This is a genomic window from Agromyces luteolus, from assembly GCF_009729855.1.
GTDB classification, from domain to species: domain Bacteria; phylum Actinomycetota; class Actinomycetes; order Actinomycetales; family Microbacteriaceae; genus Agromyces; species Agromyces luteolus.
The window spans coordinates 167444-275749 of the sequence record NZ_WODA01000023.1 but is presented as its reverse complement, the minus strand read 5'-3'; the positions used below and the strand labels follow the sequence as shown (position 1 = coordinate 275749).

General features: G+C 71.7%; 116 protein-coding genes (2 of these 116 only partly in view). 55 read left to right on the top strand and 61 right to left on the bottom strand.

Features of this window, described 5'->3' with window-relative positions:
• The 3 genes from GLX25_RS13215 to GLX25_RS13205 all read right to left on the bottom strand — a co-directional run.
• Positions 1 to 593, bottom strand: the 5' portion of a protein-coding gene (locus tag GLX25_RS13215) for a CNNM domain-containing protein (RefSeq protein WP_155842903.1). Its footprint begins 433 nt before the window's first position; 593 of the gene's 1026 nt are visible here — the first part of the coding sequence; it begins with the start codon at positions 591 to 593; its stop codon lies off the left edge, out of view.
• Positions 590 to 1954, bottom strand: a complete 1365-nt coding sequence (locus tag GLX25_RS13210) for a hemolysin family protein (RefSeq protein ID WP_166548796.1) — start codon at positions 1952 to 1954, stop codon at positions 590 to 592. The genes GLX25_RS13215 and GLX25_RS13210 overlap by 4 nt, the downstream gene beginning before the upstream one ends.
• Positions 1955 to 2098: 144 nt before the next feature.
• The gene (locus GLX25_RS13205; protein ID WP_271192464.1) at positions 2099 to 4060 is read right to left on the bottom strand and encodes an acyl-CoA dehydrogenase family protein; all 1962 of its coding nucleotides are present in this window, start codon (positions 4058 to 4060) and stop codon (positions 2099 to 2101) included.
• 172 nt (positions 4061 to 4232) lie between these two features.
• Here GLX25_RS13205 and GLX25_RS13200 point away from each other — a divergent pair, with 172 nt between their 5' ends.
• Together GLX25_RS13200 and GLX25_RS13195 are read left to right on the top strand one after the other, a co-directional pair.
• On the top strand, positions 4233 to 4874 hold the full coding sequence (locus GLX25_RS13200) for a carboxymuconolactone decarboxylase family protein (protein ID WP_155842901.1): 642 nt from the start codon (positions 4233 to 4235) through the stop codon (positions 4872 to 4874).
• 10 nt (positions 4875 to 4884) lie between these two features.
• Complete coding sequence (locus GLX25_RS13195; RefSeq protein ID WP_155842900.1) at positions 4885 to 5784, top strand: RNA polymerase sigma-70 factor; 900 nt, start codon at positions 4885 to 4887, stop codon at positions 5782 to 5784.
• A 7-nt stretch (positions 5785 to 5791) separates the two neighbouring features.
• Here GLX25_RS13195 and GLX25_RS13190 read toward each other — a convergent pair whose 3' ends face one another.
• On the bottom strand, positions 5792 to 6496 hold the full coding sequence (locus GLX25_RS13190) for a TetR/AcrR family transcriptional regulator (protein WP_155842899.1): 705 nt from the start codon (positions 6494 to 6496) through the stop codon (positions 5792 to 5794).
• A gap of 101 nt (positions 6497 to 6597) precedes the next feature.
• Between GLX25_RS13190 and GLX25_RS13185 the strand changes: the two genes are divergently transcribed.
• Positions 6598 to 7605 carry an NAD(P)-dependent alcohol dehydrogenase gene (locus GLX25_RS13185; RefSeq protein ID WP_205719897.1) on the top strand — a complete coding sequence of 336 codons (1008 nt, stop codon included), beginning with the start codon at positions 6598 to 6600 and terminating at the stop codon, positions 7603 to 7605.
• A 54-nt stretch (positions 7606 to 7659) separates the two neighbouring features.
• Here GLX25_RS13185 and GLX25_RS13180 read toward each other — a convergent pair whose 3' ends face one another.
• A complete protein-coding gene (locus GLX25_RS13180; RefSeq protein ID WP_155842898.1) occupies positions 7660 to 9267 on the bottom strand; it encodes a M28 family peptidase in 1608 nt (535 codons plus the stop codon).
• A 105-nt stretch (positions 9268 to 9372) separates the two neighbouring features.
• Positions 9373 to 9825: an Lrp/AsnC family transcriptional regulator gene (locus GLX25_RS13175; protein ID WP_155842897.1), complete on the bottom strand. Its 453-nt coding sequence runs from the start codon at positions 9823 to 9825 to the stop codon at positions 9373 to 9375.
• An 81-nt stretch (positions 9826 to 9906) separates the two neighbouring features.
• Here GLX25_RS13175 and GLX25_RS13170 point away from each other — a divergent pair, with 81 nt between their 5' ends.
• Positions 9907 to 10545 carry a LysE family translocator gene (locus GLX25_RS13170; protein ID WP_155842896.1) on the top strand — a complete coding sequence of 213 codons (639 nt, stop codon included), beginning with the start codon at positions 9907 to 9909 and terminating at the stop codon, positions 10543 to 10545.
• A gap of 35 nt (positions 10546 to 10580) precedes the next feature.
• Here the strand turns inward: GLX25_RS13170 and GLX25_RS13165 are convergent, their stop codons facing one another.
• A complete protein-coding gene (locus GLX25_RS13165) occupies positions 10581 to 11459 on the bottom strand; it encodes an SDR family oxidoreductase (RefSeq protein WP_155842895.1) in 879 nt (292 codons plus the stop codon).
• Between the two features lie 22 nt (positions 11460 to 11481).
• Here GLX25_RS13165 and GLX25_RS13160 point away from each other — a divergent pair, with 22 nt between their 5' ends.
• Positions 11482 to 11934 carry a hypothetical protein gene (locus GLX25_RS13160; RefSeq protein WP_271192465.1) on the top strand — a complete coding sequence of 151 codons (453 nt, stop codon included), beginning with the start codon at positions 11482 to 11484 and terminating at the stop codon, positions 11932 to 11934.
• 9 nt (positions 11935 to 11943) lie between these two features.
• Positions 11944 to 12585, top strand: coding sequence for a GyrI-like domain-containing protein (locus GLX25_RS13155; protein ID WP_155842893.1), 642 nt, complete (start codon positions 11944 to 11946; stop codon positions 12583 to 12585).
• Between the two features lie 26 nt (positions 12586 to 12611).
• Here the strand turns inward: GLX25_RS13155 and GLX25_RS13150 are convergent, their stop codons facing one another.
• Positions 12612 to 13640, bottom strand: a complete 1029-nt coding sequence (locus GLX25_RS13150; protein ID WP_155842892.1) for an NADPH:quinone reductase — start codon at positions 13638 to 13640, stop codon at positions 12612 to 12614.
• 61 nt (positions 13641 to 13701) lie between these two features.
• Entirely contained in the window at positions 13702 to 15249 is a 1548-nt protein-coding gene (locus GLX25_RS13145; protein ID WP_205719896.1) for a peroxidase family protein, read from the bottom strand.
• A 314-nt stretch (positions 15250 to 15563) separates the two neighbouring features.
• On the opposite strand from GLX25_RS13145, the gene GLX25_RS13140 reads away from it, so the two are divergent.
• On the top strand, positions 15564 to 16814 hold the full coding sequence (locus tag GLX25_RS13140) for a glycosyltransferase (protein WP_155842891.1): 1251 nt from the start codon (positions 15564 to 15566) through the stop codon (positions 16812 to 16814).
• On the opposite strand, the gene GLX25_RS13135 is transcribed toward GLX25_RS13140, so the two are convergent.
• On the bottom strand, positions 16750 to 18051 hold the full coding sequence (locus GLX25_RS13135) for a TetR/AcrR family transcriptional regulator (RefSeq protein WP_155842890.1): 1302 nt from the start codon (positions 18049 to 18051) through the stop codon (positions 16750 to 16752). The two genes, GLX25_RS13140 and GLX25_RS13135, sit on opposite strands and share 65 nt — an antisense overlap.
• Positions 18052 to 18167: 116 nt before the next feature.
• Here GLX25_RS13135 and GLX25_RS13130 point away from each other — a divergent pair, with 116 nt between their 5' ends.
• From GLX25_RS13130 to GLX25_RS13115, 4 genes are read left to right on the top strand one after another with little or no spacing between them, the layout of a single operon-like run.
• Positions 18168 to 19490, top strand: a complete 1323-nt coding sequence (locus GLX25_RS13130; RefSeq protein WP_155842889.1) for an MFS transporter — start codon at positions 18168 to 18170, stop codon at positions 19488 to 19490.
• Position 19491: 1 nt separating this feature from the next.
• Positions 19492 to 21360 (top strand): glycoside hydrolase family 3 protein, encoded by a 1869-nt coding sequence (locus tag GLX25_RS13125; protein WP_155842888.1) that lies wholly within the window; start codon positions 19492 to 19494, stop codon positions 21358 to 21360.
• A gap of 58 nt (positions 21361 to 21418) precedes the next feature.
• Positions 21419 to 22153 carry an acetolactate decarboxylase gene (gene budA / locus GLX25_RS13120; RefSeq protein ID WP_166548795.1) on the top strand — a complete coding sequence of 245 codons (735 nt, stop codon included), beginning with the start codon at positions 21419 to 21421 and terminating at the stop codon, positions 22151 to 22153.
• Between the two features lie 35 nt (positions 22154 to 22188).
• Complete coding sequence (locus GLX25_RS13115) at positions 22189 to 22539, top strand: metallopeptidase family protein (RefSeq protein WP_155842887.1); 351 nt, start codon at positions 22189 to 22191, stop codon at positions 22537 to 22539.
• Positions 22540 to 22563: 24 nt separating this feature from the next.
• Here the strand turns inward: GLX25_RS13115 and GLX25_RS13110 are convergent, their stop codons facing one another.
• A complete protein-coding gene (locus GLX25_RS13110) occupies positions 22564 to 22917 on the bottom strand; it encodes a Fe-S protein (RefSeq protein ID WP_155842886.1) in 354 nt (117 codons plus the stop codon).
• 199 nt (positions 22918 to 23116) lie between these two features.
• On the opposite strand from GLX25_RS13110, the gene GLX25_RS13105 reads away from it, so the two are divergent.
• Positions 23117 to 23602, top strand: a complete 486-nt coding sequence (locus GLX25_RS13105) for a PNPOx family protein (protein ID WP_155842885.1) — start codon at positions 23117 to 23119, stop codon at positions 23600 to 23602.
• A complete protein-coding gene (locus tag GLX25_RS13100) occupies positions 23599 to 24294 on the top strand; it encodes an SGNH/GDSL hydrolase family protein (protein WP_155842884.1) in 696 nt (231 codons plus the stop codon). The genes GLX25_RS13105 and GLX25_RS13100 overlap by 4 nt, the downstream gene beginning before the upstream one ends.
• 13 nt (positions 24295 to 24307) lie before the next feature.
• On the opposite strand, the gene GLX25_RS13095 is transcribed toward GLX25_RS13100, so the two are convergent.
• On the bottom strand, positions 24308 to 24748 hold the full coding sequence (locus GLX25_RS13095) for a VOC family protein (protein ID WP_155842883.1): 441 nt from the start codon (positions 24746 to 24748) through the stop codon (positions 24308 to 24310).
• Between the two features lie 54 nt (positions 24749 to 24802).
• Positions 24803 to 25678 carry an RNA polymerase sigma factor SigJ gene (gene sigJ, locus GLX25_RS13090; RefSeq protein WP_155842882.1) on the bottom strand — a complete coding sequence of 292 codons (876 nt, stop codon included), beginning with the start codon at positions 25676 to 25678 and terminating at the stop codon, positions 24803 to 24805.
• Between the two features lie 105 nt (positions 25679 to 25783).
• Here sigJ (GLX25_RS13090) and GLX25_RS13085 point away from each other — a divergent pair, with 105 nt between their 5' ends.
• The 4 genes from GLX25_RS13085 to GLX25_RS13070 all read left to right on the top strand — a co-directional run bounded on the left by GLX25_RS13085 (position 25784) and on the right by GLX25_RS13070 (position 28006).
• Positions 25784 to 26206 carry a nitroreductase family deazaflavin-dependent oxidoreductase gene (locus GLX25_RS13085; protein ID WP_155842881.1) on the top strand — a complete coding sequence of 141 codons (423 nt, stop codon included), beginning with the start codon at positions 25784 to 25786 and terminating at the stop codon, positions 26204 to 26206.
• 111 nt (positions 26207 to 26317) lie between these two features.
• Positions 26318 to 26896: a helix-turn-helix domain-containing protein gene (locus tag GLX25_RS13080; RefSeq protein WP_155842880.1), complete on the top strand. Its 579-nt coding sequence runs from the start codon at positions 26318 to 26320 to the stop codon at positions 26894 to 26896.
• On the top strand, positions 26893 to 27480 hold the full coding sequence (locus GLX25_RS18595) for a DUF6036 family nucleotidyltransferase (RefSeq protein WP_205719895.1): 588 nt from the start codon (positions 26893 to 26895) through the stop codon (positions 27478 to 27480). The genes GLX25_RS13080 and GLX25_RS18595 overlap by 4 nt, the downstream gene beginning before the upstream one ends.
• Before the next feature lie 157 nt (positions 27481 to 27637).
• Positions 27638 to 28006, top strand: a complete 369-nt coding sequence (locus GLX25_RS13070; RefSeq protein WP_155842879.1) for a nuclear transport factor 2 family protein — start codon at positions 27638 to 27640, stop codon at positions 28004 to 28006.
• A gap of 72 nt (positions 28007 to 28078) precedes the next feature.
• Here GLX25_RS13070 and GLX25_RS13065 read toward each other — a convergent pair whose 3' ends face one another.
• A complete protein-coding gene (locus GLX25_RS13065; RefSeq protein ID WP_155842878.1) occupies positions 28079 to 28912 on the bottom strand; it encodes an alpha/beta fold hydrolase in 834 nt (277 codons plus the stop codon).
• A 121-nt stretch (positions 28913 to 29033) separates the two neighbouring features.
• Here GLX25_RS13065 and GLX25_RS18590 point away from each other — a divergent pair, with 121 nt between their 5' ends.
• Both GLX25_RS18590 and GLX25_RS13055 read left to right on the top strand, forming a co-directional pair.
• A complete protein-coding gene (locus GLX25_RS18590) occupies positions 29034 to 29585 on the top strand; it encodes a CGNR zinc finger domain-containing protein (RefSeq protein ID WP_205719894.1) in 552 nt (183 codons plus the stop codon).
• An 83-nt stretch (positions 29586 to 29668) separates the two neighbouring features.
• Positions 29669 to 29941 (top strand): DUF1905 domain-containing protein, encoded by a 273-nt coding sequence (locus tag GLX25_RS13055; protein ID WP_155842876.1) that lies wholly within the window; start codon positions 29669 to 29671, stop codon positions 29939 to 29941.
• 42 nt (positions 29942 to 29983) lie between these two features.
• Here the strand turns inward: GLX25_RS13055 and GLX25_RS13050 are convergent, their stop codons facing one another.
• A complete protein-coding gene (locus tag GLX25_RS13050) occupies positions 29984 to 30349 on the bottom strand; it encodes a cupin domain-containing protein (protein ID WP_155842875.1) in 366 nt (121 codons plus the stop codon).
• 156 nt (positions 30350 to 30505) lie between these two features.
• Complete coding sequence (locus GLX25_RS13045; protein WP_155842874.1) at positions 30506 to 31081, bottom strand: dihydrofolate reductase family protein; 576 nt, start codon at positions 31079 to 31081, stop codon at positions 30506 to 30508.
• Between the two features lie 113 nt (positions 31082 to 31194).
• Here GLX25_RS13045 and GLX25_RS13040 point away from each other — a divergent pair, with 113 nt between their 5' ends.
• A complete protein-coding gene (locus tag GLX25_RS13040) occupies positions 31195 to 31791 on the top strand; it encodes a TetR/AcrR family transcriptional regulator (RefSeq protein WP_155842873.1) in 597 nt (198 codons plus the stop codon).
• Here GLX25_RS13040 and GLX25_RS13035 read toward each other — a convergent pair whose 3' ends face one another.
• Positions 31792 to 33531 carry an ABC1 kinase family protein gene (locus GLX25_RS13035; protein WP_155842872.1) on the bottom strand — a complete coding sequence of 580 codons (1740 nt, stop codon included), beginning with the start codon at positions 33529 to 33531 and terminating at the stop codon, positions 31792 to 31794. It lies immediately after the preceding gene.
• 37 nt (positions 33532 to 33568) lie between these two features.
• Positions 33569 to 34192 (bottom strand): PadR family transcriptional regulator, encoded by a 624-nt coding sequence (locus GLX25_RS13030; protein ID WP_155842871.1) that lies wholly within the window; start codon positions 34190 to 34192, stop codon positions 33569 to 33571.
• 145 nt (positions 34193 to 34337) lie between these two features.
• Between GLX25_RS13030 and GLX25_RS13025 the strand changes: the two genes are divergently transcribed.
• Positions 34338 to 35345, top strand: a complete 1008-nt coding sequence (locus tag GLX25_RS13025) for an alpha/beta hydrolase (protein WP_240898341.1) — start codon at positions 34338 to 34340, stop codon at positions 35343 to 35345.
• A gap of 55 nt (positions 35346 to 35400) precedes the next feature.
• Here GLX25_RS13025 and GLX25_RS13020 read toward each other — a convergent pair whose 3' ends face one another.
• A complete protein-coding gene (locus tag GLX25_RS13020) occupies positions 35401 to 36360 on the bottom strand; it encodes an EamA family transporter (RefSeq protein WP_155842869.1) in 960 nt (319 codons plus the stop codon).
• Positions 36361 to 36432: 72 nt separating this feature from the next.
• Here GLX25_RS13020 and GLX25_RS13015 point away from each other — a divergent pair, with 72 nt between their 5' ends.
• Positions 36433 to 37374, top strand: coding sequence for a LysR family transcriptional regulator (locus GLX25_RS13015; protein WP_155842868.1), 942 nt, complete (start codon positions 36433 to 36435; stop codon positions 37372 to 37374).
• Here the strand turns inward: GLX25_RS13015 and GLX25_RS13010 are convergent.
• From GLX25_RS13010 to GLX25_RS13000, 3 genes are read right to left on the bottom strand one after another with little or no spacing between them, the layout of a single operon-like run.
• Positions 37371 to 38096: a hypothetical protein gene (locus GLX25_RS13010; protein WP_155842867.1), complete on the bottom strand. Its 726-nt coding sequence runs from the start codon at positions 38094 to 38096 to the stop codon at positions 37371 to 37373. The two genes, GLX25_RS13015 and GLX25_RS13010, sit on opposite strands and share 4 nt — an antisense overlap.
• A complete protein-coding gene (locus tag GLX25_RS13005) occupies positions 38093 to 38827 on the bottom strand; it encodes a hypothetical protein (RefSeq protein WP_155842866.1) in 735 nt (244 codons plus the stop codon). Before GLX25_RS13005 ends, GLX25_RS13010 begins: the two co-directional genes overlap by 4 nt.
• Positions 38824 to 39174: a PadR family transcriptional regulator gene (locus tag GLX25_RS13000; RefSeq protein ID WP_155842865.1), complete on the bottom strand. Its 351-nt coding sequence runs from the start codon at positions 39172 to 39174 to the stop codon at positions 38824 to 38826. The genes GLX25_RS13005 and GLX25_RS13000 overlap by 4 nt, the downstream gene beginning before the upstream one ends.
• A 153-nt stretch (positions 39175 to 39327) precedes the next feature.
• On the opposite strand from GLX25_RS13000, the gene GLX25_RS12995 reads away from it, so the two are divergent.
• Both GLX25_RS12995 and GLX25_RS12990 read left to right on the top strand, forming a co-directional pair.
• A complete protein-coding gene (locus tag GLX25_RS12995) occupies positions 39328 to 40125 on the top strand; it encodes an SDR family NAD(P)-dependent oxidoreductase (RefSeq protein ID WP_155842864.1) in 798 nt (265 codons plus the stop codon).
• A 131-nt stretch (positions 40126 to 40256) separates the two neighbouring features.
• Positions 40257 to 40610, top strand: a complete 354-nt coding sequence (locus GLX25_RS12990; protein WP_155842863.1) for a SpoIIAA family protein — start codon at positions 40257 to 40259, stop codon at positions 40608 to 40610.
• 48 nt (positions 40611 to 40658) lie between these two features.
• On the opposite strand, the gene GLX25_RS12985 is transcribed toward GLX25_RS12990, so the two are convergent.
• The 3 genes from GLX25_RS12985 to GLX25_RS12975 all read right to left on the bottom strand — a co-directional run bounded on the left by GLX25_RS12985 (position 40659) and on the right by GLX25_RS12975 (position 43872).
• Complete coding sequence (locus tag GLX25_RS12985; RefSeq protein ID WP_155842862.1) at positions 40659 to 41555, bottom strand: GNAT family N-acetyltransferase; 897 nt, start codon at positions 41553 to 41555, stop codon at positions 40659 to 40661.
• Positions 41556 to 41770: 215 nt separating this feature from the next.
• Complete coding sequence (locus tag GLX25_RS12980; RefSeq protein ID WP_240898340.1) at positions 41771 to 43192, bottom strand: HNH endonuclease signature motif containing protein; 1422 nt, start codon at positions 43190 to 43192, stop codon at positions 41771 to 41773.
• A gap of 308 nt (positions 43193 to 43500) precedes the next feature.
• Complete coding sequence (locus tag GLX25_RS12975; RefSeq protein ID WP_155842861.1) at positions 43501 to 43872, bottom strand: hypothetical protein; 372 nt, start codon at positions 43870 to 43872, stop codon at positions 43501 to 43503.
• 197 nt (positions 43873 to 44069) lie between these two features.
• Here GLX25_RS12975 and GLX25_RS12970 point away from each other — a divergent pair, with 197 nt between their 5' ends.
• From GLX25_RS12970 to GLX25_RS12950, 5 genes are all read left to right on the top strand, one after another.
• On the top strand, positions 44070 to 44273 hold the full coding sequence (locus GLX25_RS12970) for a TraY domain-containing protein (RefSeq protein ID WP_155842860.1): 204 nt from the start codon (positions 44070 to 44072) through the stop codon (positions 44271 to 44273).
• On the top strand, positions 44270 to 44668 hold the full coding sequence (locus GLX25_RS18905; RefSeq protein ID WP_205719893.1) for a type II toxin-antitoxin system death-on-curing family toxin: 399 nt from the start codon (positions 44270 to 44272) through the stop codon (positions 44666 to 44668). The genes GLX25_RS12970 and GLX25_RS18905 overlap by 4 nt, the downstream gene beginning before the upstream one ends.
• Positions 44669 to 44788: 120 nt before the next feature.
• Positions 44789 to 46081, top strand: coding sequence for a hypothetical protein (locus GLX25_RS12960; RefSeq protein ID WP_155842859.1), 1293 nt, complete (start codon positions 44789 to 44791; stop codon positions 46079 to 46081).
• A gap of 94 nt (positions 46082 to 46175) precedes the next feature.
• The gene (locus GLX25_RS12955; RefSeq protein WP_155842858.1) at positions 46176 to 47162 is read left to right on the top strand and encodes a LacI family DNA-binding transcriptional regulator; all 987 of its coding nucleotides are present in this window, start codon (positions 46176 to 46178) and stop codon (positions 47160 to 47162) included.
• A gap of 11 nt (positions 47163 to 47173) precedes the next feature.
• Positions 47174 to 47440 carry a hypothetical protein gene (locus GLX25_RS12950; protein ID WP_155842857.1) on the top strand — a complete coding sequence of 89 codons (267 nt, stop codon included), beginning with the start codon at positions 47174 to 47176 and terminating at the stop codon, positions 47438 to 47440.
• Positions 47441 to 47545: 105 nt separating this feature from the next.
• Here GLX25_RS12950 and GLX25_RS19405 read toward each other — a convergent pair whose 3' ends face one another.
• Positions 47546 to 48262 (bottom strand): PDDEXK family nuclease, encoded by a 717-nt coding sequence (locus GLX25_RS19405; protein WP_155842856.1) that lies wholly within the window; start codon positions 48260 to 48262, stop codon positions 47546 to 47548.
• On the opposite strand from GLX25_RS19405, the gene GLX25_RS12940 reads away from it, so the two are divergent.
• From GLX25_RS12940 to GLX25_RS12925, 4 genes are all read left to right on the top strand, one after another.
• The gene (locus GLX25_RS12940) at positions 48170 to 49537 is read left to right on the top strand and encodes an ATP-binding protein (protein ID WP_166548793.1); all 1368 of its coding nucleotides are present in this window, start codon (positions 48170 to 48172) and stop codon (positions 49535 to 49537) included. The genes GLX25_RS19405 and GLX25_RS12940 overlap by 93 nt on opposite strands.
• Positions 49537 to 50475 (top strand): O-methyltransferase, encoded by a 939-nt coding sequence (locus tag GLX25_RS12935; RefSeq protein ID WP_155842854.1) that lies wholly within the window; start codon positions 49537 to 49539, stop codon positions 50473 to 50475. Before GLX25_RS12940 ends, GLX25_RS12935 begins: the two co-directional genes overlap by 1 nt.
• A 124-nt stretch (positions 50476 to 50599) precedes the next feature.
• The gene (locus GLX25_RS12930) at positions 50600 to 51931 is read left to right on the top strand and encodes a DNA cytosine methyltransferase (RefSeq protein WP_166548792.1); all 1332 of its coding nucleotides are present in this window, start codon (positions 50600 to 50602) and stop codon (positions 51929 to 51931) included.
• 195 nt (positions 51932 to 52126) lie between these two features.
• Complete coding sequence (locus GLX25_RS12925; RefSeq protein ID WP_166548791.1) at positions 52127 to 54778, top strand: ATP-dependent Clp protease ATP-binding subunit; 2652 nt, start codon at positions 52127 to 52129, stop codon at positions 54776 to 54778.
• Between the two features lie 102 nt (positions 54779 to 54880).
• On the opposite strand, the gene GLX25_RS12920 is transcribed toward GLX25_RS12925, so the two are convergent.
• The 4 genes from GLX25_RS12920 to GLX25_RS12905 form a co-directional block, all read right to left on the bottom strand.
• Positions 54881 to 56296, bottom strand: a complete 1416-nt coding sequence (locus GLX25_RS12920) for an aldehyde dehydrogenase family protein (protein ID WP_155842852.1) — start codon at positions 56294 to 56296, stop codon at positions 54881 to 54883.
• 29 nt (positions 56297 to 56325) lie between these two features.
• Positions 56326 to 57141 (bottom strand): MoaF C-terminal domain-containing protein, encoded by an 816-nt coding sequence (locus GLX25_RS12915; RefSeq protein WP_155842851.1) that lies wholly within the window; start codon positions 57139 to 57141, stop codon positions 56326 to 56328.
• A gap of 36 nt (positions 57142 to 57177) precedes the next feature.
• On the bottom strand, positions 57178 to 58626 hold the full coding sequence (locus GLX25_RS12910) for an APC family permease (protein ID WP_155842850.1): 1449 nt from the start codon (positions 58624 to 58626) through the stop codon (positions 57178 to 57180).
• A 61-nt stretch (positions 58627 to 58687) separates the two neighbouring features.
• Complete coding sequence (locus GLX25_RS12905; protein ID WP_155842849.1) at positions 58688 to 60049, bottom strand: flavin monoamine oxidase family protein; 1362 nt, start codon at positions 60047 to 60049, stop codon at positions 58688 to 58690.
• A gap of 150 nt (positions 60050 to 60199) precedes the next feature.
• Here GLX25_RS12905 and GLX25_RS12900 point away from each other — a divergent pair, with 150 nt between their 5' ends.
• Positions 60200 to 60775, top strand: coding sequence for a TetR/AcrR family transcriptional regulator (locus tag GLX25_RS12900; RefSeq protein WP_155842848.1), 576 nt, complete (start codon positions 60200 to 60202; stop codon positions 60773 to 60775).
• Positions 60776 to 60922: 147 nt separating this feature from the next.
• On the top strand, positions 60923 to 61849 hold the full coding sequence (locus tag GLX25_RS12895; RefSeq protein ID WP_155842847.1) for a hypothetical protein: 927 nt from the start codon (positions 60923 to 60925) through the stop codon (positions 61847 to 61849).
• Between the two features lie 426 nt (positions 61850 to 62275).
• Here the strand turns inward: GLX25_RS12895 and GLX25_RS12890 are convergent, their stop codons facing one another.
• A complete protein-coding gene (locus GLX25_RS12890) occupies positions 62276 to 63382 on the bottom strand; it encodes an alpha/beta fold hydrolase (protein ID WP_155842846.1) in 1107 nt (368 codons plus the stop codon).
• The gene (locus GLX25_RS12885; RefSeq protein WP_240898339.1) at positions 63379 to 63780 is read right to left on the bottom strand and encodes a DUF1801 domain-containing protein; all 402 of its coding nucleotides are present in this window, start codon (positions 63778 to 63780) and stop codon (positions 63379 to 63381) included. The genes GLX25_RS12890 and GLX25_RS12885 overlap by 4 nt, the downstream gene beginning before the upstream one ends.
• Positions 63781 to 64070: 290 nt before the next feature.
• On the opposite strand from GLX25_RS12885, the gene GLX25_RS12880 reads away from it, so the two are divergent.
• On the top strand, positions 64071 to 64556 hold the full coding sequence (locus GLX25_RS12880) for an anthrone oxygenase family protein (protein WP_155842844.1): 486 nt from the start codon (positions 64071 to 64073) through the stop codon (positions 64554 to 64556).
• A 45-nt stretch (positions 64557 to 64601) separates the two neighbouring features.
• Here GLX25_RS12880 and GLX25_RS12875 read toward each other — a convergent pair whose 3' ends face one another.
• From GLX25_RS12875 to GLX25_RS12845, 7 genes are all read right to left on the bottom strand, one after another.
• On the bottom strand, positions 64602 to 65564 hold the full coding sequence (locus GLX25_RS12875; protein WP_155842843.1) for an NAD-dependent epimerase/dehydratase family protein: 963 nt from the start codon (positions 65562 to 65564) through the stop codon (positions 64602 to 64604).
• Positions 65561 to 66220, bottom strand: a complete 660-nt coding sequence (locus GLX25_RS12870; RefSeq protein WP_155842842.1) for a MerR family transcriptional regulator — start codon at positions 66218 to 66220, stop codon at positions 65561 to 65563. Before GLX25_RS12870 ends, GLX25_RS12875 begins: the two co-directional genes overlap by 4 nt.
• Before the next feature lie 50 nt (positions 66221 to 66270).
• On the bottom strand, positions 66271 to 66936 hold the full coding sequence (locus GLX25_RS12865; RefSeq protein WP_155842984.1) for a response regulator: 666 nt from the start codon (positions 66934 to 66936) through the stop codon (positions 66271 to 66273).
• A gap of 2 nt (positions 66937 to 66938) precedes the next feature.
• The gene (locus tag GLX25_RS12860; RefSeq protein ID WP_205719891.1) at positions 66939 to 68156 is read right to left on the bottom strand and encodes a sensor histidine kinase; all 1218 of its coding nucleotides are present in this window, start codon (positions 68154 to 68156) and stop codon (positions 66939 to 66941) included.
• A 5-nt stretch (positions 68157 to 68161) separates the two neighbouring features.
• A complete protein-coding gene (locus tag GLX25_RS12855; RefSeq protein ID WP_155842840.1) occupies positions 68162 to 68920 on the bottom strand; it encodes a DUF2306 domain-containing protein in 759 nt (252 codons plus the stop codon).
• Positions 68921 to 69131: 211 nt separating this feature from the next.
• Positions 69132 to 69830, bottom strand: a complete 699-nt coding sequence (locus tag GLX25_RS12850) for a class I SAM-dependent methyltransferase (RefSeq protein ID WP_155842839.1) — start codon at positions 69828 to 69830, stop codon at positions 69132 to 69134.
• 73 nt (positions 69831 to 69903) lie between these two features.
• Positions 69904 to 70548 carry a TetR/AcrR family transcriptional regulator gene (locus tag GLX25_RS12845; RefSeq protein ID WP_155842838.1) on the bottom strand — a complete coding sequence of 215 codons (645 nt, stop codon included), beginning with the start codon at positions 70546 to 70548 and terminating at the stop codon, positions 69904 to 69906.
• On the opposite strand from GLX25_RS12845, the gene GLX25_RS12840 reads away from it, so the two are divergent.
• Together GLX25_RS12840 and GLX25_RS12835 are read left to right on the top strand one after the other, a co-directional pair.
• The gene (locus GLX25_RS12840) at positions 70547 to 71179 is read left to right on the top strand and encodes a dienelactone hydrolase family protein (RefSeq protein ID WP_240898338.1); all 633 of its coding nucleotides are present in this window, start codon (positions 70547 to 70549) and stop codon (positions 71177 to 71179) included. The genes GLX25_RS12845 and GLX25_RS12840 overlap by 2 nt on opposite strands.
• 407 nt (positions 71180 to 71586) lie before the next feature.
• On the top strand, positions 71587 to 73953 hold the full coding sequence (locus tag GLX25_RS12835) for an arylsulfatase (RefSeq protein ID WP_155842837.1): 2367 nt from the start codon (positions 71587 to 71589) through the stop codon (positions 73951 to 73953).
• A 23-nt stretch (positions 73954 to 73976) separates the two neighbouring features.
• On the opposite strand, the gene GLX25_RS12830 is transcribed toward GLX25_RS12835, so the two are convergent.
• Together GLX25_RS12830 and GLX25_RS12825 are read right to left on the bottom strand one after the other, a co-directional pair.
• The gene (locus tag GLX25_RS12830) at positions 73977 to 74234 is read right to left on the bottom strand and encodes a DUF4190 domain-containing protein (protein ID WP_155842836.1); all 258 of its coding nucleotides are present in this window, start codon (positions 74232 to 74234) and stop codon (positions 73977 to 73979) included.
• 149 nt (positions 74235 to 74383) lie between these two features.
• On the bottom strand, positions 74384 to 75826 hold the full coding sequence (locus GLX25_RS12825; RefSeq protein WP_155842835.1) for an amidohydrolase family protein: 1443 nt from the start codon (positions 75824 to 75826) through the stop codon (positions 74384 to 74386).
• A 168-nt stretch (positions 75827 to 75994) separates the two neighbouring features.
• Here GLX25_RS12825 and GLX25_RS12820 point away from each other — a divergent pair, with 168 nt between their 5' ends.
• Positions 75995 to 76708, top strand: a complete 714-nt coding sequence (locus GLX25_RS12820) for an SDR family oxidoreductase (protein ID WP_166548790.1) — start codon at positions 75995 to 75997, stop codon at positions 76706 to 76708.
• 65 nt (positions 76709 to 76773) lie between these two features.
• On the opposite strand, the gene GLX25_RS19400 is transcribed toward GLX25_RS12820, so the two are convergent.
• Both GLX25_RS19400 and GLX25_RS12810 read right to left on the bottom strand, forming a co-directional pair.
• Positions 76774 to 77643, bottom strand: a complete 870-nt coding sequence (locus tag GLX25_RS19400; protein ID WP_166548789.1) for an NAD(P)-dependent oxidoreductase — start codon at positions 77641 to 77643, stop codon at positions 76774 to 76776.
• Positions 77640 to 79022: a M24 family metallopeptidase gene (locus GLX25_RS12810; RefSeq protein ID WP_155842834.1), complete on the bottom strand. Its 1383-nt coding sequence runs from the start codon at positions 79020 to 79022 to the stop codon at positions 77640 to 77642. Before GLX25_RS12810 ends, GLX25_RS19400 begins: the two co-directional genes overlap by 4 nt.
• 150 nt (positions 79023 to 79172) lie before the next feature.
• Here GLX25_RS12810 and GLX25_RS12805 point away from each other — a divergent pair, with 150 nt between their 5' ends.
• Positions 79173 to 79868 (top strand): helix-turn-helix domain-containing protein, encoded by a 696-nt coding sequence (locus GLX25_RS12805; protein WP_155842833.1) that lies wholly within the window; start codon positions 79173 to 79175, stop codon positions 79866 to 79868.
• Positions 79869 to 79876: 8 nt separating this feature from the next.
• On the opposite strand, the gene GLX25_RS12800 is transcribed toward GLX25_RS12805, so the two are convergent.
• Together GLX25_RS12800 and GLX25_RS12795 are read right to left on the bottom strand one after the other, a co-directional pair.
• Positions 79877 to 80932, bottom strand: a complete 1056-nt coding sequence (locus GLX25_RS12800; protein WP_240898360.1) for a zinc-dependent alcohol dehydrogenase — start codon at positions 80930 to 80932, stop codon at positions 79877 to 79879.
• Between the two features lie 5 nt (positions 80933 to 80937).
• On the bottom strand, positions 80938 to 81249 hold the full coding sequence (locus GLX25_RS12795; RefSeq protein ID WP_166548788.1) for a Dabb family protein: 312 nt from the start codon (positions 81247 to 81249) through the stop codon (positions 80938 to 80940).
• Positions 81250 to 81390: 141 nt separating this feature from the next.
• Here GLX25_RS12795 and GLX25_RS12790 point away from each other — a divergent pair, with 141 nt between their 5' ends.
• Positions 81391 to 82419, top strand: coding sequence for a ketopantoate reductase family protein (locus tag GLX25_RS12790; RefSeq protein WP_155842830.1), 1029 nt, complete (start codon positions 81391 to 81393; stop codon positions 82417 to 82419).
• 20 nt (positions 82420 to 82439) lie between these two features.
• On the opposite strand, the gene GLX25_RS12785 is transcribed toward GLX25_RS12790, so the two are convergent.
• A complete protein-coding gene (locus GLX25_RS12785; protein ID WP_155842829.1) occupies positions 82440 to 83123 on the bottom strand; it encodes a GntR family transcriptional regulator in 684 nt (227 codons plus the stop codon).
• Positions 83124 to 83133: 10 nt separating this feature from the next.
• Complete coding sequence (locus GLX25_RS12780; RefSeq protein ID WP_155842828.1) at positions 83134 to 83661, bottom strand: VOC family protein; 528 nt, start codon at positions 83659 to 83661, stop codon at positions 83134 to 83136.
• Positions 83662 to 83817: 156 nt separating this feature from the next.
• Here GLX25_RS12780 and GLX25_RS12775 point away from each other — a divergent pair, with 156 nt between their 5' ends.
• Both GLX25_RS12775 and GLX25_RS12770 read left to right on the top strand, forming a co-directional pair.
• Positions 83818 to 86004, top strand: a complete 2187-nt coding sequence (locus GLX25_RS12775) for an alpha-ketoacid dehydrogenase subunit alpha/beta (RefSeq protein ID WP_155842827.1) — start codon at positions 83818 to 83820, stop codon at positions 86002 to 86004.
• Positions 86004 to 87206 (top strand): dihydrolipoamide acetyltransferase family protein, encoded by a 1203-nt coding sequence (locus GLX25_RS12770; RefSeq protein WP_155842826.1) that lies wholly within the window; start codon positions 86004 to 86006, stop codon positions 87204 to 87206. The genes GLX25_RS12775 and GLX25_RS12770 overlap by 1 nt, the downstream gene beginning before the upstream one ends.
• A gap of 4 nt (positions 87207 to 87210) precedes the next feature.
• On the opposite strand, the gene GLX25_RS12765 is transcribed toward GLX25_RS12770, so the two are convergent.
• The gene (locus tag GLX25_RS12765) at positions 87211 to 88359 is read right to left on the bottom strand and encodes an ROK family protein (RefSeq protein ID WP_166548787.1); all 1149 of its coding nucleotides are present in this window, start codon (positions 88357 to 88359) and stop codon (positions 87211 to 87213) included.
• Between the two features lie 215 nt (positions 88360 to 88574).
• Between GLX25_RS12765 and GLX25_RS12760 the strand changes: the two genes are divergently transcribed.
• The 7 genes from GLX25_RS12760 to GLX25_RS12730 all read left to right on the top strand — a co-directional run bounded on the left by GLX25_RS12760 (position 88575) and on the right by GLX25_RS12730 (position 95780).
• Positions 88575 to 89708 carry a substrate-binding domain-containing protein gene (locus GLX25_RS12760; protein WP_155842824.1) on the top strand — a complete coding sequence of 378 codons (1134 nt, stop codon included), beginning with the start codon at positions 88575 to 88577 and terminating at the stop codon, positions 89706 to 89708.
• A 78-nt stretch (positions 89709 to 89786) separates the two neighbouring features.
• The gene (locus GLX25_RS12755; RefSeq protein ID WP_155842823.1) at positions 89787 to 90794 is read left to right on the top strand and encodes a phosphotriesterase family protein; all 1008 of its coding nucleotides are present in this window, start codon (positions 89787 to 89789) and stop codon (positions 90792 to 90794) included.
• Positions 90791 to 91768 carry an ROK family protein gene (locus GLX25_RS12750; RefSeq protein WP_155842822.1) on the top strand — a complete coding sequence of 326 codons (978 nt, stop codon included), beginning with the start codon at positions 90791 to 90793 and terminating at the stop codon, positions 91766 to 91768. Before GLX25_RS12755 ends, GLX25_RS12750 begins: the two co-directional genes overlap by 4 nt.
• Positions 91765 to 92745 (top strand): ABC transporter permease, encoded by a 981-nt coding sequence (locus tag GLX25_RS12745; protein ID WP_155842821.1) that lies wholly within the window; start codon positions 91765 to 91767, stop codon positions 92743 to 92745. The genes GLX25_RS12750 and GLX25_RS12745 overlap by 4 nt, the downstream gene beginning before the upstream one ends.
• Positions 92746 to 92749: 4 nt before the next feature.
• A complete protein-coding gene (locus GLX25_RS12740) occupies positions 92750 to 93976 on the top strand; it encodes an alanine racemase (RefSeq protein ID WP_166548786.1) in 1227 nt (408 codons plus the stop codon).
• Positions 93973 to 94704, top strand: a complete 732-nt coding sequence (locus tag GLX25_RS12735) for an ATP-binding cassette domain-containing protein (protein WP_155842820.1) — start codon at positions 93973 to 93975, stop codon at positions 94702 to 94704. Before GLX25_RS12740 ends, GLX25_RS12735 begins: the two co-directional genes overlap by 4 nt.
• The gene (locus GLX25_RS12730) at positions 94701 to 95780 is read left to right on the top strand and encodes an SIS domain-containing protein (RefSeq protein ID WP_155842819.1); all 1080 of its coding nucleotides are present in this window, start codon (positions 94701 to 94703) and stop codon (positions 95778 to 95780) included. Before GLX25_RS12735 ends, GLX25_RS12730 begins: the two co-directional genes overlap by 4 nt.
• A 26-nt stretch (positions 95781 to 95806) precedes the next feature.
• Here the strand turns inward: GLX25_RS12730 and GLX25_RS12725 are convergent, their stop codons facing one another.
• The 3 genes from GLX25_RS12725 to GLX25_RS12715 form a co-directional block, all read right to left on the bottom strand.
• Complete coding sequence (locus GLX25_RS12725) at positions 95807 to 96202, bottom strand: YybH family protein (protein ID WP_155842818.1); 396 nt, start codon at positions 96200 to 96202, stop codon at positions 95807 to 95809.
• Between the two features lie 69 nt (positions 96203 to 96271).
• Entirely contained in the window at positions 96272 to 97573 is a 1302-nt protein-coding gene (locus GLX25_RS12720; RefSeq protein ID WP_155842817.1) for a glycosyltransferase, read from the bottom strand.
• Positions 97570 to 98199: a TetR/AcrR family transcriptional regulator gene (locus GLX25_RS12715; RefSeq protein WP_205719890.1), complete on the bottom strand. Its 630-nt coding sequence runs from the start codon at positions 98197 to 98199 to the stop codon at positions 97570 to 97572. Before GLX25_RS12715 ends, GLX25_RS12720 begins: the two co-directional genes overlap by 4 nt.
• 92 nt (positions 98200 to 98291) lie before the next feature.
• Here GLX25_RS12715 and GLX25_RS12710 point away from each other — a divergent pair, with 92 nt between their 5' ends.
• The gene (locus GLX25_RS12710) at positions 98292 to 99179 is read left to right on the top strand and encodes a DNA-formamidopyrimidine glycosylase family protein (RefSeq protein WP_155842815.1); all 888 of its coding nucleotides are present in this window, start codon (positions 98292 to 98294) and stop codon (positions 99177 to 99179) included.
• A gap of 6 nt (positions 99180 to 99185) precedes the next feature.
• The gene (locus GLX25_RS12705) at positions 99186 to 99635 is read left to right on the top strand and encodes a hypothetical protein (RefSeq protein ID WP_271192468.1); all 450 of its coding nucleotides are present in this window, start codon (positions 99186 to 99188) and stop codon (positions 99633 to 99635) included.
• 72 nt (positions 99636 to 99707) lie between these two features.
• Here GLX25_RS12705 and GLX25_RS12700 read toward each other — a convergent pair whose 3' ends face one another.
• Complete coding sequence (locus GLX25_RS12700; RefSeq protein ID WP_155842814.1) at positions 99708 to 100295, bottom strand: TetR/AcrR family transcriptional regulator; 588 nt, start codon at positions 100293 to 100295, stop codon at positions 99708 to 99710.
• Between the two features lie 159 nt (positions 100296 to 100454).
• On the opposite strand from GLX25_RS12700, the gene GLX25_RS12695 reads away from it, so the two are divergent.
• Together GLX25_RS12695 and GLX25_RS12690 are read left to right on the top strand one after the other, a co-directional pair.
• Positions 100455 to 101507, top strand: a complete 1053-nt coding sequence (locus GLX25_RS12695) for a 2,3-butanediol dehydrogenase (RefSeq protein WP_155842813.1) — start codon at positions 100455 to 100457, stop codon at positions 101505 to 101507.
• A 71-nt stretch (positions 101508 to 101578) separates the two neighbouring features.
• Positions 101579 to 102055, top strand: coding sequence for a GNAT family N-acetyltransferase (locus tag GLX25_RS12690; RefSeq protein WP_271192469.1), 477 nt, complete (start codon positions 101579 to 101581; stop codon positions 102053 to 102055).
• A gap of 12 nt (positions 102056 to 102067) precedes the next feature.
• Here the strand turns inward: GLX25_RS12690 and GLX25_RS12685 are convergent, their stop codons facing one another.
• On the bottom strand, positions 102068 to 102856 hold the full coding sequence (locus tag GLX25_RS12685) for a DUF2306 domain-containing protein (RefSeq protein WP_155842812.1): 789 nt from the start codon (positions 102854 to 102856) through the stop codon (positions 102068 to 102070).
• A 158-nt stretch (positions 102857 to 103014) separates the two neighbouring features.
• Between GLX25_RS12685 and GLX25_RS12680 the strand changes: the two genes are divergently transcribed.
• Positions 103015 to 103182 carry a hypothetical protein gene (locus GLX25_RS12680; RefSeq protein ID WP_155842811.1) on the top strand — a complete coding sequence of 56 codons (168 nt, stop codon included), beginning with the start codon at positions 103015 to 103017 and terminating at the stop codon, positions 103180 to 103182.
• Positions 103183 to 103239: 57 nt separating this feature from the next.
• Here the strand turns inward: GLX25_RS12680 and sigJ (GLX25_RS12675) are convergent, their stop codons facing one another.
• The 8 genes from sigJ (GLX25_RS12675) to GLX25_RS12640 all read right to left on the bottom strand — a co-directional run.
• Positions 103240 to 104175, bottom strand: a complete 936-nt coding sequence (gene sigJ, locus GLX25_RS12675) for an RNA polymerase sigma factor SigJ (protein ID WP_155842810.1) — start codon at positions 104173 to 104175, stop codon at positions 103240 to 103242.
• A gap of 79 nt (positions 104176 to 104254) precedes the next feature.
• On the bottom strand, positions 104255 to 105208 hold the full coding sequence (locus tag GLX25_RS12670; RefSeq protein WP_166548785.1) for an NAD(P)/FAD-dependent oxidoreductase: 954 nt from the start codon (positions 105206 to 105208) through the stop codon (positions 104255 to 104257).
• Between the two features lie 3 nt (positions 105209 to 105211).
• Complete coding sequence (locus GLX25_RS12665; RefSeq protein WP_166548784.1) at positions 105212 to 106048, bottom strand: VOC family protein; 837 nt, start codon at positions 106046 to 106048, stop codon at positions 105212 to 105214.
• 97 nt (positions 106049 to 106145) lie between these two features.
• A complete protein-coding gene (locus GLX25_RS12660; protein WP_166548783.1) occupies positions 106146 to 107039 on the bottom strand; it encodes a 3-methyladenine DNA glycosylase in 894 nt (297 codons plus the stop codon).
• A 64-nt stretch (positions 107040 to 107103) separates the two neighbouring features.
• Complete coding sequence (locus GLX25_RS12655) at positions 107104 to 107421, bottom strand: hypothetical protein (protein ID WP_155842808.1); 318 nt, start codon at positions 107419 to 107421, stop codon at positions 107104 to 107106.
• A 68-nt stretch (positions 107422 to 107489) separates the two neighbouring features.
• Positions 107490 to 107630, bottom strand: a complete 141-nt coding sequence (locus GLX25_RS12650; RefSeq protein ID WP_155842807.1) for a hypothetical protein — start codon at positions 107628 to 107630, stop codon at positions 107490 to 107492.
• The gene (locus GLX25_RS12645) at positions 107627 to 108064 is read right to left on the bottom strand and encodes a GNAT family N-acetyltransferase (RefSeq protein ID WP_155842806.1); all 438 of its coding nucleotides are present in this window, start codon (positions 108062 to 108064) and stop codon (positions 107627 to 107629) included. The genes GLX25_RS12650 and GLX25_RS12645 overlap by 4 nt, the downstream gene beginning before the upstream one ends.
• 36 nt (positions 108065 to 108100) lie before the next feature.
• A protein-coding gene (locus tag GLX25_RS12640) for a 1-aminocyclopropane-1-carboxylate deaminase (RefSeq protein WP_155842805.1) crosses the window boundary here: on the bottom strand, positions 108101 to 108306 show its final stretch. The gene runs 817 nt beyond the window's last position; 206 of the gene's 1023 nt are visible here — the last part of the coding sequence; its start codon lies beyond the right edge, outside the window — the gene reads right to left on this strand; the stop codon is at positions 108101 to 108103.

The window sequence follows — 108306 nt, the reverse complement described above, 5'->3', positions numbered from 1 at the left end:
AGCACGCCGACCTGCGAAGAGTATTCGACGAGGTTGCGGATGGTGTCGGCGTCGCGCCCGCCGACGGCGGCGCGATCGACGGGCTCGACCCCGGTCCTCGCCACGAGCGCGTTGGCGATCCGGTTCACCCACAGCAGGAACGGCCGGAAGACGCGGATGAAGCCGCGGGAGGGCAGGCCGATGAGCTTCGCGGCCCGCTCCGGATGTGCGATCGCCCAGGACTTCGGCGCCATCTCGCCGACGACCAGGTGCAGGAACGTGACGATGAGCAATGCCAGCGCGAACGCGGCGCCGCCGGCCAGCCATTCGGGCAGCCCCCAACCGAGGAACACCGGACCGAGCCACTCGTCCACCGCCGGTTTCGTGACGGCGCCGAGCGCGAAGGTCGAGGCGGTGATGCCGAGCTGCGCCCCCGCCAGCATGATGGTCAGCTCGTTCATGCCGCGCAGCGCCGCGCGCGCGGATGCGCTGCCGGCGGCGTCCTGCTCGAGCCGGTGGCGTCGCGCCCCGATGAGCGCGAACTCGATGATCACGAAGAAGGCGCTGAGCACGATGAGCCCGACGGTCACCGGGATCACGATCCACGGGTTCATCGCTCGACCTCCGGTTCGATGAGGGCGACCCTCACGACGGACGGCACGTGACGGTCGATCTCGGCGGCCTCGATGCGCAGGCGGGCCGCCTCCGGCTCGTCCTGCTCGGCGAGGTCCGCGCCGGTCACGGGAAGCTCGACCTCCACCACCTCGCCCGGCCCCGGCAGGCCGCGGAGCTCCGCGATCATGAGGCCCGCGATCGTCTCGTAGTCGCCGCGCGGCAGCCCGCGGCCGATGATGCGCGCGACCTCGTCGAGGTGCACGTCGCCGTCCATGACCCAGACGCCGTCCGCATCGCGTTCGGCGCCGGCCGTCGTGTCGACGTCGTGCTCGTCGGCGATCTCGCCGACGAGTTCCTCCGCGAGGTCCTCGATCGTGACGACGCCGCTGAAGCCGCCGTACTCGTCGATGACGCACGCGAGCTCGTTCCGGGTTCCCGTCAGCGCGTCGAGCGCGTCGGGCAGCGGCATCAGCGTCGACACGACGAGCGGGTCGCGCATGATCTCGCGCACCGCGCGACGGTCGTCCGGGTCGGCGCGCATCACGTCGGCGAGGTGCACCACGCCGATGGGCTCCTCGCGGTCGCCGATCACCGGGTAGCGCGTGTGCCCGCTCGCCATGATCGTCCGCAGGTCGGCGATCGGCGTGTCGGGTGCGACGACGTCGACGCGCACCCGCGGGACCATGGCGTGCTCCACGTCGCGACGGGGGAAGTCGAGGATGCGATCGAGCAGGATCGACAGCTCGTCGGGGAGGTCGCCGCTCGCCCGGGAGTCGTCGATGATGTGCTCGAGGTCCTCCGCGGTGGCGCTCGAGTCGACGTCGTGCACGGGCTCGACGCGGATGAGGCGGAGCACGGCGTTGGATGCCGCGTCGAACAGGCTGATGAGCCATCCGAACACGCCGAGGTAGACCTGCGTCGATCGGGCGAGCCCGCGCGCCAGCGGTTCCGGGTTCGCGATGGCGAGGTTCTTCGGGAACAGCTCGCCGAAGATCATCTGCGCGACCGTCGCGAGCGCGAGCGCGAGCACGGTGCCGATCGAGATGCCGACGGCCGGCGGCACGCCGACGCCGCCGAGGAGCGCTCCGAGCGACTCGCCGATGAACGGCTCGGCGACGTACCCGGCGAGCAGGCCGGTGACCGTGATCCCGAGCTGGGCGCCCGAGAGCATGAACGACGTGCGCCGGGTGACCGCGAGCGCGCGTTCCGCGGCCGCGTCGCCCTGTTCGGCGCGAGCGCGCAGCCGTGCGCGGTCGACGGACATGTACGCGAACTCCTGCGCGACGAAGTAGCCGTTCGCGGCGATGATCGCGGCGGTCAGCACGAGGCCGATCAGGAGGAGCAGCAGGGCCGTGGTCACGACCGTGCCTCAGCAGGACGCGCCGGGACGCGTCGGGGACCATCGACGGGGTTGGGCACGGGGTGCTCGACTCCTCCAGGACTCGGTGGACTCATCCGAGCGTAGCGGCGTCCGCTCGGAAAGCGCTGTGGTCGGCACCCGCGGTCAGGCCTCCTGGGTTGGCGCGATCACCCGCCGGTGGACGTCCTCCGTCGCGTCCGCCGGGATCGCCTCGGTGATCCAGGGGCCGGTGCCCTCGCTCGGGTCGAGGATCCCGTCCTCCAGCCACGCGTAGTCGCCGTCGAGCACGCGCGACGCGAGTCGCTCGTCGGTGGCGTCCGTGTTGTCCCAGAGCTCGTGGAGCAGCCGCTCGGTGCGGTGGCGGGACTGCTCGGCGAACGTGTGGGCGAGCTGGAACGCCGACCTGCGCTGGTCGGGGGTGTCGGCGCCGATCATCTCGGCGCGCACGCACGAGGCGGCGACGGCGAACAGCTCGGCGCCGATGTCGACGACGCGGGCGAGGAACCCCTGCCGGCGTTCGAGTCCGCCCTGCCAGCGCGCCATGCCGTAGAAGGTGGCGCGGGCGAGCTTGCGGCTCGTGCGTTCGACGTAGCGCAGGTGCGTCGCCAGCGGGCCGAACTCGTCGTAGGCCGTCGGCAGGTCGCCCTTGCCGGCGACGAGCTGCGGCAGCCAGCGCGCGTAGAAGCCGCCCGCCGAGACGGCGGCCTTCAGCCGATCGGCGACCTCGAGCTTCGGATCGATCAGGTCGCCGGCCGCGGTCAGGTGCGCGTCGACGGCCTCGCGCGCGATGAGCAGGTGCATGATCTCGGTCGAGCCCTCGAAGATGCGGTTGATCCGGAGGTCGCGCAGCAGCTGCTCGGCGCCGACGGCGCGCTCGCCGCGGGCTCGGAGCGATTCGGCCGTCTCGAAGCCGCGCCCGCCTCGGATCTGCACGAGCTCGTCGGCGATGCGCCATCCCATCTCGGAGGCCCAGAGCTTCGCGAGTGCCGCCTCGATGCGGATGTCCTTGCGGTCCTCGTCGGCCAGCATGCCCGAGAGGTCGACGACCGCCTCGAGTGCGAACGTCGTCGCCGCGATGAACGCGATCTTGTGCGCGACCGCGGCGTGCTCGCCGACCGGCCGCCCCCACTGCACGCGCGCCGCCGACCACTCGCGCGCGATCTTCAGGCTCCACTTGCCGGCGCCGGCGCAGATCGCCGGGATGGCGAGCCGCCCGGCGTTCAGGGTCGTGAGCGCGATCTTCAGCCCCTGCCCCTCCTGCCCGACGAGGTTCTCGGCGGGAACTCGGACGCCTGTCAGCGACGTGAGCCCGTTCTCGAGCCCGCGGAGGCCCATGAACGCGTTCCGCCTGTGCACCGTGATGCCCGGGGCATCCGCTTCGACGATGAAGGCGCTGATGCCGCCGCGATGGCCATCGGACTTCGGGACGCGCGCCATCACGACGAGCAGTTCGGCCACGACGCCGTTGGTCGTCCAGAGCTTCGTGCCGTCGAGCACGTACTCGGCGCCGTCCTCGCTCGGCACCGCGGTCGCCTGCAGGCGCGCCGGGTCGGAGCCGACCTCGGGCTCGGTGAGCAGGAACGCGCTGACCGCGCCGGCCGCGCACCGAGGCAGCCAACGCCGCTTCTGCTCCTCGGTGCCGGCGAGCATGAGCGGCTCGGGCACGCCGACGGACTGGTGCGCCGACAGCAGCGCGCCGATGCTCGCGTTCACCGACCCGATCATGGTCAGCGCGTGGTTGTAGTAGATCTGGCCGAGGCCGAGCCCGCCGTAGTCGACGGGGATCTTCATGCCGAAGGCGCCGAGGTCGGCGAGGCCCTGGAAGACGGCGTCGGGGATGCGGGCCTCGCGCTCGATCTCGGCGACGTCGACCGTGCGGAGGAACGCCTCGAGGTCGGCGAGGAACGCCTCGCCGCGCTCGACCCGCTCGGCGTCGGGCCTCGGGTGCGGATGGATGAGCGACAGGTCGAACTGCCCCAGGTACAGGCCCTTGGCGAAGCTCGGCTTGCGCCACTCCTGCTCCCGCGCGGCCTCGGCGACCGCTCGGGATTCCTGCTCGTCGACCTGGGTGACGGGGGATGCGGCGGACTCTCGGGTGCTGCTCACGCGAACCTCCTCGTTCTGTCCCCAACGTACGCCCGGGCTGAGGGCCGGGCCAGCCCTTGCGCGGGTCGGTCGCGGTGTCACCCCGTTCGGCGGCGCACAGCGGATGTCACAGCCCTCGCCTGCGCGGTGTCTGCATGTCATCGACCCGTTCCGAGACGTTGGAGAGACCACCATGACCGCCACCAGCGCAACCACGACGACCCGCATCCCCGCCGCCGAGCTGACCGGCCCGATCGGCGCGCTCGCGAAGCTCGGCGCCCGCCGCATGATCGGCCGCGTGCCCGACTCCGTCGGCGTCATGTGGCACAACCGCCGGGTGCTGTTCGACCTCATGGGCATCGGGCGGAAGGCCGAGCGGTGGAGCGCGCTCGACGCGAACCTCGGCTCGTACGCCGCGATGGCCGCCGCCGCCGCGATCGGGTGCAGCTTCTGCCTCGACTTCCACTACTTCCTCGCGCACGACCACGGCCTCGACGAGGAGAAGGCGCGCGAGGTGCCGCAGTGGCGCGAGTCATCCGTCTTCACGCCGCTCGAGCGGCGCGTGATGGAGTACGCCGAGGCGATGTGCGCGACGCCGGTCGCGGTGACCGACGAGCTGTCGGCGGCCCTCCTCGCCGAGCTCGGGCCGGCCGCGATGGTCGAGCTGAGCGCGAAGGTCGGCCTCATGAACGCGACCGCGCGCGGGAACATCGCGCTCGGCATCCGTTCTGAGCACTTCGCGGACGCCTGCGGCCTCCCGCCGCTCGCGACCCGCTCGCGCGACGCGACCCGCACGCCTGACGCGACCCGCTCGGCGGTCGGCGGGGCGGCGTAGGGTGGCGCGCATGAGCCAGCACGCCGGAGCCGGCGCCGACGTCGACCCGTTCGTCGAGCACCGGAACCTGCTCTTCACCGTCGCCTACGAGCTGCTCGGCTCGGCCGCCGACGCGGAGGACGTGCTGCAGGAGTCGTGGCTGCGATGGTCCGACGTCGACCGGGCCGAGGTGCGCGATGCGCGCGCCTACCTCGTGCGCGTCGTGACCCGGCAATCGCTCAACCACCTGCGCACGCTGTCGCGCCGGCGCGAGGAGTACGTGGGGGAGTGGCTGCCCGAGCCGCTGCTCACGAGCCGCGACATCGCCGACGACGTCGAGCTCGCCGAGTCGCTCTCGATCGCGACGCTCACGGTGCTCGAGACGCTGGGCCCAGCGGAGCGGGCGGTGTTCGTCCTGCGCGAGGTGTTCGACCTGCCGTACGACGAGATCGCGGATGCCGTGGGCAAGACCCCGGCGGCGGTGCGGCAGATCGCGCACCGGGCGAAGGAGCACGTCGCGGCGAGGCGCCCGCGGATGCAGGTCGAGCCGACCGAGCAGGAGCGGGTCGTCGAGCGGCTCATGGTCGCCTTCAACACGGGTGACGTGCAGGGGCTCATGGATGTCCTGGCGCCCGACGTCGTCTCGATCGGCGACGGCGGCGGCAAGGTCAAGGGTGCGGCCCGTCACCCGATCCGCGGCGCGCGCAAGCTCGTGTCGTACCTCATGGGCGCGACCGCGAAGTGGGGGTTCCACCCGGTCGCCTCGGTGATCTGGATCAACGGCGCGCCCGCACTGCGGGTCGAGGTCGACGGGGTGCTCGCCGGCGTGATCAGCGTGACCATCGACGACGGCCTCGTGACGCACCTCTACTCGGTCGCGAACCCCGACAAGCTCGCTCGGCTCGACGCGGAGGCGCGGCTGGCGCGGTGAGCACCGCCTACGCGGCGGCCTCGGCGAGCCGGCGCCGCTCGATGCCCTCGAGCAGCAGGTCGAGCCCGAACTCGAACTCGGTCTGGTCGTCGCACCAGCCGAGCGTCGACTCGGGGTCGACGTGCGCCACGTCGGCGAGCATGGCGGCGAGGTTCGGCGCGAAGGACTGCATCTCGTCGAGCTGCCCGGGCGGCGGGGCCTGCCCGTCGTCGGAGAGCTCCTGCACGTACCCGTAGATGCGGTTGCCGATCGCGTGCAGCGAGTGGTGGATGAGGTCGTGCGACATCCCGGCCTCGCGCATGATGCCGACGATGCCGTCGACGTGCCGCACCATCGCGGGCGAGAACGACTTGCGCTGGTCGATGACGACGGGGGCCCACGGATGCCGCAGCAGCACGCGGCGCGCGCCGAGGATGCGTTCCCGGACGGCGGGGGCCCAGCCCGCGGCATCCGCCTGCGACCGGCCCGTGCCCCGGCCGTGCGCCTCGGTCCCGACCTCGGTGAACGTGAGCTCGACGACGCCGTCGAGGATCGCGTCCTTGTTGGGCAGGTGGTAGTAGATCGACATCGCCTCGACGCCGAGCGCATCGGCGAGGGCGCGCATGGTGAGGGCCTCGAGGCCGTCTCGGTCGGCGAGGTCGGAGGCGGCCTGCAGCACGCGCTCGCGGGTGAGCGGGGTGCGCGTGCGCGCTTCTGCTGCCTTCGGCCCCATCTGTTCACCTTACAACGTGAGGTTTCTTTCGCCGGGGTATGGACACGGCGAGGTCGAAGGCGTATCTTACGACGTAAGACTTACAAGGTAAGGGAGCGATCATGACCACCACCGACACCCGCACGATGCGAGCGGCCGTCGTCGATCGGTTCGGCGGCCCCGAGACCGTCGCCGTCGCGGACCGACCGCGACCGGAGCCCTCGGCCGGCGAGCTGCTCGTCCGCGTGCACGCCTCGACGGTGAGCATCGCCGACCACCGCCTCCGCGCGCGCGAGGTGCCGCGGGGCCTCGGCCTGTTCGTCGGCCCCGCGATCGGCTTCCGACGCCCGAAGCACGCGGTGCTCGGCATGGAGGCGGCCGGCGTCGTCGAGGCGGTCGGGGCGGGCGTCACGCGCTTCGCCCCGGGCGACGAGGTGATGCTCATGCGCGGCGCGCGCTTCGGGTGCCACGCCGAGTACGTGACCGTGCCCGAGGGTGGCGAGGTCGTACGCAAGCCGGCGAACCTCTCGTTCGACGAGGCCGCCGCCGTGCTCTTCGGCGGGCACACCGCATTGCGCTATCTCGACGTCGTCGACCTCGGCCCCGGGAGCGAGGTGCTCGTGAACGGTGCGTCGGGCGCCGTCGGCACGGCGGTCGTGCAGCTCGCCGCGCGCCGCGGTGCGCGCGTCACCGCCGTCACCAGCGGCGGGAACGCCGAGCTCGTCCGCTCGCTCGGTGCCGCGCACGTCATCGACTACACCCGCGAGGACTTCGCGGCCGCCGCGCCGGGCGATGCGCCCCGCTACGACGTGGTCGTCGAGTGCGTCGGCAACGCGCCGTTCGGCCGCGTCGCGCACCTCATCCGCCCGGGCGGCGCGCTGCTGCTCGTGATCGCCGACCTGGCCGGCATGATCGGCGCCGCGCTGCGGCCCCGTCGCCGCGGCATCCGCGTGAACCAGGCGGGCGGGCCGATGGGCGCCGACGGGATGGCCCGCCTCGCCGCACTCGCCGAGGCGGGCGACCTCCGCGCCGTCATCGACCGGACCTACGACCTCGACGACATCGTCGACGCGCACCGGTACGTCGACACGGGGCGCAAGCGCGGGAGCGTCGTGCTGCGGGTCGCGTGAGGGCAGCGACGTCGCGGCGGATGCCCGTGGGGCACCCGCCGCGACGTCGGTGGATCAGCTCGGGAACCGGTCGGCGAACGCGTCGCCGCTCTTGCCGGCTCCGTGCGACTTGCCGGGAACCCGGACGCCATTGACCGTCGACGTGTCGAACGCGAACGTCGCGACGGCGGCCGCGACCGCGTCGGCGTTCACGTCGAGCGCGAACACGTTGACGTTGCCGACGAGCTCGTAGTCCGCACGCAGCGCGTCGTAGAGCGCCACGTCCTGGCCGTCGCCACGCAGGTTGTCGCACGGCTCGTGGTAGCACGGGTCGTACGAGGCGCCGGCGACGCCGCCGTAGAGCGCCGCCTCATCCACGGTCTTCACGCCCTCGGCGCCCGTGAACAGGCCGCCCGCCGGGATGCCGACCGCGATGAACGGGCCGTAGTCGCTGCGCCCCGAGAACTCGCTGTCCTGGTAGGGGAGCCCGCGGCTGTCGTAGAACGACTCGAACACGTCCTCGATCTCCGCGGAACCCTCCGGGATGAACCCGTCGGGCGCGGTGCCGCCCGAGTTGTCGCCGTCGTACACGCCGAACATGAAGTTCGGCGAGCCGATCATGTCGAAGTTGAGGTAGAGCGCGATGTCCGCGATCTCCTCCTCGGTGAGCTGGTCGACGTAGTACTCGGACCCGAGCAGGCCCTCCTCCTCGGCGCCCCACCAGGCGAAGCGCACCGCGCTGTTCGGCTTCGTCTTCTGCATCTGGATGGCGGTCTCGAGCAGCGCGGCGCTGCCGGAACCGTTGTCGTTGATGCCCGCGCCGTCCTGCACGCTGTCGAGATGCGCACCGGCCATGACGACGTTGCCGTCGTCGCCGATCGCCGTCTGGGCGATGACGTTGTAGGCGCTCCGCACCTCGGCTTCGAAGTCGACCGTGACGGTCACGATCGTGCCCGGCGTCGTCGAGTACAGGTCCTCGCCGACCGCGGAGGTCGTGAAGACCACCGGGATCGTGAGGCCCGTGGCGTCGCCGATCATGTTGAGCAGTCCGGTGCGGCCCGGCTGTCCCTCGTTCATGATGACCGCGCCGGATGCCCCTGCAGCCTGCGCGTTGAGCGCCTTGACGGCGAAGCCGCACGTGCCGCGCTGCATGAACGCGATCGCGCCGACCGGGAAGCCGATGAAGTCCGCGGGGTCGCAGCCGCTCGAGTTGCTGTTCGGCGGGAGCGCACCGGCGGGGATGTTCACGTCGACGGGCACGAGCGCGCCGGTCGCGGTGCCCTTCGGCGTGCCGGAGTCGAAGGCGTTCCGCAGGAAGTCATCGCCCTGCACGTAGTTCGTCGGCAGCGGTGTGATGCGGGCGAGCTCGCTGTTCTCCTCCGTGTACTGGAAGTCGAACTCCTGCACCTCCGGGGTGTAGCCGGCGGCCTGGAGCTCGCCGACGACGTAGTCGACGGATGCCGCGTAGCCGTCGCGCCCTGCCGCGCGGTCGCCGCCGTTCGCATCGGCGATGTCCTGCAGTGCGTCGAGGTGCTCGAGCACCGCCTCGGCCGTCACGGCCTTCGTGAGCTTCTTGACCGAGTTGGTGTTCGGTGCCGCGTACGCGGGTGCGGCCGCGATCGTCGCCGCTGCGAGTGCCGCGATGGTGGCGACGCCCCAGATCCGCCTGTTCCTGTGCTGCATGCCGACCTTCCCGCCGGTCACGCCGTCGTGCCGGCTCTCCGTAGCGGATGCTTCCACACCGGGCGCACGCGGTCCATCCCCAATCAGGGCGCCCGCTGGCGAGCCTCACAGCGCCAGCGGCCGGTCGTCGACGATCGTCTTCATCACGAGCGTCGATTCGACGCGGCGAACGCCGGGCAGCGCCGACAGGCGCTCGTCCCACAGGCGCTGGTACGCGGGCAGGTCGGGCACGGCGACGCGCAGCAGGTAGTCGGGGTCGCCGAAGAGGCGCAGCGCCTGGATCACCTCGGGGATCTCGGCGACGGCCGCATCGAACGCCGGCACGGTCGCTCGGTTCGCCTGCTCCATCGTGACGAACACGAGGGCGCCGAAGCCCATGCCGACCGCGTCGGGGTCGATGACCGCGCGGTAGCCGGTGATGGCGCCGGATGCCTCGAGCGCGCGCAGCCGGCGGTGGGTCGGCGACATGCTGAGCTGCACGCGCTCGGCGAGCTCGGTGAGGCTCAGGCGGCCGTCGCGTTGCAGCTCGGCAAGGATTCTCCGATCTATGGCATCCATGTGGAGGATTCTTCCATGAGCGCGGCGCGGCGTGGTGGAACTGGGCAGCGGCTTCCACGCGATCCTGCCTACGTTCGTTCCATGGACGTGCAACTGCTCATCGCGTGCTCGGTGATGATGACCCTGATGGTGATCCTGCCCGGACCCGACTGGGCGTACCTCATCGCCGCGGGCACGCGCGAGCGCACCATCCTGCCGTCGCTCGCGGGCATCCTGCTCGGCTACCTCGCGGTCGTCGCCGCGGTCGCGATCGGCGTCGGCGCGGTGGTCGCGGCCCTGCCGTGGTTCATCGTGGCGCTGACCCTGGCTGCGGCGGCGTACCTGACGTACCTCGGCGTCCGCGTCCTGCGCCAACCGCCGGTGGTGGCCGCGACGGTCTCGGGCGGGGCGGCCGCGACATCCGCTCGCCCGTGGCTTCGCCTGCTGCAGGGCGCCGGGGTCTCGGGGCTCAACCCGAAGGGCCTGCTGGTGCTCGTCGTGCTGCTGCCCCAGTTCACGGATGCCGCGGGCAGCTGGCCGATCCCGGTGCAGCTCGCGGTGCTCGGCCTCATCTTCGTGGCGGCGTGCGCGGCGGTGTACTCGGTCGTGGGCTTCGGCGCGCGCACGGTGCTGCGCCTGCGGCCGACGGCGATGCGGATCGTGTCGCGCGTGTCGGGCGCGGCGATGATCGTGCTCGCGGGGGTCCTCGTCGTGGAGCAGGTCGCGCACCTGGTCGGGTAGTGCGCGGGTAGGCGAGGCCGCCCACGCGACCCGGCTCACCCGAGGCTGAAGCCGCCGTCGCTCGTGAGCACCTGCCCGGTGACCCACGCGCCGCCGGGCGTGACGAGCCATCCGATGAGGTTCGCGACGTCCTCGGGGCGGCCGACGCGTCCGAACGGCGTCGTCGCGAGGTACGCCTCGAGTTCGTCGAGCGGGCGGTCGGCGGTCTCGGGGTCCAGGTAGCCGGTGTTCACGGGGCCGGGGTCGATCGTGTTCAGCAGGATCCCGAGCTCGAGCAGCTCGGCGGCGACGGTCGCGGTGACGCCCGCGAGCGCGGCCTTGCTCGTCGCGTAGGCGACCTCGCCCCGCATGGGGCCGTGCACCTGGCCGGAGGTCATCCAGATCACGCGGCCCTGCGGCTCGGTGAAGGGCGCGTCGCGGCGGAGCCGCTCGCCGGGCCGGAGCGGCGCGGCATCCGCCCGGGTTCGTGGTCGCTTCGATCGTGCGAACGCGGCCGTGAGGAGCAGCGTGGACCGGGCGTTGACGCTCCAGAACGCGTCGAGGCGCTCGGGGGTCATGTCGAGGATGCCGCCGTCGTCGCCGCTCTTCGCGTGGTTGCAGACGAGGAGGTCGAGGTCGCCCGTGAGCCCGCGCGCGGCGTCGATCAGCGGCTCGACCTGCCCCGGGTCCGCGAGGTCGGCGCCGAGGTCGCGCATCACCGCCCCCGGTGCCAGTGCCGAGCGGATGCCGCGGCGCACCTCGTCGAGGTCGTCGCCGCCCCACGGCTGGTCGAGGTCGTGCGGGCGGTGGTGGTGGACGACGAGGTTCGCGCCGAGCTCGGCGAGCCTCGTCGCGACGGCGAAGCCGATCCCGCGTCGGCGGGAGACGCCGGTGACGAGCGCGGTGCGTCCGGCGAGGGGGAGGGATGCGTGCATGGGTGAGCCATACCCTATCCGGGTGGATGCCTGCGCCGCCCTCGCCGACTCGATCGAGCAGCTCGCCCGTCGCGGCTACGCCGACCGGCGCTTCCTGAAGGAGCTCGGACGCGCCGCCGGGGTGGGGCGGGGTCCGCGCTGGATGCTCGACGCGGCATCCGGCGGCCGGAATCGGCTGCGCGGGCGCGGGTTCCGGCGGCACGTCGACGACCGCACCGACGGGCAGGCGAGGCACTTCGCGGGCACGGTGGCCGTCGCGGCACGCATCGGCGGCCCCCTCACGCGGTGGCTCACGACCGTCGTGCTGCGCGATCCGCCCACGACGCCCGACGGGCGGCTCAGCGACGAGGCGATCGAGTTCGCCCGGCTGGTGCGGTCGGGTGAGCTGACGCAGGCGGATGCCGCGGGGTGGGTCCGCGACCGGCTGTGCCACGCGGCGGCGCGAGGATCCGGCAGCGTCGGGGGCCGGGCGTAGCCTTCGCGCATGGCACCGGAAGGCGGCCAGCCCGAGAAGTACGACGTCAAGCGCGCGCACCGCGACCTGTACGCGCCGTCGGCGAGGGACTTCGCGCTCGTCGACGTGCCGCCCATGCAGTACCTCGCGGTCGACGGGCACGGCGACCCGAACACGACGCCGGCCTATGCCGAGGCGGTCCAGGCGCTGTTCGGGGTCGCGTACGCGGTGAAGTCCGCGAGCAGGAAGGCGCTCGGGCGCGACTTCACGGTCGCCCCGCTCGAGGGCCTCTGGTGGGCGGACGACCCCGGCGCGTTCGCCGCGAACGACCGGTCCGCCTGGAACTGGACGATGCTCATCGCGCAGCCCGACTGGATCGACGAGGCGGCCGTCGAGGCGGGCGCCGAGGCAACCCGGGCGAAGGGCCGGGGGTCGCCGTCGCTCGACGCGCTCCGCCTCACGCGCCTGGCCGAGGGCAGCTCGGCGCAGATCCTCCACCTCGGGCCGTTCGCCGACGAGGCCCCGACGCTCGCTCGGTTGCATCACGAGTGGATGCCGCAGCACGGCCTCACGTTCAACGGCCCGCACCACGAGATCTACCTGAGCGACCCGCGGCGCACGGCCCCCGAGAGGCTGCGGACGGTGCTGCGGCAGCCCGTCAGGGAGGCGTGACGATCGGTCGGCTCACGGCGCCTCGGTCAGCCCGCCGCGACGTCGATCAGCACCTTCCCGACCGTCCCCGCCTCGACGGCGTCGTGCGCGTCGGCGGCACGATCGAGCGGGAACCGCGTGAGCGGCAGGCCCGCCTCCTCGCCGACGGGCAGCGCGCCGCTCTCGAGCGCGCGCGTGAGGTCGTCGGCGGCGGCCGCGAGGGCGGCGTCGCCGACGGTGTAGAGCAGGAGGAACTGGTACCGCGCGTTGAGCGAGAAGTGGTGGCGCACGTCGAGCGTCATCTCGGTCCCGCCGTCCGTCGCGTAGACCGAGATCGAGCCGTGGTTCGCGATGATCGCCGCGTTCAGCGCCGCGTTGCGCGCAGGGGAGACCTCGACGACCTGGTCGACGCCGTCGGGCGCGACGGCACGGATGGCGCGAGCCGCGTCATCCGCCCGGTAGTCGACCACGTGGTGCGCGCCGGCCGCGGTCGCGAGGGCGGCCTTCTCGGGTGAGCTGACGGTCGTCACGACGCGGGCGCCCGCCCAGCGGGCGAGCTGGATCGCGGCGTGCCCGACCGCGCCGGCGCCGCCGGCGACGAGGACGGTCCGACCCTCGAGTGCGCCCGGTCCGAGTCGCGTCGGGCCGCCCTCGTGGACGGTGAGGGCGCGGTGGGCGGTCATGGCGGGCACGCCGAGTGAGGCGCCGAGGTCGAAGCCCGCGGCATCCGGGAGGTGCACGACCCGGCTCGCGGGCAGGACCGCGAACTCCTGGGCGGTGCCCGTCGGGCGTTCGTGCGCGGCGAGGAAGACCCAGACCCGGTCGCCGACCGCGAACCCGGTCACGCCGTCGCCGATCGCGTCGACGACCCCAGCGCCGTCCTGGTTCGGCACGACCTCGGGGAACGGCGTGGCCCGGCCCGGCGCCCCGCCCGCGCGCGCCTTCCAATCGGTCGGGTTCACGCCCGACACGACGATCCGCACGCGCACCTCGCCGGGCGCGGGTTGCGGGATGTCGCGCTCGACGAGCTGCAGGACGGAGGACGGGCCGGTCTCGGAGTACGCGATCGCTCTCATGCAAAGGGGCAACGCGCCCGAGCCGGTGGTTCTTCCGCTCGGTTCCTCCGCTCCCGAGCCCCTACGGCGTCGGCCCCGGCCCCGGCAGGTCGGTCACCCCCAGCCCGTGGCCCGCGACCGCGATGAGGTCGGGCGCCGTGAAGTCGCCGTCGACCGCCGAATCGAGGAAGGGCCTCCACCCCGGCTCGTTCCGCAGGTACGACGAGGCGTCCTTCTCGAGCAGGCCGAGGAAGACCTCGGCGACGATCCGACCGCCCGTCTGCCCGAGATGCTCGCCGTTCGCCTGGATGCTCGCCTCCTTGAGGATGTAGTACCAGAGCGGTGCCGGGCCGCCGCCGGGCAGCTCGAGCTCGGCGTCGGTGAGCACGTCGAATCCCATGTGCCGGGCGACGTCCTGCCCCGACGGGAGCAGGAGCCGCGCACCACGGGTCAGGTTGCGCGCGATGAGCGAGGGACGGTTGCCGCCGATCTCGGGCGGGAGCGCGGTGAGCACGCTCGCGAGCTTCGTGTCGATCAGGCGGGACGGCTGCAGTGCGTCCGCGCCGGCACCGTTCACCTCGAAGAATCGCGCCCACTCGATCGTCCAGAACGGCGGGAGGATCCGGAACCCGCCGAAGTGACCGAGCGGGTCGTCCGCGACCGGGCCGGGGCTGAACGTCGGCAGGGGGCCGACGAGCGTGTTGAGCCGGTAGCGCCCGCGGATCATCGAATGGCCGAACCGATACGCGGCGACCGAGAACTCGACCGGCATGTACGGGGTGTTGTGCCACTTGTAGAACCGGCGATCCACCGTCGGGATCGGCCCGGACTCGTCGAACACCTCGGCGAGCATCTCGTCGCCGACGATGCGCTTCAGGTAGTCGTGGATGACGAGCCACTGGTAGTGCCAGCGCACGATCCGCTGGGCCGCCTCGAACGTGTTCTCGCTGCCGCGCTTGAGGGTCTCGTCGGCGGCGACCAGGTCGACGACCGCGTTGTGGAACTTCAGCATCGTCAGCTGCCACTGGCTGACGAAGGTGTTCTCGTCGTTCCGCGGGTCGCCGATGAGGGCCGTGTCCTGGCTGTTGCGCGGGAGGTCGTCCTCGTCGTCGTGCCGCCCGACGAGGAGCTTCTCGCGACCCGAGTCACGGTCGTAGAGGAACGGATCGTCGACCGGCCCGCGCCCGTAGATGCAGTCCAGGTCGAACCGCGGGCTGCGGAAGTTCGTCAGCGCGTCGGGGTCGTTCTGGCGCTCCAGGCTCGACGCCGTGTCGAACGTGACGTCGTGGTCGACGAACTGGCCGAGGTACGTGTAGCCCGACGGGATCTTCGGATTGTCGAGTTCGGGGGACGGCCCGGTGACCTGTTCCTCCATGACGGCCGCGATCTCCGCGATCCGGTCGTCGGATGGGACGAACGGCGGGAGTCGGAACATCCGCCCGAACTTCCCCTCGAACAGCTGCGACCCCGGCAGGTACGCCAGGCCGCGCTGCTCGTAGCCGTGACCGCGGGCCGGCCGACGGCCGTAGCCGATCTCGTGTGCGGATGTCGCGCCGGCGACCAGTTGTTCCGTCGTGCGCGGTGCGGCGCCCTGCGACGTGCCGTCCGGTGCGCCTTCGTAGGCTGACATTGCGAACACCTCCGTGAATTCATGCGACGAGAATTCATCCCAGGCGAATCCGGGCAGGGAGGCGCTGCGTCCGGGTCGAACTGGGATGGGAGGCGGTGGGCGGCCCCCCAGGTACGTGAGCAAGCGTCACGATAGTGGCGGCGCGCTCCAGCCGTGGCCCTCGATCGGGGGGTTTGGGTGTGCAGATCGGCGGCGCCGTCGCGGCCCGTCGATGACAGGGCCAGCACCGAGGCATCCGCTCGCCGCGCGGCGCTACGCTCACCGCATCGAGCCCGGGTCCGCCCGGATCCGGGCCGCCGGGACGGTGAGCACCGATGACGCATCCGAACGTACGCACTTACCTCTTCGCGCTGACCGACGCGGGCGGCACCGTGCCGCCCGAGGTCGGAGTCGTGCGGAGGGTCGTCGATCGTGGGCATCGCGTGACGGTGCTCGCCGACGAGACGATGGCGGCCGACGTCGAGCGCGCCGGCGCGGCGGTGCGGATCTGGCGGCGGCCCTTCGCCGAGTTCCGCGACTGGGAGCTCCGGACGCCGCTCGCGCAGGCGCGCGGCATGGCCGAGCACATGCTCGTCGGCCCGGCCGGCGACCAGGCGGATGACACCGGGGCGCTGATCGACGAGATCGCGCCCGACCTCGTGGTGACCTCGGGGTTCGCGCTCGGCGCCATGATCGCGGCCGAGTCGCGCGGCGTGCCGTTCGACCTGATCATGCCGAACGTCTACGTGCTGCCCGCCGACGGCATGCCGCCGTTCGGCGCGGGGCTCGCGCCGGCGCACGGGCCGCTCGGACGCGCCCGCGACCGCGCGATGCGCGCGGCAGGCGCCCGCCTCATCGACCGCTACACGCTGCGCGAGCTCAACGAGCTCCGCGAGCTGCACGGCCTCGATCCGATCCCGACCCTGTGGGGGCAGATGGGGCACGCCCGGATGCAGCTCGTGCTGACCTCGGCCGCGTTCGACTTCCCGGCGACCCTGCCCGCGAACGCCCGATACGTCGGCCCGATCCTCGACGACCCCGACTGGGCGGATGCCGCGAGCTGGACCCCGCCCGACGGCGACGGGCCGCTCGTGCTCGTCGCCATGTCGTCGACCTTCCAGGACCACGTCGGCTGCCTGCAGCGGATCGCCGACGGGCTCGGCGAGCTGCCCGTCCGCGGACTCGTGACGACCGGCCCGGCCGTCGAGCCCGGTGCGATCGCGGCGCCCGCGAACGTCACCGTGGTGGCATCCGCCCCGCACCGCGAGGTGCTGCCGCACGCCGACCTCGTGGTGACGCACGGCGGTCACGGCACGGTGATCAAGGCGCTCGCCGCCGGGGTGCCGCTCGTGATCCTGCACCACGGCCGGGACCAGGCCGACAACGCCGTGCGCGTGACCGAGCGCCACGCCGGGGTCGCCGTGCCGCGCACCGCTCCGAGCGCGCGCATCGCGCGGGCCGTCGCCGAGGTGCTGGGCGATGCGAGCTATCGGGAATCGGCCGAGGGGCTCGGGCGCGCGATCATGCGGGACGTCGCGGAGTCGCCGCTGCTGGACGAGCTGGAGCGGGTTCCGGCGCGCCGGTGACGTCGTCCCGCAGCACCCCCGCGAGGTGCGCATCGAGCTCGCGCCCGATGTCGATCGCGTCCGGGTCGTAGCCCCACTGCAGCTGCAGGCCGTCCCAGAGCGCGATGAGGTGGATCGCCTCGGCGTGCGGATCGACGTCGGGGCGGGTCGCGCCGCGCGCCGCGGCGCGCTGGATCACGTTCTCGAACATGCGGATGGCTCGCGCGAACCGGTCGCGGAAGTACTCGTGGGCCGGATGCGTCGGCGCGACCGCCTCGGTCGAGAGCACGGCGTAGATGCTGATGAGGCCGGGTTCGGTGCGGGCGTCATGGCTCGCGGCGGCGCCGAGATCGCGCAGGATCCGGACCGGGTCGTCGTCGGCGTCGGCCTCGCGGGCGGCCATCGCCGCGTCGCGGTGCGCGAGCACGGCGGCGAGCAGCGCCTCCTTGCTGCCGAAGTGGTGCAGCAGCGTCGAGGCGTTCACGCCCACCGACGACGCGATGTCGCGCAGGCTCGCGCCGTGATAACCGTCGCGCGCGAAGATCGCCGTCGCCTGGTCGATGATGTCGGCACGGCGGCGGCGACCCACCGCGTAGCCGGCGTCATCGATCGGTTCGTCGACGAGGAGCATCGTGATCGCGAGCGGCTCGACGTCGTCGACCGGGCCGACCGCGGGCGCGCGTCCGCGGAGCCGGGCGATGCGGCGGGCGAGCGCCTCGGGCACGTCGACCTCGTCGGGCAGGTAGCGCGAGATGACCTGCAGTCCGTCCCACGCCGCGTTGAGCCGTCGCGCCTCGCCCGCGACGTCGAGGTCGGCGGGCAGCTCGCCGCGGTCGCGCGCGTTCCGCAGCATCTCCGCGCCCATGGCCTGGAACGCGGAGTCGCGAGCGCGGAAGCGCTCGTGCGCCGGATGCTCGGGAAGCGTCGCCGCGCCCGCGAGCACCGTGAACAATTCGATGTAACCGGGGATGTCGCGACCGGTGCGGGCGATCATGTCGATCAGGTCCAGGTCGGGGGTCCGACCCTCGAGCGCCTCCTGGAGGTCGGCCTCGTAGCCCTCGACGACCGCGTCGAGCAGGGCGTCCATCGAGCCGAACAGGTTCCGGACGGTGGGGTGGCTCACCCCTGCCTCGGCGGCGACGTCCCGCATCGACACCGCACCGAACCCGCGCGCGGCGAACAGGTCGCGCGCCGACGCCAGTACCCGGTGGCGCGTCGACGCGGATCGCGCGGCACGGGTCGCAGATTCGATGACCACGGCGTCCCCCTCCCGACGGCCAATCTACCAGTCGTTCGAAATTGACTTTCCAACTGTTTGATTTTGGGTTACCGTGTCTCCTCGAGAGCCGATCGGCTCGGTACGAAGGAGTACGCATGACAGAGTCGTCCACCGCCGCCCGGTCGCTCGACGCGACCGTCGCGCCCGCGGCATCCGCCCCCACCGGCGCCCCCGGTGCCCCGGCCCCCGAGCGCACCCCCCGCGGCTACACGCCCGCGCTCGCCGGTGCGAACTTCGGCATCTACCTGGCCCTGCTCACCCCGGTGCTCGTGTCGATGGCGTTCAAGATCCAGCACATCTCCCCGTCGGCCGAGGCGGCGACCGCCTCGCTCGGGCTGATCATGGGCGTCGGCGCGCTCTTCGCGATGATCGCCAACCCGCTCGTCGGCCGCCTCTCCGACCGCACCACCTCGCGCTTCGGCATGCGCCGGCCCTGGATCGTCGGCGGCTCGCTCGTGGGCCTGCTCTCCTTCACGCTCATCGGCGCCGCGAGCGACGTGTGGATGGTCTTCCTCGGCTGGTGCCTCGTGCAGGTCTCGATGAACGCCGTGCTCGCGGCGGCGAACGCGACCCTGCCGGACCAGGTGCCGACCGACCGTCGCGGCCGCGTCTCGGGCATCATCGGCCTGACCACCCCGCTCGGCATCCTCGGCGGCAGCGTGCTCGTGAACTTCCTTGCCGACGACTTCACGCGCTTCGTGGTGCCCGCCGCGATCGCGACCCTCCTCGCCGTGCTCTTCGCGCTCGTGCTCAAGGACCGCGTGCTCACCGAGAAGCCCGCCGAGCGCTACACGATGCGCCAGTTCCTCGGCTCGTTCGTGTTCGACCCCAAGAAGCACCCCGACTTCGGCTGGACCTGGCTCACCAAGTTCATGGTCATGTTCGGCTACGCGGGCGTCGCCACCTTCCTCCCGCTCTACCTCACCGAGCGCTTCCAGCTCGCCGAGCAGGAGGCGATCACCACGATCCTCATCAGCAACCTCGCGGCCATGGGCGCGATGGCGATCTCGGGCCCCGTCGGCGGCATGCTCTCCGACCGCATCGGCAAGCGCCGCCCGTTCGTGGCGATCGCCGGCGTCGTCATGGTCGTCGGCCTCGTGATGCTCGCGTTCGCGCCCAGCATCGAGGTCCTCATCCTCGGCCAGGCGATCATCGGCCTCGGCGCCGGCTCGTTCTTCTCGGTCGACCTCGCGCTCGCGACCCAGGTGCTGCCGAACCCCGACGACACCGCCAAGGACCTCGGCGTGCTCAACATCGCCAACGCCCTGCCGCAGTCGATCGCCCCCGCGATCGCGCCCGCGATCATCGCGGCCGGTGCGAGCACGGCCATCGGCGGCTACGCCACGTTCTACCTCGTGGGCGCCGCGGTCGCCCTCGCCGGCGCCGTCCTCGTCTACCGCATCAAGGGAGTGAAGTGACATGACCGACCTCGTCGACACCACGACGGATGCCGCGGCCGCGGCCCCCGCGGGCGACGCCGGCCCCGAGGCATCCGCCCACGACGCGGCCGACGCCGTCGACCGCCGCTACCTCGACCGCGACCTCCCGGTCGAGGAGCGGGTCGAGCTCCTGCTCGCGCAGATGACGCTCGAGGAGAAGGCCGGTCTCTTCTTCCAGACGATGATCACGATGGGGGAGGACGGCTCGCTCGCCGACGCCGACCCCGTGTTCGGGCTGCCCTCGAACGCCGAGTACGTCGAGGGTCGCCTCATGAACCACTTCAACATCCTGCAGGCGGCACCGACGCCCGCGGCGATGGCCGAGTGGCACAACCGGCTCCAGGAGCTCGCGGCGAGCACGCGGCTCGGCATCCCCGTGACGATCTCGACCGACCCGAGGCACTCGTACAGCGACAACCCGCTCGCCGGCATGCTCACGGGCGCATTCTCGACCTGGCCCGAGACGCTCGGCCTCGCCGCCATCCGCGACGAGGAGCTCGTCGAGCAGTTCGGCGACATCGCGCGTCGGGAGTACACGGCGGTCGGCATCCGCGTCTCGCTGCACCCGCAGGTCGACCTCGCGACCGAGCCGCGCTGGTCGCGGCAGCTCGCGACGTTCGGCGAGGACCCCGAGCTGACCTCGCGCCTCGGCGCCGCGTACGTGCGCGGCTTCCAGGGCGCCGAGTTCGGCGAGGACTCGGTCTCGACGATGACGAAGCACTTCCCGGGCGGCGGTCCGCAGCAGGACGGTGAGGACCCGCACTTCGCCTACGGCCGCGAGCAGGTCTACCCGGGCGAGGCCTTCGAGACGCACCTGACGCCGTTCGAGGCGGCGTTCGAGGCCGGCACCCGGCAGATCATGCCGTACTACGGCATGCCGGTCGGCACCGAGCACGAGGAGGTCGGCTTCGGCTTCAACAAGTCCGTCATCACGGGCCTCCTCCGCGAGCGGTACGGCTTCGACGGCATCGTCTGCACCGACTGGGGCCTCATCACCGACGGCGAGATCTTCGGCCAGCCGTTCCCCGCGCGTGCGTGGGGCGTCGAGCACCTGAGCCCGCGCGAGCGCATGGTCAAGGTCATCGCGGCGGGTGCCGACCAGTTCGGCGGCGAGGCGAACCCCGAGCTGCTCGTCGACCTCGTGCGCACGGGCGAGGTGACCGAGGAGCGGCTGGATGTCTCGGCCCGCCGCATCCTGCGCGAGAAGTTCGTGCTCGGCCTCTTCGACGACCGTCGCTACGTCGACGTCGTGCGCGCGACGCAGGTCGTGGGAGCGCCCGAGTTCGTCGCAGCGGGCGAGCAGGCGCAGCGCCTCTCGGTCACGGTGCTGACGAACACGGTGCGAGCGGATGGCGCGAGGACGCTGCCGCTGGCGCGCGGCCTGCGCGTCTACGTCGAGGGCGTCGACGCGTCGGTCGCGGCCGAGTACGGCACCGTCGTCGAGACCCCGGCCGAGGCGGATGTCGCGATCCTGCGCATCCAGGCGCCGTTCGAGCAGCGCGCCACGATGTTCGAGAACTTCTTCCACGCCGGCTCGCTCGACTTCCCGGAGGAGTTCGTCGCGCACGTGCGCGAGGTCGCCGCCGCCGTGCCGACCGTGGTCGACGTGTTCCTCGACCGCCCGGCGATCCTCACGCCGTTCGCCGGCGACGTCGCCGCGCTCGTGGCGAACTACGGTGCGAACCCGCGCGCCGTGCTCGACGTGCTGTTCGGCGAGGCGACGCCGAAGGGCCGCCTGCCGTTCGACCTGCCGCGCAGCATGGCCGCGGTCGAGGCGAACCGCCCCGACGTGCCGTTCGACACCGCGGACCCGCTGTTCCGGTTCGGCCACGGGCTCGACCTGGACTGAGCGACGTGCGCTGACCGGGCGCGAGGCATCCGTGCCACGTCGGGGGTACGCTCCAAGCGTGCCCCCGACACCCGTGCCCGGTGCGGCCGTGACGCAGTTCGCGGTGCTCGACGCGCTGCTCGCCGGCGCCTACGAGTCCGGGCTGCGGGTCGGCGAGGCGTGCGCGCTCGGCGACTTCGGGTTGGGCTGCCTCGAGCAGCTCGGCGGCGAGGTCGTCATCCTGGATGCGGCGGCGATCGAGTGCACGCTCGACGGACCGCCGGCCGTCATGCGCATGGACGAGACGCTCCCGTTCGCGATCGTGTGCCGGTTCCCGGAGGTTCCGGCGATCGAGGTCGGGGCCGCCGGACTGGCCGGCTTCGCGGCATCCGTCGACGAGGCGCTCACGAGCCGGAACCTGTTCCACGCCGTGCGCTTCGACGGGCTGCTGTCGGAGGTCCGAGTGCGCGTGACGCCGAGGCAGCGGCATCCGCTCCCGCCGCTGGCCGAGGTGACGAAGCACCAGGTGGAAACGGTGGCGCGTGGCATCCGCGGCACGCTCGTCGGGTTCTGGACGCCCGCGATCTACCAGGGCATCGCCGTGGCGGGGCTGCACCTGCACTTCCTGAGCGAGGATCGGAGCCTCGGCGGGCACGTGCTCGACCTCGCCGTCGAGTCGGGCGAACTGCGCGTGGCGGCGTTCGCGCGCTTCGACCTGCGGCTGCCGACCGACGAGCGATTCCTCCGGACGGAGCTCACGCACGACGACGACCACCGCATCGTCGCGGTCGAGCAGGGCGGGGCGACGCGGTGAGCGCCGCGGCACGCTGAGGGAGAGGCTGCCGGCGCATGGTGCACCTCACGGATGACGACTTCGAGCGCCTGCTCGGCGAGGTGTTCGAGGCGCTGCCCGACGACATGGTCCGCGGGCTCGAGAACGTCGCGATCTCGTTCGAGGACCAGCCGATCGCGCAGCGCCCACGGCTGTTCGGCCAGTACCGCGGTCATCCGCTGACCACGCGCGGGGTCTACGGTTTCGGTGAGCTGCCCGACCGCATCACGCTCTACAAGAACAACCTCGAGGAGCACAGCGCCGACCTCGACGCGCTCCGCGCGCGGGTGCGCATCACGCTCGTGCACGAGATCGGGCACTACTTCGGGCTCGACGACGCGAAGCTGCGCGAGCTCGGCTGGGCGTAGCGCGCAGCCGAGCTCAGGGCGGGATCAGCGCCAGAGCACCGCGATCGCCGCGTTCGCGAACGTGAGGATGCCGATCAGCCAGAAGATCGCCGATGGGACCGAGCCGGTCTTGCGCTGGCGGCCGGCCCCGATGCCGAGGAGCGCCCCGATGACGATCAGGATCACGAGCTTCGTGCCGATCTTGGCGTAGTTCAGGTCGTACTCGATGCCCCACGGCGCGGCCAGTGCGAGTCCGGCCACGCCGGCGATCGCGAGCCCCCAGTGCATGAGGCGCGTGATGCCCCGCTTGCCGTTGAACAGTTCGACGACCCAGGCGCCGAAGAGCACGGCGAAGCCGACGAGGTGGACGAGCACGACGAGGTGGCGGAGGAGTTCCATGCCGTCAACCTATCGCGCGGGCGGGTCGCGGCGCGTGGGGGCGCGGCGGCTCAGGCCTCGGCCGGCGCGACGCGCTCGGGCTCGCCCTCCGCCGGGGCGGGACAGCGCGGCGCGCCCCGGGCTACGCTGGCCGCATCGGCGGCGCGGTGAGGGGTGCCGCGCGGTGAGGGGTGTGGGACGAGTGCTCGGACGAATGCTGATGGTGGTGATCGCGGCCGTCGGCGCCCTGGTCCTGGTCGCCGGTCTCACGATCGTGGTGGGCTTCCGGCGACGCGACCCGCGCGTGCTCGGGCCGCTGGTCCGTTGGCAGCGCGAGCGCGTCAATCCGCGGGTGCTGCAGACCGCGGGGCGGGAGGGCGACCCGCATTCGGTGGTCCGCCACGTCGGTCGCTCGAGCGGTCGCTACTACGCGACGCCGATCTCGGCGGTCCGGGTCAGCGGCGGGTTCGAGGTCGTGCTGCCGTACGGCTCCGAGGCGAACTGGGTGCGCAACGTGCTGGCCGCCGGGACGGCGGTGCTCGAGCACGACGGTCGCAGCTACAACGTGGTCGGCGCGGAGGTCGTGCCGATCGAGGCGACGGGGTTCGCGGAGGACGGCGCCGTCACCGCCCGCGTGTTCGGCCTGCGCGAAGCGCTTCGGCTCAGCACCGGCGAGGGAGCGCCGACCGCGCCGCCCGGATCGTGACGACGGGCGGGGGTCGGTTCGGCCTGCGCGCGGGCCGTTTCGGTGCCGCGCTCGCCGTCGCGACCGCGGCGAGCGTCATGGTCGGATGCGCCGCGTCGGCGCCGTCGGACCGCACCGGCGCGCCCGAGGCATCCGTCGGCCGCGCCCTCGGCACGTTCGCCGCCGTCGGCGACTCGATCACGGATGCCGACAGCCGCGACTTCGCGACCGGCGACCTCGGCCCCGCGTCGTGGGCGACGTACGTCGTCGACGACGGGTTCGTCTTCACCGGCGGTTGGGCGGAGTGGGGCGCGACGACCGAGCGGATGGCGCAGTCGGTCGCGCCGGTCGAGGCGGACGCGCTCGTCGTGCTCGCCGGCACGAACGACCTCGCGTTCGGCGTGCCGTTCGAGGAGTCGGCTGCGAACCTCGACCGGATCGTCGACGCCGTCGGGATCGGCGACGTGCTCGTGGTCTCGATCCCGCCCATGGACGCCTATCCCGACGGCGTGACGGAGTACAACGAGCGCCTCGACGACCTGGCCGACGATCGTGGGTGGCGCTTCGTGGATGCGTCCGCGGGCCTGCGCACCCTCGACGGGCGGTTCGTCGAGGGCATGAGCTCCGACGGCCTGCACCCGTCGGAGGAGGGCGCTCGCGTGCTCGGCACCGCGATCGCCGCCGCGATCGCCGCCGAGCTGCGCGCCGGGTGACGGATGCCGCGCCTCACCCGACCTCTTCGGCCAGCGCGACGATGATGCCCGCGGGCCCGCGCAGGTAGCAGAGCCGGTACTCGTCCTGGTAGTTCGCGACCTCGCGCAGCAGCTCGGCACCGTGCGGGCGCAGACGCGAGAGCGTGTCGTCGAGGTCGTCGACGTCGAACATCACGCGGTGCAGCCCGAGCGTGTTCGGCGGCGGCACCGCGGGTGACGGGGCGGATGCCTCGGGGTGCAGGTAGGTCGTGAGCTCGAGTCGGCCGTGGCCGTCGGGCACGCGCATCATCGCGATCTCGCTGCGGATGCCGTCGAGGCCCACGGCGAGGTCGGCGAAGTCGCCCTCGATCGCCGCGCGGCCCTCGAGCTCCATGCCGAGCTCGGCGAAGAACGCGATCGCCGCATCCAGGTCGTCGACGACGATGGCGACGTTGTCCAGGCGTCGGATGGTCATGGTCCCGAGCGTACGGCCGACGTCGGACGTCGGCCTGCCCAGCCCTGGCGCGGCTCACCGCACGTGCCCGAGCTTCGCCGGGTTGCCGACGCCGTGGATCGCCGTGATCCGGCCGTCCGCGAACTCGAGCGCGAGCACCGACACGACGCGGTCGCGCCGGCGCACCACGACGCCGGGTTCGCCGTTGACCTCCGCGACCCGGAAGTCGAGGCCGAGCCCGCCGACCCCGGCGAGGAACTGCCGCGCGACTTGCTCGGCGCCGCGCACCGGCTCGGTCGGTGCGCCGGGGTAGGCGCCGCCGGAATCGAACCAGCCCGTGGCATCCGTCGCCAGCACCGCGACCAGCCCGTCGAGGTCGCCGTCGGATGCCGCGGCGGCGAACCGCTCGGAGAGGCGACGGGCGGCGGCGGGGTCAACGGCGAAGCGGGCCTCGCCGTGCGCGGCGATCCGCCTCCGCGCGCGTGACGCCGACTGCCGTGCCGCGGCGGGACTCGAGCCGAGCACCTCGGCGATGCGGTCGAACGAGAGGTCGAACACGTCGTGCAGCAGGAAGGCGGTGCGCTCGGCGGGCGTGAGCTGCTCGAGCACGACGAGCAGCGCCATCCGCACCGAGTCGTCGAGCGTCACCCGGTCTTCGGGCAGCGTGCGCTCGTCGGTGACGATCGGCTCGGGCAGCCACGGCCCGACGTACGCGCGCCGCGAGTGCTCGTGCGCGCGCAGCCGATCGATCGCGAGCCGCGACGCGACCGTCACGAGCCACGCGCGCGGGTCGTCGAACGGCGCCGCGTCGGGGTCGCCCTCTCGGGCGAGCAGGCGCAGGTAGGTCTCCTGGGTGACGTCCTCGGCCTCGGCGACGGACCCGAGCACCCGGTACGCGACGTCGCGCACGACGTGCCGGTGCGCGGTCCAGAGGTCGGCGAACTCGGTCATGACACAGGAGACGATCCACCCGTGGTCGGTGTGACGCAAGGGCGGATGCCGCGGCTGATGTCCGGGCGGATGTCACACGGGCGCCGAGTCATCCGTCTCACCTGCATGAACGAGACCTCCCTTCCGTCCCGGTCCGCCGAGCCGCGCGCCGCGAGCGGCCCGCCGCGTCGGCTCGTCATCGCGACGGCGCCCGTCGCGCGCGCCCTCGCGGGTCGCCGCTGGATGCCCGTCTGGGCGCTCATCCGCCACGTCGGGCGCCGCAGCGGCACCGCCTACGAGACGCCCATCGCCGTCGTGCCGACGACGGACGCGTCGATCGTGGTCATCGGGCTGCCGTGGGGCGCGGCGACGAACTGGGCGCGCAACGTCGTGGCAGCGGACGGCGCGTCGCTGCGGTGGCGGGGGCGCGAGGTCGGGCTGGCGCGCCCGCGGATCGTGGATGGCGCGGAGGCGGCACGACTCGCTCGCGCGCCGTTCAGCGCCGTGCTCCGGCGATTCCCCGCGGCGATCGTGTTCGATCGGGCGTGATGCCGGGCGCCGGTGGTACCGGGCGGAGACACGGTCATCTGGCGAACCTCGCAATGGCATGCGTGTCTGCGGTATGATCATGAATACCGAATCATGTGGGGAGGTGTGCTCATGGCCGACATCGCCACGTTGGTGCGCTCCGCCCGTCGCTCGCGCCGCTTCTCCCAGCGGGATCTCGCCCGACGGGCCGGGCTCTCGCAGAGTCGGGTCGCGATCGCGGAGAACGCGCACGAGGACCCGCGCTTCGACACGGCGACGAGGCTTCTCGCCGGGTCGGGTCATCGCCTCTACGCCGCACCGACCACACGCGACGACGTCGCGACGATCGCCGCCGCCGTCCGGCATGCGCTGCGACGTGATGAGCCGTCACTGGCGTTCCGCTACCTGGTGCAGATGAATGACCACCTCGTCGCAGAGCACGGACTGATCCGGGGCGTGCTGGCGATCACCGAGCCCGAGTCGACCGGGTCGAAGACGTGGGATGCCGCGATCGCCGCACTCGTCGAGTACCGGCTGAACGCGGAGGGCGTGCCCGCGCCGGATTGGACGAGCGCACCCTCTCGTCACCTCGCGCGGCTCCGACCGCTCCTGGTCGACGCGGCGGACCCGGTGCCGCCCATCGACGACGTGCCGGCGGAGTTCCTCGCGCATGGCGTGCTCGTGTGGCGTGATTCCCTGGAGAGCGTGTGATCCTCCTCGATCGTGACGACCTCATCGACGGGCTCAGGGAGCTCGTCGCAGAACTGCACGCCGAGGGGAATCCAGTCGGCCTGCGGATCGTCGGAGGTGGAGCGCTCGCTCTGCGGCATTTCGATCGGCGTACGACGGTCGACGTCGATGCGGTCAAGGTGAGTCCGGGCGACGAGGCCGAGGTGGTGGCTGCCGCTGAACGCATCGCCGAGCGCCGAGGGTGGCAACTCGATTGGCTGAACTTCAAGGCGTCACAGCTCGCACCGTGGTGGGGACGTGAGATCCGATGGGAGCCGATCCATCACGACGGGCTCGTGACGATCGAGGTCGCACCCGCTGACGCGCTCCTCGCGATGAAGCTGAAGGCCAGCCGGCCCGGCCGCGACACCGACGACATCCGCCACCTGCTGGCGCTGTGCGCAATCGGGTCGGTCGAGGAGGCCGACGAACTGTTCGGTGAGTTCTTCCCGGGCGACTCGCTCACCGATCGCGCCTGGGGGATGGTCGAGAACATCCTCGCCGGCGGACCGCTCGTGCCGCCGTCGTCGCCTCCGCCGCCAGACCTCCGCCCCGAATCGGAGTAGTCGCGCGAGGACGTGCACCGAGGCCGCAACGACTGCGGGTCTCGAAAGTGACCGGCGCCATCTCACCTCCGGCACCTTGACGCGCGCGCCCGACGGGGCGAAGGTGATCTCGTCAGACCGCAATGGCGCGGGATGCCGCGCGAGGGGAGCGAGCCGCATGGAGACCACGACCGACCTCACCACCGAGCAGATCGCCCGGGCGTTCTCGGGCCATCGATTCGATCTCGCGTTGCAGCATCTCGCCGACGACGTCATCTGGACCTCCGTCGGCGGGGGGCCCCTGGTCGGGCGGAAGGCGGTGGCGAAGGCGATCGAGCGCACGTCCGCCGACCTCGCCGACGTCACGACGGAGTTCCAGCGGTTCCGGTCGGTGGTCGGCGAGGAGAGCGTGGTCGTCGACGCCCTCGCCCGCTACACGGACGCCGACGGCGGCGTGTCGATCGTCGCGTCGTGCGACGTCTTCGACTTCGCGGCCGACGGGAGGATCACCGAGATCGTCTCGTACATGATCGAGCTGCCGAGCTGAGCGCTGCCGGCCGGCACGACGAGGGCCCGGGAGCCCCGGGCCCGTCGTGCGGAACTGCGGTGGGGCGTCGGCCTACTTCTGGACGAAGTCGAGCAGCAGTCGCGTGATCTCGTCGGCGTGCGTCCAGAGCATGCCGTGCGGGGCGCCCTCGATCTCGACGTACTCGGCCGACGGCAGGCGCTTGGTGAACTCGCGCGCGGTGGCGTCGATCGGCAGGATCCGGTCGGCAGTGCCGTGCACGATCAGTGCGGGCACATCGACCTTCGCGATGTCGCCGCGGAAGTCCGTCAGCCAGCTCTGGACGACGGCGGAGGAGGCGAACCATCCGCTCGAGGCGGCGGTGTTCCAGCTGGCGCGCACCGCGGCCTCGCCGATCCGGCTGCCGAGGTTCTCGTCGAGGTTGTAGAAGTTCGCGAAGAACTCGTCGAACCAGGCGTAGCGGTCGGACTTCGCCGACTGCTCGATGCCGGCGAAGACCTCGGCGGGCACGCCCGCGGGGTTGTCGTCGGCCTGCAGCAGGTAGGGCTCCAGCGAGGCGAGGAACACGGCCTTCGCCACGCGCTCGCTGCCGTGGGTGCCGAGGTAGCGTCCGACCTCGCCCGTGCCCATCGAGAACCCGACGAGGATCGCGTCGCGGAGGTCGAGGGTCTCGAGCACGACCTTCAGGTCGGCGGCGAACGTGTCGTAGTCGTAGCCGATGGTCGGCTTCGACGACCGGCCGAAGCCGCGACGGTCGTAGGTGACGACGCGGTAGCCGGCCTCGAGCAGGGCGGCGGACTGCTTCTCCCACGACTCGCCGCTCAGCGGGTAGCCGTGGATCAGCACGACGGGCTGCCCCGCCCCGTGGTCCTCGTAGTAGAGGTCGATGTCGCTCGAGTTCTCGGTTCCGACGGTGATGAACGGCATGCGTGCCAGCTCCTTCGAATCAGTGCCTAACCGGTTGGAATGGTGTTGGTGGTTAGTGCGTTGACGAGTGCAACACGCTAACCAGTCAAATATTCCGAGGGGGTTAGAATTGATGCCGAAGGTGACGGATGACGGAGGCGCGGTCATGACGACGGATGCCACGGGCACGGCCACGCACGCGAGTTCGGACTCGCTCCTGCTCGACCTGGTGAACTCCCGGCTCGTGTTCGACGACCACGTCGACGACGAACTCGGGACGGATGCCGACGCCTCGGCGTGGCTCGTCGCCCACGGCGGCACCGGCGACGCCGACGAGATCGCCGACGCCCGCGCCGTCCGCCCGCTGCTCGCGAGGTTCCTCAGGGGTCGCGCGTCGATCGCCGACCTCGAGCCGTGGACCGCGGCGATCACGCGGCGTCCCGCGTTCGGTCCCGACGGCGCGCGGTGGCGCGACGACCTCGCCCCGGGCCGGCGCGTCGGAGCCCGCGCGGTGCTCGAGTGGGCCGACCTGCAGGGACCCGAGGGGTCGCGCATCCGGCCGTGCGCGGCATCCGACTGCCAGCACTTCTTCATCGACACCAGCCGGGCGAACACCCGCCGGTGGCACTCGATGGAGACCTGCGGCAACCGCGCGAAGGCCAGGCGGCACTCCGCGCGCGCCAAGATCGGCTGACCTGCATGCGGCACCGCGGGCGCGTCGCGGAGGCGTCGCCGGCTCCCGCCGTCGATGACGGGAGGCCCGCCTACGCTGGCGTCATGGCTGCAGACGAGCTGACCTTCCAGACCACGATCGGCGTCGACGTCAAAGGCGAGACGTGGAGTTGCGTCGAGATCCCCGGGTCCGCCGAGTTCTTCGGCACGGGCAGGTCGGTCCGCGTCGACGCGAGCATCGATGACGTCCGTCTCGAGAACGTCGGTGCGATGGTGACCGGGACGGGCGGCCACATGGTGTCGCTGAACGCGAAGGTCCGCAAGGCCCTCGGCAAGGATGTCGGCGACCCGGTCGAGGTCACCGTCACCAAGCGATAGCCCGTCGGGGAGACGCCCGAACCGCGCCCGGTCGAGGGCGAGTCAGTCGAGCTCGCGCAGCTCGGTGGTCCGCTCGCTCGGGGTGTCGCCTGTGTTGACGACGCCCTGCGGCTCGATCAGGACCGCCGACACCTCGCCGTCGGCTCTCGGGCAGTGCTCGACGCCGCGGGGCACGACGAAGACGTCGCCCGGGCCGAGCGCCACGTCGCCGTCGCGCAGCTGGATCACGAGGTCGCCCGAGATCACCATGAACAGCTCGTCGGTGTCGGGGTGCGAATGCCAGGTGAACTCGCCGAGGAGCTTCACGACCTTGACGTCGTAGTCGTTCATGCTCGCGAGCCGGCGCGGCTGCCAGGGTTCGGAGAAGGAGTGTAGGGCGTCGTGGATGTTGCGGACCCGAGTGCTCATCGTCCGATGCTCGCGTGAGCGAGAGTGCTCCGCAAGCGGGGGTGGATGCGACGGAGACCGCCCGACCCCCCGCATGCCGGCGGCCTGCAGCGCCCCATCCCGACCGTGCCGGTTCGAATCGTCGCGGACTGCGCCGCCGTCCGACCGCGTCGCCGCTCACGCCGTCCGCGAGTACCACTCGACGAGGTTGCCGCCGTCGAACGAGCGGACCGCGTCGAGCGAGAACTGCGTCGGTGCGAAGTCGGGGCCGAAGGCCGGCAATCCCGCGCCGGCGACGACGGGGTAGCGCTTGATCACGAGCCCGTCGATCTCGTCGAGGAGCTGCCCGGCGAGGCGGCCGCCCCCGGCGAGGTAGATGTCGAGGGTGGAATCCTCGGCCTTGAGCGCGCGCACGGTCGCCACGACGTCGTCGGCCACGACGGTCACGGCGGGGTCGGGTCGCTCGAGGCTGCGCGAGACGACGTATTGGCGCAGGTGCGGATACGGCGAAGTCACGCCGACCTGCAGCGCGGGGTCGTACGTGCGCCGGCCCATGACGATCGTGTCGAAACGCGAGGGTGCGACATCCGCGATGCCGAACTTCTCGCGGAACGCGCCCGGCAGGGCGTCGCCGTAGTCGCCGACCATCCACGTCATGTACTCGTCGGAGCCAGGGAAGAAGTCGACCTCGTCGTCGGGGCCGGCGATGAACCCGTCGATGGAGAGCGAGATGTAGTAGATGAGCTGTCGCATGCGTCCTTCTCGGTGAGGGCGGGCGGCGAGTCGTGTCGCCAGGTGGCATAACCACTATATGCATAGTGGTTAGAATGGCAACAGCTGCTGACGGCCTGGACGGGAGAGCGCGGATGGTTCGGAACCCCGAGCGACGACGGCAATTGCTCGACGCCGCGGTGGACGTGATCGCGGGCCATGGGAGCCGCGGACTGACCTTCGGCGCGGTCGACCGCGAGGCCGGCGCGCCCGCCGGCACGGCGTCGAACTACTTCGCATCGCGCGATCAGCTCGTCGACGAGCTCGCGGCACACGTGTTCGGACGGCTCGCGCCCGACCCGGTCGAGACCGCGAAGCGGATGTCGCGACCGCGCACGCGCGATACGGAGCGGGAGCTCATGCGCTGGCTCGTCGAGCGCGCGATGTCCGATCGGGCCGCCCACGTGGCGCTCTTCGAACTGCGCCTCGAGGCGGCCCGCAACCCGCGCCTCGCGCCCGCCGTCACTCGGCACTTCGCCGGGAACCTCGAGAGCGCGACGTCCGACCACGTCGACGGCGGCTTCCCTGGCGATGAGGCGACCGTCCTCGTGCTCTACCTGGCGATGACCGGGCTGCTTCTCGAGCACCTGACCATGCCCGGGCTCCTCGGCGAGGAGCAGGTGCAGCGCATCGTCGACCACGTCGTCACCGCGATCGTGCCGGAGTCGACGCCCCCGCACGCGTCGGCCTGATCACCCCGCCCCGCGCCGCCCGAACACGCCCGCGAACATCGCGTGCAGCAGCGGGACGATCGATACGCCGAGCAGGATCCCGCCCCAGACCGGCTCGTCGAGTCGGAGCAGGATGCCTCCCAGGAAGAGCCCCACGAAGATCACCGCCGACACGATGCGGCCGGCCGTGCGCTCGAGCCGCGACATCCGCTGTTCGATCTTCGGCGAGTTCGCGACGAGCCGGCCCTGCTCGATGCGGTCGACGACCTTGTCGAGGCGCCCCGGCAGCCGCCAGGCGGTGCCGGCGACCGACAGGGCCTCCTTGCCGAGCGCCTGCACGAGGTTGCCGCGTTCGTCGCGCAGCAGTTGGGCGGCGTAGGGCTCGACGGCGTCCCAGATGTTGAACTCGGGGTCGAGGGAGCTGCACATGCCCGAGGTGAGCGACATGGCGCGGATGATGAGCAGGAAGTTCTCGGGCAGCTGGAACGGCAGGGTGCGCATGACCTCGCCGAACTCGATCGCGAACTTCCGCAGCTCGCGCTCGTCGACCTGCGCGAGCTCGGCGAACCCCATGCCGCCGAAGCGCGCGAACAGTTCGGTCATCGCCCGCTCGAGCTCCGCGGTCTCGGCGGTCGGCAGCAGGAACCCGACGCTGCGGAAGCTCTCGACCAGCCGCTTCCCGTCGCGCGCGGCGACCGCGATCATCAGCTGCTGCAGCGCCTGCCGCAGCCCGTCGGGCACCTGGCCCATCATCCCGAAGTCGATGAAGGTCAGCTGCCAGGTGGGCGCAGGGGCGGCGGATGCCGCGTCCGGCGCCGGCCCCGCGGCATCCGTCTCACTCGACAGCACCCCGACCGGCGTGACGAAGATGTTGCCCGGGTGCGGGTCGGCGTGGAAGTACCCGTCGCGGAAGAGCTGGTCGAACATGACGGTCGCGAACTGCGCGGCGACGGCCTTCGGGTCGATGCCGGCGGCGATGAGCGCGGCGCGGTCGTTGATCTTGATCGCGGTGACGTCGGCGAGGGTGAGCACGCGGCGGGTGGTGCGCTCCCAGACCACCTCGGGCGCGGCGACGCGCGGGTCGCCGGCGAAGCTCGCGGCGAAGCGCTCGGCGTTGCCGGCCTCGTTGACGTAGTCGATCTCCTCGAGGCTCGTGGTGGCGAACTCCTCGACGAGGCCGGGCAGGTCGACGCGGTTCGCGACGAACCGCACGCGGCTGAGCCAGTCGGCGACGCGGCGGAGCGCCGCGAGGTCGACGTCGACGATGACCTCGATGCCGGGCCGCTGCACCTTGACGACGGCGTCGTCGTAGCCCATGTCGGCGGCGTCGATGGGGGAGAGGCGGGCGCGGTGCGCCTGGCCGAGGGATGCCGCGGCCACCGGGGTCGGGTCGAACGACGCGTACGCGCGCTCGAGCGGCATCCCGAGCTCGACCTCGGCGAGGCGGCGGATGTCGTCGAACGGCACGGGCGGCACCTCGTCCTGCAGCCCGGCGAGTTCGCGGGTGATCTCGGGCGGGAGCACGTCGAGCCTCGATGAGAGGTACTGGCCGACCTTGATCATGAGCCCGCCGAGGTCGACCGCCAGCACGTGGAACCGCTCGGCGATGCGCGTCAGCCGCGCCGCCCGCCCGCGCGCCGCGAACCGCGCGAGCCCGAACCGGGGCAGCACGATCTCGAACCACCAGGTCTGGATGATGTACCTGGCGGCGAATCGGAGGATCCGCCGGTAGCGGGCGCGCGTGTTCCCCACATCGGGCATCCTGCCTGCCGGATGCCGACGTGTCGAGGGCACTCGGTCAGCCCTGGGCGAGGATCGAGTAGAGCCGGCGGCGTGCGTCCTCCAGCACCTCGACCGCTTCCTTCACCTGCTCGGGGGTGCCGGTGCGGCCGACCTGCGCGGCCGCCTGCGCGAGCTCGATGCCGGCCTTGGGCAGCGCGCCCGACATGCCCCAGTCACGTCCGCCGCCGCCGCCGGTGCCGCTGCCGCTCCCGGGCGGCGTCGGCCAGGGCGGCGTGCCGCGGTCAGCGGATGCCTCGGCCTCGGCCGTGCCCGCCTCGGTCAGCGTGTACGTCTTGCGCCCGCCCGATTCCTCGGCGGTGATGAGCCCCTCGTCGGCGAGCAGCTGCAGGGTCGGATACACCGAGCCCGCGCTCGGCTTCCACGCGCCGCCGCTGCGCTCGGCGATCTCGGTGATGATCTGGTATCCGTGCATCGGTTTCTCGGCCAGGAGCGCGAGCACCGCCGCTCGCACGTCGCCCTTCCCCATGCGGGGGGCGACCTTCTGCTCGAACATGCCGCGGAGCTGTTCCATCGCCTCCCAGAGGCCCTGGCCCGGGTTGCCGCCGCCCCAGCTGCCCCTGCCCCAATTGCCCGGGCCGCTGCCGAAGCCGCCGCCCGTGTACGAACCTGAATCGCTCATGATGACCTCCCTGAAGCGGGCCCTGATCGGGTCTCGACGATATGTCAACGATATATCGCTTCGCTTCGCACAGGTCGGGAATCTGCCGAGAGGATTCGCGTGCACCAGAATCGAGAGCACGATGACAAGCCCCCGCTCAGATGACATGAAACCCGCCCCCTCGCGCATGCGCATCGACGACCTGCATCCGGAGCTCCGACGCGCCTATCGGTGGTTCCCCCGCCCGCAGGTCCGCCACTCGTGGCAGCGGCGGATGGCGCAGGCGGCGCTCGCGCTCATCCCGGCGCCGAAGACGGCCGAGGGCGTGGGGTTCGAGCGGGTCGACTTCGTCGTTCCCGGCACCGGGGTGCGGGTGTTCACCCCCACCGACGCAGCCACGTCCGTGGCACCCGAGGCCACGTCGGCCGAGTCCGAGTCCGGTGCTCGCGGCGCGCTGCTGTGGATCCACGGTGGCGGACTCGTGATAGGCGCCGCCGCGCAGGACGACCCCTGGTGCGCGCGGCTCGCGGAGCGACTCGGCATCGTCGTCGTGTCCGTCGAGTACCGGCTGGCCCCGGAGCATCCGTTCCCGGCCCCGCTCGACGACTGCGTCGCGGCATGGCAGTGGCTGCAGGATGCCGCCGCCGCGCGCGGCATCGACCCCGCACGGGTCGCGGTCGGCGGACAGAGCGCCGGAGGCGGGCTCGCTGCCGCGCTCGCCCAACGCCTGCTCGACGAGGGCGGGTCGCAGCCCGTCGCACAACTGCTGTACTGCCCGATGCTCGACGACCGCACCGCGGCGCGGCGCGACCTCGACGCCGTGCGGCACTTCGCCTGGACCAACCGCGACAACCTCGTCGGCTGGTCGTCGTACCTGCAGGCGCCGCTCGGCGCCGACGACGTGCGCGACTTCGCCGTTCCCGCCCGCCGTGCCGACCTGACCGGGCTGCCGCCGGCGTGGATCGGTGTCGGCGACATCGACCTGTTCCACGACGAGGATCTCGCCTACGCCTCGGCGCTCCGCGATGCGGGCGTCGAGTGCACGGTCGACGTGGTGCCCGGCGCACCGCACGGCTTCGAGTCGATCGCCCGCACCGCCGACGTGACGCACGCGTTCCACAGCCGGGCGCGGAATTGGCTGGGGGAGCGGCTCGCGGCACCCGCCGACGTCTGAGTGCGGAGGTTCCGGCGCCCCATCGTCGTCTCGACGCTGGGCGGCCGGATTCTCGTCACCCCGATCGCGGCGAGATCGGGTCCAGAGCGGATGCCTCAGGCGCAGGCGCCGCGCCCGCCGCCCCCGCTGCCGGCACCGCCCCCTTCCGCCGGCCCGGCGCGTTCGCCACGAACACTCCGGCCACGAGCACCACCCCACCGACGGTCTCCCACACGTTCGGCACCTGCCCGAGCAGCAGCGCCGCCGACGCCATGGCGACGACCGGCGCGAGCAGCACCCACGGCACGACCGACGCCGAACGGTTGCGCGCGAGCAGCCCGTTGAAGATCGCGTACCCGACGAGCGTGCAGAGGCCCGCGGTGTAGAGCGTCGAGAGCAGCGGGCGCCATCCGAACGCGGCGATGCCGGCGGCGATGGCGTCGGGCCCCTCGATGAGCGCCGAGAGACCGAGCGCGGGCAGCGGCACGACGAGCGACGACCACACCGTGAGCGACAGCGCCCCGAACCGACGTTCGGGCGCGACCGGTCCGGCCTTCCGCGAGATGACATTCCCGATCGCCCACGAGAGCGCGGCGAGCAGGCACAGCACGACCGCGAGCGCGGGTGCGTCGCCGCCGCGGCCGAACGCCACGACGCCGAGCCCGACCGTTCCGAGCAGCACGCCCGCGACCTGCAACCGCGTGGGTCGCTCGCGCAGCGCGAGCGCGGCGACGAGGATCGTGAGCACGACCTGCGCCTGCAGCAGCAGGGCGGCGATGCCGGGCTGCAGCCCGAGCGCGATCGACGTGTAGAGCAGGGCGAACTGGCCGAGGCTCATGAAGAGGCCGACGCCGACGACGGTCTTCCAGCTCGCGAGCGGGCGCGGCACGAGGACGACGGCGAGAGCGACCACCGCGAACCGGATGGCGACGAAGAACAGCGGCGGGATGCCGTCCATGCCCCAGTCGATGACGACGAAGTTGAAGCCCCACATCGTCGCCACCAGGGCCGCCAGCAGCATGTCGCGTCTCGTCATGGGTCAAGGTTCGCCCGCGGCATCCGGAAACACCAGCGACCATTTCTGCTCGTGAATCGGTAGCATCACTGCATGATCGATCTCGAAGCCGTGGTCGCGCTGCGTGCGGTGGCCACGAACGGCAGCGTCGCGGCCGCGGCCGATGCGCTCGGCTTCACGCCGTCGGCGGTGTCCCAGCAGATCAAGCGCCTCGAGCGCGGCACGCGGGTCGCGCTGCTCGAGCGGGCGGGTCGCGGGGTCGTGCTGACGGATGCCGGCCGCCACCTCGTCACGTCCTCGGCGACGGTGCTCGCCGACCTCGAGCGCATCGAAGCCGACCTGCACCTCACCGGCGTCGGGCAGGGGGCGGATGGCGCGGCTGCGCGCCGCATCACGGGCGAGGTGCGCATCGGCGCGTTCTCGACGGCGGTGCGGGGCCTGCTCGTCGACGTGCTGCCGCGGCTGCGCGCCGAGCATCCGGAGCTTCGGGTGCCGATGCGGGAGAGCGAGCCGTGGGAGACGATCGCGCTCGTGGCATCCGGTCAGCGCGACCTGGGCATCGTGCACCGGTGGGGCAACGTCGCGCTGGCGATGCCCGATCACCTGGTCGAGACGCCCCTGTTCACGGATGTCGCGGACGTGATCCTGCGCCGCGAGCATCCGCTCGCGGGCCGCGCCGAGCTGACCCCGGCCGACCTCGCCGAGGAGGAGTGGGTCGCGACGTTCGACTCGACGATCTGCCGGCAGTGGTTGCGTCGCCTGTTCGACGGCGTCTCGAACGCGCCGCGCATCGTGCACGAGTCGATGGAGTTCGAGAACCACCTCGAGCTCGTGCGCGCCGGTCTCGGGGTGGCGCTGGTGCCGCGGCTCGGTCGGTCGCCGCTGCCCGACGACCTCGTGGCGATCCCGACCGTGCAGCCCGCGTCGGTTCGCGGGGTCGCGGCCGTGCATCGCCGCAGCCAGGCGGATTCGCCGGCGCTGCAGGCGGTGCTGGACGCGGTGCGGGTCGGCGCGGCCAGTCGCGAGAGTGCCTAGTTGGCGTCGTCCATTCCGGTGAAGTGCACGGACGCCCCGTGGCATCCGGCCTGCTTCCAGTCGTAGGCGTCGCCGAGCGGCTGGTCGTCGGCGCCCCAGAACGCCTCCTGCCATTCGGGAGTCCGGGCGTCGTTGAACGCATCGAGCTCCTCGAGCACCGCCATCATGTCGCCGTTCTCCCACGTCTGCCACATCGGGATGTACGCCGCGGTGAACCCCTTCTCGGCCATGCACTTCGCGTCGAGGTGGCTCTGCATGAGGATCGTCTCGACGTCGAGCGCCCACTCCTCGACGAACTCCGCCGACGGCCTCGGGATCAGGTCGAGGTCGGAGGTCTCGTCGTACACGGTGTACCCGCGGATGGTGGCGATGCCGCCGGGAGCCGGTTCAGCGACACCGTCGCCGGCAGCGGATGCCTCGTCGGAAGCGGATGCCGGTGCCGGCGACGCACTCGGACCGGGCTCGGTCGTCGTGGGCGTCGGGTCCGCCGCGGTGTCGGGCGCGGGCGTCGACACGGCCGGAGTCGCCGTGGCCGCGGCCGCCAACTGCTCGTATCCGTTGATCTCGGAGACGGCCGCCGCGGTGAGCGCCGCGCCGGTCCCGATGGCGATGGCGGCCCCGAGGGCGCCGACCAGGAGGACGACGCGGCGCCGCGGCATCCGTCTGCCCTGTCGCTCGGCTTCGCGTCGTCGCTCATCGTCGAGCAGGTCCTGCAGGTTCATCGCGATTCCTCTCCGGTGAGGGCGGATGCCGCGGACGCGGCCGAGGGTCGGCGCGCGGGGTTCGCCCACTGGGCGGTGGCGGCGAGGCAGAGGATGGCGACGCCGGTGCCGACGGCGTAGGCGGCCGGTTCGAGCCACGTCACGCCGTTGATCACGAGGAGCGCGGTCGCGCTGAGGTAGTACAGCGCATTCACGCTCTGGGCGAAGATCAGGAGGCCGGTGACGGCGAGCAGCGCCGCACCCCATGGCCGCGTGCGCCGGTGCCCGAGCAGCGCGGTGGCGACGAGCGCGACCGAGCCGAGGGCGATGGTGAGCGCCGCCGCGTTCGGGATGAAGCCGATGTCGCCGATCAGCAGGGCCCGCACGTGGCGGGCGGCGATGAACGCGCCGACGCCGACCTGCACGACGCCGATGACGGCGACCGCGGCGAGGAGCAGCCCGTCGACGCGCGGCAGGCTCAACCGGATTCCCTCTCGGCCCGAGAGCTGCGCGCGCCGCCAGCCGAGGTCGGCCGGGATGCCGCGCAGCATCCGTGCTCGGATCGACCGAGCCGTGGCGCGCTCGCCGATGCCGGCCTCGGTCGCCCATGCGGTCTGCTCGTGCAGGTCGGAGAGGATCTCGTCCTGGCGGTCGGCCGCCACGAGCGGATCGAGTCCGCCGGTGTACCGCAGCGTCCAGTGCAGCGTCGCGCGGGCGGCGCGTTCCACCGCCCGGTCGCTCCGGCCGCTCATGCGAGCGCCTCGCCGGTCACGGTGCCGCGCTGCTGCTCGGTGCGGGCGGCGGCGCGAAACGCGGCCTCGCCGGCCCCGGTCACGCGGTAGAGCCGGCGGCGCGGCCGCCCGTCGGCCTCGGCCAGCTCGGGCGCTTCCCACTCGGATTCGAGCAGCCCCGCGGCATCCATTCGGTTCAGGGCTCGGTAGAGCGTGCCGTGCGAGACGAGCGCGGACCCGTCTCGTTCGGCGAGCGTGCGCGCGAGCGCGAACCCGAAGAACGACCCCTCGCGCGGCTGGATGGTGAGGCCCGCATCGAGGATCGCGAGCTCGATCGGGAGGAGCACTCCCGGGCGTCGTCGTGGCATGTTCGTGACTATACGCACCTATGTGCGTATAAGTCCAGAGGAAGGAGGATCAGTCCTGAGGCGATGTCGAAATGCAACTCAATGGTTGCATTGCCCCTCGAGTGTGTGCAACCGTTTGGTTGCGATGACCCATCACTCACGAAGGGAACCATGATGCTGCTGCTCGAAGGCAAGGTCGCCGTGATCCACGGCGGCGGAGGATCGATCGGCGCCGCTGCCGCGCGCGCGTTCGCCAGGGAGGGAGCGAGGGTCTTCCTCGCCGGTCGGAGCCTCCCGCGGCTCGAGGCCGCGGCATCCGCTGCGCGTTCGTTCGGCGGCACGGTCGAGATCGCCGTGGTCGACGCGATGGACCAGGCGTCCGTCGATCGTCACATCGACGAGGTGACGGATGCCGCGGGCCGCATCGATATCGCGCTGAACGCCGTCGGCTTCGACCACCTGCAGGGCCGGGAGATCGCGGACACGTCGCTCGCCGAGTACCTGCACCCGGTCACGGGCTACCTGCAGACGAACTTCGTGACGGCGAAGGCCGTCGCGCGGCCGATGATCGCGCTGGGGAGCGGGGTGATCCTCACCGTGTCGACGCCCGGCGCGCGGCTCACCGGGCGCGGGCTCATCGGCAACGCCGCGCAGAGCGCGGGGCTCGAGGGCTTCTCGCGAGCGCTCGCCGGCGAGCTCGGTCCCGCGGGGGTTCGGGTCGTGTGCGTGCGGCCGCACGCCATGCGCGACGCGCTCGACACGTCGTACACCCGGCAGATGTTCGGTCGCATCGCCGACGCCTCCGGCATCGACTTCGACGAGTGGATGGATGGCCTCACCGGCATGACGCTGCTCGGCCGGCTGCCGACGCTCGACGAGGTCGCCGAGTTCCTCGCGTTCGCGGCATCCGACCGCGCCGGATCGATGACCGGCGTGATCTCGAACCTGACCGCGGGCGCGCTCGTCGACTGACGTGGCGCTTCGACGGGAGCGAACGCAGCAGTCGTTTCAGCCCTCAGTACGCTCCCGGGACCAACGACCCCTCGACGCCGACCGCGCCGCACGGAAGGCTGGGCAGGGAAGCCGACAGAACGGAGCACTCGATGACGATCACGCAGTCCGACCGCAGCACCGGTGACACCCTCGGGTTCGTCGTGTCCGGCGAGGTGACGAAGGCCGACTACGCCGTGTTGACGCCCGCGGTCGAGGCCGCGGTCGAGGAGCACGGCACGGTGAAGCTGATGCTCGACCTCACCGACTTCCGGTGGGAGAAGGTGGGCGCGTGGGGTGCCGACCTGCACTTCGGTCACGAGTTCCACGAGAAGGTCGCGCGCATGGCGATCGTCGGCCACAAGAAGTGGGAGGAGCGCCTCGCCCACCTCGCCACCCCGTTCTACGCGCAGGAGGCGGCGTACTTCGAAGACCCGGATGCCGCCTGGGCCTGGCTCCGGAGCTGACACCGACGTGGGCGCCGTCGTTGTCGTCGACCTGCCCGGCGACCGACCTCAGAGGCGACGTAGGTCGGCCACGGTCGCAAGCGCAGTGAACCCGGCGGCTCGATAGGTGGCGATGGCGGCGGGATTGGAGTTCTCGGCGACCACGTTCGCACTGGATGCACCGGACTCGCGCAGGGCGTCGGCACCGGCGACGGTGATCGCCCGTCCGTAGCCATGACCGTGGTGGTCGGGATGCACCGCCATGGGCTCGATCAGCCCCGGCTCATCCACCCCAGCCGTCCACACCGTGGTGACCGCCACGGGTAGGCCGTCGCGGTCGAAGCCGATGAGGTTGTGTGCTCGGTCGGCGAGCGGCCCACTCGTCATCGCCACCCAACGCCGGATGAACCGTTCCCGCGGAGCACCCTCGAACGGCGTGCCCTTGAATGCAGCCCAATGGACGGCCGCCCACGTCTCGGCATCGTCGACACCGGCGCGCTCGACCCGGAGCCCGGCCTGCTCGAAGGGGCTCGAGTCCAGTCCATTCGACAGATCAAGGGTGAACGGCGTCCACAGTTCGTCGTCGACCCATCCGTCCGACAGGAGGAGTCCTCGGAGGGCGAGCGCCCCACGAGCCTCGACCAGGGCTTCTCCTGCCTCGAACACGTTCGCTCGGGGATCTCCGAGGTCGCGCGCGATGCGAGTCGCGACGACCTCGTCGTCCACCAGTTCCGGATCCAACGCCAGACGCAGGACACCGTCGTCGAGCATCCCGATGGCCACGGGCGAGCCGTCGCGCGCCCACACCCGCAGGTCTTCCGCGGCGCCCTCGGCACCCAGGAGCGTCCGCCAGCCGAGGTCTCCGGTGTGGAGATGACCGACCCACGGGTCCGTCTGCCACGAACTCAGCTCATCCGCGATCTGCGGCAGGTCGGCGGCAGCTGGAGTCTGCACGGTGAAGGCCATTCGATGAGCCAACCAGCCGCGGGTTACGAGCCGCAAACCGGTCCTTGCTCCTGATGTCGGTGGCTCGTCGACGAGGGCAGCAGCGCCGTGCACTCCGCCGGCCCTGCGATGGGTCCTCGCTGGCGAGGCCGCCGTCACGTCTTCGTGCTCATGACGTTCGACGGCGTGGTCGTACACAGGATGCGCCTGCGCGTGGTGAACGCATCCGCGCGGCGTCATGCCGCCCGGGCTTCGCGCAGCTCGAAGCGGGCCCTGCCGCCGAGTCGTGGGACCTGGGCCGGGTCGATGTGCGGTGGTGGGGTGAACCAGACCTCGGTCGGGCTGGCGTGGATGTGCCATCCGTCGCGGTGGATCATGTGGTGGCAGAAGCTGCAGAGCAGGACGCCGTTCGCCAGGTCGGTCGGGCCGGTGTCGCGTTCCCACCAGTCGATGTGGTGGGCTTCGACGTAGCCGATGTTCTGGCCGCAGGAGGCGCATCCGCCGTCGCGTTCGCCGAGAGCGAGGCGCTGGGCCTTGGTGAAGAGGCGGGCGGCTCGGCCGAGGTCGAGCGGGAGGCTGTCGCCGCCGAGGACGGCGGGGATGAGTTCGGCGTCGGCGGCCATGCGGCGGGCGGTGCCGGCGGAGATGGGCTGTTCGAGCCCGTCGATGCGCGCGTGTCCGATGCCGTCGACGAGGGTGTCGAGGTCCACGCGCACGATGACGGTGGTCTTCGCGAGCGGCGCGGCCGTCTGGGCGCAGCCGAGCGTATGGCGGGCGAGTGCTGCGAGCGCGTCGGCCTGGATCTGCGGAATCGACCGCCGATCATCGACCACCGGCGAGAGATCGCCGGGTTCGCGCCGGCGCAGTGCGTCGCCGACGAGTGCCTCGATCGCCACCTTGACCGGGGCTGCGCTCTCGGGGTCGAGACGGGCGTGGAGGTGCACCATGCCGTGGCTGTCTTCGCGCATGGTCAGCGAGCGTTCCATCCGGAGTTCGTCTTCGCGAGGCTCGACACCGTCGGGATCGAGCCGCGCCTCCGCCTCGCGCACTCCGCGCATCAGCGTCTCGAGTGGCACTCGCGCTGCCAGGTCGACCAGCGCCGCCTCGAACACGTCGACCCGGTTCGCCGCGGCCCGTGTCGCCGACCGGTCGAGCATCGAGGTGATCGCGGACGCCGCCTCGATGCTGATCGTCGCGGCGGCGAACGCGGCGGCGACGTGCGGGTGCCGCGCCGGCATCCGCTCACCGCTGAACGCCTGCCGCTCCGCCGTCGCCGCACCGACGGCGATCAGCCGGTGGGCTTCGGACCGCGAGCCGCCCGTCGCGGCCGCGATCAAGCGCACCGGATTGTGGAAGCCCTGCGCTTTCGCGAGCCCGTCGACGCCGAACTCCGGCCCGGACCGTTTCGCCGCCTCGGCAGCGACCCTGGCGAACACGGCGTCGATCTCACGCCGGGCCTGGGCGAGCGCATCGACGACCTGCACCAGGCCGGCATCGCCCATCCGTTCCACATCGACCTGAACCGCCCCGCTCGCCGGACCCCACGCCGGCATCGCACCCGCCCACGCCTCCCGCAGCGCTGCCACACCGCGCTCGAGCGCGACCAGCGCGTGCAGCGACGGGTGCGTCGGCTGCGCGGGTGCCGGGGCCTGTTCCATGCTTCGATCCTGCACCCACCCACCGACATCCGTTCGTGCCGGAAATCAATGCTGACCAGCGATTCTCGCTGTGGAGAAGTCGTCGAGAACGTGCCCTGTGGAGGAGGAGTCAGCTCGCCTCGCCGAGCTCTGTGATCGACGCGGACGTCGCCGGGCTGACGACGCCAGTGCTTCGAGCGGGTCGACGAGAACGGATGCCGCCGGCCGCCCCGCGCCATCCGCCCGCGCCGACCGCCCGGCTCGCGCCCGCTCTCGCGCAGGCGAGGTCTCACGCCGCCCCGAACGCGGCCGGCCGCGTCATCCGCCCCTCAGCTCAGCGCGACCAGCAGGCTCAGCACCGCCAGCACGGTGACGACCGGCGTCATCGTGTACCGCTCGGGCTTGCTGCGCGAGACGGCGTTCATCACGATGCCGAGCACGAAGTAGCCGAACACGATCCACATGCCCACCGTGGAGACGGCGTCGGGCACCACGTCGATCAGGTCGACGCGGTCGAGGGCGAGCACGGCGATGACGGCGTAGATGACGATCGACGCCAGGCTGCCGATGCGCAGCCTCGTCGGCAGCACTCGGTGGGCGCCGCCCCACGCGAACCGGCCGAGCGGTGCGCCGAGCGCCAGTGCGAGCTGGAACACCGCGAGCAGCGCGAGGATGATGGTCAGGGCGATCGCGGCGGCCATGGGCCGAGGATATCGGCGGCATCGGCCCCCACCTACCCGGCACCACCACCAGCCGCCGGATGTCGTCGACGAGCCGCACCGTGTGGAGCCCGTCGGCCGCGCGATGCGGTCGCGGAAGTGGATCTTGCAGCCGGTTCCGCACTCTGGTATCAGCTTGATACCAAGCGGTACGATGTTGTCGACGGAAGGACCGTGCCATGGCGATGACCCTGCGACTCGACGAGTCTCACGACCAGCTCCTCGAGGCTCTGGCCGCGAAGTTCGGACGGTCGAAGACCGAGGTCGTGCAGATCGCGCTCGACGACCTCGCGGCTCGTGCCGACAAGTCCGCCCGCACGCGTGCGGCCTTCGATCGAGTCCGTTCCCGCGACGCCGAACTGCTCGAGCGTCTCGCCCGGTGAGGGCGGGGCGCGAGGTCGAGTACCTCGACCCCGACGACGTCGAGGCACTGCTCGATGACGAGGGATTCCACTTCAAAGACGGCGCCCGCGGGCGCAACCTGCTGCTCTCGGCGCTTGCCGCACCGTTGCCCGTGTTCGGCGAGGAGGTGCACCCGACGCTCGACGAGAAGGCCGCGGCGCTGCTGGTGGCGCTGATGCGCAACCATCCGCTCGCCGACGGGAACAAGCGGCTGGCGTGGTTCGCGACCGTCGCGTTCCTCGAACTCAACGAACTCGACCTCGTGGTCGATGACGTGGCCGAGGCCGACCGGTTCCTCCGCGAGGTCGCAGCGGGTGCGGTCGATCTCGACGCGGTCGCGGCGTGGGTTCGCGACCGCATCCGTCCGCTCGCCTGACGCGTCGTGACCCGGCGCTTCGGCACCACTTCGGGGGATAGGTGTCGCCTCGTTCGGCTGTCAGGCTTCGCAGTACCACTGCGCGCGGCGAGATGCCGGCGGCCCGAGTGGAGGGGAAGTATGTACAACTTCGTGAATCGCCGGGGCAAGCGCATGATGCTCATGCCGTTCTACACCGATGATCCGGTCGTGCCGAAGAACTTCAAGGAACGCAACCTCGGCGATTTCGGATTCGCGTCGCCAGCTCACCCCCAGGCGGTCGAGAACGGGAAGGTCCTCAACACGGGGTTCGGGCGCAATGAGATGCTCATGTTCGTCGTGGGCGCTTCGGCGTTCGGCCCGTGGACGATCAAGACCGCGGATCATCACGTGATCACTCCGAACGCGGACAGGCAGCTGCTCGTCAGCGTCGAGGGAGCTGTCGCCCAGTTGACCGCGCGGATGACTGGTGTCTCACTTCCGCCCGCCCAGAGCCTGCAGGACGACAGCATCCAGGGAACGGTGATCGACATCGCCACTTCGCTCCTGAGCGGGTTGCTCTATGGGATCTCGGGTGCCGTGCAAGCAACCGCCCCAGTGTTGTACCCCCTCGGCATGGTGATCACGGTCGCGTTCGCGTCTCCCGACGCGACGGCGCCGCCGGCGCCACGGATCGACGAGATCGAGGATGCAGTTCGGGGCGTCGTCTCGGAGGCCCTCGACAAGCAGTCCGCCGAACGAGCCGGGGTTCTGTTCGCCCAGAACTACGAGTGGTTCGACCGCACCGGTCGCATCCTCGCCACGTACGGGACGGACAACGAGGCACCGCCGGCACATCTCGTCGAGGACTTCGAGAAGAACCTCGACGACGCGCTCAACCCGACGAGTGCCGACACCTTCATCGCCACCCTCGACTACGTCGCCAAGCATCCGGAGATCGGAAGGAACATCCTCGCCGAATACTTGCTCGGCGTTGCACTCGCCCTGCACCTCCAACGCATCCATCTGGCCAAGACTTACCTCGGAGCCACCGGTACCGCCATTGGAGCCATCCCCCAGAGCGAATTGGTCTCGTTCCAGAGCTTCGCGAAACGGCATCGCGCCGGTCTCGAAGCTGCTCGGACCGCATTCATCGCTATGCGGCGGGACCTCGTCGCCACCACGGGGCTGCAGGGCACGCCCGAGTCGATCGTCCCGGTCAGGTACATCACCAAGCACTACATCGGGGATTCCGAAGCGATACCAGAGGCGGGCTTGTCTGGGACCACGTTCTTCCCCGACAGCCCCGGCTACGATCAGTCGAAGCCGGACCGGGTGGCATCTGGATTTGCTGCACTCGATCAGATCATCGCCTACGTGGATAAGGATGTCGCCGGTGGCGCGCTCGGCAAGTGGCCCGAACACCTGCTGACTCTTCCGACGAGCGCTTCCTGAGCCCAGCCCGGCGAGCGCTCTGACGCAGCTCGGGTCTGCAGGAGGGGGACGGCGCGCAGTCTCGTAGCGCCTCGGTGGACGACCTGGGCCGGTCATGCTGAAGGATGTCGCGCAGGCATCCGGCGTGAGCATCTCGACCGTCAGCCGCATCCTCGACGACCGCACGCCGGCCTCCCGCAGCGAGACGGCGCAGCGCGTGCGCCGGGTCGCGGAGGAGCTCGGCTACCGCCGCAACGTGTTCGCGTCGAGCCTCCGGCGCAGAGCGACGGCGACGATCGGCGTGCCGGTGCCTCGCCTGACCGACACCGTGATGGCCCTCATGGTCCAGGCGATAGAGGAGGCCGCCGGCCGCCGCGGCTACTTCGCCGTCGTCGCGACGTGCGGCGACGACCCCGACGACGAGCGACGCGCCACCGAGACCCTGCTCGATCGCAACGTCGACGGCGTGATCCTCGCGACCGCCCGCCTCGACGACGAGCTCCCGGCGTCACTGCGCGCCCGCGACATCCCCCACGTCCTCGTGCTCCGCACCGACCGCATCAGCCCCTCGTCGCTCGGCGACGACGAGACCGGGGGATACCTCGCGACTCGCCACCTGATCGACCTCGGCCACCGCGACATCGCGATGGTGACCGGGCCGTGGTTCACCTCGAGCGCCCGCGACCGCCGTGCCGGCGCGGAGCGCGCCCTCCGCGAGGCCGGGCTCGCGATCGACGACGCCCGCATGCTCTCGGTCGGCTACGGCGTCGACGACGGCATCGAGGCGGGCATGCGCCTGCTCGACCGCCCCGACCGGCCGACCGCGGTGTTCGCCGCGAACGACAATCTGGCGATCGGCGTGATGACCGCGGCGAGCGGGCTCGGGCTGCGCATCGGCGCCGACCTGTCGATCGTCGGGTACAACGACATCCCGCTGGTGTCGCGGCTGCCGGTGGCGCTCTCGTCAGTGCGGACGCCGTTCGAGCAGATCGCCTCGACGGCGCTCGAGCTGTTGCTGTCGCCGGAGGAGGGGGAGCGGGGGATCCGGATGGCCCTGCCGACGCTCATCCCGCGGGCATCGACGGCGGCGCCGGGGCGCTAACTCGAGAGCGCGTGATCCTCCTCGACCGCGGCAATCTTCTCGACCGGCCGCCCGAACTCATCGGGATGGCGCTGGCGGGAATTGTCGTCCAAGCGAAGCGATCGTCGAAGGGCGGGCGCGACCGATTGCGCCGTGCCCGTCAGTCCAGCGGGCAGGCAGACCTCGCGCTTCAGCTGCAAGCCCAGATCATCGCCGGCGACAGCGCGGGGCTGAGCGCGTCATCGCGGACGGTCAGCGAGGCGGGCTCGCTTTCATTGCGGGCGCAACGGGCGATGTAGTCGTGACGGATGCCCGTCGGCAACTGGGCATGTTGGTCAGGCTGATCGCTGGATGCCTTAGTGTCGACGGTTTGCTCGCACATGCTGCTTGGCGAACCTGCCACCTCACGCCTCGAAGCTCGATCTTCTTCCCGATCCGCGGTTCGCTGCGCGGGTTCGCCGGTTACGGACGACGCGTGCCACTACCGAAGCTGCGACTCGAAGATCATCGTGCTCCCAGACGACGATCACTGTCCATCCGCGCGACTCGAGTTCCTTCACGATTCGTCGATCTCTCGCACGGTTGTGTGCAAACTTCTCCTGCCACCGGGGTGCGTTGCGCTTTGGAGGTATGCAGTGAGCCTCGCATCCGTGCCAGTAGCACCCACGTAGGTCGACGATGACCCTCGGGCGGATGAATACAAAATCCGCCCGATGGCGCATGTCCGGCTCGGGGCGAAACTGCAAACGGTATCGGAGGCCGGCAAGAGTCAGTTCTCGCCGCATCGCGAGCTCGAGCGTCGAGCCGCTGGACCGAGTCGCACGCATCCGGCGCGACGTCGCGTCGTCAGTCAACCACTCTTCGGTCACACTAGCGACGATACGCTTCGATGACGGCAGGCCCCACCACCAGGCAGCTGTCTTGGGCAATAGAGTGATCCGAACACAAGCGGATGAGATAGGGAGTTGCGCATGACCGGATCCGGTGCTGGCGAAGTAACCGAGGTTCGGCAGGTCCCGGCTGGACCAGTGAAGCGCTTCTTCATTGACATTCTGACGCGCGATATCGAGATCAATGCGGCCATTCTGGACTTGGTGGACAATTCCGTAGACAGTGCCCATGCAATGCGCCCCAATGGCGACTTCGACGGGCTTCGCGTAGACATCGAAGCTGTACCGGAGCGTTTCGCGATCTCGGATAATTGTGGTGGTATCTCACTGGATGCAGCCACAGAGTACGTGTTTCGCATGGGCCGCCCCGAAGACGCACCCGGGCTAGATTCCTCAATTGGACAGTTTGGTGTGGGCATGAAGAGGGCGCTTTTCAAGCTGGGAGATGCCTTTGTAGTGGATTCATCGACCGGTGCTTCGCACTTTACTGTCGAGCTCGACGTTAGGAATTGGGAAGACATTCCGGACGACTGGAATATGGACTTGGCTGTGCACGGACCAGGAGAGCGCGGATACCCGCCCAACGGCACGACGATCTTCGTCGAACCGCTTACTCCGGATGTAAGCGCGGTCTTTGGGGACATGGTTCGAATGAATCAGCTGCGAGATGAGCTTCGTTCCAAACATCGGATGGCAATCGAACGAGGGTTGGTCCTGACACTGAACGGCGCCGAACTTCCCAAGACCCCGACCGTGCTCTCCGTTGCAGCGCGTTCGGCGGCAGATCTTCATCCCCTTGTGGAGCGCTTCTCCCTCACGGACGACGAGGGACGCACGATCGACGTGGAGATCTACGCAGGTGTTTACAGCCGCACCGACGCCGACGAGGATGCGGAGCCCGAAGACGTCGCCACGGGTTCCGCCGAGGCAGGTTGGTACGTGTTCGGGAATGACCGCCTCTTGTTGGCGGCCGATAAGACCTGGCTGACTGGATGGGGCGGTGCAGGAAACTTGCCTCTCTTTCACAACCAGTATGCGCGGTTCCGCGGATTTGTCTATATGACCGCCGCCGACTCTGTCGCCTTGCCATGGAATACAACCAAGACTGGCGTCGAAAACTCTGACCCGGTCTGGCTGAAGGTGCGCGGAGAGATGATCAAAGCCGGAAAGGTGGTGATTTCTGTGCTCAATGACCTGAAGCTTGAGCGACGCGCGCTGAATACAGCGGCGGAAGAGTTGACGCCTGATGCAGTGCCAATTACCGCGGTCCTCGACTCGGCGAAGCCCGTTTCCGTCGCTGAACTGAAGACTGTCGATGCCAGGCCGCTCTCTATCGTCTCTGCCAACGATCGGCTCTCGGAGAAAGCTAGAGGCAAGCGAATCACCTATATGGTGAATGACGACGAATTCGATCAAGCTGCGGAGCTTCTGGGTGTTACAAAGGCTGTCGACGTCGGCCGAGGCACTTTTGGCTACTTTATGGCGCACGAGAGCGATCTCGACTGATGGCAAAGTCGTCGTTTGATTACCGCCATCGCCCGGCCAAGAACATCGAACGTCATCTAATCGTTGAGATGGCTCGGCGCTTCATGGACGCGCACAGAGGCGTGGAGTTCCAATACATCGGAATGGGAGCGCTAGAGTTCCTGGATTTCGAGCTGATGCATCGTGTGCTCAACATAAAGCGCATGTACTCTATCGAGAGTCGCGAGCCGGCCCGTTTTGAGTTCAATAAGCCGTTCAAGACAATTCAAGTCGTCCATGGGTTTACGACGGATGTATTCCGACGTGGCGATCTGGATTTCACAAAGCCGACAATCATGTGGTTGGATTACACCGCGAGTCTTAATGCTTCAGTCCTGGCCGACCTAATCACAGTTGCACGCGGATTGGCTTCGCCGAGCATGTTTCTTGTTACGTTGAACGCCCAGCCCGTTTCGCCGCTCACCAATCGTCTGCAGGAATTTGAGTCCCGAATCGGTGCGCAGTTTGTACCACCGGGGGTCTCGGATTCCTCACTTGGTCGTCATGGGCTGGCCGAGGCTCAGCGAACAGTCGTCGACTCCGTGCTCAAGAGCGCGGTGCGGGAACGAAAGGACTCGACGCGCTGGGCACAATCTCTGAACTTCCACTACCGAGATAATGCGCTGATGCAGACTGTCGGAGGCTTTCTTCTGCCGACAGATATCACTGACCGCGAGATCCGCGAGTGGCTGCGGGGCATGGATTACTACATGCCCGCGGAGACGTACTTGGACCTTCGAGTGCCGGTGGTGACGGCCCGGGAGCGGGCGATCCTTGATCGCCAGCTCCCGAAGGTGGCCAAGTCTCCCCTGAACATGTCGTTCATACCGGCAGAGGACCTCGCCGCATATCGAAGGGTCTATCGCTATCTCCACCTTGCTGGGTTGCAGTCCGCAGCAGAGACCACTTGGACCGCGTGATGGCGCTACCTGCGACAGAGATTGTCGCGCGGTCCTCGGAGGTGGGTTGGCTGAGCGATCGCGTTCTCCTGAGAGGTCGGTGTGTCTGCGCAGCCATGTCAGAGGTCGGTGTGAGGGTGTGGCAGTGAACGAGTTGCGTCCGGTCCGTCGTCCCGTGGCGATCGACCTCTTCGCGGGTGCTGGCGGTCTTAGCCTGGGCTTTGAGTCCGCTGGGTTCGATGTTCTTTCTGCGGTTGAGTACGACCCGGTTCATGCAGCGACCCACTTGTTCAACTTCCCTCGAGCAGACGTCGTTTGCGCTGACATCGCGAGTCTTCGAGGTGAGGATCTGATCCGATCTGCGCGAAAAGGCTGGTCTGCCCACTATCCGGAGAAGGACTGGGACGGCGTGGTTGATGCCGTGATCGGTGGACCTTCGTGTCAGGGCTTTTCTGCGATGGGGCGACAGGATGCGTCTGATGAGCGCAACCGCTTCATCCTGGAATTCGTGCGACTCGTCGCGGAGGTTCGTCCGCGGGCCTTCTGCATGGAAAATGTCCCTGGCCTTCTCGATGCACGTTTCGATGAGATTCGGAGCAGGGCCCTGCGTGCGCTCAGCGCTGCCGGATATGAGTTTGTTGGACACGAAGACGTCTTGCACGCCGAGGACTTTGGTGTTCCGCAGCGACGTCGCCGAGTCATGATACTCGGTGTCTTGAGAGGTGAAGGTTCCCCTCAACCGCCGAAGCCGACAGGTGCAAGAGTGTTCACGGTCGCTGACGCCTTGGAAGGATTGCCCGAACTCAAGCGTCGCGCCCCAGTCACCACTACTGACTCACTTCGGCTGTCTACCCGTGCGCTTCGGAACTACCTTGATGCGAGAGGCGATTTCATTGAGTTCGCGGATGTTAAGGGGCGGGCCATTGACGGACTTGGACATCCGCGCGATTTTCAGCCTCAAAAGTTGCACGGTTATCGGTCTACTCTGCACAGCGCGAGTTCGGTCGCTCGGTTCCGGGCAACTGCACAGGGCGCGAAGGAACCGATCAGTCGCGCCTATCGCTTGGCTTGGGATCAGCCCGCGCTCACATTGCGGGCCGGGACGGGCCGGGAGCGCGGATCTTTCAGCGCTGCCCGACCTCTGCACCCTGTCGAGCCGCGAGTTGTGACCGCCCGCGAGGCCGCGCGACTTCACTCCTTTCCAGACTGGTTTAGGTTTCACACGACGAACTGGCACGCGCACAGGCAGATCGGCAACTCTGTCCCACCGTTGCTCGCACGGGCCGCTGCTATCGCCCTGCTTGCCGCACTTGAGTCGCATCCGCAGGCGAGTGCACTCGGAAGGGCCTGCGACAGCGACGAACGACTGTTGAGCTTTAGCCCGACTGAAGCTGCGAGATTCTTCGAGGTCGCCGAGGATCAGGTGCCGAAGCGGCGCCGAACAGCGATGGCGCCGCTTCAGGGCTCGGCGGCGTAGGGATAGCGTCGCTCGAAGCCGAGTAACTGGCAAGACGGTCTTCGTCGCTGCCCGGTCCTTCGAAGGTGTTGCTGCGCACTTGCCGACTGGGGCGCAGTGGGCCAGCTGCAGCCCGTAGGAACCTGCCGGGAATATCGGCAAAGGCCCCACGTTGAACTTGAGCGTACCCAACTCAAGTTCCCCAGGAGGACCTAGGTGCCCGACAACTTCAACGAGGCCGGCGCGAGCTCGTTCGACGAGTTCCTGAGCCGCTACCTCGCGGGTGAGCAGGCCAGGCAGGCGCGGTCGATCGACCTCAGCCGGTTCCTGACTTCGCGCACCCAGAGCATCCTGCAGCGTGCCGGACGCTTCGCGCTCGAGCGCGGACAGACCGAGCTCGACGCGCTGCACATCCTGCGCGTCATCGTCGAGGACGAGTCCGTCGCGCAGGCGATCACGCGCGTCGGCGCGACGCCCGAGCGCATCATCACGGCGACCGAGGCGCGGCTGCCCGCGGGTCTCGATACGGGCGCTGACGCGTCCTACTCGACCAGCGAGCGGGCGAACGCGGCGACCATCACCCCGTCGGCGTCCCGCGCGCTGTTCCACGCGTACCAGGTCGCACGCTCGAGCGGTTCGACGTACATCGACCCCGAGCACCTCTTCTTCGCACTCGTGCTCGGACAGGACGCCCCCGCCGGGCAGGTGCTCGCGCGCGGCGGCGTCACCGCTGAGGCGCTCGCGGCCGGCCTGGGGGAGCACGTGGCATCTGATGCCGACGAGGACGGGTCTCGATACGGCGCTGGCGCGCCTACTCGACCGGCGGAGGGGGAGTCCGCCACGCCCATGCTCGACAAGTTCGGCCTCGACCTCACCGAGCGCGCAGCGAACGGCGAGCTCGACCCCGTGATCGGGCGTGCCGACGAGATCGAGCAGACCATCGAGATCCTCAGCCGCCGCACGAAGAACAACCCCGTGCTGATCGGCGAGGCCGGCGTCGGCAAGACCGCGATCGTCGAGGGCCTCGCCCGCGCGATCGTCGAGGAGAACGTGCCCGAGCAGCTGCTCGGCAAGCGCGTCGTCGCCCTCGACCTGCCCGCCATGCTCGCCGGCACCCGCTACCGCGGCGACTTCGAGGAGCGCCTCACCAAGACGATGGAGGAGATCGCCGCCCACAAGGGCGAGCTGATCGTCTTCGTCGACGAGGTGCACAGCGTCGTCGGCGCCGGCGGAGCCGGTGAGGGCATGGACGCGGGGAACATCCTGAAGCCGCGCCTCGCCCGCGGCGAGCTGCACCTCGTGGGTGCGACCACGCTCAAGGAGTACCGCACCATCGAGAAGGACCCCGCGCTCGAGCGCCGGTTCCAGCCGGTTCGCGTGGGGGAGCCCTCGATCGAGGACTCCGTGCTGATCCTGCAGGGCCTGCGCCCCGCGTACGAGGAGCACCACGGCGTCACCTACACCGACGACGCGCTGCGCGCAGCCGTCGAGCTCTCCGCGCGGTACCTCACTGACCGCGTGCTGCCCGACAAGGCCATCGACCTCATCGACCAGGCCGGCGCGCGCCTGCGCCTGAAGCTGGGCGTGAAGGTGGATGTTTCGGGGCTGATCGCCCGGCTCGCCGACCTGGAGGCCGACAAGAACGCGGCCGTCCGCGCCGAGCACTACGAGGAGGCCTCGCGCATCCGTGACGAGATCGAGAAGGTGCAGGAGCGGCTGGATGCCGCCACCTCCGGTGGTCGAGTCGCGACGAAGGAGCGTATCGAGACCACGACCGAGGGTCTCGATATGGGCGCTGGGGCGCCCTACTCGACCACCGTGGGGGAGGCGGAGATCGCCGCCGTGATCTCGCGGGCCACCGGCATCCCGGTCAACCGGGTCACCGAGGGCGAGCGCGAGCGCCTCGCGAACCTCGAGGGCGAGCTGCACGCCCGGGTCATCGGGCAGGATGACGCGGTCACCGCCGTCTCCCGCTCGGTGCGGCGCAACCGCACCGGCATGGGCGACGCGAAGCGGCCGGTGGGCTCGTTCCTGTTCCTCGGGCCGACCGGTGTCGGCAAGACCGAGCTGGCGCGTGCGCTGGCGTCGTCGCTGTTCGACGACGAGGGCGCGATCATCCGCTTCGACATGAGCGAGTTCGGCGAGCGGCACACCGTGTCGCGGCTCGTCGGCGCCCCTCCCGGCTACGTCGGCTACGACGAGGCCGGGCAGCTCACCGAGCGGGTGCGGCGCAACCCGTACTCGATCGTGCTGTTCGACGAGATCGAGAAGGCGCACCCCGACGTGTTCAACCTGCTGCTGCAGGTGCTCGACGACGGACGCCTCACCGACGGCCAGGGTCGCACGGTCGACTTCCGCAACACGGTGGTCATCATGACCTCGAACCTCGGTTCCGAGTTCCTCGCGTCGCGGTCGGGTGCGCTCGGGTTCGTGGCGTCGACGGATGGCTCGGGGTTCTCGTCTTCGGAGGATGTCCGCGCTCGCGTCATGGGCAAGGTGCGTGAAGCCATGCGGCCGGAGTTCCTGAACCGCATCGACGAGATCGTGCTGTTCCAGAAGCTCTCGTCCGCTGAGATCGCGTCGATCGTGCGCCTCATGCTGGGCGCGACCTCGGCGCGGCTGGCCGCGCGCGAGATCGCGTTCGAGGTGACGGATGCCGCGTTGGCGCTCCTCGCGGAGCGCGGCTACGAGCCCGAGTACGGTGCCCGTCCGCTGCGTCGCCTGATCCAGCGCGAGATCGACGACCGCATCGCCGACCTCTTCGTCACCGGCGCCCTCGGCGACGGCGAGGCGGTGCGGGTGGATGCCGCGGACGGCGCGTTCGTCGTGGCATCCGTGCCCAACGCGACGGTGTCGCTCGCTGCTTAGTCCGGTGGTCGAGTAGCACCGCCGCAGGCGGCGCGTATCGAGACCACACGCACCGAGACGAACGCCCGGCCTCTCTCGAGGCCGGGCGTTCGCGCATTCGCGTCAGCGGGAGATCACCTTCGGTGACGAGACCGCCTTCAGGCCGTGCACGCCGAACTCGTGACCGTAGCCCGACGCCTTCGTGCCGCCGAACGGGATGTTCGGGTTGAGGGCGCCGTGCTGGTTGATCCACACCGTGCCAGCCTGGATGCGGCGGGCGACCGCAACGGCCTCGTCAGGGTCGCTCGACCACACCGAGGCGCCGAGGCCCTGCTCCGAGGCGTTGGCGCGGGCGATCGCGTCGTCGACATCCGTGTACCGGATCACGGGGATGACGGGACCGAACTGCTCCTCGTCGACCAGGGCCGCACCGTCGTCCACGTCGGCGACGACGGTCGCGCGATAGAACAGCGGGCCGAGCTCGGGGGCGGGCTCGCCGCCGGCCACCACGCGCGCGCCGCGACCGCGGGCATCGTCGACGAGGCGGCGCACGATGTCGAACTGCTTCTCGTTCTGCAGCGGGCCGAGAACGTTGCCGGCGTCGAGGCCGCGGCCCATCGGCATGGCCTGCGCCATCCCGGCGAGCGTGTCGACGACCTCGTCGTACACCGAGTCGTGCACGTACAAGCGCTTCAGCGAGGCGCAGGTCTGGCCGGTGTTGATGAAGCAACCCCAGAACAGGTTCTCGGCGATCGCCGAGACATCCGTGCCCGGAAGCACGATCCCCGCGTCGTTGCCGCCGAGCTCGAGCGTGAGCCGCGCCAGGTTCTGCGCCGACGACTCGACGATCCGGCGACCCGTCGCCGTCGAGCCGGTGAACATGATCTTGTCGAGCCCAGGGTGGGCTGCGATCGCCGCGCCCACCTCGCGGTCGCCCGCGACGACCGTGAGCACGCCCGCCGGCAGGTGGCGGTTGAAGACCTCGGCCAGCGCGAGTACCGACAGCGGTGTGTACTCGCTGGGCTTCACGACCACCGTGTTGCCCATGCGCAGCGACGGCGCGATCTGCCAGACCGAGATCATCATCGGCCAGTTCCACGGCCCGATGGCGCCGACGACGCCGAGCGGCTCGTAGTGCAGTTCGGCGCGGGCGGCGCCGTCTTCGAACACGACCTCGGGTTCGATCGGGGTGTCCGCGGCGTTCCGCGTCCAGGCGGCGCACGCACCGACCTCGAAGCGCGCGTTGGGCCCGTCGAGCGGCTTGCCCTGCTCGCGGGAGAGCAGCACCGCGAGCTCCTCGGCGTTCGCCTCGATCTCGTCGGCGATCGCTTTCAGGATGCGGCTGCGCTCGCCGTGCCCGAGCGCGGCCCACGCGGGCTGCGCGGCGCGGGCGGCGGCGATCGCGGCGTCGAGGTCGGCGACGGTGTGCACCGGCGCGTGGCCGATGACCTCCCGCGTCGCGGCATCCGGAATCGGACGCCCGGTGGCCTCGTCGGCGGTGATGGCCTCGAGGATCGTGGTGGGGTGCGTGGTCGACATGGGTTCCTCCAGAAGCGTCGTCGCGTCGGTCAGTCGGTCGGGTAGGCGGTCTCGTTGAGGACCGTGAAACGGCTGTCGAACGGCAGGTGCACCGGGGCGAGGGTCGGGCCGTCCCAGCAGAACATGCGGCCGATCGAACGCTGGGCCACGAGGTCGATCACGAGGAACGATTCGACCGGCATGACCGACTCGCTCCAGTGCAGCATCACGATGCCGTCGCCGAGTTCGTAGACCGTCGCCGGGTCGACATCCGCCAGACCCTGCTCGGCACCGCGGATGCAGTGCCAGACGAACGTGCCGTTGTTGAGGTAGATGTGCTCGTAGTGCTCGCTCGGGCTGTAGCGGTAGTAGATGCGCTTGCCCACGAGTGCGCTCGAGCGGTGCAGCGGCTCGATCTCGCCCGTGCCGGCGACGCGCCCGGTGAGCACGGCGGTCTGCATGCGGACTTCGCCCTGCCGATCCACGAAGCTCGAGTCGGCGACCGTCACGCGGCCGTCGTTCCGGTCGAGCACGATCGAGACGTCGCTCGCGTGCGCGCCCTCGCCCTTGATGAACTCGATGAAGTAGAGGCCGGGTCGCGCCTCCACGGCTCGGTACGGGTGGGTGCCGGTCATCCCGGTGCCGTCGCCCTCGGTGATCGTCCAGGTGACGGTGCCGCCATCGAAGCGGTGGGCGATGGTCCAGCCGTTGTCGAAGCGGATATCGAAGGTCGAGCCTTCGAGCGCGTCGGTCGCGCCGAGGCTCGGCTCGCCGAAGCCCTCGAGCATCGCGGTGACGTCGGGCCACTCCTCGACCGGCACGTAGTCCTGCTCGATCGGGGTGGTCGTGGAAGTGGAAGTGCTCATGATGGGTCCTTTGCGTGTCGGATGCGGGAAGGGGAGTCAGGGGGCGGCCTCGACGACCGACTCGTAGTCGATGTCCTTCTTGACCATCGGTAGCGCGGCGCCCAGGGCGAACGCGATCGGGATGAACCAGAGCAGGAGCTTGGCGGTGGCGCCTTCGCTGAAGAGCATCGCGTCGTAGTTCTGCAGCGCGATGACGAGCACCGCGACGACGAGGGCGAAGGATGCCGCTGGCGCGACCTTCGTCGTCCAGAACCCGCGTTCGACCTTCTCGCGCAGGAAGAACACGACGATCGCGAGCGAGGCGAGCGCCATCATCACGATGAAGCCGACCGTGCCGAGGGCGACGAACCAGGCGTAGACGACCTCGATGGCGTCGGCGCCCGCGAGCAGGAACCCGAGCACGATGACCGCGACGATGACACCGTTCGCGAGCGCCGCGGCGGACGGGGCGTGCGATCGCCGACTCACGCGTGCCAGCGGGGCGGGAAGCACTCCGGAGCGGGCGAGCGCGAAGCCGTACCGGGCGAACATGTTCTGCATGCCGATGAGCATCGCGATGAAGCTCGACACGACGAGCACCTGCATCGTGACATCCAGCCACGGGCCGACGTACGTCGCGGCGAGGCCGAAGATGATGCCCGCGAGGTCGTCGGTCGCCGCCTGCTGCACCTGGTCGGCGCCGACCGCGAAGCTGACGGACCACGTGGCGACGGTGTAGAACACGGCGACGAACAGCACCACGGCGTACAGCGCGAGCGGGATGGTGCGGCGGGGGTTGCGCGCCTCCTCGCTGAAGACGGTCGTGGCCTCGAAGGTCGTGAAGCACGCGAACACGAAGAGGACCGCGACGCCGAACCCCGGGTTGGCGAGCTGCGAGGGGCTGAAGCTCTCCAGCGACGGCGGGTTGCCGGCCGCACCGATCACGATGCCGACGACGAGGATCGCCACCACGGCGATCTCGGCGACGAGCAGGATGCCGAGCACCCGCAGGTTGAGGTCGACGCCGCGCATCGCGAGCGCCGTGGTGAGCACGATGAAGCCGAGCGCCCAGACCCAGACGGGGAGGTCGATGCCGAGCCATCCGGCCGCCAACTGCTGCGCGAACACCCCGAACTGGGCCCAGAAGCCGACCTGCAGCGCGATGTACGTGACGATGACGATGCCCGCCGCGCCCGTGGCGGCGTGCCGCCCGAGCCCGCGCGCGATGTAGGCGACGAAGCCGCCCGCGTGCACGATGTGCCGGCTCATCTTGAGGTAGCCGACCGCGAAGAGCGCGATGACGAGCGCGACCATGATGTACACGAGCGGCACGCCCGGACCCATGATCGAGAACAGGACGGGCCCGGCGCCGACGAAGGCGGCCATGGGCGCGGCGGCCGCGATGACGAAGAAGGCGATGCCGATGAAGCCGAGGCTGTTCGGCTTGAGGGCGGTGCCGTGCACGGTCGGGGCCGCAGCCGGCTTGGAATCGGTGGTGGTGCTCATGAGGTCCTCCTTTGGACTTCGAGCGGTGCTCAGGGGAGCGGGGTGATAGGGGACCGGCGCGTCAGGCGCTGACGGCCAGGAGGCGCACGCCGGCGTCGGCGTGCTCGGTGAGGATGCGGCGTGCCTCGACGAGGCCGCTCTCGATGGCGCCGTCGATGAAGCCGCCCCAGCCGTGGGCGTAGTCGGAGCCGGCGAAGCGCAGGCGGCCCGCGCCGGCGTGGAAGCCGGGCAGCGCGTGAGTGAGGTACCCGGGCCGGTGCATCGGCCAGGTCTCCCCGGCGAAGGGGTCGCTCACCCAGTCGTGTGCACGCACCGCGGTCACGCGAGCGCCGGGGATGAGCCGGCCGATGACGCGTTCGATCGCCGCGGCGTCGGTCGGGTCGATCGCCGAGGCATCCGGGCCGAACCCGATCACGATGATGCCGTCGCCATCGGGGTACTCGCCCTGGAAGAAGTTCAGCGGCCAGTCCTTCTCGCCGAACGCGACGAACGGCTCGGTGACGCCCTCGAGGCGGAACCAGACCTTGGCGCCGAGGCCCGCCTGCCCCTCGTGCACGGCGTCGCGCATGGCCTGAGGGAGTTCCGGCGTCATCCGGACCCGCGTGAGCGCCGCCAGCGGAAGCGTCGAGATCGCGTGGCGTGCGACGTGGGTCGTGCCGTCCGCGGTCGTGACCCGGACCGCATCGTCGTCGTGTACGAGGAACTCGACGGCGGCGCCGAACCACAGCTCGGCGTCCGTGTCATCCGCGATCGCCCGCGCCAGCCGCGCGGTGCCGCCGTCGACCTTGTACGAGGCGCACGCCTCGAAGTTGATGGCCCAGTCGCCGTTGGTCAGCGCGACCCACCGCAGGGCCTGTGTGTACGCGGCCGCGTCGATCGAGCCGTTGACGTTGAGGGTCCAGAACGTCTCGAGCAGCGCGCGGTCGCCGGGCGGCAGGTCGAGGGCGGCGATGCGATCGGCGACCGTCTCGTGGTCGGTCGCCTCGACGAGCGCCGCCTGCGTCAACGGATGGAACGGCTCCGGGAAGACGGTTCGGGCCTCGGCGGTGAGGCGCCGGTTCGGCTCGTCCAGGCGGGCGAGCAGCTCGAGCGGGTCGCCCGACCTCGGCCCGCCGTCCTCCCACCAGTGCGCGACCGCGGGGGCCGGGCTCGGCACCGTGCCGATGCCGTAGCGGGCGAGTTCGGCCCAGACGTACGGCTGGGTCCAGTGCACCCAGGTGCCGCCGAGTTCGAGCCTGCGGCCGAGGCCGTCCGCGTACCACGTGCGGCCGCCGATGCGGTCGCGTGCTTCGAGGATCCGCACGGAGAGCCCGCGCTGCGTGAGTTCGCGGGCAGCGGTGAGGCCGGCGAAGCCGGCGCCGAGGATGAGGACGTCGACCTCCGCCGGGCGAGAGGTCGGTCGTGCCTGCGTGTTCAGAGACATCGTCGTTTCCTTCACGGGGAGCAGCCGCCCGAGCCATCCGAGCTGAACTAAGCAACTGCTGAGTATTGGTGCCGGTAAGCTAAGCACATGCTCAGTTCTGCGTCAACCGCTTCGCGGACGGCCGCTGCGCAGCTGCCTACACTGGAGCGCATGACGGACCCCCGGCGGCGGCCCCTGAATCACGGCGACGGCAAGGAGGCGCTGCTCGCCGCGACCGTCCGGGTGGTGGCGGCCAAGGGCCTCCGGGGCATGACGTTCCGAGCGGTCGCCGACGAGGCCGGCGTCAACAACACCCTGATCGCGCACCACTTCGGCACGCGCGACAGGCTCCTCGCCGCGACCCTCGAATGGTCGATGGAGCGGTCGATCGGCCTGGCGAACCTCGGCGAGTACGCCGGCGATCCCGAGTCGTTCCGGGCCGCCCTGATCGAGAACGTGCTCTCCGAGCCGGCCTTGCAGGTCTTCCAATTCGAGATGGTCCTCGAAGCGAGCCGTCGTCCCGACCTGCAGCCGGCGGTGCGCACGCTCTACGAGCGGTACGTCGAGGAACTCGCGCACGGCCGATCCGACCTCGGGCTGGCCAGCAGCGCGGGCTTCGACCGCGCGATGTTCGCCGCGCTCGACGGGCTCGTGCTGCAGTACCTCGGCCGCGCGATCACGGCCGAGCAGCTCTCCGAGGCCGTCGAGGCGCTCGGCGCGGTCGTCGCCGCGGGGCCGCGCGGCTGACCCGTGGCATTCGCGGTGGCCGCTCTACGGCCGGCGCACAGGCGCGGGTGAGCCCGGTGGATCGAGTTGAATCCGTGATCCTCCGGGTCGATCCGCTCCGCTACGTTTGGGGAGCGGCGACCCCGATGGCCGCAGATGGAGCCCTGCATGTCCATTGACGCTGCCCGATCCTGGCTGTGGCGCCGCCCGCTCGCGATCGCTGTGCTGCTTGTCGTCTCGGTGGTGTCCGCAGCAGGCGCGACCGGCATCCGAGCGCTCGGCCTGGATGCCGAGGCCCGTGCCGAACTCACCGTTGAGCGCGATCGACTTCTCAGCGAGATCGATATGGCGAACGTGCGCGTCGACGCCGACCGCGCGATGGCCGAGGACGCCGACCGCTGCGCTCGCGACGGCGCAAGCCTGCTGCAACCCGCGGTCGCCGAACCCCGCCGCTTCACGGACCCGACGATCACGATGGGCACCGCGGCCATCACCCGAGCGGACGTGGACGCGAGTCTCGCCGAGCCGGCCGCCGTCGTCATCGAGCTAGTCGAGTACTCCGACGCCTCCGGCCCCACGCGCAACCAGCTGGTCGACGAGATCCACCTGCTCGGCGACCTCCGTGCGGCGATCGGAACGGAATCGGCGCGCATGCGCCTCGCCGCGATCGAGCGGCACGCGGCGTGCGAGTCGGCGAGGCGCGCCACCGCGGCCGTGGTCGCCGACATCGATGCACTGACGGACCGCGTCGTCGCGGCCTCGAAGAAGGCCTCCGCCGAATCCGTCGCGGAGCTCCGGTCGGCGCGCGAGGCCGTCCTCGCCGAGGCAGGCGATGACGCCGGCCTCGCGGCGGTTCCGCGCTGGTTGCTCGCGGCATCCGCGGCGGAGAAGTCGCACGCGGACGCGGTGGATGCCGAGAAGGCGGCTGCCGAGGAGGCGGCGAGGAGGGCCGCGGAGGGGGCCGTGTCGCAGCCCCCATCGCAGCCGTGGCGCCCGCCGGGCGAGGTGCCGCTTCCGGAGGGCTGCATCGGGGTGATCTCGGTGGACCCGGTCACGGGCTCCAAGCTGCTGGACTGCCCCGATCGACCCGTCTGACTCGCCGATCAGACGAACGCCCCGAAGTGGCAGTCGGGGCTCATCGAGGTCCGCCGGCTCACCCCCGGGCCGGTCGGAGTCGGAACCGAGCACGAGTTCGTCCGGCGCGTCGCGGGACGGCGTTTCGAGGCGCGCGTAACCGGTTCGTCCGGTTCGAGCCGGGTCGTCTCGTCGCCTTCGAGATCGACGGGTCCATCTCCGGCGACGTCGTGTACCGCGTCGAGCCGCACTCCACCGGCACGCTCCTCACTTGCGTCATGCGCATGACCACGCACGGGCTCACACGCGTTGCTGAGCCGATCCTCCGGGTCGCGATCGAACGTGAAGTGCGGCGCAGTGATCCGGAGCTGGTCGCGATCCTCGAGTCCGAGTCGGCGGCCGGTCTGGCACCCGCCTCGTAGCCGACGTAGTTGCCGTCGGCCGACGTCAGATCGGCGACGAGCGTTGCGCGCGGCCGCCCGCCGCATCGAGGTGCGCCAGGATCGCGCCCTCGACCCCGGCCGACGGCGGGTACGGGAAGACGTGGCCCACGCCGTCGAGCCAGAGGCGCGCGGCATCCGGGATCGTCGCGGCGAGGCGCCGTCCGTGCTCGAACGGCATGAGGTCGTCGTCGGTGCCGTGCACCACCAGCGTCGGCACCGCGAGCGTCGCGAGGGCGGGCGCCCGGGGCCGCGTCGCGGCGACGGCGGCCTGGTGCTGGCGGAGCGCCCGGAGGTTCAACCCGTTCCGCTCGCGCCGGTCGTACAGCACCAGCGCGGCGTTCTCCTCGACGTCGACCCCCTCCGGCCCGCTCACGCTGATGATCTTCGCGATGCGCTCCTTGACGTCGGCGTACGGGTCGCCGAGCAGCCGGTACTTCAGGATCGGCAGGCCGCGGATGGCCTGCAGCGCCAATCGCCCGACGCGCGGCTCCGGCAGGGTCGGGTCGGTCGGATCGGGCGACGTCGACATGAGCGTGAGCGACGCGACCCGGCCCGGTTCCGCGATCGCCACCTCCTGGGCGACCATCCCGCCGAACGACAGCCCGATGAGGTGCGCGTGCTCGGTACCGGTCGCGTCGAGGACGGCGATCGCGTCACGCGCCAGGTCCACGAGCGTGTACGGGTGCGCGCGATCCCACTCGGGCATCCAGTCGGACGCGCCCGTGCCGCGCTGGTCGAAGCGGATGACGCGGTACCCCGCACCGGTCAGGACGCGGAGGAACGCGGGCGGCCAGAGGATCGCGTCCCCGCCGAGCGAGATGAGCACCAGGACCGTGCCGCGTTCCCGCCCGACCGGCGGGATCGATTCGTACCAGATGCGGATGCCGCCGGCATCCGTCTCCCCGGTCGTGCCGGTGACCACGCCCGCCAGGTCGCCCGCCGCGACCCGGTCGATCACGGCGTCGATTCCGGCCGGGAGACGCGGGCCGCCGAAACGGATCCATGCGGCGAGGGCCGCCAGGCCGGCGAGGAGGCCGCCGGCGACGGCCGCCCCGATGCGCGTGCGCCGGGCGGGTGCGGCGCACCCGCGCCGGGCGCGCCGCGTGCTCATGACTCCTGCGAGGACGTCTCGGCGAGCGTGCGCTCCAGCAGTTCACGCAGGGTGCTGCGATCCACCCCCGTCAGCCGCGTGAGGTAGAGGCAGACCTTGCTCGCGCGGTGCGGGCCCAGCCGCGACATGAGGTCGGGCCAGCGCTCGGAGAACTGCTCCGGCATGTAGATCGTGTGCTTCGTCGGGCCCGGCGCGAAGGCGAGCCGTGGCGATCGACCCTCGCGCCCGCTCTCGTACCGGTAGTCGTAGACGCCGAACCCGAGGATGCGGCCCGCCCACACCACTGGCGGCTCGCCGCTGACCTCGCCGAACATGGCGACCAGTTCGTCGGCCTCGGCGCGGCGCGGGCCGGTGACGCGGTCGAGCACCTCGGCGACCGGCAGGTCGGACGGTGACATCGCGGGCTGCTTCGCTGACATGGTTCCTCGCGATCGTGTCGAGATCCCAGCGTACTGCGGCGGCAGGGCGCGGATCGATGCCCGGCGCGGCTGGCGGCGCGGTCGCACGGGAGGGGAGGCGAGGTGTTCGCTTCGCGGAGGCGGTACCGAAGTACCGGACGAGTGCGGAACCGAATGCCGGCCGGCCGGCGCGTCAGCGCTCCGCACTTCGCGGCGCGCCGGCGCGCTCGGCGTAGCCTCGGAGCAGGGCGCGGCCGGGTCGGCCGCCACCGAGCGGGAGGGGGCCGGCGGTGGAGGGGCTGATCGCGATCGCCGAGTTCGTGAGCCTGATGCTCGTCGGCCTGGTCGCCGGGATCCTGCTCGCGACGCAGCTCGGGCAGCTGCGCGTGCAGCGACGGCTCGGGGCGCGCGACTTCACGCTCGTCAAGCACGAGTTCGAGGTCGCGCTCGGCCGGGTGATGCCCGTGCTCGTGATCGCGGCGGGCGTCTCGATCGTGCCGCTCGTCGTGCTGCGGTTCCCGGCGGGCCCGGCGGCGTTCGTCGCCGCGCTCGCGGCGCTCGCGCTCTGGATCGGGGTCATCGTCGTCACGCTCGTGTTCAACGCCCCCGTGAATGCGCTCGCCGCCCGGTGGGACCCGGAGTCGCCGCCGGAGGACTGGCAGGCGCTGCGCGCGAAGTGGCACCGCGGGCAGACCATCCGCACCCCGCTCGCCGTGGCGGCGTTCGCGGGCGTCGCGCTCGCGTCGGTGCTGCCGATGGGCGGCGCCGCCGGATGACCCGGCCCGGGCAGACGAGGGCAAGGCGGATGCCGCGCGGCTGCGTCATCCGTTCCGGTGCGCCTCCGCGTACCGCAGCGCCTCCGCATACCGCAGCGACTCGGCGATCCCCTCCGCGTACGGCGTCGGGGCGACGCCGAACTCCCGCTCGAACGCCGACGAGTCGAAGAGGTACGGCGCGGTGTACTGGTAGGCCATCTCGAGCGACTCCCGGGCGCCGCTCGCGAACAGCGAGCCGAGCCGCATCGTGCCCATCGACATCGTGCGGTGCGGCAGGCGGCCGCCCGTGGCGAGGCCCAGGTACTCGTCGCCGGTCAGGGCGGGCGCGGTCGGCAGGTGCCACGTGCGCCCGCGGGCGCGATCGTCGGTGCCGAGCACGGCGAGGCCCGCGCCGATGTCGGGCGTGTAGGTGATGGAGTGCGGCAGGGTCGCGTCGAACATCCACATCGGGGGCTTGCCCGCGGCGACGCGGTCGATCACGAACATGTTGAACACGCTCGTCGACGCGCCGGGCCCGTAGAAGTCGGCGGCGCGGCCGATCGTGAGGTCGAGCCCGCGGTCGTCGCGCGCCGACTCGAGCAGCTGCAGCACGTCGGCGCGCACCGCGCCCTTCCGGCTCGTCGGCCTGATCGGAGTCGACTCGGTCATCGGCCCCTCGACGGGCCCGTACGCGTAGACGTTGTCGAAGTACACGAGCCGGGCGCCGGCCGCGAGGCATCCGTCGACCGCGTTCTGCACGATCACCGGCCAGTCGCGCCGCCAGGCGGCCGCGGTGTAGGGCAGGCCCACGGTGACGTACGCGACGTCGGCGCCAGCCAGGGCTGCGGCGGCGGATGCCGCGTCGCGGAGGTCTGCCGCGACGGGCGTGATGCCCGGCTCGGGCGACGCCGACGCCGAGCCGGACGCCGTGCGCGACACCGCGCGCACCTCGTGGCCGCCGGCGCGGAGGGCCGCGACGGTCTCGCGTCCGACGACGCCGGTGCTTCCGAGGACGACGTGGGTGGTCATGACAGGTCCTTTCGTTGCGTGGCATGCGAGGCGCCCGGGACCGGGAAGAGCTCCGCGGTCGCCTCTTGGTGCGCGAGGCGCCGGAGGCCCGCGATCAGCGCGTCGCCGACCACGGTGCCGACGACCATGAGCTCGGCCGTCAGCGCGGGGGTGTCGCGGTCGGTCAGTGCGGCGAGGTCGGCGCGCGCGATGCGGTCGGCCGCGGCGGCGTAGGCGTCGAGGTACGCGTCGGACGGCTCGTAGCCGATCGCTGCGAAGTCGTCGAGCACCCGGGCCGCGAGGTCGAACCCGGGGTTGTCGGGCGTGGTGCGCCAGCCCTGCGCGTCGGCGAGCGCGGTCACGCGGGTGCGCGCGGCCACGGATGCCTCGTGGTGCGGGCGCGCGTCGGTCATCGCGTGCTGCGCGGCCTCGAACGTGTCGGCCATCGACCGGTCGTGGGAATCGAGCGTCGCGAGCACGCGCTTCGCGGCGGCGATCGAGAGCCCGCCGGTCTCGAGCAGCGCGCGCACGAGCCGCACGCGCTGCACGTGGGACTCGTCGTAGTCGGTCTGGTTGCCGCTCCGGCGCTCGCCCTCGTGGACGAGGCCCTCGCGCAGGTAGTACTTCAGCGTCGTGACGGGAGCGCCGCTCCGCCGACTGAGCTCTGAGATCCGCATGCACTGATAGTAGCACTATCGATAGTGAAACTATCAGCCGATGCGGACCGTCAGCGTGTGAGGCCGCGCTCGTGCGCCCAGATCGCGAGCTCGACGCGGTTGCGCACGCCGATCTTCGCCATGAGGCTCGCGACGTGCGTCTTCACGGTGCTGAGCGAGATGTGCAGGTCGCGGCCGATCTCGTCGTTGCCGAGGCCGCGCGCGACCGCGGCGAGCACGTCCTCCTCGCGGTCGGTGAGCGGCGTCGCGGGCGGCGGCGCCGCCGCGGATCGTGCGGCCGCGGCATCCGCCCCCGCGAACGCCTCGATGAGCCGCACCGTCACGTTCGGGTCGATGAGGGCGTCGCCGCGCGCCGCCGCGTGCACGGCCTCGGCGAGCATCGTCGGCCCCGCGTTCTTCAGGAGGAACCCGCGCGCGCCGGCGCGGAGCGCGCCGTACACGTACTCGTCGAGGTCGAACGTCGTGATCACGACGACGGGGAACGGATCGGGCACGTCCGCGCCGGCGAGCATCCGCGTCGCCTCGAGGCCGTCCATCAGCGGCATCCGGATGTCGAGCAGGCACACGTCGGGCCGCAGCTCACGGGCGAGCGCCACCGCCTCGGCGCCGTCGCGGGCCTCGCCGACCACCTCGATGTCGGGCTGCGCGTCCAGGATCATGCGCAGCCCGGCGCGCACCAGGTCCTGGTCGTCGGCGATGAGCACGCGCACGCTCATGCTCATGCGGACCATCCGCTCCTCGGAAGCACCGCGCCGACGGCCCACCCGCGGCCGTCGGGCGCCGGGCCGGCCGTGCACGTCCCGCCGAGCACGGCGGCGCGCTCGGCCATGCCGGTCAGTCCGAATCCGGGGGCGACGGATGCCGCGGCCGCGCCGTCGTCGCGGACGTCGACCCGCACCCCGTCCGCGTCGACCCGCACGCGCACCTCGATGCGCGACGCGTCGCGCGCGTGCCGACGGGCGTTCGTGACGGCCTCCTGCACGATCCGGAACACGGCGGCGCCGACGGCGGGAGGCACCGCGTCGGGGTCGCCGTCGATGCGGACGTCGATGCTCGGATCGCCGGCGACGGGCTCCGGTCCGCGGTCCTGGTCGGGGGAGGCCGCCGCGCTCCCGGATCCGAGGACGCCTCCGGCGCCAGGAGCGCCCGCGCCGACCCGCGCGAGCCGCCGAACGTCGGCGATGCCGGGCGTCGGCGCGAGCTCCGCGGCATCCGCTCGCCTCAGCACCCCGACCATCGACCGCATCTCGTCGAGGGTTCGCGACGCCTCGCCCTCGATGACGCGGAGCGCGTCGATCGCGGCCGCGGGATCGGACGCGGCGACCGCCGACCCCGCCTGCGCCTGGATCGCGATCGCCGAGACGTGGTGCGCGACCGTGTCGTGCAGGTCGCGCGCGAACTGCTCGCGCTCGAGGAGCCGCACGCGGTCGAGCTCACGCGCCCGCGCGGCCGCGCGCTGCCGGAACGCGATGCCCAAGGTCATGGTCGTCGCCACGACCGCGATCCCGCCGATCACGTCGGCCGGCGTCGCCTCGCCGAGCGGGAGCGAGACGAGCGTGCCGACGAGCACGAGCGCCGCGCCGCCGAGCATCGCGCGCCCCGAGCCCCACCGCATGACCGCGTAGACGAGGATCAGGAAGTACGCGGTGGCGATCAGTTGCGGGTCGCCGCCGGTCGCGAGGCCGGCGGCCCATCCGACGCCGAACGAGATCGCCAGCATCGTGAAGGGGCGGATGCGCCGCCACAGCAGGGTCGGCACGAGCGCGACGAGTACGACCGCCCACAGCCAGCGCCACGCGACATCCGCCCGCAGCGTCGCCTCGAGCACGATCAGCGGCGGCAGCACCGCGACGAGCACCCAGTCGCGCCAGACCCGGCGGGGCGGCGGCGGGGAGGCGGCCGGAGCGTCCCACAGCGCCCGGGCGGGGCTCGTCATGCCCCTCATGATAGGCGCGCGCTCGCCGCCGGGGCTCGGCCGGACGTACCGGGACGACGGGGCCCGCGGGGCCCGCGGGGCCCGCGGGGCCCGCGGGGCAGGCTCGCCGAGCGGCGGCGGATGACGACCTCGGCGACGGCGAGGTTGATCGCCCAGCCGGCGCCCATGAGCACCGAGTACGCGACGTGGTCGGGCTCGCCGACGAGGAGCGTCCACGGCAGGAGCGTGAAGACCTGCGTGCCGGCGCCCAGGCCGATGGCGTAGGCGCGCGTCATCCAGGCGCTGTGGGTGGTGACGTCGCCACGGCGGATGGCGGCGAACGCGACGACGATCGCGGCCGCCATCGCCGAGCCGAGCACAAGTCGCATGACGAAGAGGGCCGGACCGTAGACCTCCGGCATCGCGTAGAAGAGGGTCATCCACAGCGCCGACCCGGCGGAGAGCAGGCCGGCGGGTGCGACGATGCGGCCGGCGATCCGGTGCCAGCGCCGCCGGCGGAGCGACGGCGCGAACTGCAGCGCACCGAGCACGAGGAACACGACCGAGCCGATGATGTGGACGATCACGGGCACGGGGGAGTCGACGAAGCGGGCGTTCTCGGCGGTCTCGGGCGCGCCGAGCGCGAGCGAGGTGATGCGGAACGCGCCGGCGGCGACCGGCACGAGGCTCAGCGCGATGAGGGCGGCGGGCACGAGCCACTCGGGGCGTCGGCGGGTGCGGGCGCGACGGCCTGTGCCGATGCGGGCGGCGGATGTCTCGGTCATGCCTCGATCGTCGTCGCGGGGGTCGCGCGGCACATCGGCCGGGCGGCTCGCCTCGCCTCGGCCGATCGGCTGAGGCGGCGCCGCCCGGGGACCGCGCGGAGGCGCGGGGTGCCGGGCGTTCGGACGGAATCGGGCGGCCGGGGCGGGTGCCGAGCACCCGATTCCGTCCAAACGGCGCGGTGGGGGTGGGGGTGGGGGCGTCGGGTCAGGGTCAGGGTAGGCGGCGCGCGAGGAGCGTCGAGTCGTGGACCTGCATGGTCTCGCCGTCGCGGACCGTCGTGCGCGGGCGCTGCTCGACCACGAGCGCCTCGAAGTCGTCGGGGAGGCCGGGCAGCAGGTCCGCGGCGAGGAACATCGCGTCGCGGTGGCTCGCCGACAGGTGCGTGAACGCCTCGGATGGCGCGTGGCCGACCACGAGCAGGTGCCCGCCGGGCGCGACCGCGCCGGCCAGGCGGCGCACGACGTCGACCATCCCGTGGTCCGGCGGGTGCAGGAAGTGCGTCGTAACGAGGTCGAACGAGCGGCCGTCGGCGGCGAAGGTGCGCGCGTCCACCTGCCACCAGTCGGTGCGGTCGGCGACCCCGGCCGCCTCGGCGTGCTCGGCCGCGCGGGCGAGGCCGTTCGCCGAGAAGTCGGCGCCGGTCACGCGCCATCCGCGCCGCGCCAACCAGATCACGTCGCCGCCCTCGCCGCAGCCGACGTCGAGCGCGGTGCCGGGGGTGAGGGCGGATGCCTCGGCCACGAGCTGCGCGTTCGGGTCGCCGCTCCACCGGGCCTCCTCGCCCGAGTACGCCTCGTCCCACGCGGGCGGCTCGAACATCTCGGGACCGTCGGCGTCGCCGGCGTGGCGGTGACGGCTGCCGTGCTCGTGTTCGTGGTCGTGCTCGTGCTCGTGCTCGTGTCCGGTCATGCGGCATCCTCCCGGTCTCCCGCCAGCGTACGTCGGCCGCCGGCGCACGTCGGCCGCCGGCGCACGCCGCGCGTCAGCGCGCGCGGCCGGAGCCCGGCACCAGCCCGTCGAGCAGCCACCCGAGCCCGCGCTCGAAGACCTCGTCGCCGCTCCACCGCGAGATGGGCTCGCTGAGCTCGGCGGTGACGCCGCCGAACTCCGCGGCGCGCTCGCGCCCGCGACGACCGCGGGCGGCCGGGTCGGGATCCCCGGTGCGCCCGGTCTCGAACGCCGCCGAGCCGATCGTGTGCACGAGCAGCACCTGGAGCCCGGTCACCGCAGCCGGGCCGTCGAGGCCGGCCTCGCGGAGCGCGCCGAGCGTCACCTCGCCGAGCCGCAGCGCGTTCGGGCCGACCGACTGGCGCACCAGCGCGAACGGCACGAGGTCGGGGTGTGCGAGCAGTTCACGCCGGCTGTCGCGCATGACGCGCTCGATGCGGGCGCGCCATCCGTCGTCGGTCGGGGTGGCGACGCCGCCGAGCATCGCGTCGATGAGCTCGTCGACGAGGGCGGCCTTGTCGGCCACGTGCGCGTAGATGCTGTTCGGGGCGACGCCCAGCCGGTCGGCGACCCGTCGCATCGAGACGGCCTCCAGCCCCTCCGAGCGGAGCAGGTCCATCGCGGCATCCGTCACCTGCTGCCGGGTGAGGCCGGCTCGCTGCCCTGCGGTTCGTCCCATGTCGGTATTGTACGCCGACCAATTTAAATGTACACTGTCCAATATGAACGAGATCCTCCTCTTCCACCACGGCCAGGGACTCACCGACGGAGTCCTCGCGTTCGCCGAGACGCTGCGCTCGGCGGGTCACCTCGTGCACACGCCCGACTACTACGACGGCAAGGTCTTCGCCACGCTCGACGAGGGCGTCGCGTACCGCGACGAGATCGGCATCCCCGAGCTCGCGAACCGCGCGGGCGCCGCGGCGCAGTCGCTGCCGACCGACCTCGTCTACGCGGGCTTCTCGCTCGGCACCGGCCCGGCCCAGCTGCTCGCGCAGACCCGCCCCGGCGCGCGCGGCGCGCTGCTCATGTCGGGCTGCCTCCCGGCGGCGGCCTTCGAGACGCCGTGGCCGGCGGGGGTCCCGCTCGCGGTGCACACGACCGAGCACGACCCGTGGGTCGACCTCGACGTCGCGCGTGCGCTCGTCGACGAGGCGCACGGCGACCTCGTGCTCTATCCGGGATCGGCGCACCTCTTCGCCGACCCGACCAACGCCGATCACGACGCCGAGCTGCGCGCCCGGCTCGAGGCATCCGTCATCGCCTGGCTCGACGTCGTCGACCGCGCTCGGCAGGCGGCGCGTGCGTAAGAGGTCGAGCGGACGGGCTGTGCCCGGGCGGCCCGAGCCGAGCGATCGCGCATACGCGACGGCGACGGCGACGGCGACGGGAGGTGACGCGACCCGATTCGACTCGGCGAGCGCCGAGCGAGACGGTCGGCTCGGTAGCGGCGCCGAATTCGCAGGATGAGCCGTCGCATGGGCGCGATACGGCGCGGATGACGCGTGTCATCCTGCGAACTCCGACGGCGAGGGGAGGCAGCCGACCGATCCCCTCGTCGGCACGGGCCGGGAGTGCGGGCTGCGCGCCGCGACGACCGACGTGGGCGGGTCGCGCCGCCCGCGCAAGGGACCGAAGGCCCGAATCCGCGCGCGGCCCCTTGTTAGGTTCCGACGGGGGCCGCGCCGCCGCGGCACGGCCGAGTCTGGGGGAGACCATGTCCGAGGAAGCGCAGCTGCACGAGTACCGACCCGGAACGACGTTCCCGGGCGTGATCGGGCGGACGTTCGACGAGTCGTCGCCGGCCTGGCCCGAGCCGCTGCGCGCGGCCGACGGCGCACCCAACGTGCTCTTCATCGTCATCGACGACATGGGCTACGGGCAGCTCGGATGCTACGGCAGCCCGATCCGCACCCCGAACATCGACCGCATCGCGGCGGGCGGCGTGCGCTTCGCGAACATGCACACGACCGCGCTCTGCTCGCCGACGCGCACGTGCATCCTCACCGGTCGCAACCACCACTCCAACCACATGGCGGCGATCACCGAGACCTCCACCGGGTTCCCCGGCTACGACGGCAACGTGCCGTTCGAGAACGGCTTCCTCGCCGAGATCCTGAAGGGCGAGGGGTACAACACGTTCGCGGTCGGCAAGTGGCACCTGACGCCGACCGACCAGACGACCGCGGCGGGGCCGTACGACCGGTGGCCGCTCGGCCGCGGGTTCGAGCGGTACTACGGGTTCCTGGGCGGCGACACGCACCAGTACTACCCGGAGCTCGTGCACGACAACCACCGCGTCGAGCCGCCGAAGACGCCCGAGGAGGGGTACCACCTCACCGAGGACCTCGTCGACCGCGCGATCACGTTCATCGCCGACGCGAAGCAGGTCGCGCCGAACAAGCCGTTCTTCACCTACTTCGCCACGGGCGCGATGCACGCGCCGCACCACGCCCCGAAGGAGTGGACCGACCGCTATGCGGGCGCGTTCGACGAGGGCTGGGACGTCTACCGCGAGCGGGCCTTCGCACGGCAGAAGGAGCTCGGCCTGGTGCCCGCCGACGCCGAGCTCTCGCGGCACGACCCCGACGTGCAGCAGTGGGACTCGCTCTCCGACGACGAGCGGCGACTCTACGCCCGCATGATGGAGGTCTTCGCCGGCTTCCTCGAGCACACCGACCACCAGATCGGGCGGCTGCTCGCCTTCCTCGAGGAGCTCGGCGTGCTCGACGACACGCTCATCATGCTGATCTCCGACAACGGCGCGAGCGCGGAGGGCGGACCGACCGGCTCGATCAACGAGAACAAGTTCTTCAACTTCGTGCCCGACTCGCTCGAGCAGAACCTCGCCGCGATCGACGACCTCGGCGGGCCGAAGTACTTCAACCACTACCCGTGGGGCTGGACCTGGGCCGGCAACACCCCGTTCCGGCGGTGGAAGCGCGAGACCTACCGCGGCGGCATCAGCGACCCGTTCATGGTGCAGTGGACGAACCGCATCCCCGCGCGCGGCGAGATCCGCACCCAGTACGCCCACGCCATCGACATGGTGCCGACCGTGCTCGACCTGCTCGGGATCGAGCCGCCCGACGCGATCCGCGGCGTCACGCAGTCGCCGATCGAGGGCGTCAGCTTCAAGGACGCGCTGGTCGAGGCATCCGCCCCTTCGCTGCACACGACGCAGTACTTCGAGATGATCGGGCACCGCTCGATCTACCACGACGGATGGCGCGCGGTGTGCCCGTGGCCCGGGACCTCGTTCGCGGAGTCCGGGCGTGCGTTCGGCGACCCGATCACGGCCGACGTGCTGCGCGAGCTCGACGCCGACGGCTGGGAGCTCTACCACGTCGCGGAGGACTTCGCCGAGAACCACGACCTCGCCGCGCAGTACCCCGACAAGCTCGTCGAGCTCATCTCGCTCTGGTACGTCGAGGCCGGCAAGTACAACGTGCTGCCCGTCGACGGCCGGGGCCAGCAGCGCTTCGCCGAGCAGCGCCCGGTGATCGCGAAGGACCGCTCGCGGTACGTGTACTTCCCGCACACGTCGGAGGTCGCGGGAAGCGCCGCACCGCGGCTCGTGAACCGCCCGCACACCATCAACGCGCTCGTCGAGATCCCGGAGGGTGGCGCCGAGGGCGTGCTCGTCAGCCAGGGCGGCGTCGACGGTGGCTACAGCCTCTACGTGCAGGACGGCCGACTCGTCTACACGTACAACTACGTGGCCGCCGAGTACTTCCACGTCCGGAGCGACACCGACGTGCCGGCCGGCACGCACATCCTGAGCATGGAGTTCGCACCCACGGGGGAGCCGAGCATCCGCGAGGGCAAGGGCACGCCCGCGACCGTCACGCTGTTCGTCGACGGCGAGCCGATCGGCAGCGGCGACCTGCCGGTCACCATCCCGATCATGCTCGGTCTCGCCTCCGGCGTGGCGGTGGGACTCGACGCCGGTGCGCCGCTGACGGATGCGTACACCGCGCCGTTCGAGTTCACCGGCACGATCCGCCGCGTGGTGTTCGACGTGTCCGGCGAGCACATCGTCGACCACGAGGCGGAGCTGCGGGCCGCGCTGGCGCGGCAGTAGGGGAGCCGAGGGGCGCGCCGCGGCTACGTGTTGGCCGAGATCGCCAACCCGCCGAAGATCAGGAAGAACATCGCGGTGAGCGCGCCGAGCGCGACGGCGATCCAGCCGATGATGACCGCGGCGAGCGCGAGCCCGCGGCCCTTCTCGCCCGATTTCTTGATCTGCGACAGCGCGAGGTGGCCGAAGATCAGGCCGAGGATGACCGTGAACCACACGGTCACGAAGGCGATGATCGCGAAGACGTTCCAGCGGTCGGTCTGCGGGGTGGTGGCAGCAGTCATGGCGGGAGGCTAGCGCGGGCCGTGGTGACGCGGCACGGGCCGAAGGGCCCGCGGCGGGTGACGCGCGCGGGACGGAGGCCCGGCTCCCTGGGGGAACGGGCCGGGCCTCCGGGTCGCGATCGTGGGGGTGCGATCGCCCGCGCCCCGGGTCAGTGCGCGTGCTGGGCGTCGCTGCGGCGGTACTGGTACGGGTTGGACAGGATCTCGGTCTCGGGGATCTCGGGGTTCATGCCCGCCTTCCAGGTCTCCTCGCCGAGCTCGCTCCGCAGGTACTCCACCGTGTCCTCGAGCTTCGCCCTCACCGACGGCAGGTCGCCGGCGACGAGCTTGCCGTCCCACTTGACGGGTTCGCCGCCGACGAGCACGGTGTGCACGTCGCCGCGGCCCACCTGGTAGACGACGTGTCCGTACGGGTTCACGATCGGCACCATCGTTGGGGAGTCGTCGTTCTTGATGAGCACGACGTCGCCGAGCTTCCCGGGCTCGAGGCTGCCGATCTCGTCCCACCGGCCGAGCGCCTTGGCGCCGCCGCGGGTCGCCCAGTCGACGACCTCCTCGACGCGGATGGTGGCGTGCGTCACGGTCTCGTCGGTCTGGTGCGCGATGTAGTGCTCGAGTGCGCGATCGGCGCCGATCGTGGTGCGCATGGCCGAGAACATGTCGGCGCTGAACCAGACGCTCGTGTCCACCGACATCGAGGCCGGGATGCCGTGCTTGCGCAGTGCGTGCGCGGGCGGGTAGCCCTGGCCGCAGGTCATCTCGCTCTCGGTCGCCAGCGCCACCGAGCCGCCGGTCGCGGCGATCATCTGGTACGACTCGTCGCTCAGGCTCGCGGCGTGCACGTAGATGTTCCCGGGTTGCATGACGCCGTGGTCGTACATGAGGCGGATGCCGTTGTCGTTCGTCGCACCCCAGACACCGGCGTGCGTGGTGACCTTCAGGCCGAGCTCGCGTGCCGTGTCGAACGCGGGCTGCTCGGGGAAGCTCTCGTCGCCCGGGACGTCGAACGCGATCTGGGCGCCGAAGAGCCGGGAGTCGTCGCGCGCGCGCTCGATGAGGCGACGGATCGCCGGATCCTGCGTCCACTCCCACGGTGCCTGCGCGAGGTTGCCGTATGCGAGGACGAACCGCCCCGGCGAGGTCGCCAGCGCCTCGTACGCCGCCTCTCCGTGGTCGATCGTGCGCAGGCCGTGCGACCAGTCGACGGCGGTGGTGACGCCGGACTCGACGGCGTCGAGCGCCGAGACGAGGTTGCCCGCGGCGACATCCTCGGGTCGGAACTTCATGCCGTGCTCGAGGTAGTACCAGACGAAGTACTGCGTGAGGGTCCAGTCGGCGCCGTAGGCGCGCATGGCGGTCTGCCACATGTGGCGGTGGGTGTCGACCATGCCGGGCAGCAGGATGCCGCCCTTCGCGTCGATCTCGAAGGCGCCGTCGGGTGCCGCCACGTCGGTGCCGACCTCGGCGATCTTCCCGTCGATGACGAGGACGTCGCCGTCCGGGAGCACGGTGTGGGCGTCGTCCATCTTCAGGACGATCCCGTTGCGGAACACGATGGGTTGGCCGGGCTGGGGTGCCGGGGTGCCGCTCATTCTGACGCTCATCCTCCTTGACTCGCAGTCGTGCGCGTCGTCGCGCAGGCCACCGAGACGGCGTCGGCGGCGGGTGGGCCGCTTGACTTCGACCGAATCGGTCGGCTTGACTCAGGTTAAGCAATGCTGCACAACGATGTCCAGTAACACTTTCAGGAGGCCTGAGCGGTGGCAGACAACGCGAGGACGATCGTCATCGTCGGCGGAACGTCGGGAATCGGCCTGGAGCTCGCTCGCGACACCATCGCGCGCGGCGACCGCGCGGTGATCACCGGGCGGGACCGGGCCCGGACGGAGGCGATCGCCGAGTCGCTCGGACCCGGGGCGACCGGCGTCGCGCTCGACATCTCCGAGCCGGAGACGATCGCCGGTCAGCTCGGCTCGATCGGCCAGGTGCACGGGCTCGTGCTCGCCGCGATCGAGCGCGACCAGAACACGGTGCGCGACTACCACATCGCGCGCGCGACACGGCTGGTCACCCTCAAGCTCATCGGCTACACCGAGACGGTGCATGCCCTGATCGACCGGCTGGAGCCGAGCGTCGACACGGGCATCGTGCTGTTCGGCGGGCGTGCGAAGGACCTGCCGTACCCGGGATCGACGACCGTCTCCTCGATCAACGGCGGCGTGACCGGGCTCGTGAACACGCTCGCGCTCGAGCTCGCGCCGATCCGCGTCAACGCGCTCCACCCCGGCATCATCGGGGACAGCCCCTTCTGGGCGAACAAGCCCGAGGGGGTGCTCGAGCAGTACGAGCGCCGCACGCCGGGCGGGAAGCTCGCCACGATGGCCGACGTCGTCGACGCCGTGCAGTTCCTGCTCCGCAACCGCGGCGTGTCCGCCGTGAACCTCTACGTCGACCGTGGTTGGAGCATCACCTAGTCGCAGATGTCCAGCCTGAGCGGACGCCGATGCCGCTCCCGGGGCTCACCGGCCGCCGCCGGGACTCACAGCAGGTCGCGCCGGCTGACCTCGGCGATGGCGCTCCAGTCCGCGTCCTTCAGGTCGGGATCGGCCATGGCGCGCTCGAACACCTCGATCAGTGCGGGCAGCGTGGCGAGCGTCACGCCGCCCGCCGCCGCGACCTCCTCGGCGAGGCCGAGGTCCTTCCGGCCGAGCGAGATGTGGAAGCCGGGCGGCGTGTAGCGCTGCTCGGCGATGATGCCGCCGTACCCGCCGTAGACCACCCCGCCGAACAGCGTGCTCGAGAGCAGCTCGACGAACTGCCCGGCGGGCACGCCCTGGCGTTCGGTCATCGCGATCGACTCGCCGAGGGCCTGCATGGCGTGGATGATGTTGTAGTTCACGGCCGCCTTGACCGCGTTCGCGACCGATGGGCGCTCGCCGAGTCGCCAGATCCGGGAGCCCAGGGCCTCGAGGTACGGCAGCGCGACGTCGACCGCGTCGGCCGGCCCGGCCGCCATGATGTTCAGCTGCCCGGCCGCCGCCACCGCGGGCCGCCCGAGCACGGGCGCCGCGACGTACGTGGCCCCGCCGCGGTCGAAGCGCTCGGTCAGGCGGTCCGCCAGCGCGGGGCTGATCGAGGCCATCATGACGTGCGTGCGCCCGGCGGCGGCGTGGATCGCGTCATCCGTCAGCACCGCCTCGGCCGCCTCGTCGTTGGCGAGCATCGCGAACGAGACGTCCGCCGCGAGCGCGTCGGCCGCGGTGGCCGCACGTTCCGCGCCGGCCGCGACGAGCTCGTCGACGGCCGCGGGGGAGCGGTTCCAGGCGAGGACGGCGTGCCCCTCGTCGACGAGTCGGCGCGCCATCCCGCTCCCCATCGTCCCGAGGCCGAGGAACCCGAGCGTCGTCACGCCTCCCCCCGACCCCACGTCGTGTTGCGGTGCGACTGCGAGTCGCGCTCGAGGTTCAGCGGACCGTCCACCGTGTAGTAGCGGCGACCGGCGACGATCAACTCCTCGGCCGGGAACTTCGTGATGACCTCGCAGCCGTCGGCCGTGACGACGACCTCCTCCTCGATGCGGGCCGCGCCCCAGCCGTCGGCCGACGGCCAGTACGTCTCGAGCGCGAAGAGCATGCCCTCCTGCAGCTCCTCGGGATGGTCGAGCGACGTCAGCCTCGAGAAGATCGGCTTCTCCCAGATCGACAGGCCGACCCCGTGTCCGTACTGCAGGGCGAAGGCGGCCTCCTCGTCGGGGAAGCCGAACTCCTGCGCCGTCGGCCAGACCTTCACGATGTCGGCGGTCGTGGCGCCCGGCTTCACGAGCGCGATCGCCCGGTCCATGTACTCGCGCGCCCTCGTATAGGCGTCGCGCTGGGCCGAGCTCGCGGAGCCGACCGCGAACGTGCGGTAGTAGCAGGTGCGGTAGCCGTTCCAGCTGTGCAGGATGTCGAAGAACGCCGGGTCGCCCGGCCGGATCAGCCGATCGGAGAAGACGTGCGGGTGCGGCGAGCAGCGCTCGCCCGAGATCGCGTTCACGCCCTCGACGTACTCCGACCCGAGGTCGTACAGCGTCTTCGCGACGAGGCCCACGGCCTCGTTCTCGCGCACGCCCGGGCGGAGGAACCGGTAGAGCTCCTCGTACGCGGCATCCACCATCGACGCGGCCTGGGTGAGCAGCCGGATCTCGTCGGGGGTCTTGATGCGCCGGGCCTCCATGAACAGCTGCTGGCCGTCGACGACGTCGATGCCCTCCTTCTGCAGGGCGAAGAGCACCGGGAGTTCGATGACGTCGACGCCGAGCGGCTGGTCGGCGACGCCGAACTTCTCGAGCTCGCGCTTGATCTTCTTCGCCAGGCCCTCGGCGATCTCGGCGTCGGGCGGGAACGCGCCGCGAAGCGTGGAGATGCCGGCGCGGGCCCCCGACTCGAGCCGCGGGCGCTTGGCGCCCTCGTGCGGGGCGTTCGGGTCGGCGTCCATCTCGGCCGTCGTGAGGTCGAGCCACGGGTTGTAGAGCGCATGGTGCTTCGCGGCCGATCCGAAGTCCCAGACGATCGGGTCGGTGTTCCGCGTGAGCAGGGCGAAGCGGATGAGCTTGTCCATCGCCCAGGTGCCGATGTGGGTGGCGCTCATGTAGCGGATGTTCGAGAAGTCGAACGCCAGGACGGCGCCGAGGTCGGATGCCTCGAGCTGCGCCTTGAGTCGCGAGAGGCGATCGTCGCGGAGCCGCGACATGTCGACGCGCTCCTCCCAGTCGACGGCGTTGGGTCCGGTCGAACCGGTGCTCTTCATCGAGACCTCCTTGACGTTTCCTCCGCGCGCCACTGTACGCCGCGTACAGCACAGCTTAACATTTCGGGACCCGTCGAGCCCTACAATGGCCACGACGGCCGCGCCGGAACGGAGCGCGCGGCCGCGGCCCAGGGAACAGGGGAACCACACATGGCGGACAGCCTCGGTGAACGCCTTCGCGAAGCACGCCTGCAGCGCGGACTCAGCCTGCGGAGCGTCGCGCAGGCGCTCGGGGTCTCGGCGAGCCTCATCTCGCAGGTCGAGATCGGCAAGACCCAGCCGTCGGTCGCGACCCTCTACGCCCTGGCCAACCACCTCGGCGCCTCACTCGACGACCTGCTCGGCATCGGCGCGCCCGGCGGGGCGCCCGCGCCGTTCTACGGGCACCGCGGGCCGGCACTGCCTCCCGTCCAGCGGGCGGACGAGAACCCGGTCATCGAGATGGAGAACGGCGTTCGGTGGGAGCGCCTCGCCGTCGGCAGCAGCGGGCCCGCCGACGCGCTCCTCGTGACGTACGAGCCCGGCGCGAGCAGCTCCGTCGAGGGCAAGCTCATGCGCCACGCGGGCGTCGAGTACGCGTACCTCATCGAGGGGCGGCTCACGCTGCACCTCGAGTTCGACACGTACACGCTCGGCCCCGGCGACTCGCTGGAGTTCGACTCGGTGCGCCCGCACCTCTACGTCAACGAGGGCGACACGGTCGCGAAGGGCGTCTGGTTCGTCGTCGGGCGTCGCCAGCAGAACCAGTCGATGCCGACGGCGCCCGGTACGGACACGTCGACCGGCTCTCCGGCCATCGGCTCGGCGGTCGACGTGCTGCGCTCGATGGACGAGCTCGGGGCCTGACGCGCGAGCTAGTCGCGGACGTGCACCGCGGGGCGCGCCTCGGAGATCCACGGATCGACGAGTGTCTTGATCCGTCGGGGTCCGCCGCGCAGCATCGGCTCGAGCGCATCGTCGGCCACACGTTCGAGCGGGATCGCCTCGCCCGCGACATCCGACCAGTCGTGCCTCGTGCCGAGCAGGCGCACCGCGTCGGGGAAGTCCGTCGCGAAGACGTGCGCGACCGTGCCCACGACGAGGAACTCGCCGAGGGTCACCCGCGCGAGGTGCAACTGCGGTTCGCCGCGCTGCACCCCGACCGGCACGATCGTCGCGCCGGGCTTCGCCGCCTCGAGCACGGAGGCCAGGCCGGGAGCGGAGCCGCTGACCTCGAAGAACACGTCGGGTTCCAGGCCGGCCGCGGCGAGATGCTCGGCGAGGGGCGTCGTGCCCGCACGCAGCGTGCTCGCGGCACCCAGCCGCAGACCGAGCTCGAGTCGCTCGTCGTTCGGGTCGACGACGAGCACGCGCGCACCGGTCGCCGCCGCCGCGAACGTGATGAACGCGCCGATCCCGCCGACGCCGACGATGACCGCCTCCTGTCCCTCGCGCAGGCCGCTGCGGCGCACCGCGTGCACCCCGATCGCCATCGGCTGGGCGAGGCCGAGGGTGTCCATCGGCAGGCCCGAGTCGGACACGTCGAGCACGATGCCCGCGGGAGCGGTCACGTACTGTGCGAGCCCGCCGTCGTGATGGAACCCGATCGTCGTGTAGCTGCGGCAGAGGTTCGTGCGCCCCTGCCGGCACGGACCGCACTCGCCGCACGAGACGCCCGCTCCGCACACCACGGTCGCGCCGACCGCGACCGAGGTCACGCCATCGCCGACCGCCGCGACGGTGCCGGCGAACTCGTGCCCGAGCGTCACCGGCGGCTGCGCGAGCACGAGCCCACGACCGTACTCCGTCGCGTCGCTGCCGCACACGCCGCAGACGCCGACGCGGATCAGCACCTCGCCGGGCCCGGGCTCGGGCACGGGCACCTCGTCGATGCTCAGCCGCCCGACCTCGTGCAGCACCGCGGCGCGCATGGAACTCACCGGAACGAGCCCTCCTCGACCGGCAGCTGGACGGCGCTGCGCTCCGCGATCATGCGGCCGAGCAGCCGGTCGTAGACGCCCTTGTGCGACGGGTGGTCGAGGTAGGCGTCGAGCCCCGCGGCATCCTCGACTATCGCGGCGACGCCGTAGTCGGCACCGGCGGGCCGCAGGTGCAGGTTCGGGCCCGCGGCATAGGAGCGGATCTCCGGGATGCGGCCGGCCATCTCGAGGAGGGCGTCGGTGAGGTCCGCGACATCCGTCTCGGTGACGTCGTCGTTCCAGCGGAACGTGGCGATGTGGAGGATCATGGCTCCTGCTCTCGTCGTCGAGAAGTGTTCACCCTCGATGAACATCGAAGGCTCGATTCGTCCAAATTATCAGCGAACCGGCGCGTCGGTGTACATCGCTGCTGTATCCTCGTCGCGTTCCGATGGAGGTGCGGAGGCGTCATGGGCGAGCAGCGGATCGCGGTGCTGGGGGCGGGGGCCAACGGGGCCTCGATCGGTGCCGACCTCACGGCGGCGGGGCTCGACGTCGTGCTCATCGAGCAGTGGCCGGCCCACGTCGAGCGCATGCGCGCCGACGGGCTGCGCATCCACTCACCGGAGGGCGAACTGCACGTGCGGCCGCGGACGATGCACCTCTGCGAGGTCGCCGAGCTCAAGCACGGCTTCGACGTCGTGCTCATGCTCATGAAGGCGTACGACTCCCGGTGGGCGGCCGAGCTCATCGCGCCGTACCTCGAGCACGACGGCCTCATGGTCGGCGTGCAGAACGGCATGACCGCCCGAACGGTCGAGGAGGTCGTCGGTGCACGCCGAGCGATCGGGTCGGTGATCGAGTGCTCCGCGACGATGGACACGCCGGGGGTCGTCGAGCGCCACACGGGCGTGCCGCGCTCGTGGTTCGCGGTCGGGGCGCTGCCCGGCGGCCCGGCCGAGCGTGTCGACGAGATCGCCGCGCTGCTCCACCACTCCGGCGCCGTGCAGGCCGTCGACGACATCCAAGCCGCGAAGTGGATGAAGCTCGTCAGCAACAGCACGCTGCTCGTGACCTCGGCGATCCTCGGGCTGCCGATGCTCGACGCGCTGCACCTGCCGCGCTTCCGCGACGTGATGGTCGCGGCGGGGAACGAGGCGCTCGCCGTGGGCGTCGCCCTGGGCCATCCGATCCTGCCGATCTTCGGGCTCCAGCCCGACGAGGTGGCCGACCCCGACCGGGTCGTGGACATCATGACCGACAAGCTCTTCGCGGGCTTCGTCGTGCCCGGCGCGACCACGACCGTGCTCCAGGACTGGCGGAAGGGTCGGCGCAGCGAGGTCGACGACCTCAACGGGCGCGTCGTCGCGGAGGGCCGGCGCGTCGGTGTCCCCACCCCCGTGAACGCGGCGGTCGTCGCGCTGGCGCACCGCATCGAGCGCGGCGAGCTCGAACCCGACCCGTCGCACCTCGAGGCCCTCGTCGCGGCGCTCACCTGAGGCGCGTCGGTGCCCGGGCCTCAGGCCTGCAGGGCTTCGAAGAGCTCCGGATGCCGCGACAGCCGCCGCCGGGTGCGTCGGATGTGGCCCGCCAGCACGCGCTCGGCGTCGTCGACGTCGCCGTCGCGGAGGTCCGCGACGATCAGGTGGTGCTCGTCGTGCACGATGCGGGCCGCATCCGCGCCCATGGACCGGGAGTAGGCGCGGCGGTACGGCTGCGTGGTGTTCCACAGCTTCACGACGAGCTCGCCGAGCTGGGTCGTCGTCGCGCCGCGATACGCCCCGAGGTGGAACGCGCGGTCGAGCTCCAGGAACTCGTCGACGTCGCTCGTCTCCGACATCCGCTCGGCCAGGCGCTGCAGGTCGTCGAGGTCCGCCTCGGTCAGGTGGGGCGCGCTGAGGCGGAGCAGCAGCGGCTCGAGCCGCTCGCGCATCTGGTAGATCTCGTCGCACTCCGCGAGCGTCAGGCGCGAGACCCAGGCGCCCGTGTTGGCCACGAGCGTCACGAGGCCGTCGTGCTCCAGGATCCGGAGCGCCTCGCGGACGGGGACGCGGCTCGCGCCGAACTGCGCCGCCACGTCCTCCTGGCGGATGCGCGTGCCCGGCGGCACCTCGCCCCGGAGGATGCGCCCCCGGAGCTGCTCCGCGATGCGCGCGCCCGCGTCGCCGCCGCGCGTGCTGCGCCCGCCTGTCGTGACCGTCATGCCCTCATGCCTAACGGCTCGGGTGCGCCGGGTGCCAGAGCGTGCGGTCGAGACCGCGCTCGTAGGCCTTGCCGTCGGGGAAGCTCACGAGCTCGAACTGCATGCCCCACGGGCTGAGGAAGTAGACCCAGCGCTGGCCCTCGCTCGCGTTGCGGCTGACGGTCGGCTCGCCGAGCACGCGCACGCCCTCGGCGCGGAGGTACTCGACGGCGGCGTCGAGGTCGTCGACGTAGATCGCGAGGTGGTGGCCGCCGAGGTCGCTGTTGCGCGGCACCGGCCGCTGGCCGTCGGCCGGCTCGTACTCGAACACCTCGAGGTTCGTGCCGTTGCCGAGGCGGTAGAACCGGAGCCGCCGCATCACGGTGCGCGGGTGCACGTTCAGGTGCTCGGCCATCCAGTCGCCCTCGTCGAACGCGAACGGGCCGAGCTCGTAGAAGCGCTCGGCGCCGAGCACCCGCACGAGGAAGTCGTCTGCCTCGTCGAGGTCGGGCACCGTGACGCCGAGGTGATCGCTGCCGCGCATCCCGGGGAGTGGCATCGCATCCTCCTTGATTGGATACAAGCATGGCCCTTCGGATGGAGAAAGTCGAGGATGTGACGTGCGAAGGGTTCCGATTGGATGCAATCGGGTCTAGCATCAGGACCAGCGCACGCATCGCGCGCACGCATCCTTCATCGACGGAGAAGAGGGACGATGCCCGAACGCAGAACGCTCGATCCGGCCCGGCCGTGGATCCAACTCGCGACGACGCCCGAGGACTGGGAGGCGGCCGACCCCGCGCTGCTCACGGGCATGCTCGCCCAGCTCCATCTCATCCGCGCCTTCGAGGAGACGGTCCTCGACCTGGCCGCGGACGGGCTCGTGCACGGCCCGGCGCACTCGAGCATCGGTCAGGAGGGCGGGGCGGTCGGCTCGATCATCGGCCTCCGCTCGAGCGATGCGGTCAACGGCTCGCACCGCGGGCACCACCAGTTCCTCGCGAAGGCGCTCACGCACGTCGCGGGCGGACGGCACGGCCTCGCGGGCGTCGCCACCCCGCCCGTCCAGGAGGTGCTGCAGAAGACGCTCGCCGAGATCCTCGGTCTCGCGCAGGGCTACTGCCGCGGGCGGGGCGGGTCGATGCACCTCCAGTGGTTCGAGGCGGGTGCGCTCGGCACCAACGCGATCGTCGGCGGCGGCGTGCCGATGGGCGCCGGCAACGCGTGGGCGCAGCGGCACGCGGGCACCAGCGACCTCACCGTGAGCTACTTCGGCGACGGGGCGGTGAACATCGGCTCGGTGCTCGAAACCATGAACCTCGCCGCGGCGTGGGAGCTGCCGTTCGCGTTCTTCATCGAGAACAACCGGTACGCCGTCTCCACCAATGTCGACGAGTCGACGGCCGAGCCGCGACTCTCGGCACGCGGCCTCGCGTTCGCCATCCCCGCCTGGCGGGTCGACGGCATGGACCCGCTCGCCGTGCACCTCGCGATGCGCGAGGCCGAGGCGGTGATCCGCGCCGGCGACGGACCGGCCGTCATCGAAGCCGAGGTGTACCGCTACTTCCACCAGAACGGCCCGTACCCCGGCAGCGCGTTCGGGTACCGCAGCAAGGACGAGGAGGCCGAGTGGCGCGAACGCGACCCCCTCCTCCGGGTCGCCGGGGAGCTGGAGCGACTCGGCCTGGCCTCGGCCGACGATCTCGCGAGCGTCCGCGAGCAGGCGCTGGCCGCCATGCGGGCGGCGACCGGCGAGCTGCTCGAGGACGACCCCGAACGAGAGGGCAAGCGGCGCATCCGCCCCGACCTCTGGCCCGATCCGGAGTTCGTCGACGTCGGCGTCCGCGGCGACGCGAGCGAACTCGCGGGCGCGCGCACGCTCGAGCCGATCGGCGCCGACGTGCCCATGGCGCCTGCGAAGTTCGTCGACGCCGTGGCATCCGTCATGGGCCGCCGCATGGAGGCCGACGAGCGGATCGTCGTGATGGGCGAGGACGTGCACCGCCTCGCCGGCGGCACGAACGGTGCGACCAAGGGGCTCGCAGCGCGATTCCCCGACCGCGTGCTCGGCACCCCGATCAGCGAGAACGCGTTCGTCGGGCTCGGCGGCGGCATGGCGCTCGACGGCCGCTTCCGGCCGGTCGTCGAGTTCATGTACCCGGACTTCATGTGGGTCGCCGCCGACCAGGTCTTCAACCAGATCGGCAAGGCCCGGCACATGTTCGGCGGCGTGAACCCGGTGCCGCTCGTGCTCCGCACCAAGGTCGCCATGGGGTCGGGCTACGGCTCGCAGCACCTCATGGATCCCGCGGGCATCTTCGCGACGAGTGCCGGATGGCGCATCGTCGCGCCGTCGACCGCGGCCGACTACGTCGGGCTCATGAACGCCGCGCTCGCCCTCGACGATCCCGTGCTCGTCATCGAGCACGTCGACCTGTACGGCCTCCCGGACGAGATCCCGGAAGGTGACCTCGACTACCAGTTGCCCTTCGGCCGGGCCGGCATCCGGCGCACGGGGAACGACGCGACGATCATCAGCTACCTCTCGATGGTGCGGCACTGCCTCGAGGCCGTCGAGCAGACCGGCTTCGACGCCGACGTCATCGACCTGCGCTGGCTCGACCGGGCGTCGATCGACTGGGAGACGATCGAGGCATCGGTGCGGAAGACCAACGCCGTGCTGATCGTCGAACAGGGAGCCCGGGGCACGTCGTACGGCGGATGGCTCGCGGACGAGATCCAGCGACGATGCTTCGACTGGCTCGACCAACCGGTCCAGCGGGTGACGGGCGGCGAGGCGAGCCCGAGCATCTCGAAGGTGCTCGAACGCGCGGCGATCGCGCGCACCGAGGAGGTCGTCGCGGGCATCGAGGCGCTCCGCGCCGGCATGGGCGGTGCGTGATGGCGACCGTCGTCCGGATGCCGGAGGTGCTCGCCGGGGTCACCGAGGCCGCGATCCAGGCCTGGCTCGTCGAGACCGGGCAGGAGGTCTCGGTCGGGACCCCGCTCGCGGAGGTCGAGACCGAGAAGGCCGTCGTCGAGTACGCGGCCGAGGCGGAGGGGACCGTGCTGCGGCTGCTCGTCGATCCGGGCGCCGCGGTCGCGATCGGCGAGCCGATCGCGGTGATCGGGGCGCCGGGGGAGACCGTCGACGACGGAGATGGGCCGGATGCAGCGCCGGATGCCGCGCCCGCGACCGGGTCGGCCGTCGGCGAGGGTCGCCTGTTCGCGAGCCCGATCGTGCGACGGCTCGCCCGCGAGCAGGGGATCGACCTCGCGCGGCTGCACGGCACCGGCCCCGGCGGTCGGATCGTGCGGCGCGACCTCGAAGCACAGGCGGCGGGCGCGGCATCCGCGTCACAGCCTGGGGAGACCACGGCCGCCGCGGCGACCGCATCGGCGACCGCGGCCGCTCCGGCCGAACTCGTCGAGGAGGTCCCGCTCACCCGGATGCGACGCGCCATCGCACGCCGCGTCACCGAGAGCTCCGCCACCGTCCCGCACTTCTTCCTTCGCGCGGACTGCCGTGTCGACGAGCTGCTCGAGCTCCGGCGACGCGTGAACGAGGCCGCGCCGGTCAAGGTCTCGCTGAACGACTTCGTCGTGAAGGCGTGCGCCGGGGCCCTCGCCGACGTGCCGGAGGCCAACGCGACGTGGGGCGAGACGGTGATCCACCGGCATCGCAGCGCCGACATCGCGGTGGCGGTCGCGATCGACGACGGACTGCTCATGCCGGTCGTGCGCGGCGTCGACCGGCTCGGGCTCGTCGAGCTCGCGGCGACGACGGCCGACCTCGCGGAGCGGGGACGCTCGGGCCGGCTCCGCCAGGACGAGCTCGAGGGCGGCAGCTTCGCGGTCTCCAACCTCGGCATGTACGGCACCACTGAGTTCTCCGCGATCATCAGCCCGCCGCACGCGGGCATCCTCGCGGTCGGGGCGGCGCGCCGGATGCCGGTCGTCGACGACGAGGGCGGGCTCGGCGTCGCGGCGATCATGACCGTGACGCTGTCGGCCGATCACCGCGTGCTCGACGGCGCGCTCGCGGCCCGCTGGCTCGCCGCGTTCCAGCGGCGGATCGAGCAGCCGCTCTCGATCCTGCTCTGAATCGTCAGACCGCCGCGGCGACCGGCAGGTCGCCGAAGGCGCGTTCGTCGATCCCCATGGACCGGTACACCTCGTGCAGGGCGGCGACCACGGCGCCCGTCGCGCCGGCGAAGTCGCCGAGCTCGGAGGCCGTGAGGCGCGGCGCCGTGCCCAGGTGGTGCTCGAGGACCGTCTCGTAGCGGCCGAGGTCGCGGGCGAGCGACTTCGCGATGCCGCCGCCGAGCACGATGACCTCGGGTTCGCACGACACGGTCGCGGCGGTGAGGACGATGAGCATCGCCTGGTCGAAGTGCGCGCGGAGCGCGCGCACGGGTTCCGAGGCGTCGGTCGCGAAGAGGTCGGCGGGGGAGCCGAGCCGGACGCCGGCCTCGGCGGCGAGGCGCATGATGCCGGGGCCGGTCACCATGAGCTCGAGGCGCGTGCCGAGGGGGCCCGCGGGCAGCTGCCCGAACTCGCCCACGACGCCGCGCGCCCCGCGGAGGATCCGGCCGTCGATCGCGATGCCGGCACCGAGGCCGGCGCCGATCGTGACCATGACCGCCGTGGGCGCCGCGCGCGCGGCGCCGAAGTGCTGCTCGCCGAGCAGGGCGAGGTTCGCGTCGTTGTCGGCCCCGACCGGCCGGTCCGCGGCGAGGCGGACGAGCTCGAGGAAGCCGGGCGCCTCCACCTGCGGCAGGTTCGGCGCGTTCGAGATCGTCGAGCCGTCGCGCCCGACCGCGCCCGGCAGGCCCAGGTACAGGCGCTCGACGCGGTCCCACCGATCGCCCGCGAGGTCGCGTGCCGCCGAGGCGAGCCACTCGGCGAGCTCCGCGGCATCCGCTCGGACCGGTGTCGCGAGTTCGCGTCGCTCGACGGGGGTGCCGACGAGGTCGGCGAGCAGGATGCGCGCGTTCGACGCGCCGAGGTCGACCCCGACGACGAACGTGCGGTCGGCGACGACGTCGAGCAGCACGGCCCGGCGGCCGCGCTGTTCCGACACCAGCTCGGATGTCTCGACGAGGACGCCCTCGGCGATGAGCTGCTCGACCGCGCGAGTGACCGTCGCGGCGGAGAGGCCGGATGCCGCGGCGAGCTGCTTCCGGCTCGCCGGCCGGATGCGGAGGAGCTCGGTGAGCACCGCCATCCGGTTCAGCTGTCGCGTGTCGTTGACCATCGCTCTCCCCGATTTCAGTGCAATCTGAGCGTAAATCATGGCAGACGGATGCTGCGGGGGAGGCTCCGGCGCGTTCGGCACGGCGATTTCCGAGAATTCCCTTGACTTTGATTGCTGGATGAAATCAAAATGACAGCGCACGCTCGCCGTCGACATGCACCAGGCCGGCCGGTCGTCGCACCCAGGTCACGTCCCGCACAGGAAGGTCCCACACCATGGCACGATCACCGTTCGCCCCGACGCGAGTCCTCCGGGTCTCGCTCGTCGGCGCCGTCGCATCCGCCCTCATGCTGAGCGGCTGCGCCGCCCAGGGAACCGCCGCCGCTCCGGCCGAGCCGAGCGCGGCCGCCGCCGAGCCCAGCCTCGAGTTCGAAGGCCCGAACGGCGAGGTGCCCGGCGCGCTCGCCGAACTCGAGCTCACCGACGACGAGCTCGCCGAGGTGCAGGCCGGCGACTACACCGCCGCGTTCGTGTGGCACACCTCCGGCGACTTCGTCGCCGCCGTCGAGGAGGGCGCCCGTGCCGAGTTCGAGGAGCTCGGCATCGAGGTCGTCGCCAGCACGCAGGCGAACTTCGACGCGGGCACGCAGGCCAACAACGTCCAGACCGTCATGGCCCTCGACCCCGACATCGTCGTCGCCATCGCGGTCGACCCGACCTCCGCGGCGAAGTCGTTCCAGCCGATCCTCGACGCGGGCGCGAAGCTCGTCATCATGACCACGCCGCCCGAGGGATACGCCGCGGGCGACGAGTTCGTCTCGATCGTCACCGAGGACCTCGCGAAGGCCGGCCGTGCGAACGCCGAGATCCTCGGCGACGCGCTCGACGGCGAGGGCGAGGTCGGCGTCCTCACCTTCAACGCCAACTTCTGGTTCACCAACCAGCGCGACCGGTCGTTCACCGACTGGCTCGCCTACGAGTACCCCGACATCACGGTCGTCGAGGAGCAGGGCTTCGCCGACGAGACCGCGACGCAGGCCGCCGCCGCGGCAATGATCGCCAAGAACCCGAACCTGACGGGCATCTACGTCTCGTGGGCCACCGCGGCCCAGGGCGTGCTGGCTGCCATCCGCGCCACCGGCCGTACCGACATCCAGGTCGTCACCAACGACCTCGACACGACCGTCGCCGCCGCCATGGTCACGGGCACCAACGTCGCCGGCATGGTCGGCAACGGGTCGCTCGACATCGGCGCCGGGCTCGCCCGGGCGGGAGCGTACGGCGTGCTCGGCAAGGACGCGCCCGAGCTCGTGGCATCCGACCCGACCAAGGTCACCGCCGACAACCTCGTCGAGGGTTGGCAGGCCGACTACGGCGTCGAGCCGCCCGCGAGCGTCACCGGCGGTTGATCATCGGGGGAGGGGCCCGACCGGCTCGCGGCCCCTCCCGCCCCGGCGATCCGCCGGAACGAAACGAAAGGACATCGGATGGCCGACGTCATGACCGTGCGCGGTCGGGTGCCCTCCTCCGAGCTCGGCCGGATCATGCCGCACGAGCACCTGCTCTCGCTGACGCCGGGCCCGTGGCTGACCGCGGGCACGCGCGACGACCGCATCGACCTCGCGGTGGGCGCGCTCGCCGGACTCGCCGCGCGCGGCTTCGGCACCGCCGTCGACCTCTCGCCGTACGGCGTGGTCGGGCGCGACCCGGACGGCGCGGAGATCGCGATGCTCGCCGAGGTCTCCGAGCGCAGCGGGCTGCACATCGTCAGCGGTACCGCGTTGTACCTCGAGGCCTACGCGCCCGTCTGGGCGCGGGAGGCCACCATCGACGAGCTCACGAGCCGGTTCATCGCCGACGCCGTCGACGGCATCGGCGGCAGCGGCATCCGCGCCGGGGTCTTCGGCGAGCAGGCGACGAGCCTCGGCGAGATCACCCCCTTCGAGGATCGCGTGCTGCGCGCCGTCGCACGCGCCCACCGCGAGACCGGGCTCGCGATCATGACGCACACGACGCACGGCACCATGGCGCACGAGCAGGTCGACCTGCTCGCCTCGGAGGGCGCCGACCTCGACCGCGTCGTGATCGGCCACCTCGACACGCAGCTCAGCGTCGACCTGGCGAGGAGCATCCTCGACCGGGGCGCGCTCATCGCCGTCGACACCATCGGCAAGGAGGTGTGGGACTTCTTCCTGGAACCGGCACCCGACCGGCCCGACGGGGAGTTCCCGAAGCGGTCGTTCGCCCGCTCCGACGAGGGCCGCGTCGCGTTCGTCGCCGACCTCGTCGCCGACGGGTACGCCGAGCGCATCGTGCTCGCGCAGGACCTCACGGGCGCCGAGGTGTGGATGAACCCCGGCACCCACGGACAGCTCGGCTACGCGTACCTCGCCGAGCGCTTCCTCCCGGCGCTCGCCGCGAACGGGGTGCCCGAGGACGCGATCGAGCAGATGACGGCGCGCACGCCCGCGCGCCTGCTGGAGGTGGGCGCATGAACGGCGCGGGCGAGTACGTCACGGAGAACCGCGTCGGGCGCGGGCTGGTCGTCGGCATCGACCTCGGCGGCACCAAGGTGCGCGCCGGCGTCGCCGCCCTCGACGACTCGGGCAGCGGCGCGGCGCCCGGCCGCCCGCTCGCCGAGGTCGAGCAGGCCACGGCCGCCGGTGGCGGGCGGGCGCTCGTGACCCAGGTCGTCGACCTCGTGCACGAGCTCTGCGCCGCGGTCTCGTCGCCGGTCGACGCGGTGCGCGCGATCGGCATCGGCGGTGCCGGCGTCCCCGTCGACGCGCACGGCGGATTCGAGCAGGCGCCGAACCTCGGCGACCTCGCCTCGTTCAGCCTCGCCGACGAGCTGCGGCTCGCGCTCGGCGCCGCCGTCGTGCTCGAGAACGACGCCAACGTCGCCGCGCTCGGCGAACTCGTCGCCGGCGTCGGCGCCCGGCACGACGACTTCGCCTTCGTCTCGATCGGCACGGGGATCGGGATGGGCGTCGTGCTCGACCGCGCGCTCGTGCGCGGGGCCGGCAACGCCGCGGGAGAGATCGGGTACCTGCCCATCGGGGGCGACCCTCTCGACCCCGCCGCCCACCGGCGCGGACCGCTCGAGGAGGTCGTCGCGGGCGACGCGTTCGCCGCGCGCCTCGGCCCCGAGGCATCCGCCCGGGACGTCTTCGACCTCGCCGCACGCGGCGACGGCCGCGCGATCGCGGCCATCGACGAGGAGGCGAAGTGGGTCGCCCACGCGATCGCCGCCGTCGACGCGATCGTCGACCCGGGCCGGTTCGTGCTCGGCGGCGGGATCGGCTCGCGCCCCGAGCTCCTCGCGGCCGTCCGCGCCTGGCTCGCCCGCCTCGGCCGGACCGACCTCCCCGTCACGATCAGCGAGCTGGGCGGCGAAGCGCCCGTGCTCGGAGCGCTGCACCTCGCCAGAGCGGCCGCCGGCCGCACCCACGAAGGAGTCCACGCATGACCATCGCCCCGACCAGGGCGCCCGCCGAGAAGGGGGTGCAGCTCGTCGTCCGCTCGTGGCGCCAGTACGTCGTCTACGTCGGATTCGTCGTGGTGTTCCTGTACTTCGCGGCCACGCAGGGCGCGAGCTTCCTCAACGGCACGACGCTCGTCAACATCGTCACGCAGGCGACGCCGATCACGATCATGGCCGTCGGAACGGTGTTCGTGCTCAGCCTCGGCGAGATCGACCTCTCGATCGGATCGACCGTCGCCCTCGCGGCCCTCACAGCCGCCGTGACCCTCCAGGTCTCAGGTGCGTGGTGGGTCGCCGCGCTCGCCGGGCTCGCGGTCGGCGCCGTGGTCGGCCTCGTCAACGGCCTGTTCGTGACGCTCGTGCGGCTGCCCTCGTTCCTCGTCACGCTCGCGACGATGGGGCTCGTCGCGGGCCTCGCGCAGCAGATCACGAACCTCCAGTCGGTCCCCGTGACCGATGAGGCCTTCGGATGGCTCTTCGGCGGCGGCACCCTCCTCGGCATCCCGATCCTCATCTGGTGGTCGGCCGTCGCGGCGGTCATCGGATGGCACGTCCTCCGCCAGCGCCGGTTCGGCGCCCACGTGCTCGCCGTCGGCAACACCGCCTCGGCGGCTCGCGTCTCGGGCATCCGGGTGACGCGCGTGCGCATCGCGGTGTTCATGCTGAGCGGCACGACCGCCGCGCTCGCCGGCCTGCTCTACGCCGGTCGCCTCGCCGGGGCCACCTACACGCTCGGCACCACCGACCTGATGAGCGTGCTCGCCGCGGTCATCGTCGGCGGCACCGCGCTCACCGGCGGCAGGGCGTCGATGATCGGGGCCGTGGTCGGCAGCCTGTTCATGAGCATGATCAACTACGGCCTGCTCCTGGCCGGCCTCACCGTCGCGCAGCAGGAGATCGTGCGCGGCGTCATCATCCTGATCGCCGTCTCGTTGTCGCTCCGCGGCAAGAAGGGGAGCTGAGCCCGTGTTCCTGTCCCTCCTGCGCCGCCGCAACCCGCGGCTCATCGACGCCGCCGTCGCCCTGCACCGGTCCGGCGAACTGCCGCCGAACACGTACGTCATCGACCTCGACGCCGTCGAGCGCAACACCGCGGTCGTCGCGGCCGAGGCATCCCGGCTCGGGCTCACGCCGTTCGCGATGACCAAGCAGATCGGCCGGAACCCCGACGCGTCGCGCGCCATCCGCGCGGGCGGCATCAGCCACTCGGTCGGGGTCGACCTCGAGTGCGCCGTCGCGGCCGCCGCCGGCGGCCTGGCATCCGGCCACCTCGGGCACCTCGTCCAGATCCCGAGGCACCGGGCGCGCGAGGCCGCGGCCCTGCGGCCGCGCTACTGGACCGTGTTCTCGGAGGAGAAGGCCCGCGAGGCGGGCGCCGCCGCATCCGCCGCCGGGTACGTGCAGGACGTGCTGCTGCGGATCGTCGGCGACGGCGACCGGTTCTACCCCGGGCACGAGGGCGGGTTCGACGCGGCAGGCGTCGTCGAGGCCGCGCGACGCGTCGACGCCATCCCCGGCGTGCGGTTCGCGGGCGTCACGAGCTTTCCGGCGACCCTGTTCGATCGCGCGGCGGGCGACATCGTGTCGACCCCGAACCTCGCGACGCTGACGCGCGCGAAGCGCGCCCTCGAGGCGGCCGGCTTCCGGGACGTCGAGCTGAACGCGCCCGGCACGACCTCGACCGCTGCGCTCGAACGGCTCGCCGAGGCGGGCGCCACGCAGGTCGAGCCCGGCCACGGCCTCACGGGCACCACGCCGCTGCACGCCGTGCGCGACCTCGACGAGGAGCCGGCGATCGCGTACGTCTCCGAGGTGTCGCACCTCTGGAACGACCGGGCCTACGTCTTCGGCGGCGGCCTCTACGTCGACCCGGTGCTCGGCGCCGCCGAGACCGAGGCGCTCGTCGTCGGACCCGGCGGCGACGCGGCATCCGTCACCGCGCGCCCCGTCGAGATGCCCGCTCCCGAGGCGATCGACTACTACGCGACGATCCCGGTCCCCGACGGCGGGGCGCGCGCCGGCGACACGGTCGTGTTCGGCTTCCGGCCGCAGGTGTTCGTCACGCGGGCGCTCACCGCCGGCATCCGCGGTCTCGACGCGGGCGAGCCACGCCTCGCCGGCCTCTGGTCGGCCGACGGTTCGAAGCCGCTCACCATCGCCGACGCGATCGACCAGACGGAGGACGCACGATGAACCCGCTCAGCCTCTCGGGCATCAGCAAGCACTTCGGCGGCATCGTCGCGATCGAGCGGTTCGACCTCGAGGTCGAGGCGGGCGAGGTCGTCGCGCTCGTCGGCGACAACGGCGCCGGCAAGTCGACGCTCGTGAAGATCATCTCGGGCGTGCACCAGCCCACCGACGGCGAGATCCGGCTCGCGGGCGAGCGCGTGGCGTTCCGGGATGCCTCGGACGCCCGCGCGAACGGCGTCGAGGTCGTCTACCAGGACCTCGCCCTGGTCGACCTCCAGCCCGTCTACATGAACCTCTTCCTCGGGCGGGAACTGCGGCGGAAGCCCTTCGGGCTGCTCGACCGCGCCGAGATGGCCCGGCAGACCCAGCAGCTCGTCGACGACCTCGACGTGCGCATCCCGACGGCGAAGGCGACGCTGAGCGACCTCTCGGGCGGCCAGCGGCAGGCGATCGCCATCGCGCGCGCCACGCACTGGGCGAGCCGGCTCGTGCTGATGGACGAGCCGACCGCCGCGCTCGGCGTCGCTGAGACCGCGAAGGTCGAGGAGCTCATCCTGAAGCTCAAGGCGCGCGGCGCCGCCGTGCTCGTCGTGAGCCACAACATGGAGCAGGTGTTCCGCATCGCCGACCGCGTGACCGTGCTCCGCCGCGGACGGCAGGTGGGCACCACGCGCGTCGCCGAGACGAGCCACAACGAGCTCGTGTCGATGATCACCGGGCTGAGCTCGTGAGCGGCGGCGCGATGGCGCCGGCCGCGCCCGGCGGGCCCGGCGCCCTCATGCGTGCGGAGATCGCCGAGCAGCCCGCGCGGTGGCGCGACCTGATCCCGACCCAGCGACCCGCGTGGGAGGCGGCCGTCGACGCCGTCCGAGCCGCGTCGCCCCAGCTCGTGGCGTTCGTCGCCCGCGGCTCGAGCGACCATGCCGCGATCTACGGCCAGTACCTGGTGCCGTACGTCCTCGGCCGCCCCGCACTCCTCACCACCCCGAGCCTGCACAGCGTGCTCGGCGTGACGCCCGCGTACCCCGCCGGCGTGCAGGTCGCGATCTCGCAGTCAGGACGGTCGCCCGACCTCGTGGCCACGGCGGTCGGGCTCCGGAGCGCGGGGCTCCCGCTGGTGTCGATCACGAACGACGCCGCGAGCGGTCTGGCGCGACTCGCCGATGCGCACCTGGACCTCGTGGCGGGACCCGAGCGGTCGGTCGCGGCGACCAAGAGCTACACGGCGGAGCTGCTCGCGGTGCACACGCTCGTGCGGGCGGTCGCGGGCGACGGTCTCGTCCGGCTCGCCGAGGAGATCGACGAGCTCGCCCTCCGGGCGGAGCGGCTGCTCGAACGGCTGGCGTCCGAGATCGCGCCGATCGTCGAGGCCGTCGCCGGCGTCGAACGCGTGCTGGTCGTCGGCCGGGGCGTGTCGATGGCCTCGGCGAAGGAGGGCGCGCTGAAGCTGATGGAGACCTCGGGGATCGCGGCGTCGGGGTGGAGTGCGGCGGATGCCGCGCACGGTCCGCTCGGGCAGGTCGACGTCGGCACGCTCGTGATCGCGCTGACCGGGGCCTCGTCGGGTCGGGCATCGGTGGTCGAGTTCGCCGCGGCCGCGCAGGTCCGCGGTGCGCGCATCCTCGAGGTCGGGCCCGCCGTCGTCGCGGGGTCGACGTCGATCGACGCCGCAGCCGAGGTGCCGGACGAGCTCGTGCCCGTGCTCGAGGTCCTGCCGCTGCAGGTGCTCGCGGCGGAGCTGTCGGTCCGGCGCGGGCTGGACCCCGACCGGCCCGCGGGGCTCCGGAAGGTCACCCTGACCCGGTAGGCGCCCGGGGAATCGCCGGTTCGCCGTCACGCCATCGTGTCGGCGTGCCGGTGCACGACCTTCCACTCGCCGTCCTCGCGGCGGTACACCTGCGTCGAGCGCACGGTGAAGGTGCTGGGCGTGCCGTCCTTCATCGCCGAGATGCGCTCGTAGCCGACGGTGTAGGCCATGTCGTCGGCCACGTCGAACGAGATGAGCTCGAACGCGTAGTCGGTGCACGCGGCGAAGCTCGCGGCGACCCCGTCGAACGCGTCGAGCAGCTCCGAGCGCCCGACCGCGTTGCGCCATGCGCCGAGCACGCTCACGTCGTCGGAGGCGGACCACGTCGACCGCCTCGGACCGGCGTCGCCGTTGAACAGGGCTCGCTCGGCCCGGACGAGCGAGTTGTTGATCCAGATCAGGAATTCCTCGCGGTCGTTCATGGGTTCAGGATCCTCCCGTGCGGCCTCGGGCACAACGGCGGCGCCGACCGCTCGCGCGGCGGCGAGGGGTCACGGATGCCGCAGCGCGTCGCTCCTCGGCCGGGCGGCGAGCCGCTCCAGCACGTCGAGCGCCTTCGCGGCGCCGTCCTCCTCGGCCATGCGCGCGGCCGCGGCATCCACCGCCGACCGGTGCTCCGGTGCCGCCGCGAGCGCGTCGGCGAGGCGGTCGGCGGTCAGCCTCCGATGCGGGATCGGAGCGGGTGCGAGCCCGCGGTGGTGGAGCATCGCACCCCAGAACGGCTGGTCGGCGATGAACGGCACCACGATCGACACCGTGCCCGCCGCGGTCGCCGCCTGCACGGTGCCGATGCCGCCGTGGTGCACGGCGGCCACTGCGCGGGGGAGGACCGCGGGGTGATCGACGGAGCGCGTCACGAACACGTCGTCGCCGCGCACGTCGTCGGGCACGGCGATGCCGCCGAGGCCGGTCGCGACGAGCAGGCGGATGCCGCGGGCCCGCGCCGCCGCGACGAGGGCGCGTCCGCGCGCGGCGGGGTCGCCGGCGGCCATCGAGCCGAAGCCCGCGTACGCGAACGGCCCGCCGGCGAGGAATGCGGCGAGCGCCGGGTCGGGTGTCGCGGCCGGGGTCGTCGCGGCGGCGGCATCCGGTGCGGCGGCACTCGGGGCCGCGGCATCCGCCGTCGCGTCGCCGGTCGACGGGGCGCTCGCACGCCACACCCCGGTGAGCACCGCCGACTCCGGCCAGTCCGCCGGGCGCGGCAGGATCTCCGGGCTGATCGGCAGCAGGGTCGCCGCGGGCGGCGACGACCGGCGTGCGCGGGGCACCCCGAGCACCCCGGCCGCCTCGTCGACCTCGCGCCGGAACATCCCCGCGGCGGCGGCGCCTGCGCGGTAGGTGAGCCGGTTCAGCGGGCCGAGGCTGCGCGCCACGGTCCCGGCGGCGGGGAACTCGCGCGTCGGCGTCATCGCGGGCACCAGCTCGACGAGCACGTGCGGGATGCCGAGCGCGTCGGCCGCGAGCGGCGCCGAGAGCACCTTCGGATGCCACGCGATGACGTCGGGCCGGAACTCCAGCGCCGAGTGCGCCGCGTTCACGATGACCGCTCGCATCACGGGCCGCACGACCTCGCGGAGGTTCCGCATGGCGGCGAGCGGCGAGACGCCCTGCGACTCGATCAAGGCCGAGAAGTCGGCCTCGAGGCTCCGGACGTCGATCCCGGTCGTGTCGACGCCGGAGCGGTCGGGGATGGCGAGCCGGACGTCGTGACCGGCCGCCGCGGCCCGGCGGGCGACCGTGACGAACGGTTCCACGTCGCCGCGCGACCCCGCGGTGACGAGCAGGAGCTTCATCGTGCCTCCTCGGCGGTGAGAGCGGTGGGGACGAGGCCGGTCGCGGCGAGCAGCCGGTCGTCGGTGACGAGCCCGTCGGTGTACAGCTCGGCGAGCGGCGCGGCCAGGCGCGCGAGCGCCGCCTCGGCATCGCCGCCCGCCCAGGCGGCCAGCCGGTCGAGCAGCAGGAAGGGGGCGACGCCGAGGAGCACCAGGGCGACGGCCTGCGCGTCCGGGTCGCGCGAGGGCCGGAGCCATCCGCTCGTCGCGCCGTCGTCGATCGACGCGCGCGCGACCTCGCGAAGACGGTCGAAGAGGGCGTCGGATGCCTCGCCGCCGTCGCCCAGCATGCGCGCGAGGTAGGGGCCGTGGCTGCCGAGCACCTCGCCGAGCACCTCGGACGGGGCGGCGGCATCCTGCTTGGCGGCGATGAACCGCGCGACGCGCGCGTCGCACTCGTCGCGGAGCGCCTGCTTGGTGCCGAAGTGGTGCGTGACGAGGGCGGTGCTGACGCCCGCGCGGGCCGCGATGTCGCGCATGGTCGCGGCGTCGTACCCGTGCGCGGCGAAGCGGTCGAGCGCGGCGGCGACGATGCGGGCGCGTGCCGTGAGGTCGGCGTCGTGGTCGACGGGCGAGGCTGTACGCATGTACAGCATTCTGACTCGTCGTACAGCCATTCGCAAGGGGGAGTGGCCGGACACCCATTGGCAGCGTCGGCGGCGCGTGCGAGGCTGGCCGTATGCCGGAATCTCCGGAGGTCCAGGCCCTCGTCGACGAGCTCGAGTCCACGCTGCGCGGGCGCGCCGTCGCGTCGGTCGACGTGGTCGAGTTCCGGGTCACGAAGACGCGGAGCCGTCCGCTCACGACGCTCGTCGGCGAGCGGGTGCTCGGCGTGACGCGGCACGGCAAGCTGCTCGCGATCGACTTCGACGGCTCCGAGCTGCTCGTCGTCTCGCTCGGGCGGCACGGGTGGGCGCGCTGGGGGGCGGGTGAGACGGATGCCGCGGCCGACGCCGCTGCCGCGTCCGCCGACGCGCCCGCGGACACCGAGCCGCCACCGCCCACGCTCGTGTCACTCGAGTTCGACGGCGACGCCGTGCTCGAGCTGACGGATGCCGGCGGCTGGGTGTCGCTCGGATGCTGGGTGGTCGACGAGGCGAACGAGGTCGCCGCGATCGCCAAGCACGGCCCCGACCCCGCCGACCCGGCGTTCACTCGCGCCGAGTTCGACCGCGCCGTGGCCGGGCGCCGCAAGCAGCTCAAGGCGATCCTGCAGGAGCAGGAGTCGCTGGCGGGCATCGGCAACGCCTACTCCGACGAGATCCTCTTCGCGGCGCGGCTGTCGCCCGTCGCGCACGCCGCGACCCTCGCCGACGACGAGCTCGCGCGCCTGTTCGAGGCGACGACGAGCACGATCCGCGACGCGATCGAGGCGCGGCGCGGCATCCCGATCGACCGCCTGAAGGCGGCGAAGGTCGCCGCCATGCGCGTGCACGGTCGCGCGGGCGAGCCGTGCCCGGGCGACTGCGGTGGCGAGATCCGCGACTTCTCGTTCGCGAGCACGACCGCGCAGTACTGCCCCGAGTGCCAGACCGGCGGCGAGCTCCTGCCGCTCAAGGAGGGGTAGGCGGCGGTGCGCGACCACGGTCGGCACGGCGCCGGCGCAGAGTCATCCGCCCCGCCCGTCGTCGTCATCGTCGACGTCGCGAACGTGATGGGTTCACGGCCCGACGGCTGGTGGCGCGACCGCGCCGGTGCCGCGACGAGGCTGCTCGAGCGGATGCCGCACCTCGTCGGCCGGGAGGTGGCGGCGCCCGACGGGGCCGGCGGGCCGATCGTCGCGATCTCGAGGATCGTCGCCGTGCTCGAGGGGGCGGCGAGGGCGGCGACCGCACCGCGGGGCGTCGACGTCGTGCGGGCGCCGGCCGACGGCGACGGCGCGATCGTCGACGAAACCGCTCGGCTCGCCGAGGCTGGGGAGCGGGTGCTGGTCGTCACGGCCGACCGCGGTCTCCGGGCACGGCTCGATGCCGGCGCGCTGGTCACCGGGCCGGGCTGGTTCAACGAGGTGCTCGGGCGCTGAGGCGAGGGGAACTCTCCCTCCGGGTCTCCGCGTCCAGAGGGTGTCGACCGGCTCGAACCGGCGCCTGACGGCTCACTCGGCCCACCACCACGGTGCCGAGACCGCGAGCGTGCTCCGGGCGATGTCGTCGGCGTCGCCCGCGGCTCCGGAGCGCAGCCAGTGCTCGATGACGCCGACCGTGCCCGCTGCGCCGTACGCGGCGTAGAGCGCGTGATGATCGGCCCGCGAGAGGTCGCCGGCGGCGATGGGCGCGACGCCCGGATGGGTGTCGAGGTACTCGACCAGGGCCTGCTCGATCCGGCCGACGAGCATGCCCCGCACCGGCTCGGCGAGCCCGGGCGCCATGGCGTTCAGGTAGACGGCGCGATGCCCGGAGACGTGCGCGAAGAGCTGGTGCTCGCCGCGTTCGAAGCGTTCGCGCGCCTCGCCCTCGAACGTCGCGAACTCGTCGACGGCGGCATCGATTCGTTCCGCGAGGGCGCTCGCGAGCAGGTCGGCGACCCCGGTCGCGTGCCGGTAGAACGTGTCGCGGCTGATGCCCGCGGCGCGCGCGATCGCGGCGACCGAGACGTCGGCCAGCGGCATCCGCTCGACGGTCTCGACGACGGCACGGTGCAGGGCGGCGCGCGTGCGCACCTGTCGGGGATCGGGCTCGGTCATATCGCCTCCTGAAGGCCATTATCGGACAGGTGTCAGATAAGTGGTACCGTGGAACACGGATGTCCGACGACGGACACCCGACTCGTGGTCGCACCGCGTGAATCGAACCGCGGCCGTCGCGCCCTCGAGCCACACCCCACGAGCAAGGAGTCGCACACGATGCGAGCAGTCGTCTTCCACGGCAAGGAGGACCTTCGGGTCGACGAGATCGAGGAGCCCACGCCGGGCCCCGGCCAGGTGAAGCTGCGCAACGCGTACGCGGGCATCTGCGGGTCCGACCTGCACGTCTACTACGCACCCGCCGAGGCCGGCCTCGATCTCGAGAACCCCCACCCCGTGACCGGCGCCACGCTGCCGCAGGTCCTCGGCCACGAGTTCGCCGGCACCGTCGTCGAGGTCGGCGAGGGCGTCGACGGCGTGAAGGTCGGCGACCGTGCCGCCGTCTGGCCGATCTACTACTGCGGCCAGTGCGCCGCGTGCCGCAAGGGCGCGTACAACGCCTGCCGCACCATCGGCTTCCACGGCCTGACCTCGCACGGCGGCGGCATGGCCGAGTTCACGACCGTCGACGCGACCAAGCTGCACGTCCTGCCCGAGTCGGTCGACCTGCGCCTCGGCGCGCTCGTCGAGCCCATGGCCGTCGCCTGGCACGCCGTCGAGAAGGGCGGCGCGAAGGCCGGCGGCTCGGCGCTCATCGCCGGTGCGGGCCCGATCGGCATCGGCGTGTGGTTCGCGCTCAAGGGCCACGGCGTCGAGAACGTCATCGTCTCCGAGCCGAGCCCGGTGCGTCGCGCGGCGATCGAAGCGCTCGGCGCGACCGTGGTCGACCCGTCGAGCGAGGATCTCGGCGCCCGCGTCGCCGAGCTCACGAACGGCGACGGCGTGGATGTCGCGTTCGACGCGGCCGGCGTCGGCGTCGCCGTGGCATCCGCCCTCGCCAACCTCGCGCCGCTCGGCCGGCTCGTCGTCGTGGCGATCCACGAGAAGACGATGGACTTCTTCCCGACCCAGCTCGTCATGGGCGAGACCGAGGTCGTCGGCGCGCTCGGCTACCTGCCCGAGGACTTCGACGCCGTCATCGCCGCGATGGCCGAGGGCCTCTACGACACCACCGGCTGGGTCGACGAGATCGGCTTCGACGCGGTCGAGGAGACGATCCACACCCTCCGCAGCGGCAAGGGCATGAAGTTCCTGGTCTCGAGCGAGGCCTGATCGCGGCGGCCCCCGTCGTCCCGACGTGGGCCCGTCACGAGCGGGAAACACGCGCGCGGCAGAATGAACCGGTGAGCACCGCCCCCGCCCTCGACATCCGCACCGCCGACCTCGCGGACCCCCGCGTCATCCGCCTGCTCGAGGATCACCTCGCCGACATGTTCGCGACCTCGCCCGCCGAGAGCGTGCACGCGCTCGACGTCTCAGGACTCGCGGTGCCCGAGGTGACGCTCTGGACGATCGGCGACGGCGACGACCTGCTCGGCTGCGTGGCGCTGAAGCAGCTCGATCCCGCGCACGGCGAGCTGAAGTCGATGCGAACGGATGCCGCGGCCCGCGGCCGTGGCCTTGGCGCACGCTTGCTCGAGCACGTCCTCGCCGAGGCGTCCCGTCGCGGCTACGCGCGGATCAGCCTCGAGACTGGCGCCGAGGAGTTCTTCCGCCCGGCGCGCACGCTCTACGCCAAGTACGGGTTCGCCGAGTGCCCGCCGTTCGCCGACTACGCGCTCGACCCCAACAGCGTGTTCATGACGCTCGAGCTCGGCTGACCGCGGCGACGCTCACGCGGTGACGGTTCGCGGCGCGATCCGGTACGACGGCAGGCCGCGCCGACGGATGAGCCACTCCGCGACCAGCAGGTTCGGCAGCCAGCAGAGGAACGGCACGACCGCGTACGCGTTCGCGAACGCGGCGTCCGCGTCGAACCCGGCTGCGCCGGCGAACGGGACCTGGGCGAACATCAGCAGCGGCAGCCAGATCCGCAGCGTGACGGCGGCGTAGGTGAGCGCGAAGGTCCGCATCATCCAGGCTCGGTGCGACGGCACGTCGCCGGTGCGGATGGCGCGGTAGCCGCGCCATCCGGAGACCACCCACAGCACGGCGAGGGTGCCGAAGCCGAACGTGCCCACGAGCCCCGCGGCGCTGAACGGGGCGAGCGCCAGGCCCGCGAGCCCCGCGATCGCGATGGCGACGAGCGCGACGCGCCCGGTCCAGCGATGCACGCGCGGGGCGCGATCGCGCAGGCCCCGCCAGAACTGGAACGGGCTCGCCACGAGCGCGATGCCGCCCGCGACGATGTGGACGTAGAACGCCACGAGCACGAACGCCGGCTGGGCCGCGTAGTGGTCGGCGAGGCCCCCGGCGCCCGACTCGGCGAGCGCCGGCAGTGACGACGTCAGGTACGGCACGACTGCGAAGGCCGCGATGCCGAGCGAGGAGAGCAGGATCCAGGTCCAGCCGATGCGGGTTCCGAGGTGCGGGCGGTCCCGCTCCGGGTGCGCCGGTGCGACCGCCCGGTCACCTCGCGGATCGGGCTCGGCGGCGGCGAGGGCGGTCTCGGTCGTGGTCATGACGCGACGGTATCGGCGGCCGTCGGCGGCGGGCATCCGGCGAACCCCCGGATGCGGCGGAGGGCTGCCCGCCGGCGCCTCCGGGTGGCATCATGGCCCACGTGCGGGCCGAGTCCGCGGCCGTCCGGCCGCCCGGTGCGCGACGTGGAGGGGGAGCGATGGACGACCTCACGGGAACGGCGACCGAGCGGATGACGCAGCTGCGCAGGGCCGGCAACGGGAAGGATGCCGCGTGGCTCGAGCGCCAGCTCGTGTCGGCGCTGCAGGGCTGGCAGGACACGGAGGACGCGCTGACGAAGCTCCGGGAGACGCGCGAGGACTTCTAGCCGGGAGCGGACGACCCGCCGGTGGGGCCGCCGGTCGGGCCGCGGACGACCCGCCGGTCAGCCCGGCGAGTTCCAGAGGCGCAGCTTCTCGGGGTTGCGCATGATCCAGATGGTCGCGATGCGGTCGCCGCGCACGTCGGCGATCAGCACGCTGTCGATCGCGCCGCCCTCGCCCATGGCGAGCGTGAGTCCGTCGGCCGTCTCGGCGACCGACAGTTCGAGCGCGGGACCGCGCTTCTCCTTGAGGCCGAGGATGAACCGGGCGACGTGGTCGCCGCCGAGCACCGGTCGGATCGCCGCCGAGGCGAGTCCGCCCCCGTCGGAGACCAGCCGCACGTCGGGGTCGAGCACGGCGAGCAGCTCGTCGAGGGCGCCGGTCGCGGCCGCAGCCATGAACGCGCGCACGACCTCGTCGTGGTGCTCGCGCGTCGCCGCGCCCGATCGCCGCTCGCGCACGTGCCGCCGCGCCGAGGAGGCGAGCTGCCGGCACGCCTCGGGCGACCGGCCGACGATCTCGGCGATCTCGGCGAACGGCACCGCGAACACGTCGTGCAGCACGAACGCGACCCGCTCGGCCGGGGTCAGCGACTCGAGTACGACGAGCAGCGCCGTGCTCACCGACTCGTCGAGCGTGACCCGGTCGAGCGGATCCTCCGATCGCGGCGCTGCGAACATGCCGGCGCCGCCGGGCAGGGGCTCGGGCAGCCACTCGCCCACGTACGACTCGCGGCGCGCACGCGCCGACCCGAGCTGGTCGAGGCAGACGCGGCCGACGACGCGGGTCAACCAGGCGGCCGGGTTCTCGATGGCGTCGCGCTCCGGTGGCGAGAGTCGCACCCAGCGCGCGTAGGTCTCCTGGACGGCGTCCTCGGCGTCGGCGACGGTGCCGAGCATGCGGTACGCCAGGCTCATGAGCAGCCCGCGCTCCGCGTCGAGCACGGCCGGGTCGAAGCCGCGCAGGGAGTCGCGGGCGTCGCCGCCGTCGGTCGTCATGCCTCCACCTTCCCACCGGATGCCGCATCCGGCCTCGTGACGTCGACGACGCAGCACGCCCGGACGTGAGGTCGACGTGTCAGCCGCGCGCGTCGAGCGCGTTCCGGATGTCCTCGTCGACGAGGTCGGAGTTGATCGCGGCGCCCGTGAGGCTCCCCGACGACATCGCCCACGGCACGGACGATCGCGACCCGACGACGTTGCCCGCGGCGTACAGGCCCCGCACGCTCGTGCGGCCGTCCTCGTCGACGAGCACCTGGTCGACGCCGCCCTGGCGCATCGACCTGGCACGGAGACGCCGCAGCAGGTCGTCGTTGGGCACGGCCTTCGGCGCCACGAAGACCGCGTCGGCCTCCCACTCGCTGCCGTCCTCGAGGCGGATGCCGCGGAGCCGTCCGTCGTCGTCGGCGAACACCTCGACCACGCGTCGGTCCTCGACCACGATGCCGCGGGCGTCGAGGCCCGCGCGGGCGCCGGGGGTGAGCACGGCGCCCTGCGTGCAGAACACCACGTCGGCCGAGAGCTGCCGCAGGAGCTGCGCCTGGTGGGCGTTCGCGGCGGTGGAGGCGATGACCGCGATCCGCCGGTCGCGGAACTCCCATCCGTCGCAGTACGGGCAGAGCGCGACGCCGCGACCCCACTGGTCGGCGAGGCCGGGGAGGTCGGGCAGTTCGTCGCGGAGCCCCGTCGCGACGAGCAGCCGACGCGCGAGATGGCGCTCGCCGGACTCGAGCACGACCTCGAAGACGGGGCCGTCCGGGCCCGCGGCATCCGCCTCGATCTCGGCGACGTCGACGACCTCGCCCGACTCGACCGCGACGTCGTAGCGCGTGAGTTCGGCGCGGCCGGCCGCGAGCAGGTCGAGCGGCGACGTGTGGTCGCGTCCGAGCACGCCGTGCATGTGCTCCGCCGGGGCGTTCCGAGGCCGCCCGCCGTCGACGACGAGCACGCTGCGGCGCGAGCGGCCGAGCATCAGCGCGGCGGAGAGACCGGCGCTGCCGCCGCCCACGATCACCACGTCCCAGGCGGCCACGCCTCACCCGTCCGACTCGGGCGCGGAGGCGGCCGAGGTCGCCGCGGGCGCCGAGGCCGCGTCCGACGTGCCGGACGTCGGCGACGCCACCACGAAGTACGCGCCGCTGGGGTCGGTGAGGCCCGCACGACGTCCGTCGGGCACGTCCCACGGCGGCACCACGAGCGTGCCGCCCGCGGCGACCGCGCGCGCCACGGTCGCCTCGACGTCGTCGACCTGGAAGCCCACGTTCCACGTCGGCGGCAGCTCGGCGCCGAGCAGCTCGGCGGCGTCGAGGATCCGTGCGAACGTCCGGCCGGCGTGCCGGTAGACCGCGTACCGCGGTCCGCCGTCGCCGTGCTCGACGTCCCAGTGGAACGCGTGCGCGTAGAACCGCTCGGCGGCGTCGAAGTCGCTCGCGGCGAGCTCGAACCGGGTCGCCGAGCCCGTCTCGTCGTACACGTCGAAGCCGGGCAGGCCGCCCGGCTGCCAGTACCCGACGACGGCGCCGGTCGCGTCGATCGCGAGGCCCATGACGCCCATGTCGGGGATGTCGATCGGCTCGAAGAGGACCGTGCCGCCGGCCTCGGCGATCCGCTCGCTCGTCGCCGCCGCGTTCCAGGTCAGCAGGTAGACGGTCCAGTGCGGCGGCGCCGGGTCGTCGTCGGTGCGGGACCCCGCGCCCCCGACGCGCTTGCCGTCGAGCAGGAACGTCGTGTACCCGCCGTACCGCTCGACCTCGCTGCGGTCGGCCGTCCAGCCGAACACGCTCGTGTAGAAGTCGATCGCCCCGTCGAGGTCGGTCGTGGTCAGGTCGACCCAGGCCGGTGCTCCCGCGACGAGGTCATCTGATCCGGGCATGCAGGCCTCCAGTCGGTGCATCGGAGCGGCGGCGCCGTCGCAGAACGGGGCGCTTCCGGATGCTAGCACCGCGGGTCATGGCTCCGACAGGCGGCGGTCAGTGCGCGGGCAAGGTGGCGAGGATGCCGGCGCGCAGCGCGTTCGCGCGCTCCGCGAACCCGCGCTGCCGCCGGACGTACTCGGCCTTCCCCTCGGCGGTCTCGATGCGCACCGGCTCGCCGCCCCACGGCGCCATGTCGTACGGCGAGGCCTGCATGTCGAGGTACCGGATGTCGCGGGCCAACTCGAACGCGTCCAGCAGCAGTTCCCCCGGCACCAGCGGGCCGAGCTTGACCGCCCACTTGTAGACGTCCATGTTCGCGTGCAGGCAGCCGGGCTGCTCGATCTCGGGCTGTGACTGCCGGGTCGGCGCGAAGCGGTTGCGGGGCGTGGCGTCCGGCGTGAAGAACCGGTACGCGTCGATGTGCGTGCAACGGAGCTCGTGCGCCTCGACGACCTCGTCGGTCGCCGCCTGCCCGAGGCGGAGCGGCACCGGGTGCCGGTGCTCGCCCTGCCGGTACACCATCGCCCATTCGTGCAGCCCGAAGCAGCCGAACTGCCCGGGTCGGGCGGCGGTCCGCCGCAGCATCCGCTCGACGAGGCCGAGCATCGTCCCCTTCTCGGCGCGCATCGCGTCGGCGTCGACGACGAGCCCGCGGATGGTTGCGCCGCGCGTGTACCAGCGCCAGTCGGCGCGCGGCGTGCCGGCGGCATCCGCCAGCTCGACGCCCGCGCCCGGATGCCAGCGGCGCAGCACCGACGGCGAGTACGAGTAGTAGGTGAAGAGGAAGTCCTCGATCGGATGCCGCTCGCCGCGCGCCCTACGCGACCGGTGACCGGCGGTCAGGGCGTCGGCCCGTTCCGCGTGCGCCGCCTCGCGGGCGCGCCAGTCGGCGGCGTCGACAACGACGGCGCCGAGGGCCGAGTCGTGGGTCGGGGCGGTCGAGGTCACCCGTCGAGGATAGGCGGCGATGCTGGATGGGCTCGCAGCAGCCGGACCGGAGCCCTTCGCCCGATCAGGGGGTGATCTCGTCGACGAACGCGAGTGCGTCGCCCGCGATCGTCGCCCATTCGTCGCCGCGCGCGGACGGCACGACCGCCCACTCGCGCATCGGGCGGCCGCGCATGACCATCGGGGCGAGCGCGAGTTCGGCGATGCGTTCCTCCGGGAGCTTCACGACGAGGTCGCCACCGCCCTCGACGAAGGCGAAGAGCTTGCCGCGCACCGAGTAGCCCTCGGAGCCGAACATCCTCCCGACGGACACGTCGGGACGGGCGATCAGGTCGGCGGTCGCCTCGGCGAGGCGCTCACGCCCACGGGTCCGCGCATCCATGGGCTGACGCTATCGCCGGCCGGCGACATCCGCAGCGCCCGCAATGGAAGCGACCCGACCCGACCGGGTCAGGCGTGCTCGTCGTGATGGCCCTCGTGCAGGTGTGCCGACGCGGCGTCGAAGTGGATGCCGCAGCGGCGGCAGTACTCGGCCTTGAGCGCCTCGTAGCGGTCGTGCGAGACGTGGTGCGCGTCGTCGCGTCCGGTCATGTCGCCTCCTCGACGGCGTTGGTCCCGCGGACCATCCACTGCTCGGGCCGGGCGAGCGGCTCGAACCCGAATCGTTCGTACAGGGTATGCGCATCGCCGGTCGCGAGCACGAGCCGCTTCAGCCCGAGCGGCTCGAGCTGCTCGACGACGAAGCCGATCAGGCCGACCCCGACGCCGCGCCCCCGCGCCTCCGGCGCCACGATCACGTCGCACAGCCAGGCGAAGGTGATGCCGTCGGTGACGATACGGGCGTAGCCGAGCTGTTCACCGGTCTCGGCGTCGTACGCGCCGTAGTTCCACGACGCGTCGATCGCGGCGTCCTGCACCTCGCGCGGCCGGCCGAGCGCCCAGTAGGCGTGCTCCGAGATCCACTCGTGCACGCGGGCCCGGTCGATGTCGCCCGTTTCGCCCGAGTACCGGATCCCGTCTGCCATCCGCACATCCTCCCAGCAGTCGGCCGCGACATCCGCTCAGTGGTAGCGGCCGCTGTACGCGTTGATCGCCGGCTGCCCGCCGAGGTGGGCGTAGAGCACGTTCGAGTCCTTCGGGATGTCGCCCGACGAGACGAGGTCGATGAGCCCCGCCATCGACTTGCCCTCGTACACCGGGTCGAGGATGACGCCCTCGAGGCTGCCGGTGAGCCGCATGGCCTCGTCGGTCGACTCGACCGGGATGC

Bases quoted from the DNA above. Each gene is read 5' to 3' on its own strand.
- GLX25_RS13050 (WP_155842875.1), bottom strand. From the start codon at position 30,349: ATGAGCACTCGGGTCCGCAACATCCACGACGCCCTACACTCCTTCTCC.
- GLX25_RS13040 (WP_155842873.1), top strand. From the start codon at position 31,195: ATGGTTCGGAACCCCGAGCGACGACGGCAATTGCTCGACGCCGCGGTG.
- GLX25_RS13130 (WP_155842889.1), top strand. From the start codon at position 18,168: ATGACAGAGTCGTCCACCGCCGCCCGGTCGCTCGACGCGACCGTCGCG.
- GLX25_RS12980 (WP_240898340.1), bottom strand. From the start codon at position 43,192: ATGGAACAGGCCCCGGCACCCGCGCAGCCGACGCACCCGTCGCTGCAC.
- GLX25_RS12695 (WP_155842813.1), top strand. From the start codon at position 100,455: ATGCGAGCAGTCGTCTTCCACGGCAAGGAGGACCTTCGGGTCGACGAG.
- GLX25_RS13165 (WP_155842895.1), bottom strand. From the start codon at position 11,459: ATGCACGCATCCCTCCCCCTCGCCGGACGCACCGCGCTCGTCACCGGC.
- GLX25_RS12975 (WP_155842861.1), bottom strand. From the start codon at position 43,872: ATGGCCGCCGCGATCGCCCTGACCATCATCCTCGCGCTGCTCGCGGTG.
- GLX25_RS12760 (WP_155842824.1), top strand. From the start codon at position 88,575: ATGGCACGATCACCGTTCGCCCCGACGCGAGTCCTCCGGGTCTCGCTC.
- GLX25_RS12715 (WP_205719890.1), bottom strand. From the start codon at position 98,199: ATGCGTACAGCCTCGCCCGTCGACCACGACGCCGACCTCACGGCACGC.
- GLX25_RS12720 (WP_155842817.1), bottom strand. From the start codon at position 97,573: ATGAAGCTCCTGCTCGTCACCGCGGGGTCGCGCGGCGACGTGGAACCG.
- GLX25_RS12990 (WP_155842863.1), top strand. From the start codon at position 40,257: ATGACGATCACGCAGTCCGACCGCAGCACCGGTGACACCCTCGGGTTC.
- GLX25_RS13095 (WP_155842883.1), bottom strand. From the start codon at position 24,748: ATGACCATCCGACGCCTGGACAACGTCGCCATCGTCGTCGACGACCTG.
- GLX25_RS12865 (WP_155842984.1), bottom strand. From the start codon at position 66,936: ATGAGCGTGCGCGTGCTCATCGCCGACGACCAGGACCTGGTGCGCGCC.
- GLX25_RS12770 (WP_155842826.1), top strand. From the start codon at position 86,004: ATGGCGACCGTCGTCCGGATGCCGGAGGTGCTCGCCGGGGTCACCGAG.
- GLX25_RS13055 (WP_155842876.1), top strand. From the start codon at position 29,669: ATGGCTGCAGACGAGCTGACCTTCCAGACCACGATCGGCGTCGACGTC.
- GLX25_RS13175 (WP_155842897.1), bottom strand. From the start codon at position 9,825: ATGGATGCCATAGATCGGAGAATCCTTGCCGAGCTGCAACGCGACGGC.
- GLX25_RS12995 (WP_155842864.1), top strand. From the start codon at position 39,328: ATGCTGCTGCTCGAAGGCAAGGTCGCCGTGATCCACGGCGGCGGAGGA.
- GLX25_RS12905 (WP_155842849.1), bottom strand. From the start codon at position 60,049: ATGTCTCTGAACACGCAGGCACGACCGACCTCTCGCCCGGCGGAGGTC.
- GLX25_RS13170 (WP_155842896.1), top strand. From the start codon at position 9,907: ATGGACGTGCAACTGCTCATCGCGTGCTCGGTGATGATGACCCTGATG.
- GLX25_RS12800 (WP_240898360.1), bottom strand. From the start codon at position 80,932: ATGCGCGCCGCGGTGCTGCACGAGGTCGGGCGGCTGAGCATCGACGAG.
- GLX25_RS13105 (WP_155842885.1), top strand. From the start codon at position 23,117: ATGGTGGTGATCGCGGCCGTCGGCGCCCTGGTCCTGGTCGCCGGTCTC.
- GLX25_RS13025 (WP_240898341.1), top strand. From the start codon at position 34,338: ATGAAACCCGCCCCCTCGCGCATGCGCATCGACGACCTGCATCCGGAG.
- GLX25_RS13110 (WP_155842886.1), bottom strand. From the start codon at position 22,917: ATGGAACTCCTCCGCCACCTCGTCGTGCTCGTCCACCTCGTCGGCTTC.
- GLX25_RS12775 (WP_155842827.1), top strand. From the start codon at position 83,818: ATGCCCGAACGCAGAACGCTCGATCCGGCCCGGCCGTGGATCCAACTC.
- GLX25_RS13080 (WP_155842880.1), top strand. From the start codon at position 26,318: ATGGCCGACATCGCCACGTTGGTGCGCTCCGCCCGTCGCTCGCGCCGC.
- GLX25_RS13085 (WP_155842881.1), top strand. From the start codon at position 25,784: ATGAACGAGACCTCCCTTCCGTCCCGGTCCGCCGAGCCGCGCGCCGCG.
- GLX25_RS12780 (WP_155842828.1), bottom strand. From the start codon at position 83,661: ATGCCACTCCCCGGGATGCGCGGCAGCGATCACCTCGGCGTCACGGTG.
- GLX25_RS12935 (WP_155842854.1), top strand. From the start codon at position 49,537: ATGGCAAAGTCGTCGTTTGATTACCGCCATCGCCCGGCCAAGAACATC.
- GLX25_RS13005 (WP_155842866.1), bottom strand. From the start codon at position 38,827: ATGAGCGGCCGGAGCGACCGGGCGGTGGAACGCGCCGCCCGCGCGACG.
- GLX25_RS13140 (WP_155842891.1), top strand. From the start codon at position 15,564: ATGACGCATCCGAACGTACGCACTTACCTCTTCGCGCTGACCGACGCG.
- GLX25_RS13195 (WP_155842900.1), top strand. From the start codon at position 4,885: ATGAGCCAGCACGCCGGAGCCGGCGCCGACGTCGACCCGTTCGTCGAG.
- GLX25_RS19405 (WP_155842856.1), bottom strand. From the start codon at position 48,262: ATGGGCACTGTCTACGGAATTGTCCACCAAGTCCAGAATGGCCGCATT.
- GLX25_RS12805 (WP_155842833.1), top strand. From the start codon at position 79,173: ATGGCGGACAGCCTCGGTGAACGCCTTCGCGAAGCACGCCTGCAGCGC.
- GLX25_RS12750 (WP_155842822.1), top strand. From the start codon at position 90,791: ATGAACGGCGCGGGCGAGTACGTCACGGAGAACCGCGTCGGGCGCGGG.
- GLX25_RS13000 (WP_155842865.1), bottom strand. From the start codon at position 39,174: ATGCCACGACGACGCCCGGGAGTGCTCCTCCCGATCGAGCTCGCGATC.
- GLX25_RS12725 (WP_155842818.1), bottom strand. From the start codon at position 96,202: ATGAACGACCGCGAGGAATTCCTGATCTGGATCAACAACTCGCTCGTC.
- sigJ (WP_155842810.1), bottom strand. From the start codon at position 104,175: ATGACGACCGACGGCGGCGACGCCCGCGACTCCCTGCGCGGCTTCGAC.
- GLX25_RS13065 (WP_155842878.1), bottom strand. From the start codon at position 28,912: ATGCCGTTCATCACCGTCGGAACCGAGAACTCGAGCGACATCGACCTC.
- GLX25_RS12745 (WP_155842821.1), top strand. From the start codon at position 91,765: ATGACCATCGCCCCGACCAGGGCGCCCGCCGAGAAGGGGGTGCAGCTC.
- GLX25_RS12655 (WP_155842808.1), bottom strand. From the start codon at position 107,421: ATGGATGCGCGGACCCGTGGGCGTGAGCGCCTCGCCGAGGCGACCGCC.
- GLX25_RS12785 (WP_155842829.1), bottom strand. From the start codon at position 83,123: ATGACGGTCACGACAGGCGGGCGCAGCACGCGCGGCGGCGACGCGGGC.
- GLX25_RS12645 (WP_155842806.1), bottom strand. From the start codon at position 108,064: ATGGCAGACGGGATCCGGTACTCGGGCGAAACGGGCGACATCGACCGG.
- GLX25_RS13185 (WP_205719897.1), top strand. From the start codon at position 6,598: ATGACCACCACCGACACCCGCACGATGCGAGCGGCCGTCGTCGATCGG.
- GLX25_RS12885 (WP_240898339.1), bottom strand. From the start codon at position 63,780: ATGTCACCGTCCGACCTGCCGGTCGCCGAGGTGCTCGACCGCGTCACC.
- GLX25_RS12755 (WP_155842823.1), top strand. From the start codon at position 89,787: ATGGCCGACGTCATGACCGTGCGCGGTCGGGTGCCCTCCTCCGAGCTC.
- GLX25_RS12650 (WP_155842807.1), bottom strand. From the start codon at position 107,630: ATGACCGGACGCGACGACGCGCACCACGTCTCGCACGACCGCTACGAG.
- GLX25_RS12960 (WP_155842859.1), top strand. From the start codon at position 44,789: ATGTACAACTTCGTGAATCGCCGGGGCAAGCGCATGATGCTCATGCCG.
- GLX25_RS12825 (WP_155842835.1), bottom strand. From the start codon at position 75,826: ATGAGCGGCACCCCGGCACCCCAGCCCGGCCAACCCATCGTGTTCCGC.
- GLX25_RS13010 (WP_155842867.1), bottom strand. From the start codon at position 38,096: ATGAACCTGCAGGACCTGCTCGACGATGAGCGACGACGCGAAGCCGAG.
- GLX25_RS12970 (WP_155842860.1), top strand. From the start codon at position 44,070: ATGGCGATGACCCTGCGACTCGACGAGTCTCACGACCAGCTCCTCGAG.
- GLX25_RS13035 (WP_155842872.1), bottom strand. From the start codon at position 33,531: ATGCCCGATGTGGGGAACACGCGCGCCCGCTACCGGCGGATCCTCCGA.
- GLX25_RS12830 (WP_155842836.1), bottom strand. From the start codon at position 74,234: ATGACTGCTGCCACCACCCCGCAGACCGACCGCTGGAACGTCTTCGCG.
- GLX25_RS12860 (WP_205719891.1), bottom strand. From the start codon at position 68,156: ATGACGAGCCCCGCCCGGGCGCTGTGGGACGCTCCGGCCGCCTCCCCG.
- GLX25_RS12915 (WP_155842851.1), bottom strand. From the start codon at position 57,141: ATGAGCACTTCCACTTCCACGACCACCCCGATCGAGCAGGACTACGTG.
- GLX25_RS12680 (WP_155842811.1), top strand. From the start codon at position 103,015: ATGGACGACCTCACGGGAACGGCGACCGAGCGGATGACGCAGCTGCGC.
- GLX25_RS13015 (WP_155842868.1), top strand. From the start codon at position 36,433: ATGATCGATCTCGAAGCCGTGGTCGCGCTGCGTGCGGTGGCCACGAAC.
- GLX25_RS12855 (WP_155842840.1), bottom strand. From the start codon at position 68,920: ATGACCGAGACATCCGCCGCCCGCATCGGCACAGGCCGTCGCGCCCGC.
- GLX25_RS12910 (WP_155842850.1), bottom strand. From the start codon at position 58,626: ATGAGCACCACCACCGATTCCAAGCCGGCTGCGGCCCCGACCGTGCAC.
- GLX25_RS13200 (WP_155842901.1), top strand. From the start codon at position 4,233: ATGACCGCCACCAGCGCAACCACGACGACCCGCATCCCCGCCGCCGAG.
- GLX25_RS12665 (WP_166548784.1), bottom strand. From the start codon at position 106,048: ATGCCCGGATCAGATGACCTCGTCGCGGGAGCACCGGCCTGGGTCGAC.
- GLX25_RS13070 (WP_155842879.1), top strand. From the start codon at position 27,638: ATGGAGACCACGACCGACCTCACCACCGAGCAGATCGCCCGGGCGTTC.
- GLX25_RS12765 (WP_166548787.1), bottom strand. From the start codon at position 88,359: ATGGTCAACGACACGCGACAGCTGAACCGGATGGCGGTGCTCACCGAG.
- GLX25_RS13045 (WP_155842874.1), bottom strand. From the start codon at position 31,081: ATGCGACAGCTCATCTACTACATCTCGCTCTCCATCGACGGGTTCATC.
- GLX25_RS12810 (WP_155842834.1), bottom strand. From the start codon at position 79,022: ATGAAGAGCACCGGTTCGACCGGACCCAACGCCGTCGACTGGGAGGAG.
- GLX25_RS12795 (WP_166548788.1), bottom strand. From the start codon at position 81,249: ATGATCCTCCACATCGCCACGTTCCGCTGGAACGACGACGTCACCGAG.
- GLX25_RS13190 (WP_155842899.1), bottom strand. From the start codon at position 6,496: ATGGGGCCGAAGGCAGCAGAAGCGCGCACGCGCACCCCGCTCACCCGC.
- GLX25_RS12895 (WP_155842847.1), top strand. From the start codon at position 60,923: ATGTCCATTGACGCTGCCCGATCCTGGCTGTGGCGCCGCCCGCTCGCG.
- GLX25_RS13180 (WP_155842898.1), bottom strand. From the start codon at position 9,267: ATGCAGCACAGGAACAGGCGGATCTGGGGCGTCGCCACCATCGCGGCA.
- GLX25_RS12920 (WP_155842852.1), bottom strand. From the start codon at position 56,296: ATGTCGACCACGCACCCCACCACGATCCTCGAGGCCATCACCGCCGAC.
- GLX25_RS13030 (WP_155842871.1), bottom strand. From the start codon at position 34,192: ATGAGCGATTCAGGTTCGTACACGGGCGGCGGCTTCGGCAGCGGCCCG.
- GLX25_RS13020 (WP_155842869.1), bottom strand. From the start codon at position 36,360: ATGACGAGACGCGACATGCTGCTGGCGGCCCTGGTGGCGACGATGTGG.
- GLX25_RS12700 (WP_155842814.1), bottom strand. From the start codon at position 100,295: ATGACCGAGCCCGATCCCCGACAGGTGCGCACGCGCGCCGCCCTGCAC.
- GLX25_RS13145 (WP_205719896.1), bottom strand. From the start codon at position 15,249: ATGTCAGCCTACGAAGGCGCACCGGACGGCACGTCGCAGGGCGCCGCA.
- GLX25_RS12900 (WP_155842848.1), top strand. From the start codon at position 60,200: ATGACGGACCCCCGGCGGCGGCCCCTGAATCACGGCGACGGCAAGGAG.
- GLX25_RS12850 (WP_155842839.1), bottom strand. From the start codon at position 69,830: ATGACCGGACACGAGCACGAGCACGAGCACGACCACGAACACGAGCAC.
- sigJ (WP_155842882.1), bottom strand. From the start codon at position 25,678: ATGACCGAGTTCGCCGACCTCTGGACCGCGCACCGGCACGTCGTGCGC.
- GLX25_RS12685 (WP_155842812.1), bottom strand. From the start codon at position 102,856: ATGACCACGACCGAGACCGCCCTCGCCGCCGCCGAGCCCGATCCGCGA.
- GLX25_RS12870 (WP_155842842.1), bottom strand. From the start codon at position 66,220: ATGCGGATCTCAGAGCTCAGTCGGCGGAGCGGCGCTCCCGTCACGACG.
- GLX25_RS12735 (WP_155842820.1), top strand. From the start codon at position 93,973: ATGAACCCGCTCAGCCTCTCGGGCATCAGCAAGCACTTCGGCGGCATC.
- GLX25_RS13115 (WP_155842887.1), top strand. From the start codon at position 22,189: ATGGTGCACCTCACGGATGACGACTTCGAGCGCCTGCTCGGCGAGGTG.
- GLX25_RS12710 (WP_155842815.1), top strand. From the start codon at position 98,292: ATGCCGGAATCTCCGGAGGTCCAGGCCCTCGTCGACGAGCTCGAGTCC.
- GLX25_RS12840 (WP_240898338.1), top strand. From the start codon at position 70,547: ATGTCGGTATTGTACGCCGACCAATTTAAATGTACACTGTCCAATATG.
- GLX25_RS12890 (WP_155842846.1), bottom strand. From the start codon at position 63,382: ATGAGCACGCGGCGCGCCCGGCGCGGGTGCGCCGCACCCGCCCGGCGC.
- GLX25_RS12790 (WP_155842830.1), top strand. From the start codon at position 81,391: ATGGGCGAGCAGCGGATCGCGGTGCTGGGGGCGGGGGCCAACGGGGCC.
- GLX25_RS13125 (WP_155842888.1), top strand. From the start codon at position 19,492: ATGACCGACCTCGTCGACACCACGACGGATGCCGCGGCCGCGGCCCCC.
- GLX25_RS13155 (WP_155842893.1), top strand. From the start codon at position 11,944: ATGGCACCGGAAGGCGGCCAGCCCGAGAAGTACGACGTCAAGCGCGCG.
- GLX25_RS12875 (WP_155842843.1), bottom strand. From the start codon at position 65,564: ATGACCACCCACGTCGTCCTCGGAAGCACCGGCGTCGTCGGACGCGAG.
- GLX25_RS12835 (WP_155842837.1), top strand. From the start codon at position 71,587: ATGTCCGAGGAAGCGCAGCTGCACGAGTACCGACCCGGAACGACGTTC.
- GLX25_RS13150 (WP_155842892.1), bottom strand. From the start codon at position 13,640: ATGAGAGCGATCGCGTACTCCGAGACCGGCCCGTCCTCCGTCCTGCAG.
- GLX25_RS12845 (WP_155842838.1), bottom strand. From the start codon at position 70,548: ATGGGACGAACCGCAGGGCAGCGAGCCGGCCTCACCCGGCAGCAGGTG.
- GLX25_RS12985 (WP_155842862.1), bottom strand. From the start codon at position 41,555: ATGGCCTTCACCGTGCAGACTCCAGCTGCCGCCGACCTGCCGCAGATC.
- GLX25_RS12955 (WP_155842858.1), top strand. From the start codon at position 46,176: ATGCTGAAGGATGTCGCGCAGGCATCCGGCGTGAGCATCTCGACCGTC.